The organism is Shewanella sp. 433, from assembly GCF_059338565.1.
Map to the genome: position 1 here is coordinate 115343 of NZ_CM181703.1, position 115343 is coordinate 230685.

Below are 115343 nucleotides of genomic sequence, written 5' to 3' on the forward strand. Positions count from 1 at the left end.
GGTGTGTACAAGGCCCGGGAACGTATTCACCGTGGCATTCTGATCCACGATTACTAGCGATTCCGACTTCATGGAGTCGAGTTGCAGACTCCAATCCGGACTACGACAAGCTTTGTGAGATTAGCTCCACCTCGCGGCTTTGCAACCCTCTGTACTTGCCATTGTAGCACGTGTGTAGCCCTACTCGTAAGGGCCATGATGACTTGACGTCGTCCCCACCTTCCTCCGGTTTATCACCGGCAGTCTCCCTAAAGTTCCCACCATTACGTGCTGGCAAATAAGGATAAGGGTTGCGCTCGTTGCGGGACTTAACCCAACATTTCACAACACGAGCTGACGACAGCCATGCAGCACCTGTCTCAGAGTTCCCGAAGGCACTAAGCTATCTCTAGCGAATTCTCTGGATGTCAAGAGTAGGTAAGGTTCTTCGCGTTGCATCGAATTAAACCACATGCTCCACCGCTTGTGCGGGCCCCCGTCAATTCATTTGAGTTTTAACCTTGCGGCCGTACTCCCCAGGCGGTCTACTTAATGCGTTAGCTTGGGAACCCAGTGTTCAAGACACCAAATTCCGAGTAGACATCGTTTACGGCGTGGACTACCAGGGTATCTAATCCTGTTTGCTCCCCACGCTTTCGTACCTGAGCGTCAGTCTTTGTCCAGGGGGCCGCCTTCGCCACCGGTATTCCTTCAGATCTCTACGCATTTCACCGCTACACCTGAAATTCTACCCCCCTCTACAAGACTCTAGTCTGCCAGTTCGAAATGCAATTCCCAGGTTGAGCCCGGGGCTTTCACATCTCGCTTAACAAACCGCCTGCGTACGCTTTACGCCCAGTAATTCCGATTAACGCTTGGACCCCTCGTATTACCGCGGCTGCTGGCACGAAGTTAGCCGGTCCTTCTTCTGCGAGTAACGTCACACCTAAACGCTATTAACGCTTAAGCTTTCCTCCTCGCTGAAAGTGCTTTACAACCCGAAGGCCTTCTTCACACACGCGGCATGGCTGCATCAGGCTTGCGCCCATTGTGCAATATTCCCCACTGCTGCCTCCCGTAGGAGTCTGGGCCGTGTCTCAGTCCCAGTGTGGCTGATCATCCTCTCAGAACAGCTAGGGATCGTCGCCTTGGTGAGCCATTACCTCACCAACTAGCTAATCCCACCTAGGTACATCCAATCGCAGAAGGCCCGAAGGTCCCCTCTTTTCCCCCGTAGGGCGTATGCGGTATTAGCAGTCGTTTCCAACTGTTATCCCCCTCGACTGGGCAGTTCCCTAGGCATTACTCACCCGTCCGCCGCTCGTCAGCAAAGAAAGCAAGCTTTCTTCCTGTTACCGCTCGACTTGCATGTGTTAGGCCTGCCGCCAGCGTTCAATCTGAGCCATGATCAAACTCTTCAATTAAAGTTTTGTTGAATCTTGCGATTCGGCTCAATGAATTCTGATTCCGTTTAAAAGACTCGGAAGAATCTTAAAAACGTTTGTACATATTGCTATGAACACTCATCGTTACATTGATTTAATTCTTTGATTGCCAACCCGAAGGTTAGGCAATTTCGATTAACTCAACACCTGTGAGTGTCCACACAGATTTCTTGTTTCATCTTGTTAAAGAGCGTTGCTAGCATGAGAGAATCAATCTTTCATTTAGCCGCCGTTGACGCTAGGTCGTTGGCTTAGGGATGCGTATTTTACACGTCCCGTTGTTGGCGTCAAGTGCTTATTTTAAGAAGCTTTCCAAGCGATGATTTCTTAAACAGAAGCCATCAGTCGAAGCCCTTAAAAGTGCTTATCACCTGAGTTAATCTCCGAAGAGTTCAACTCGCTAACACCGCTGCAAGTCCCGTACTACCTAGGTAGTTGGCCTGCTGTGCCGTGTCAGTGGATGCGCATTATAGGCAGTTCTCGGATGGGCGCAAGGGATTTTTTCACTAAAAAAGCAATTAGTTTTTATACCTCACTTAAGCACATAGACCACACTGGTTATGCACAGACTTACCCACAAAACAACAACCTAACGCATAAACCAATCAAACTTATCACTGCTTCACGAGGTAACAAAGTGCTAGTAGGATAGCCATAGCCTGACAACATCCTCCTACATCATTGCATATTGTATCTGGCAATAATTTAGCTTCATTAAAATACTTACGCTCATACTCTAACGATGATAGCCAATTACTAGATAGATAGTATCCTTTGGAGTTATAAAACATCTTAATATAATTAAAAACATTCATCTTCGCGGCTTCTCTTGTCGCATAGAGTTTCCGCTTGATCCGATCTTGTTTTAGCAATTGAAGGAAACTCTCCACCACCGCGTTATCATGGCAATTTGCCTCGACGGCTCATGCTTCCTTGCAAACCATGAGCACTCAAAAACGCGTTCCAAGCATGGCAGGTGTAATGACTTCCTTGATCTGAGTGCACTAACACTTTACCTTCAGATTTACATCGCCACACGCCATTAATAGCGCATCTAATGCAAGCTCTTTAGTTATTCGGCTGCCCATTGGCCAACCAATAATGCGGCGAGAAAACAAATCCATCACCGCTCCAAGATAGAGCCAAGCTTCATGTGTTTTGATATAGGTGATATCCGTTACCCAAGCTTTGTTGGGTAACGGATTAAATCGCAGCTCTAAACGATTTGGTATCACCACGTGTTTCTCACCACCACGAACTCTAGACTTACGATATCCAACTGTACTCGCAGTTATGCTCGCTGCATCACGTTGTCGCTTCACTTTAGCCTGACTTAGGTCAACGCAATACCCGCCAGAATAATGAAGCTCAAACAACTGACACCGTTGCCGTAGAGAGTGGTAGTGGTGACGCTCTTGAATAAAGGCGTACCTTACTCTGGGTGACTTGCAAAGTACGCCGCTGTAGATTCAACCTGTCAATGCAACACTCTTTTCAATTATCTGTAGTAGGGTTTTAAAGTTTAATATTTTTCTAGGACGGCTATTTAGTTGTTCTGCTACCTCATCGTATCGGTTCTGAGAATATTGAGCTAAATATGTCTTTTTAGCGAAGTATTATCGGATTAAAGTTCACTACCTTGCCATCAGCCATTTTCTCGAAAACAAATCCAGAGCAGGGATCGTAAGGTACCTCAGGGTAGCTAGGGGAAGTGTTAATAAGTAGGTCAGCCTCTACTTGAAGAACGGAATTGATAGTTTAAACGATAAGCCTAATCCTGTTCGGCCATCTAGATTAACGCCACAACAACTAGAAATGGTCGCTGGTCTTGTAAAGGGAATAAGTACTTCTACTTCCCCAGAACTTAATCTTGTCGAGCAAGTATGGCAATGGATGAGACAAAATGAGCTAGCCAACCGTTGTTTGATGAATAGGACGATATAGTGAATCAATGTACTAACGCATGGAATCGTTTTAGGAGCGAGAGAAGCCGCACAAAAGAATATGTGATAGAGATTGGATTAATCTGGTCAGTCCAAGCTTAGGTGAAATTTGTCCATAATACCAAACTGGAAAACTAACTGGTCATATTTGCCCAGTCCCTAGAACACATTTGTGTCACTCGTTCTGAACTATCGGTAAAGGTATTCCAGGCATCACAAACGCTATCGACAATGTCTTCATAATTTCTAAAAACTCTATTGGCGAGACAATGCTGGCGCATCCAGCTCCATACTTGTTCGATTGAATTTAGCTCTGGTGAATAAGGCGGTAATTTGATGATGCTGACATTTTTGAATTCATCTGCGATACCTTCGGTATGCCAACCGGCTCCATCCATTATCACGACAGCATGTCGATCTATATCAGTGACGTCCGAGATCTGTTTTAAGTGGAGGTGCATCGCTTCCTTGCTCGTCCATGGAACGACTATTGCCTGACCTATGCCCCTATTAGGACATACAGAACCAAATAGGTATGCATATTCGAATTGCTGCTGCCGTACAACCCGTGGTCTGGTACCCGTTCTGGCCCAAATCTTCGTTGTCGTATTTTGTTGGCCAAATCTTGCTTCATCTTGAAACCAAATATCAATGCGATCTAAAGAAAGGTGCCCGGGGATCTTAAGGATCGTTTTAATTTGGAATTTTTTTAAACTCCTCCTGGGCTTCAATTGATTGTTTTGGGTGCTTAGAGCGTGAGGTTATCCACGAAAACCCCATATGATTCAACAAATAATAGATTGAGTCAGGATGATAGCTTTTACCAAACTCAGATAAAATGTAGCTATGAATATGTGCCCCCGTCAATCTACCACCTTGATCGCTATTTGCTCTTTTTTCTATATAGTCAGCGAGTTGGGCTTGTTGTTTCTTGCTAAGAAATGGTGGCCTACCTGTACGTGGCTTCTCTTGCAACCCAGCTAAGCCTTCCTCTAAAAAGACATGTACCCACTTATTAACACTCGTTCTACTCACTTTCAAAAAACGTGCAATTTGTGTTCGGGACTTTCCATCTTGAAAATGAGCAAGTGCAAGTAGCCGCATCTTCATTTGAATAGATGTTTGCTTACGAGCTAGTGAATTAAAGTCGGTATTCTTAAAGTTATCCATAACAACAAATGAAGAGAATATGATAAATACAATTAGATCATATTTTTACTTAGATTGGTATAAGACCCGGGGCAGTCCAAGTATAACTAAAAGCTGTATAGGAAATCAGTGGCGATTCACATATCAGAAGCCGTGATGCAGAAACGAAAAAAGCCTCAGCATTTCTGCTGAGGCTTTCGTCTTAAGTTGGCGGAGCGGACGGGACTCGAACCCGCGACCCCCGGCGTGACAGGCCGGTATTCTAACCAACTGAACTACCGCTCCTTTAGACCGAAGTCTAAATTCTTTTATCGTCGCTAACGTGTCATGGCTAGGAGACGTGCTCTATTGAGCTTATTAGGCGCCTGGAAATGACCTACTCTCACATGGGGAGACCCCACACTACCATCGGCGCGATTGCGTTTCACTTCTGAGTTCGGGATGGGATCAGGTGGTACCACAATGCTATGGTTTCCAGACAAATTCGGAAATTTGAAAAGCTGCTCTCAATTCTGTATTTCAAGAAGCAAGAGATATTAAATTTGAGTACACTAAATCAAGTGTCGGTATTCTTTCGCTAAAGTTAACCATTAACTGGAAACCCTTTTGGGTTGTATGGTTAAGCCTCACGGGTCATTAGTACAAGTTAGCTCAACGCCTCACAACGCTTACACACCTTGCCTATCAACGTAGTAGTCTCCTACGGCCCTTTAGAGGACTTAAAGTCCTAGGGATGACTCATCTTAGGGCTCGCTTCCCGCTTAGATGCTTTCAGCGGTTATCGATTCCGAACGTAGCTACCGGGCAATGCCATTGGCATGACAACCCGAACACCAGCGGTTCGTCCACTCCGGTCCTCTCGTACTAGGAGCAGCTCCCTTCAATCATCCAACGCCCACGGCAGATAGGGACCGAACTGTCTCACGACGTTCTGAACCCAGCTCGCGTACCACTTTAAATGGCGAACAGCCATACCCTTGGGACCGACTTCAGCCCCAGGATGTGATGAGCCGACATCGAGGTGCCAAACACCGCCGTCGATATGAACTCTTGGGCGGTATCAGCCTGTTATCCCCGGAGTACCTTTTATCCGTTGAGCGATGGCCCTTCCATTCAGAACCACCGGATCACTATGACCTGCTTTCGCACCTGCTCGACGTGTATGTCTCGCAGTTAAGCTGGCTTATGCCATTGCACTAACCGTACGATGTCCGACCGTACTTAGCCAACCTTCGTGCTCCTCCGTTACTCTTTGGGAGGAGACCGCCCCAGTCAAACTACCCACCAGGCACTGTCCTCAACCCCGATTCAGGGGCCAGAGTTAGAACATCAACACTACAAGGGTGGTATTTCAAGGTTGACTCCACAAGAACTGGCGTTCCTGCTTCAAAGTCTCCCACCTATCCTACACATGTAGGGTCAATGTTCAGTGCCAAGCTATAGTAAAGGTTCACGGGGTCTTTCCGTCTAGCCGCGGGTATACGGCATCTTCACCGCAATTTCAACTTCACTGAGTCTCGGCTGGAGACAGCGTGGCCATCATTACGCCATTCGTGCAGGTCGGAACTTACCCGACAAGGAATTTCGCTACCTTAGGACCGTTATAGTTACGGCCGCCGTTTACCGGGGCTTCGATCATGAGCTTCTCCGAAGATAACCCAATCAATTAACCTTCCGGCACCGGGCAGGCGTCACACCGTATACTTCCTCTTGCGAGTTTGCACAGTGCTGTGTTTTTGATAAACAGTTGCAGCCACCTGGTATCTGCGACTCCCGTCAGCTTAGAGAGCAAGTCTCATCACCAACAGGAGCGTACCTTCTCCCGAAGTTACGGTACCATTTTGCCTAGTTCCTTCAGCCGAGTTCTCTCAAGCGCCTTGGTATTCTCTACCCAACCACCTGTGTCGGTTTGGGGTACGATTCCTGCTAACCTGAAGCTTAGAAGATTTTCCTGGAAGCATGGCATCAACTACTTCAGTTCCGTAGAACCTCGTCATCAACTCTCAGTGTATGTGCACCCGGATTTGCCTAAGTGCACCACCTACAGCCTTAAACGCGGACAACCAACGCCGCGCTAGCCTAGCCTTCTCCGTCTCTCCATCGCAGTTAGCAGAAGTACAGGAATATTAACCTGTTTCCCATCGACTACGCCTTTCGGCCTCGCCTTAGGGGTCGACTCACCCTGCCCTGATTAACATTGGACAGGAACCCTTGGTCTTTCGGCGAGGGGGTTTTTCACCCCCTTTATCGTTACTCATGTCAGCATTCGCACTTCTGATACCTCCAGCGTGGGTTACCCCTTCACCTTCAATGGCTTACAGAACGCTCCTCTACCGCACTAGCGCAAGCGCTAGTACCCATAGCTTCGGTGTATTGCTTAGCCCCGTTAAATCTTCCGCGCAGGCCGACTCGACTAGTGAGCTATTACGCTTTCTTTAAATGATGGCTGCTTCTAAGCCAACATCCTAGCTGTCTAAGCCTTCCCACATCGTTTCCCACTTAGCAATAACTTTGGGACCTTAGCTGATGGTCTGGGTTGTTTCCCTTTTCACGACGGACGTTAGCACCCGCCGTGTGTCTCCCGAGTAGTACTCATTGGTATTCGGAGTTTGCAAAGGGTTGGTAAGTCGGGATGACCCCCTAGCCTTAACAGTGCTCTACCCCCAATGGTATTCGCTCGAGGCGCTACCTAAATAGCTTTCGAGGAGAACCAGATATCTCCCGGTTTGATTGGCCTTTCACCCCCAGCCACAAGTCATCACCGCATTTTTCAACATACGTGTGTTCGGTCCTCCAGTTGATGTTACTCAACCTTCAACCTGCCCATGGCTAGATCACCGGGTTTCGGGTCTACACCTTGCAACTAAACGCGCAGTTAACACTCGGTTTCCCTACGGCTCCGCTATTCGCTTAACCTCGCTACAAAATGTAAGTCGCTGACCCATTATACAAAAGGTACGCAGTCACGGTCTCAAGAACCGCTCCCACTGCTTGTACGTATACGGTTTCAGGTTCTATTTCACTCCCCTCACAGGGGTTCTTTTCGCCTTTCCCTCACGGTACTGGTTCACTATCGGTCAGTCAGGAGTATTTAGCCTTGGAGGATGGTCCCCCCATGTTCAGACAAGATGTCACGTGTCCCGTCCTACTCGTTTTCACGTAAAGTTAGTTTTCATGTACGGGGCTATCACCCTGTGCCGCTGTGCTTTCCAACACATTCCACTAACACCCTCTACGCTTAAGGGCTAATCCCCGTTCGCTCGCCGCTACTAGGGGAATCTCGGTTGATTTCTTTTCCTCCGGGTACTTAGATGTTTCAGTTCCCCGGGTTCGCCTCACAACACTATGTATTCATGTTGTGATACATGCTTATGCATGTGGGTTTCCCCATTCGGACATCGTTAGCTCAAATGCTTGTTACTAGCTCGCCAACGCTTTTCGCAAGTTACTACGTCCTTCATCGCCTCTGACTGCCAAGGCATCCACCGTATACGCTTAGTCACTTAACCATACAACCCAAATGAGTTTCACAAGGAAACAAACTTTATCAAGCGGGTAAGCTTGATGTTGTATCGCAACTAATGGTGTTTACTTTCGCCAAAAGAATACTCATGAATCATCATTACAATGACTCGGCACTTGATTTAAGTGTTTGAGAACTCAATTTTAATTTTCGCGTCAATGCTACAAATAATCACGTACAAGTACGTCACTATCCCTTTCACATTAACACTATCAGCTTTCCAAATTTTTAAAGAACAAGCATCGCCGTTAAGACGTGCCACCTGCTCTAACAAGAACAAGTTATCTGTGTGAACACTCAGCAAATATTGAGTTAGTCGTATAGGTAAGGAGGTGATCCAGCCCCAGGTTCCCCTAGGGCTACCTTGTTACGACTTCACCCCAGTCATGAACCACACCGTGGTAAACGCCCTCCCCGAAAGGTTAAGCTATCTACTTCTGGTGCAGCCCACTCCCATGGTGTGACGGGCGGTGTGTACAAGGCCCGGGAACGTATTCACCGTGGCATTCTGATCCACGATTACTAGCGATTCCGACTTCATGGAGTCGAGTTGCAGACTCCAATCCGGACTACGACAAGCTTTGTGAGATTAGCTCCACCTCGCGGCTTTGCAACCCTCTGTACTTGCCATTGTAGCACGTGTGTAGCCCTACTCGTAAGGGCCATGATGACTTGACGTCGTCCCCACCTTCCTCCGGTTTATCACCGGCAGTCTCCCTAAAGTTCCCACCATTACGTGCTGGCAAATAAGGATAAGGGTTGCGCTCGTTGCGGGACTTAACCCAACATTTCACAACACGAGCTGACGACAGCCATGCAGCACCTGTCTCAGAGTTCCCGAAGGCACTAAGCTATCTCTAGCGAATTCTCTGGATGTCAAGAGTAGGTAAGGTTCTTCGCGTTGCATCGAATTAAACCACATGCTCCACCGCTTGTGCGGGCCCCCGTCAATTCATTTGAGTTTTAACCTTGCGGCCGTACTCCCCAGGCGGTCTACTTAATGCGTTAGCTTGGGAACCCAGTGTTCAAGACACCAAATTCCGAGTAGACATCGTTTACGGCGTGGACTACCAGGGTATCTAATCCTGTTTGCTCCCCACGCTTTCGTACCTGAGCGTCAGTCTTTGTCCAGGGGGCCGCCTTCGCCACCGGTATTCCTTCAGATCTCTACGCATTTCACCGCTACACCTGAAATTCTACCCCCCTCTACAAGACTCTAGTCTGCCAGTTCGAAATGCAATTCCCAGGTTGAGCCCGGGGCTTTCACATCTCGCTTAACAAACCGCCTGCGTACGCTTTACGCCCAGTAATTCCGATTAACGCTTGGACCCCTCGTATTACCGCGGCTGCTGGCACGAAGTTAGCCGGTCCTTCTTCTGCGAGTAACGTCACACCTAAACGCTATTAACGCTTAAGCTTTCCTCCTCGCTGAAAGTGCTTTACAACCCGAAGGCCTTCTTCACACACGCGGCATGGCTGCATCAGGCTTGCGCCCATTGTGCAATATTCCCCACTGCTGCCTCCCGTAGGAGTCTGGGCCGTGTCTCAGTCCCAGTGTGGCTGATCATCCTCTCAGAACAGCTAGGGATCGTCGCCTTGGTGAGCCATTACCTCACCAACTAGCTAATCCCACCTAGGTACATCCAATCGCAGAAGGCCCGAAGGTCCCCTCTTTTCCCCCGTAGGGCGTATGCGGTATTAGCAGTCGTTTCCAACTGTTATCCCCCTCGACTGGGCAGTTCCCTAGGCATTACTCACCCGTCCGCCGCTCGTCAGCAAAGAAAGCAAGCTTTCTTCCTGTTACCGCTCGACTTGCATGTGTTAGGCCTGCCGCCAGCGTTCAATCTGAGCCATGATCAAACTCTTCAATTAAAGTTTTGTTGAATCTTGCGATTCGGCTCAATGAATTCTGATTCCGTTTAAAAGACTCGGAAGAATCTTAAAAACGTTTGTACATATTGCTATGAACACTCATCGTTACATTGATTTAATTCTTTGATTGCCAACCCGAAGGTTAGGCAATTTCGATTAACTCAACACCTGTGAGTGTCCACACAGATTTCTTGTTTCATCTTGTTAAAGAGCGTTGCTAGCATGAGAGAATCAATCTTTCATTTAGCCGCCGTTGACGCTAGGTCGTTGGCTTAGGGATGCGTATTTTACACGTCCCGTTGTTGGCGTCAAGTGCTTATTTTAAGAAGCTTTCCAAGCGATGATTTCTTAAACAGAAGCCATCAGTCGAAGCCCTTAAAAGTGCTTATCACCTGAGTTAATCTCCGAAGAGTTCAACTCGCTAACACCGCTGCAAGTCCCGTACTACCTAGGTAGTTGGCCTGCTGTGCCGTGTCAGTGGATGCGCATTATAGGCAGTTCTCGGATGGGCGCAAGGGATTTTTATAATAAAAAAGATCGCTTGCCGATCTTTTCGACAAATGCGATCTTCCCTGTTTAGATTTGCATCAAATTAGCTGTTTTAAGACTATTTAATGCTCTCTTGTTCGATAAAGCCATTAATCAATTCAACCGCTTTAGCATCATCCCAGTCGACAAAGGTTCTGACAAACGCAATCAGCTCACCTTCACCATTGAGTATAAAGGTGGCGGGTATTGTATCTAAGGGGAACACTTCACTTAATGCCTGCTGAGGATCATAGTAGGTTTTGAATCCTTCCATATCCAGTGACTTTAAAAAAGGCTCAACCTTAGCCGTACCATCTATATCGATAGAGATCGGCAGTACCTTAAATTTACTTTGATCGAACTTAGCCTTAAAACGATCGAGTGCTGGTAGCTCACGTACACATGGCGGGCACCATGTTGCCCACATGTTTACCATGATCACTTGCCCACGATATTGGCTAAAATCGATAGCCTTACCATTTCGATCTGAAAAAGCGACCACATCGATAGGGTAGGACTTAGGCAACACGTTGATACGATCGACACTCGATTCGATTTGTCCTTGTGTTTGTTGCTGCATCCCTGGGTAAGCTTGTACATTTGCGGTAAACAATGATGCCATTGATAACAAGGCTACAAGCACAGCAGCAAAGGACTTAGTCATTTTGATGCTCGCTTAAGTAGTTTATCTAATTCCGCTTGCTCTTCGGCACTGATCTCTTGCTCTACAGCTCCTGAAATACGTTGTTTACGAACAAAGATAAAACCAATTAACAAACCAATCAGTAATAAGCCTATAGGGCCAAGCCATAAAACATAGGTCTTGGCCTCCATTTTGGGCTTATATAACACAAACTCACCGTAGCGACTGGTCATGAAGTTAATGATCTCTTCATCTGCCTTACCGGCATCGACCATTTGATACACTTCTAGGCGTAAGTCTTGTGCAACTGGCGAATTAGAGTCAATTAGGTTTTGGTTTTGACACTGTGGGCAGCGCAGTGAATGCGCCAACTCAAGTGCACGCTTTTGATTATCAACCGATTTAAACTCATAGGTGTCGACTGGTGTCGCCAGCGCAGAGCTTAATACACTTATTGATAGCAATAACGCAGTAATTAAAGCGATAAAGGTTTTCATTAAGAAGCCCCCTCTGCTCTAGCTTGAGCTTGTAGCTCTTGGATCATTGGATACAATGTTTCATTCCACACTCGCATGTCGATCGGGCCGGCATAGCGGTAGCGAATGATACCGTTGTGATCGACTAGATAACTTTCTGGCGCACCGTAGACCCCCAGATCTAAACCTAAACGACCATCATGGTCGAAAATGTTCTTGGTGTAGGGGTCTCCTTCACGGCTAAGTTCGCGGATCGCTAAAGGGCGTTCATCACGATAGTTAATACCATAGATAGGCAAGATGTTTTGTCTTGCTAACCGCATTAGATGCGGATGCTCATACTTACAAGATGGGCACCATGTTGCCCACACATTGAGTAATGACACCTGACCTTTTAAGCTCTCATTGGTAATTATTTCGTTCGCATTCTCTAGACGTTCTAGTTGGAAAGCCGGAATTGGCTTTCCTTCAAGAGCGGAATCGAGCTGCTGGGGATTAAGGAATAGCCCTTTGTAAAGAAATACCCCCATCACCAAAAATAATACCAACGGAATAAATAGTACTAACCTGTTTTTCATACTTGCCCCAATTCAAGTTATGCCGTTGCTAAATCTTCTTTAGCTTTTTCTTTGGTTGTTTCGCTTACTTTGACTTTACGATAACGCTTATCTGAAGCCGCAAAGACACCACCCACCATCATGAAAATACTACCAAACCATAACCAACGTACAAATGGCTTATAGTTCAGACGTACTGCAAATTCAGTACGGCTAATTGGATCTCCCATAGTGATATATAAATCACGGAACAGCCCCCAATCAATACCCGCCTCAGTCATATCCATAGTACGGACATTATATTGGCGACGATCAGGCTTAAGCAGGGTGATAAACTCGCCATCCTTACTCACCTCAACCTGGCCCTGCTGTGCGGTATAGTTAGGCCCCACGACATTTTTGGTTTCAATATAGTGGAAACTGTAACCAGCCAACTCTTGGGTGATGCCAGGTCCCATACGCACGCTCTTTTCAATAGAGTAGTTCGAGACCATAGTCGCGCCGATAACAGAAACGGCAATACCTAGGTGAGCAATCACCATACCTAGCTGGCTGCGTCCCATACGCGCAAGGCTAACGCCATCTTTACCATTAACAATGTCGTAGGCAGCTCGTAGTGTTGCCAGTACCACCCAAGTCGCAATACCTATACCTAGAGTGACCCAGATATTAAATTTACCATCGACTAAGAAAGGCGCCGCAATACCAACAATGGCCGCAACGATTGCCGGTACAACTAATTTACGTCTAAGCTCGCCGGCTTTAGCGCGTTTCCAACGAATACTGGGACCAATCCCCATAAACACAAACAGCACAAGTACTATGGGTACAAACACCGCGTTGAAATATGGTGGGCCTACAGAGATCTTACCCATGTTTAGTGCATCAATAAGCAGCGGGTATAAGGTACCAAGCAATACAGTACCACAAGCCACTGTTAGCAGAATATTACACACCAGTAGCATGGTTTCTTTTGACATTAACTCAAAACGTGCAGGGCTCTTCATATCGCTAGCACGGAAAGCGAATAGGGTTAACGAACCACCGATAGCTAAACCAAGTAGCAGCAGAATAAACATACCGCGACCAGGATCGGCTGCAAATGAGTGAACGGATGTCAATACACCTGAACGTACAATAAAGGTACCTAACAGGCTTAATGAAAATGCGAAGATTGAAAGCAATACAGTCCAGTTACGGAATGTGGCACGCTTCTCGGTCACAATAACCGAATGCAACAATGCAGTACCAATCAACCAAGGCATGAATGAGGCGTTCTCGACCGGGTCCCAGAACCACCAACCGCCCCAGCCAAGTTCATAATATGCCCACCATGAACCTAATGAGATGCCGCCGGTAAGAAAAATCCATGCGGCCAATGTCCAAGGACGACTCCAGCGTGCCCATGCCGAATCAAGGCGTCCACCCATTAATGCCGCAATCGCAAATGCAAAGCTTACAGAAAAACCGACATAACCGAGATACAGCATAGGTGGATGGAAGATTAATCCAACATCTTGCAACATAGGGTTAAGGTCGCGTCCTTCCATTGGGATAGGAAACAAACGCTCAAAAGGACTCGATGTCAATAACATGAACAAACTAAAGCCAATCACGATCATAGCTAAGATCGCTAACACTCTAGCAGTGAACACCTCTTCTAGCCCTTTACTGAAAAGCGCTACCGCGGCGGTCCATACGGATAAAGCAAATACCCAGAACAGCAACGAGCCTTCATGTCCGCCCCATACGGCGGCAATTTTGAAGAAAATCGGTAATTGAGAATTGGAGTGATGCGCTACATAAGCAACTGAGAAGTCATCGACGGCAAAACTATAGCCCAACACGATAACAGAGAGAAAAATAAAGAAGAACATGCCATAGCTTAATGGCCAAGCATATCGTACAAGGTATTGATCTTTACGGGCAACACCGATTAAAGGCACGCTGGCTAATAGAAAGGCAAAAGCCAAACCTATTATCAACGAAAAGTGTCCTAATTCAGGGATCATGGGGTTTCCTCAGTCCTATATAGTCATCAGTTAAGCCAGCGCTTTACTGATTCACGAGAGTTTGCGATTCACACTACTCAAGGTACAAATTTTGAGTCATTTTAGTATTTGCTATTGTATCTGTCTGCTTCTTTCGGCCAATAATGGGTGACCTGTCTCATTCTTACTCTATCAATAGTCACAGCTAACTATGTTAAAAACTGACAGATTTTAATCTCTGACCCTTGTTTGAAACTTAAGTTTCAAACAATTTTTTAAAATAGAATCGAACTGTGAACCAGTGCAAAAGTATCGCTTTTTAAAGTCATTTAATGGCTTATATTACTGTTCAATGAATAATCTTTCCGTATAATCTGACCCTTAATCCTGCGGTGTACCCGCTCTCCTGCAACTAATGTGAAAATGAAATAATGACCACTCTCTGGATTTTTATTGCGCTTTTTGTATTAGTCAGCCTCGCGCTGATTTGGTTTCCTCACTTCCGTCAGCGAAAAATGCTGCAGGCGGCAGAGACTGGCGTTCGTAACGAAACGAACCTCGATCTCTTTAATAATCGACTCGCTACTCTAGAAAAAGAACTCCAAGATGAGCTACTCGATCAAGATGAATTTAATGCCCTGAAGAAAGAACTTGAAATCAGCTTGCTGCAAGATATGAAGCAAGGTGAAGATGAATCTTTAGTCAATCAAGCCAAACCTAAAGGTCTATTATGGCCAGTCCTGATGTCGGTCGCAGTATTAGGCATCTCTGGTTATATGTATAGCAACTTAGGGGCATACGCTAATCTAGATCGCGCCGAACCTGCAAACCCTCATGCAGGAATGGATGCAAGCCAAATTATGGCTCAACGTATCAACATGATGGAAGCCCAATTAAAAGCAGAGCCAGACAATAGCCAGTTACTCTTTAGTTTAGGGCATACTTATATTAGTGCCAACCGTTATAATGATGCTGTTAAGGCATTTGATAAGGCAATGGAGCTTGTCGGTACCCACGCTGAATTGCTGGGGCCAAAAGCAACCGCCATGTACTATCAGGCTGATCAACGCATGACACCGGAAGTTCAAGTACTTATCGATCAAGCATTAACATTAGATCCTCAAGATCCTTCCACCCTATTACTCGTGGCAATGGATGCCTTCTTTAGTGCTAATTACAATAAGTCGATTGAAGCATGGCAAACCATTCTCGACAGTGATCGCAGTGATGTTGACCGCGGTGCCATTATTAACGCCATCGAAAGCGCCAAGATGAGAATGCAAGCTGAGACAGGCGAAATGCCAAACGATGCAACGCATCAGCAGGCAGGCATTGGCAAAACCATTAACGTCAATGTATCAATTTCTCCAGAGCTTCAAGCACAAGTCGGCAGTAGCGATATGTTGTTCATCTTCGCTCGTAATATTGAAGGCCCTAAAGTTCCGCTAGCGGCAACAAAAATATCAGCAAAGTCATTACCGATGACAATCACCTTAGATGACAGTACTGGTATGGGCGGAGACTTAAAGTTAAGTGACGTGAGCAATGTTGAAATCATTGCAGTACTGTCAAAACATGGTTCGGTTAAAGCGCAACCAGGTGATATACAAGGCCACTTACAAACCGTTGCCGTGGGATCGACAGCGACTCTGGTCCTGGATACTCAGGTGCAATAGCCCTGCAAAGATACTGACCACAGTTAACACATAGAAAGCCGACCCCATTAGGTCGGCTTTTTTGTGACTAAAACTCATCAAACTTAGACAGATGATTAATTTTTGGCACAAAAAAACCGGCTCTGCGCCGGTTTTTTCATTAACGAACAAATTACTTAGACATGAACTCAATAGCGTTCTTGTAATCTTCGTCAGTACAATCTGTACACATACCACCTGGTGGCATTGCGTTTAGACCGGTTTTCACGCTACCCACTAAGGCGTCAATACCTTTAGCTAAGCGAGGTTCCCATGCAGCTGCATCGTGAGCTTTTGGTGCTCCAGCTACACCCATGCTGTGGCATACTTGGCATGCCTTGTTATAAATAGCTTCACCTTCTTGTGCAAATACGTTTGCTGACAAGGTCAATGCAGCCACTGCTGACAATGCTAACAGTTTTTTCATGTTCAGTGTTCCTAATGCAAATATTAACAAAGCTCAATGCCACCCTGACAGTACGTTGGGTAGACTTAATTTTTAGCGCCTCTAGGATACATCAAACTTCAATAAATCTCATCTTTTTGTGACTAACGTCAGAAATTCAAGTGTCACCCCACCCTATTAAGCAAACATAACTGCTACATTAGAAAAAGTTGAAAAAGTTCAATGCTAGGTGTTAAAAGGTTTCACTTTTTGGAAGCATATCAAATTGCTGACACTAAAAAGTAACCATTACTAAACCCTATTAGGGGAGTATGTTAATATCGCTTTAGATGACATATGGCTTGAGATAGAGGGTTCAGTGGTAAAAGAAAAAATAGCAACAACACTGGTATCAGCCGATAACTTAACGTGCATTAGAGAAGAGCGGATCTTATTTGATGAACTAAGTTTTCACATCCAAGCTGGCGAAATAGTTCAGATTGAAGGGCCTAATGGTGCCGGCAAAACGAGCCTATTACGAATACTCGCTGGCTTGTCCCGCCCCTACGCCGGAGAAACCCGTTATAAAGGCGAAGACATTAACCGCTGTCGTGACGAATACAATGATGACCTATTATACCTTGGTCATTTAGCAGGCGTAAAAAGTGAATTAACCGCAGAAGAAAACCTTAACTTTAATTTAAGAATCAGTGGGTATGATGATTTCAGTACCAATGACATCTTAGCTCAAGTCAATTTGTCTGGGTTTGAAGAAGCACTGGCTGGACATCTTTCAGCTGGGCAACATAGAAGAACAGCATTAGCCAGACTGTGGCATACCAATTGTAAGGTATGGCTGCTTGATGAACCATTTACTGCCATTGATAAGAAAGGCGTTGAAGAGTTGGAACACCTATTTTTACGTCATGCCCAAAACGGGGGGTGCGTCATTATGACGACCCATCAAGATATGAGTATTATAGGTGATGATATTCTGCGAAAAATTCGCCTCGATTATCGCTTTGTATAAGGTCCAGTAAATGAACAAAGGCATTAGTTTTACTCAAGCATTTTATACCCTGCTTAAGCGTGATCTGCAGATAGCCATCAGACACAAGGGAGATATTTTTAATCCACTGTTATTTTTTATCCTAGTGGTAACGCTATTTCCTCTCGGCATAGGGCCTGAACCACAAGTATTGTCGCGTGTAGCACCTGGTATCATCTGGGTTGCAGCATTGCTCGCATCAATGCTGTCGTTGGAGCGCCTTTTTAAAGCTGACTTTGTCGACGGTAGTCTTGAGCAGATGTTATTAAGTCCACAGCCACTGTCACTAATGGTATTAGCCAAAGTATTAGCCCATTGGATATTAACCGGCGTCCCCTTAATTTTAGTTGCGCCATTACTAGCCGTGTTATTACATCTTGAAGAGAATAGCTATGGCGCCCTGATGGCAACCCTAGCTCTCGGCACCCCCGTACTGAGCTTACTGGGCGCTATCGGGGTAGCATTAACTGTAGGATTACGTAAAGGCGGTGTATTACTCAGCTTATTGATTCTACCGTTATACATTCCGGTATTGATTTTCGCGACCAGCGCTATCGATGCCGCAGGATTAAACCTACCCTATAGTGGCCATCTCGCGATTATCGGCGCGATGTTGGTCGGTTCGTTAATTTTAGCACCTTTTGCAATAGGCGCTTCACTAAGAGTGAGTACTAACTAATATGTGGAAATGGCTACATTCATACGCAGATCCTCAACGTGCATATAATCTCTCGGGTACACTGCTGCCTTGGTTTGCCACGTTGGCAATAGCCTTTATTGGTGTAGGTTCGATTTGGGGACTTCTTTTTGCACCAGTTGATTACCAGCAAGGTGACAGTTATCGCATTATCTTTATCCATGTACCTGCAGCATCGATGTCGATGTCTGCCTATATGGCCATGGCAACATCAGCCTTTATCGGTTTGGTATGGCAAATCAAATCAGCTGATTGGGCCGCCGCGGCCATTGCTCCTATTGGTGCCGTCGTTACCTTTATCGCATTGATCACGGGAGCAGCTTGGGGCAAGCCTATGTGGGGAACGTGGTGGGTATGGGATGCAAGATTGACATCAGAGCTAGTGCTTCTGTTCCTCTATTTAGGTGTGATCTCTTTATATGCCTCTTTCGAAGATAAAGTACTTGCAGCAAGGGCTGCGGGTATCTTAGCAATCGTTGGCGTGATTAATATCCCAATCATCAAGTACTCGGTTGAATGGTGGAACTCACTACATCAACCAGCAACAATTAAGATTACCGAGAAGTCTTCAATGGCGCCTGAGATGCTTTATCCATTACTGATAAATATCTTAGGATTTGGTTTAATGATTGGTGCAATCACTTTAGTTCGTTTTAGGGCTGAAATCTTAGCCAGAAATGGGATGCGTCCATGGGTACGGGAACTCGCTAAGGCTGAAGGAGTCAAATAATGCAATTCGATTCATTAACAGATTTTTTTAATATGGGTGGCTATGCTTTTTATGTGTGGCTATCTTATGGAATAACGGTCTTCTCGTTAGCAACCTTGATTTTTTTCAGTGTACGTCAAAAACGTAAGATCCTCATTGAAATATCAAAGAAGATGCAGCGTGAGGAACGCCTCAAAGCAAACCGGAGTACTCAATAGTGAACGCCAGACGTAAGAAGAGACTTGCACTTGCAACTGCTTTAATCGGTGGAGTTGCCGCCATAGCATCGCTGTTACTATATGCGTTGAATTCGAACCTAAACCTATTTTATACCCCTACTGAAATTGTACAGGGTAAAAAAGATACCGGAGTGAAACCAGAAGTAGGTCAACGTATTCGCGTTGGTGGCATGGTTACCGTCGGCTCGATGATACGTGATCCTGATAGCCTACACGTAGAATTTGCAGTACATGATTCGCTCGGTGGTGAGGTTATCGTAACCTACGACGATCTTCTACCCGATCTGTTTCGTGAAGGCCAAGGTATCGTTGCTCAAGGTGTATTAGTTGACAGCGGTAAACTCGAAGCAACCGAAGTGTTAGCTAAGCATGATGAGAACTACATGCCGCCCGAAGTCGCCGAAGCAATGGGGCAGACACACGAAAAACTTGAATATGGTAGCGAGCAAAAATCCAGTTACTAATTAATGATATTTAAAGGCCTCATTTGAGGCCTTTTTTATTGCCTATTTTTTAACATCAAAGCAGTAACTATAAAGGCTATTTCCATAAGGATATAATACATGCGTATGGTGTTGGCTCTACTACTCATAGTAAGCCGGCCACTCAACGCTGCTAACATCATGCTCATCCACCGTTATCATAGGAGTAACCTTTGGACAAGCAATTACAGCATGGGTATTAAGAGCGACTAAACAAAAATGACCATATAACTGACTTCTATCTAGATGCTAAACGTACTCCCCCCGCAACCTATTCAGCACAATCAGACAAAGCCTGGAAGCTCTATCTATCGACCAAGCCTGACTTGGTAGTGCTTGCCGACGATATTGCAATTTCATTGCTTAGCAAGCGACTGAGTGAAACCAGAACACCTTTGGTATTTCTTGGGTTAAATGCTAACCCAAGAGAATACCAACTCCACGGTTATAAAAACTTTACTGGAGTATTAGAGCATCCATTATTCAAGCGTTCCTTATTGTTTGTTGATTTGCTACTCCCCGATAAAAAAGAGAAAAAATTACTCATCTTATCGGATACCAGCCCAACCTCAATAGCAGCCTTGGATCCCATCAACCACAATAAACAAACGATTATGATTGGCAATATTCAGTTAGATTCAGCCTTCGTTACCAACGAGATTCATTGAAAACAGACTGTCAGTAACGCCAAGAATGATGGCTATGATGCACTGTTCATCGCCCTCTATCACACCTTGACCAATAATTTGGCCAAAATAGCAACGCAGACAAAATACTAGCTTGGACAGCTGCTCATTCGCCTATTCCACATTTTGGGTTTTGGGAATTTAGTGTCAATAAATATGCCAATATCGGTGGTTACATACTTAATGGAAATGAACATGAAAAACTTGCAAGGAGACTCATTACACAAATACTCTTAGGAACCAGCCCAAGTGATCTTCCTTATGTCAGCGATCGCCAAGGTCAATTTATATTTAGTCGTTCGGGAATGAAGAAATGGCATTTATCTTTGCCAGAAAACCTTAAAAAGGAAGCTCGCTGGGTTGATTAACCGGCTAATACGGATATAGCTTGAATTCATACCGATACTGCCACGCATGAATATCGACTTGAAGCTTGCACCACTTAACTCTTATTTATCTGGCATTAGTATTACTGCAACCAAGTCATCACAGTCCCCCCTCCCTAGCCTAATAGTTATTCAACACTATCTTCAGGTTGGTATTATCACGGGATTGAAATCATATAACTGTGAAGTCATTGACTAGTAAAAATAAAACCAATATTGATAAATAACAAGGCTAACCCGCCTAATGACTGGAAAACGAAAGCGGATATCTAGGATCGTATAAATTTTTGACATAAAAAAAGCCGGGCTAATGCCCGGCTTTTTAACAATTAATCCAAGTGTTACTCAGCAGCGTCTTCAACAGCTTCAGCAGCTTCTGGACGACCTACTAGTTCAATATACGCCATAGGCGCTTTATCACCAGTACGTAGACCGCACTTTAGGATACGGGTATATCCACCAGGACGTTCCTGGTAGCGTGGACCCAACTCATTGAATAACTTACCAACGACTTCAGCGTCGCGAGTACGAGCAAACGCCAAACGACGATTTGCAACGCTATCACTCTTAGCAAGTGTTATTAGAGGTTCAACTACGCGACGCAGTTCTTTCGCTTTAGCTACAGTAGTCTTAATCACTTCGTGACGGACTAATGAGCTTGCCATGTTGCGAAACATAGCTTGGCGATGACTGCTGTTACGGTTTAGTTGACGACCACTCTTACGATGGCGCATGACCTAATCCTTATTACCTAAATCTGTACAAACGTAGACTTATAGGTCGTCTGCTAAACTAGCTGGAGGCCAGTTTTCTAGACGCATACCTAATGATAGTCCGCGAGAAGCCAACACATCCTTAATTTCAGTAAGAGATTTCTTACCCAAGTTAGGAGTTTTAAGTAGCTCAACCTCAGTACGCTGTACCAGATCTCCGATGTAATGAATCGCTTCGGCTTTCAAACAGTTAGCCGAACGTACAGTTAGCTCTAGATCGTCGACAGGACGCAACAGAATTGGGTCGAACTCTGGTTTCTCTTCTTTCTGCTCTGGCTCAGTGACATCACGTAGTTCAACAAACGCATCTAGCTGTTCGGCTAAGATGGTCGCAGAACGACGAATTGCTTCCTCAGGATCGATAGTACCATTAGTGGTCATATCAATAACGAGTTTGTCTAAGTCAGTACGCTGTTCAACACGTGCTGCTTCAACATTGTAAGCAATACGCGCGACAGGTGAGAAAGATGAATCCACTAACAAGCGACCGATTGGGCGATCGTCGTCTTCGGTTTGTGCTCTAGCCGAAGCTGGAACATAACCGCGACCACGCTCAACACGGATACGCATGCTGATATCGTTGTTACCAGTCAAATGACAGATAACATGATCAGGATTCATAATAGTAACATCACCATCGTGCGTGATATCTGCTGCGGTAACAGGGCCTGCGCCTGACTTGCTTAAAGTAAGCATAGCCTCGTCTTTACCCTCGATAACCACTGCTAAACCTTTAAGGTTTAATAGGATCTCTAGGATATCCTCTTGTACGCCTTCCTTGCTGCTGTATTCGTGCAGTACACCATCAATCTCGACTTCGGTAACCGCGCAGCCGGGCATAGACGACAATAGGATACGACGCAACGCGTTACCTAAAGTATGACCAAAACCACGCTCAAGCGGTTCGAGTGTAACCTTGGCACGTGTTGGGTTAACCTGCTCGATATCAACGAGACGCGGTTTAAGAAATTCTGTAACAGAACCCTGCATTGTGTCCTCTCTTGTTTATTAGCTTTACTTAGAGTAAAGCTCGACGATCAGCTGTTCGTTAATTTCAGCAGATAAATCGCTACGCTCCGGTAGACGCTTAAAAGCACCTTCCATCTTAGTAGTATCTACTTCAACCCATGTTGGCTTTTCGCGCTGAGCAGCAACTTCTAAAGCAGCTTTAATACGAGCTTGCTTCTGAGACTTCTCACGAACGCTAATTACATCATTCGCAGACACTTTAAATGATGGAATGTTAACAACGCGGCCGTTGACCATAATTGACTTATGGCTAACTAGCTGACGTGATTCAGCACGTGTAGCACCGAAACCCATACGATAAACAACGTTATCTAAACGAGTTTCCAAAAGGGTCAGTAGGTTTTCACCTGTGTTGCCTTTTATACGTGCAGCATCTTTGTAGTAGTTACGGAATTGCTTTTCAAGCACACCATAAGTACGACGAACTTTTTGTTTTTCGCGTAACTGAACGCCATACTCAGACAAACGAGCCTTACGAGCGCCGTGTTGTCCAGGTGCAGCTTCAAGCTTACACTTCGAATCAATTGCTCTCACACCGCTTTTTAAGAAAAGGTCTGTACCTTCTCGGCGGCTGAGCTTGAGCTTTGGACCCAAGTATCTTGCCATGTTCTTTCTCCAACTATCCTATTAAAAACGTGCGATTAAACGCGACGCTTCTTAGGAGGACGACAACCATTATGAGGGATCGGCGTCACATCGGTAATGTTGGTTATTTTATAACCAACCGCGTTCAGCGCTCGAATAGCTGATTCACGACCTGGACCTGGACCCTTCACAAAAACTTCAAGGTTTTTAACACCGTAGTCCTGAGCAGCGACACCTGCACGCTCAGCAGCAACCTGTGCAGCAAACGGGGTAGATTTACGTGAACCACGGAAACCTGAACCACCAGATGTTGCCCAAGATAGTGCATTACCTTGACGATCTGTAATGGTAATAATTGTGTTGTTGAAAGATGCATGGATATGAGCCATGCCATCAGCAACCTGTTTACGTACGCGCTTGCGCGTTGAACGTGACGGAACTTTAGCCATATTGGTTTACCTTCCCGTTACTTTCTAATTGGCTTACGTGGACCCTTGCGCGTACGCGCATTGGTCTTAGTACGTTGCCCACGAAGGGGCAGGCTACGACGGTGGCGAAGACCACGATAACAACCAAGGTCCATTAGACGCTTGATGTTCATGGATACTTCACGACGTAAGTCACCTTCTACAATGTATTTAGCAACTTCTTCGCGTAGTGTGTCTATTTGAGCTTCGCTCAATTCCTTGATCTTAGCATCTTCAGCAATTGAAGTCGCCGCGCAGATTTGTTGTGCGCGAGTAAGTCCAATACCATAGATAGCAGTCAATGCAATGACTGTATGCTTTTGATCAGGAATGTTAATGCCAGCGATACGGGCCACTATGCACTCCTCATAAGTTAAAGGCCATCTGTGAAAAGCCCGGTAGGATACTCGACAGATGACGATTTTGCAAATAATATTTTGACCAGCTCAATATTTGAGCTGGTCAAAAGTTTTTAGCCTTGACGCTGTTTGTGTTTTGGTTCAACACAGATAACGCGTACAACGCCGCTACGCTTGACGATCTTGCAGTTACGGCAGATCTTCTTCACGGAAGCTCGAACTTTCATTTCATCACTCCGTAAAGCTACTTAGCGTCCAAAGCGATCTAAGTTCGCTTTGTTAACTAGGTTAGCTTTCTTCATCACAGACTCATACTGATGAGACATCATATGGGTCTGAACCTGAGCCATGAAGTCCATGATCACGACTACCATAATTAGTAGTGAGGTACCGCCAAAATAGAACTGTACCTTCCACGCAATTAACATGAACTCCGGAATTAAACAGATAAAGGTAATATATAATGCGCCAGCTAATGTTAGGCGAGTCATTACTTTATCTATATAACGCGAAGTCTGTTCTCCAGGACGGATCCCGGGAATAAACGCACCACTCTTCTTCAAGTTATCCGCAGTTTCTCGTGGGTTAAACACCAACGCAGTATAGAAGAAACAGAAGAAGATAATTGCTGTTGCGTATAATAATGAGTAAAGCGGCTGACCTGGTGATACAGCAAGTGAAAAATCACTTAACCAAGACAAACCTTCATTTTGTCCAAACCACTGAGCCAGTGTGCCTGGGAACAATATGATGCTTGACGCAAAAATTGGTGGAATCACACCCGCCATATTAACCTTAAGCGGTAAGTGAGTACTCTGCGCGGCAAACACCTTACGGCCCTGCTGACGCTTAGCATAGTTAACAACGATACGACGTTGTCCACGCTCAACAAACACAACAAAATAGGTTACAGCAAATACAATTACCGCAATCAACAATAATACTAGTACGTTCAAGTCGCCTTGACGCGCCTGCTCAGCCGTTTGGCCGATAGCAGATGGTAGACCAGCAACAATACCTGCGAAAATAAGAATCGAGATACCGTTACCTATGCCTCTTTCAGTAATTTGTTCACCTAGCCACATTAGGAACATTGTTCCTGTCACTAAGCTTACAACTGCAACAAAGTAGAAACCAAAGCCAAGATTTACAACTAAACCTGGGACTAAGTTTGGTAACCCTGTTGCGATACCGATTGCTTGGAATGTACCCAAGACCAAGGTGCCATATCGTGTATATTGACTGATCTTTTTACGCCCAGATTCGCCTTCCTTTTTGAGTTCGGCAAGTGCTGGATGTACAACAGTCAATAGTTGCATGATAATCGATGCCGAAATGTACGGCATGATACCTAATGCAAAGATAGAAGCACGTTCAAGGGCACCACCAGAGAACATGTTAAACATGCCTAGGATGGTCCCCTTCTGCTGATTAAACAGCTCTGCTAATACAGCTGCGTCAATACCAGGAATTGGTACGAACGAACCGGCTCTAAAGACGATAATCGCACCAATCACGAACAGGAGGCGAGTCTTCAATTCAGAAAATCCACCTTTCGCGCTTTTTAAATCAAGTCCTGGTTTTGCCATCGACGTATTATTCCTCGATCTTTCCGCCGGCAGCTTCAATAGCTGCACGAGCACCTTTAGTTACCTTAAGACCTTTAACGGTCACAGGGCGTTCAATGGTACCTGAAAGAACGACTTTAGCAAACTGTATGTTGCGAGTAACGAGATTCGCATCTTTCAGTGCATTCAAGTCGACAACATCACCGTTAACTTTAGCTAGTTCGCTGATACGAATTTCGGCAGAAACCAACGCTTTACGCGAGGTGAAACCAAACTTCGGCAAACGAATCTTAAGTGGCATTTGACCACCTTCGAAACCGACGCGAACGCCGCCGCCTGAACGAGACTTCTGACCTTTGTGACCGCGACCAGCAGTCTTACCTAAGCCAGAACCGATACCGCGACCTACACGCTTAGCTGCTGATTTAGCACCTGCAGCAGGTGATAGAGTATTTAGACGCATCTTATACTTCCTCCACCGAAACCATGTAGTAAACCTTGTTAATCATACCGCGAATTGAAGGAGTATCTTCAACTTCAACAGTGTGATTAATACGGCGTAGACCTAGACCAGTCAAAGTGGCACGATGCTTTGGCAAACGTCCAATTGAACTTTTAGTCTGAGTCACTTTTAAAGTTTTAGTAGCCATGGTGCTTAACCTCGAATTTCATCAACATTCAGGCCACGCTTGGCTGCGATTTGAGCTGGTGACTTCATGTGCACCAACGCATCTACAGTTGCGCGAACGATGTTGATCGGGTTAGTAGAACCGTATGCTTTTGACAGAACGTTATGAACGCCTGCTACTTCCAATACGGCGCGCATAGCACCACCGGCAATAATACCAGTACCTTCAGAAGCTGGTTGCATGTAAACACGCGAACCAGTGTGACGGCCCTTAACAGGGTGGTGCAAAGTACCATTTACAAGTTCAACAGAAACAATGTTACGGCGAGCCTTTTCCATTGCTTTCTGAATTGCTGCAGGTACTTCACGCGCTTTACCATAGCCATAGCCGACTTTACCGTTACCATCACCCACTACAGTTAGTGCAGTGAAGCTAAAGATACGTCCGCCTTTAACTACTTTAGAAACACGATTTACTGCAACCAATTTCTCTTGCAGATCATCTTTTTGTTGTTGAGCTTCAAATTTAGCCATTTTTAATCATTCCTTAGAACTGTAGGCCAGCTTCACGAGCTGCGTCTGCTAATGCAGCAACGCGTCCGTGATACTTAAAGCCGGAACGATCGAATGCAACTACAGTTACGCCTTTTTCGATAGCACGCTCTGCAACGGTTTTACCCACTACTTTTGCTGCATCAACGTTACCTGTGTATTTAAGCTGCTCTGATACCGCTTTCTCAGCAGTAGAAGCTGCCGCCACAACTTGCGCGTTGGCATCAATAACCTGTGCGTACGTGTGACGTGGTGTACGATGTACAACCAGACGGTTAACGCCCAGCTCTTGGATCTTCTTACGGGCGCGAGTAGCGCGGCGTAAGCGAGATGTTTTCTTATCCATATCGCGTTACCTACTTCTTCTTAGCCTCTTTACGGCGTACTTGTTCATCAGCATAACGAACACCTTTACCTTTATAAGGTTCTGGTGGACGGTAGCCACGAATCTCTGCAGCAACTTGGCCAATCAACTGCTTATCAGTACCTTTCAGTACGATTTCAGTTTGACTTGGGCACTCTGCAGTTACGCCGTCAGGAAGCTGGTGTACTAGAGGGTGAGAGAAACCTAGAGTCAAGTCGATACCGTTACCAGCAATTTTTGCACGGTAACCAACACCTACTAGAGTCAGTTTTCTTTCGAATCCTTCGTGAACACCAACAACCATGTTGTTGATTAGAGCTCGAGCAGTACCAGCTTGTGCAGCGGTTTTAGCGCCTTCAACTGGTGAACACTTAACTTCATTGTTTTCTACAACAACAGAAACATCAGCGTTAATTACTCGAGTCAAACTACCTTTAGAACCTTTTACGGTGATAGTTTGTTCGTTTAAAGTCACTTCTACGCCTGCAGGAATAGCGACTGGTGCTTTTGCGACACGAGACATTGCTAGCTCCTTATGCTACGTAGCAGATAACTTCCCCACCCATGCCATTTTGGCGGGCAGTACGATCAGTCATCAAACCTTTAGAAGTGGACACGATTGCGACACCCAGTCCGCCCATCACCTTTGGAAGTTCGTTTTTACCTTTGTAAATACGAAGACCAGGACGACTTACGCGCTGGATAGTCTCAACGACTGGTTGGCCTTGGAAATACTTTAAAGTGATTTCTAAAACCGGCTTAGCTTCGCCTGCTACGGCGTAGTCAGCAATATAACCTTCTTCTTTAAGCGTCTGTGCAATAGCAACTTTTAGCTTATTAGAAGGCATAGATACTGATACTTTGTTAGCAGCTTGGCCGTTACGAATGCGAGTTAACATATCCGCAATTGGATCTTGCATGCTCATATTAGCTTACTCCGTGACAAGTATTACCAGCTGGCCTTACGCAGGCCAGGAACTTCACCACGCATGGTAGCTTCACGCAATTTAATACGGCTTAAGCCGAACTTGCGTAGGAAACCATGTGGGCGACCAGTTTGACTACAACGATTGCGCTGACGCGCAGAACTTGAGTCACGTGGTAGGCCTTGCAGCTTAAGAACTGCATCCCAACGATCTTCATCAGAAGTAGTTGGACTGCTAATGATAGCCTTAAGAGCTAGACGCTGTTCAGCATACTTAGCCACGAGCTTGGCACGTTTTGCTTCACGTGCTTTCATTGAACTTTTTGCCATTTCGCTACCCTTATTTCTTGAATGGGAAGTTAAAGGCGTCTAGTAAAGCACGGCCTTCTTCGTCATTCTTCGCAGTAGTAGTGATAACAATATCCATACCACGGATTTTATCGATTTTATCGTACTCGATTTCCGGGAAGATAATTTGCTCACGTACACCCATTGCGTAGTTACCGCGTCCGTCGAACGACTTAGCGCTCAAACCACGGAAGTCACGGATACGCGGGATTGCGATATCAACTAAACGCTCAAGGAACTCCCACATGCGTTCGCCACGCAGAGTTACCTTACAGCCGATCGGGTAGCCATCACGGATTTTAAAACCAGCAACTGATTTACGAGCAACAGTTACTACTGGCTTTTGACCAGCAATAGCAGTCATGTCACGAAGCGCATGCTCCATAACTTTCTTATCTGCTACAGCTTCGCCAACACCCATATTAAGGGTGATTTTCTCAATCCGAGGGACTTGCATGACACTGGTATAACCGAACTTCTTTGCAAGTTCAGCGACAACAGTCTCTTTATATTTATCATGCAGTTTCGCCATCGTTTACTCCAATTACTTAACGAGTTCACTGTTCGACTTAAAGAAACGGACTTTTTGACCGTCTTCAAATCGGAAACCAACGCGATCAGCTTTGCCAGTGGCAGAGTTGAAAATCGCTACATTTGATGCTTGTATTGGTGCTTCTTTCTCAACAATACCACCAGTCACACCCATTTGTGGGTTAGGCTTCTGGTGCTTCTTGACAAGATTGATGCCTTCTACAATTAATTTACCAGTTGGCAAAACTCGAGAAACCTTACCGCGTTTACCCTTGTCTTTACCTGCTAGTACAATTACTTCGTCTTCACGACGGATTTTAGCTGCCATTTTGAAGCTCCTTACAGTACTTCTGGTGCCAGAGAAACAATTTTCATAAATTGTTCGGTACGCAATTCACGCGTCACTGGTCCAAAGATACGAGTACCAATCGGTGCTAGGTTTGCGTTAAGCAATACCGCTGCATTCCGATCGAAGCGAATGACAGAACCATCTGGACGACGAACGCCTTTCTTAGTACGGACTACCACCGCGTTATACACATCACCTTTCTTCGCTTTACCGCGAGGAATTGCTTCTTTTACAGAAACCTTGATGACGTCGCCGATACCGGCATAACGACGATGAGAGCCACCCAAGACCTTAATACACTGAACTCTACGAGCGCCGCTATTACAGGCGACTTCTAGAGTCGATTGCATTTGGATCATTTTAAGTGCTCCGCTATCGTTACTTCACAAATCCCACATTTGGGGCATATTTTAACCAATTTAGACGACATTATTGTCTAAAAAGGCGCGCAAGTATAACACCCAAAAATAGGAATAGATAGTACTAAAAATAAAAACGGCCCCAGTTGAAGGAGCCGTTTCACTAATACCTAAATAAATTAGGCTTTCGTTACTACTTCAACCAGAGTCCAAGACTTAGTCTTAGACAGCGGACGGCATTCGCGAATAGTCACGATATCGCCAGCATTACACTGATTTGTTTCGTCATGTGCATGAATCTTAGTAGTACGCTTGATAAACTTCCCATATAAAGGATGTTTAACCATACGCTCAATAGCGACAGTGATAGACTTGTCCATCTTGTTGCTAATTACTCGACCCTGCATAGTACGGATTTTATCAGTCATTATGCACCCGCCTTAGAAGTAATAATGGTCTTAACGCGCGCAATGTTACGACGCACGATTTTAAGCTGATGAGTTTGAGTCAACTGACCAGTGGCGTGTTGCATACGCAGATTAAACTGCTCACGCAGCAGACCAAGCAGTTCAGCGTTCAATTCTTCAACGCTCTTCTGTGTTAGTTCGCTCGCTTTCATTACATCACCGTCTTAGTTACGAAGGTAGTCTTAATCGGAAGCTTGGCCGCAGCTAAAGCAAACGCTTCACGCGCTAGAACTTCAGATACACCATTCATCTCGTAAAGAACCTTACCAGGTTGAATCTGGCAAACCCAGTATTCAACGTTACCCTTACCTTTACCCATACGCACTTCAAGAGGCTTAGAGGTAATTGGCTTGTCAGGGAAAACGCGAATCCAAATTTGACCTTGACGTTTAATGTGACGTGTCATCGCACGACGCGCAGATTCGATTTGACGAGCAGTAAGACGACCACGTCCAACAGCTTTCAGACCGAATTCACCGAAGCTAACTTCAGTGCCGTTCGCTAGACCGCGGTTACGGCCTTTGAACATTTTACGAAACTTCATTCGTTTTGGTTGCAGCATTGCCAGCTCTCCTATTTACCGCGAGGCTTACGCTTCGGCTGCTGTTTCGGCTCTTCATGCGCAGGAACAACGCCATCTAGGACTTCACCTTTGAAGACCCAAACTTTAACGCCGATCACACCGTATTGAGTGTGACTTTCTGCAGTAGAGTAGTCGATATCAGCACGCAGTGTATGTAGAGGCACACGACCTTCACGATACCACTCCGAACGCGCAATCTCAGCACCGCCTAGACGGCCGCTCACTTCAACTTTGATACCTTTGGCACCAAGACGCATTGCATTTTGTACTGCGCGCTTCATCGCACGACGGAACATAACACGACGCTCTAGCTGTGAAGCGATGCCTTCGGCAACAAGCTTCGCATCTAGCTCAGGCTTACGGATCTCAGCGATGTTGATTTGAGCTGGAATACCAGTCAACTTGGCAACTTCGTTGCGCAATTTTTCAACGTCTTCGCCTTTCTTACCAATCACAACACCTGGACGGGCAGTGTGAATAGTAACACGAACACTCTTAGCTGGACGCTCGATAACAATCTTAGAAACTGAGGCTTGCTTAAGTTTCTTTTCTAGAAACTTACGCACTTCCCAGTCGCTGCTCAAGTTATTGGCATAATCTGATTTATCAGCGTACCAAGTCGAGATCCAAGGCTTAGTGATACCCAGACGGATACCATTAGGATGTACTTTCTGTCCCATTGCTAACTCCTAGCGATCTGATACAACCACAGTGATGTGGCTGGTACGCTTGATTATACGATCAGCACGGCCTTTAGCACGTGGCATGATACGCTTCATTGTTGGACCTTCGTCTACAAAGACTTTTCCAACTTTCAGCTCGTCAATGTCAGCACCTTCATTGTGCTCAGCATTAGCGATAGCAGAATCAAGTACTTTTTTGACAAGTACAGCTGCTTTCTTAGGGCTGAAAGTTAAAATTTCGAGAGCCTTAGCAACAGGCAGTCCACGGATTTGATCTGCAACCAAACGACACTTTTGAGGCGACGTACGGGCAAAACGATGTTTAGCTAAAACTTCCATCTTGAGTCTCCCGTATTAACGCTTCTTCGCTTTCTTATCAGCAGCATGGCCGCGATAAGTGCGAGTTGGTGAAAATTCACCAAGCTTGTGGCCGATCATTTCGTCAGTTACGAACACAGGTACGTGCTGACGACCATTATGGACAGCGATGGTCAACCCAATCATGTTAGGGATGATCATAGAGCGGCGAGACCAAGTCTTAATAGGCTTTTTGTCACCCGCTTCCATCGCTTTCTCTACCTTCTTCAGCAAGTGTAGGTCAATGAATGGACCTTTCTTGAGAGAACGTGGCATGGCGAATCCTCTTACTTTTTGTTACGACGACGTACAATGTACTTGTCGGTGCGTTTATTACTACGGGTCTTATAACCCTTAGTTGGGACACCCCATGGAGAAACCGGATGACGGCCACCAGAAGTACGGCCTTCACCACCACCATGTGGATGGTCTACAGGGTTCATTGCAACACCACGCACTGTTGGGCGTACGCCTCTCCAGCGCTTAGCACCTGCTTTACCTAACTGGCGTAGCATGTGTTCGGCATTACCAACTTCACCTAATGTCGCGCGGCAATCTACAGGTACTTTACGCATTTCGCCAGAGCGAAGACGTAGAGTAGCGTAAGCGCCATCACGAGCAACAACTTGCACATAAGTACCGGCTGAACGAGCGATTTGAGCACCTTTACCAGGCTTCATTTCGACTGCGTGAACAACACTACCTACTGGGATGTTGCGTAATGGCAAAGCGTTACCCGCTTTGATTTCTGCATCGATACCTGACTGGATCTTATCTCCAGCTTGCATGCCTTTAGCAGCAAGGATATAACGACGCTCACCATCAGCATACAAAACAAGTGCGATGTTAGCTGTACGGTTTGGATCATATTCCAAACGTTCAACTTTTGCAGGGATACCGTCTTTGTTGCGCTTGAAGTCAACAATACGGTAATGCTGCTTATGTCCACCACCTACGTGACGAACAGTGATGCGACCAGTATTGTTACGGCCACCACTTTTAGACTTTTTCGCCAACAAGCCAGCAAAAGGTTTACCCTTGTGCAGATCGCTGTTTACCACTTTAACTACGTGGCGACGACCAGCAGAGGTTGGCTTACACTTAATAACTGCCATGATAATTCTCCTTTGCTTACTCAGCGCCGACGAAATCGATATCAGCACCAGCAGCTAAAGTCACATAGGCTTTTTTCCAATCGCTACGACGGCCAGTACGGGCACCGTGACGCTTAGTTTTACCTTTGTTAACCAAAGTGCGAACTGAATCTACTTCAACTTCGAACAACTTAGCTACTGCAGCTTTAACTTCAGCTTTAGTCGCATCGATAGCCACACGGAAAACAACCGTGTTGTTATTTTCAGCGCATACAGTACTCTTTTCAGAGATGTGTGGCGCTAGAATAACTTTTAGCAAACGTTCTTCGCTTATCATCCCAGCATCTCCTCGATTTGCTTAATAGCATCGGCAGTAACTAGTACTTTGTTGAACGCGATTAGGCTAACTGGGTCGATACCAGCAACGTCACGAACGTCAACTTTGTATAGGTTGCGTGCAGCTAAGAACAAGTTCTCGTCAATTTCTGGAGTAACAATTAAAACGTCTTCCAGGTTCATTTCTGCCAATTTAGCTTTCAGCTCTTTAGTTTTAGGAGCTTCAACACCAAATGACTCAACGACAACAAGGCGATCTTGACGTACTAATTCAGACAGAATGCTCTTAAGCGCTCCGCGGTACATCTTCTTGTTAACTTTTTGGCTGTGATCTTGTGCTTTAGCAGCGAATGTTACGCCACCGCCACGCCAGATTGGACCTTTAACGGTACCGGCACGTGCACGGCCTGTACCTTTTTGGCGCCATGGCTTTTTGCCAGAGCCAGTTACTTCTGCGCGAGTCTTTTGAGCACGAGTGCCCTGACGCGCGTTTGCAGCGTATGCTACAACTACCTGATGAACCAGTGCTTCATTAAAGTCACGGCCGAAGGTAGTTTCGGAAACTTCAAGAGCACTCTGTGCGTCTTTCAATACCAATTCCATTACTATCTCCTCAGACCTAAGCTTTAACGGCAGGCTTGATGATCAGGTCGCCATTAGTAGCGCCTGGAACTGCACCCTTAACCAATAGCAAGTTACGTTCAACATCTACACGTACAACGTCTAGATTTTGAGTAGTAACACGCTCGGCACCCATGTGGCCTGACATTTTCTTACCTTTGAAAACGCGACCAGGTGTTTGGTTTTGACCGATAGAACCGTTAGCTCTATGTGCCAATGAGTTACCATGTGTTGCATCTTGGGTACGGAAATTCCAACGCTTAATACCGCCTTGGAAACCTTTACCTTTTGATTGACCAGTAACATCAACTTTCGCTACGTCAGCGAAGATATCAACATTAAGCTCGGCACCAACTTCAATGCCTTCGCCTTCACCATCTGCCAAACGCACTTCCCACAAACCACGACCGGCTTCAACGCCTGCCTTAGCAAAGTGACCTGCTTCTGGTTTAGTGATGCGATTAGCTTTTTTGGTACCAGTAGTAACTTGAAGTGCACGGTAGCCGTCTGTTTCTAAAGTTTTCACTTGAGCAACGCGGTTAGCTGCAATTTCAATTACTGTTACAGGTATTGACGCACCATCTTCAGTGAAGATGCGAGTCATACCTACTTTACGACCGATAAGACCGATAGCCATCTCTCAAACCTCTTCTAAGGATCTCAATTAACCTAAGCTAATTTGAACGTCAACACCTGCCGCAAGATCTAGACGCATCAATGCATCTACAGTCTTCTCAGTCGGCTCTACGATGTCAACAAGACGCTTATGAGTACGAAGTTCGTACTGATCACGCGCATCTTTATTAACGTGTGGAGAGATCAAAACGGTATAACGCTCTTTGCGCGTTGGTAGTGGAATTGGACCACGTACCTGGGCGCCTGTGCGCTTAGCAGTTTCAACGATTTCCGCAGTAGACTGATCGATCAGACGATGATCAAATCCTTTTAAGCGGATACGGATTCTTTGGTTCTGCATTGACCAGAGCTCCTAAAATGGACACATAAAAAATCACCCTCTAGCTTCTTCCTTACTGGAAAAGCAGAGCGAGATGATTTAACCGTTCGACTCCAAATCGGAGTCGCTGTATTATTTTACGTCGGCTTCTAGAACCGACAATTTACCCGCCTAATGGTTAAGGCGAGAGGGGGTATTATACTGATCTGCACATAGAGATCAACCCCGTTGAATGAATTAACACCACATTGGCAGTAACTCTCAAACGTGGCCGTTATTATACCCATCCACATCCAGAAAGCTAGTCTTTGTATCTATACAAAATTACCAATAAAAAAGGCAGCCTAAGCTGCCTTTTTCAGTATTGTGTTAAGACACTTTGCGATTAAGCAATGATCTTAGCTACAACACCAGCACCAACTGTACGGCCACCTTCACGGATTGCGAAGCGTAAACCTTCGTCCATCGCGATTGGGCAGATTAGTGTTACTGTCATCTGTACGTTATCACCAGGCATTACCATCTCTACGCCTTCTGGCAACTCGATAGTACCGGTTACGTCTGTTGTACGGAAGTAGAACTGTGGACGGTAACCTTTGAAGAATGGAGTGTGACGTCCGCCTTCTTCTTTTGACAGAACATAGATTTCTGACTGGAATGTTGTGTGTGGAGTGATTGAACCAGGCTTAGCCAATACTTGACCACGCTCAACTTCGTCACGCTTAGTACCACGTAGTAGTACACCACAGTTCTCGCCTGCACGACCTTCGTCAAGCAGTTTACGGAACATTTCAACACCAGTACAAGTGGTCTTAGTAGTATCGCGAATACCAACGATTTCTACTTCTTCACCTACTTTGATGACACCGCGCTCTACACGACCAGTTACAACAGTACCACGGCCAGCGATTGAGAATACGTCTTCGATTGGAAGAATGAATGCACCGTCAATTGCACGCTCTGGCTCTGGAATATAAGTATCTAGTGCTTCTGCAAGCTCAATGATCTTAGCTTCCCACTCTGGCTCGCCTTCTAGGGCTTTAAGCGCAGAACCTTGGATAACTGGTAGGTCATCACCTGGGAAGTCATATTCAGATAGAAGTTCACGAACTTCCATTTCTACTAGCTCTAGAAGCTCTTCGTCATCAACCATGTCACACTTGTTCATGAATACGATGATGAAAGGTACGCCAACCTGACGTGAAAGCAGGATGTGCTCACGAGTCTGTGGCATTGGACCATCTGTAGAAGCTACTACTAGGATCGCGCCGTCCATTTGGGCAGCACCAGTGATCATGTTTTTAACATAATCCGCGTGACCTGGGCAGTCTACGTGTGCGTAGTGACGTGATGGAGTGTCATATTCGATGTGAGAAGTATTAATTGTAATACCGCGCTCACGCTCTTCTGGAGCGTTATCGATTTGTGCGAAGTTACGAGCTTCACCGCCGTATGTCTTAGTTAATACAGCAGAGATTGCTGCAGTAAGAGTAGTTTTACCATGGTCAACGTGACCGATGGTGCCAACGTTAACATGGGGTTTACTACGTTCAAATTTTTCTTTAGCCACGATATATTCCTTTCTTTTCAGAAAATGCCCAGCGTTGCTGAGCAATAGCATTCAATATGAGTTATAGACTAGTTTGCGGTTATCCGCGCGAGTCTACAACAGATTTTGCGACATTTTGCGGTGCATCAGAGTACTTCAAAAACTCCATAGAGTATGAAGCGCGCCCCTGGGTTGCACTACGCAAATCTGTTGCGTAACCAAACATTTCAGATAGAGGTACTACAGCATGAATAAGTTTAACGCCGCCAATGCCGTCGTCCATTCCTTCAATCATGCCACGTCGTCTATTCAAGTCACCTACTACATCGCCCATATAGTCTTCAGGAGTGGTTACTTCGACCTTCATACAAGGTTCGAGTAACACTGGGTCAGCTTCTAGAGCGCCCTTCTTGAAAGCCATTGAACCAGCGACTTTGAACGCCATCTCGTTTGAATCGACATCATGGTATGAGCCGTCAAACAAAGTGACTTTGACATCCAACACAGGGAAGCCAGCGACAACGCCGTTCTTCATCTGCTCTTGGATACCTTTATCTACTGCAGGGATGTATTCTTTTGGAATAACACCACCAACAATCTCGTTGACAAATTCATAGCCAAAACCTTCTTCTTGCGGTTCTAACTTTAACCAAACGTGACCAAATTGTCCTCGACCACCTGATTGGCGCACGAACTTGCCTTCAACTTCTACACTCGAGCGAATAGTTTCACGATACGCTACTTGTGGTTTACCCACATTGCATTGAACATTAAATTCGCGACGCATACGGTCAACAATAATGTCCAAGTGTAACTCACCCATACCGGAGATCAGTATTTGACCAGACTCTTCGTTAGTCTCAACGCGAAATGATGGGTCTTCTGCAGCAAGTTTTTGCAATGCAATAGCCATCTTTTCTTGGTCGGCTTGGGATCTTGGCTCCACAGCAATCGTGATTACGGGCTCAGGAAACTCCATACGTTCGAGTATAACTTTATGGTCAGCATCACAGAGCGTGTCACCAGTGGTGACATCTTTAAGACCTATAGCTGCGGCGATGTCACCAGCGCGCACTTCTTTGATCTCGTTACGATCGTTTGCATGCATCTGCACCATACGACCGATACGCTCACGTTTTTGCTTAACCGAGTTATACACACCAGAACCGGTTTCCAATACACCAGAATAAACACGTATAAAGGTTAAGGTTCCGACGAATGGGTCTGTTGCAATTTTAAATGCTAGCGCAGAGAAAGGCGCATTGTCGTCCGCAGGACGCTCAACCTCTTGCTCTTTGTCGTCAATTCCCTTAATAGGCGGAACTTCGACAGGCGACGGTAAATAATCCACAACAGCATCGAGTACCGCTTGCACACCTTTGTTCTTAAATGCAGAACCACAAGTAGCAAGTACGATCTCATTAGCGAGAGTTCGTTTACGTAATGCGGCTTTAATCTCTGCTTCTGATAACTCGCCACCTTCTAGGTACTTGTCCATCAGTTCGTCAGAGGCCTCAGCAGCACTCTCAACGAGATATTCACGCATTTCAGCCGCTTTATCAGCGAGCTCTGCAGGAATATCTTCATAAGTGAAGGTCATACCTTGATCAGCTTCATTCCAGTTAATGGCTTTCATCTTGATCAGGTCGACGACCCCTTTAAACTCTTCTTCTGCACCAATACTCATTTGGATTGGTACACAAGTCGCTCCCAGACGGGTACGTATCTGTTTAACTACACGTTCAAAATCCGCACCAGAGCGATCCATCTTATTGACGAATACAATTCTAGGAACGTGATACTTGTCCGCTTGGCGCCAAACAGTTTCTGACTGAGGTTCAACACCCGATGCGCCACAGAATACGACAACAGCGCCATCTAGAACACGCAGCGAGCGCTCAACTTCAATAGTGAAGTCAACGTGGCCAGGAGTGTCAATAATGTTGATACGGTGCTCAGCGAACTGTGCTTCCATACCGCGCCAGAACGTCGTAGTTGCAGCTGAGGTGATAGTGATACCACGCTCTTGCTCCTGTTCCATCCAGTCCATAGTGGCTGCGCCATCATGGACTTCACCGAGTTTATGAGACATACCAGTGAAGAACAGTACTCGTTCTGTAGTTGTGGTCTTTCCTGCGTCAACGTGAGCACAAATACCAATATTACGGTAGCGCTCAATAGGAGTTGTACGAGCCACGATTAAACCCTCTTTACCCAGGCAAATACCTGGGTCATGTAAAACGTGGTGCAGACAATAGCCTGCACCAAAAGATTACCAGCGGTAATGAGCAAACGCTTTGTTCGCTTCTGCCATACGATGCACGTCTTCGCGCTTCTTAACAGCAGTTCCTTTATTTTCAGAAGCATCTAGCATTTCACCAGCTAGACGTAGAGCCATAGATTTTTCACCACGCTTACGTGCAGCTTCAACCAACCAGCGCATCGCTAGTGCGTTACGACGCACTGGACGAACTTCACATGGTACCTGGTAAGTAGAACCACCAACGCGACGAGATTTAACCTCGACTGTTGGACGGACGTTATCCAGGGCTGCTTCAAGGATAGTTAGATGCTCTTCGCCTTTCTTTTCAGCAACAACATCTAATGCCTTGTAAATAATTTTTTCTGCAGTCGACTTTTTGCCGTCCTGCATAATGACGTTGATGAACTTAGCCAACAACTCACTATGAAATTTTGGATCTGGTAGGATTTTACGTTGTCCTACAACGCGACGTCTTGGCATAACAATTTCTCCGTATGCTTCAGGGACCCCAAAACTGGAATCTCAATATGTCTCTAGCTTGGCCTTACTTAACGGAAAACGTTAAGACTTAGGACGCTTAGCTCCGTACTTAGAACGTCCTTGACGACGCTCACTAACACCAGCACAGTCTAATGCGCCACGTACAGTGTGATAACGAACACCTGGTAAGTCTTTTACACGACCGCCACGGATCAGAATCACGCTGTGTTCCTGCAGGTTGTGGCCTTCACCGCCGATGTACGAAGTGACTTCGAACCCGTTAGTTAGACGCACACGAGCTACTTTACGTAGTGCAGAGTTAGGTTTTTTTGGTGTGGTTGTGTATACGCGAGTACAAACACCACGTTTTTGTGGACACGCATTCAACGCTGGCACAGCAGTCTTGATGACTTTTGGCGAGCGAGGCTTACGTACCAACTGGTTTACAGTTGCCATGTATAGCTCCGAATCAGTTGATAAACTCAACAGTAAGGTGTGAAAAATCTATATCCCACAGGTGTGGGACGCGAAATTTTAGAAAGGTAATCAGTTCCTGTCAAGAAATAGCCAACTTTTTACCCAATTTAAGTAAAAAAAAGGCACCCTAGGTGCCTTTTTTACAACCTGTTTACGTTTAAGCGCTAATTACTCAGCACTACCTGCTAGATTAAGCAGATCTGCCAAGTTTTGCTCAGCTTCGCTTGCACTAATAACGGGAGCTTCTTCAGCTTGACCTTTATTAGCACTCACTTGGTTGCGTTTCTGATGATACGCATAACCCGTACCGGCAGGAATCAAGCGACCAACAATCACGTTCTCTTTCAGGCCACGTAGCTTATCGCTCTTACCGCCAACGGCAGCTTCAGTCAATACGCGTGTCGTTTCCTGGAACGATGCAGCCGAGATAAACGACTCAGTCGCCAGAGAAGCCTTAGTGATACCTAGTAGTTCACGTTCGAACTTAGCTGGTGCCTTACCTTGCGCTTCAAGTTCGCGGTTAGCGATCTTAACGCGCGAGACTTCAACTTGCTCACCAGGTAGGAAATCACTATCACCCGCTTCGGTGATTTCGCACTTACGAAGCATCTGACGGATAATCACTTCAATGTGCTTATCGTTAATTTTTACGCCCTGTAGACGGTATACGTCTTGGACTTCATTAACGATATAGTTAGCCACTTTGTGAATACCACGCAGACGCAAGATATCGTGCGCCGCTTCTGGACCGTCAGCAATAACCTCACCACGTTCGACTTTTTCACCTTCGAACACGTTTAGGTTACGCCACTTAGGAATCATCTCTTCATATGGCTTACCACCATCTGCAGGAGTGATCACTAGACGACGCTTGCCTTTGGTCTCTTTACCAAACGAGATAGTACCTGAGTACTCAGCAAGAATTGCAGGCTCTTTTGGTTTACGCGCTTCAAACAAGTCGGCAACGCGTGGTAGACCACCGGTAATATCGCGCGTCTTAGACGATTCTTGTGGAATACGTGCCAACGCATCACCAACGTTAATTGGTGCATTATCGTCTTGGTTTACAATCGCCTTACCTGGTAAGAAGTATTGCGCTGGTACTTCAGTACCTGGGATCATCAAGTCGTTGCCATCGGCACCCACTAGACGGATCGCAGGGCGCATCTCTTTACCGGCTGCAGGACGTTGACCAACGTCTAACACAACAATCGAAGACAGACCCGTTAGCTCATCGGTTTGACGTGTCATAGTGACACCGTCAATCATATCAACGAACTTGATACTACCCGCCACTTCAGAGATGATTGGGTGAGTATGCGGATCCCAGTTAGCGATGATTTCACCAGGATTAACTGATGCATCTTCTAACTTTTCTAAGATGGTACCGTAAGGGACTTTGTAACGCTCTTTCTCACGACCTAGCTCATCAATGATAGCCAGTTCTGATGAACGCGATACGATAACCAGCTTGCCTACACTGTTCTTAACGTGCTTAGCGTTATGCAGTTTTAGCGAACCAGCATTCTTAACTTGGACGTTGTTTTCTGCAGACGCTCGAGATGCCGCACCACCAATGTGGAAGGTACGCATCGTCAGCTGTGTACCTGGCTCACCAATTGACTGAGCAGCAACAACACCGATAGCTTCACCTTGGTTAATGATATGGCCACGAGCCAAATCACGACCATAACAAGCAGCACAAACACCGAAGTCAGTATCACAGCTAATAACAGAACGAACGATCATCTCATCGATTGAATGCTCTTCTAACGTGTCACACCATGCTTCATCAAGCAGGGTGTTACGAGGTACAAGTACATTCTCTGTACCTGGGTAGTAAACATCTTCTGCTACTACGCGACCAAGCACACGTTCACGTAACGGCTCAACAACATCACCACCTTCAATCAGCGGCTTCATTGTTAGACCTTCGTGGGTACCACAATCGTCTTCGATAACAACTAAGTCTTGCGCAACGTCAACTAGACGGCGAGTCAGGTAACCCGAGTTCGCTGTCTTAAGTGCCGTATCCGCTAGACCCTTACGTGCACCGTGAGTAGAGATAAAGTACTGGAGTACGTTTAGACCTTCACGGAAGTTAGCCGTAATTGGGGTTTCGATGATTGAGCCATCTGGCTTAGCCATCAGACCACGCATACCCGCTAGCTGACGAATCTGTGCAGCACTACCACGAGCGCCTGAGTCGGCCATCATGTAGATGCTGTTGAACGATGCTTGAGTCTCTTCTTCACCATCACGGTTAATCACTGTCTCAGTAGACAGGTTATCCATCATCGCTTTAGAAACTTTTTCGTTCGCACTTGCCCAGATATCGATGACTTTGTTATAACGCTCACCTGCGGTAACCAGACCCGACTGGAACTGTTCTTGAATCTCAAGTACTTCAGCTTCAGCATCTGCTACAAGCGTGTACTTCTCATCAGGAATAACCATATCGTTAATACCAACAGAGGCACCCGATACTGTCGCAAAGTGGAAACCGGTATACATCAATTGGTCAGCAAAGATAACGGTATCTTTAAGACCTAGTTGACGGTAACAAGTGTTCAATAGCTTAGAGATCTGCTTCTTACCCATGTTTTGGTTAACCAAATCATACGATAAGCCTTTTGGCAGAATCTGAGACAACAGTGCACGACCCACAGTAGTATCTACGATACGACGTGCTTCTGTACGCTCACCATTGTCAGCAATCGTTGTCTCTGTGATACGTACTTTAACGCGCGCATGTAGCTCAGCCACACCTGTACGGTAAGCTTTTTCTACTTCATCAACAGATTCAAACGCCATGCCTTCACCTAAACCATTCACGCGCTCGCGACTGGTGTAGTAAAGACCCAATACAACGTCCTGTGACGGTGTGATCACTGGCTCACCGTTTGCAGGTGAAAGGATGTTGTTGGTCGACATCATTAGTGAACGTGCTTCTAGCTGCGCTTCGAGCGTTAGCGGCACGTGAACAGCCATTTGGTCACCATCGAAGTCGGCGTTGTATGCCGCACAAACGAGTGGGTGTAGCTGAATCGCTTTACCTTCAATAAGGACAGGCTCGAACGCCTGGATACCCAATCTGTGCAGTGTTGGTGCACGGTTAAGCATCACTGGATGTTCGCGGATCACGTCATCTAGCACGTCCCATACTTCAGGTACTTCACGTTCAACCATCTTCTTAGCAGCTTTGATGGTAGTAGCTAGGCCACGACCTTCTAACTTGCCATAGATGAATGGCTTAAATAGCTCAAGTGCCATCTTCTTAGGAAGACCACACTGGTGTAGACGTAAAGTAGGACCTACGGTAATTACCGAACGACCAGAATAGTCAACACGTTTACCTAGCAAGTTCTGACGGAAACGACCTTGCTTACCTTTGATCATATCGGCCAAAGATTTAAGCGGACGCTTGTTAGAACCAGTAATAGCACGACCACGACGACCATTATCTAGTAGCGCATCAACAGACTCTTGCAACATACGCTTTTCGTTGCGCACGATGATGTCTGGAGCAGCTAGGTCTAATAGACGCTTTAGACGGTTGTTACGGTTGATCACACGACGGTAAAGGTCGTTCAAATCAGACGTAGCAAAACGACCGCCATCTAGTGGAACTAGAGGACGCAAGTCAGGTGGCAGAACCGGTAGCACTTTGAGGATCATCCACTCAGGCTTGTTGCCTGAAGTGAAGAACGCTTCAATGAGCTTAAGACGCTTAGTGATCTTCTTACGACGAGTCTCAGAGTTGATTGATGGCAACTCTTCGCGCATCATCTCAATCTCTTTTTCAAGATCGATAGCACGTAGCAATTCAAGAACTGCTTCTGCACCCATCTTAGCTTCGAACTCATCACCGTACTCTTCGAGTGCGTCAAGGTAATTTTCTTCAGTCAGCATTTGGCCGCGTTCAAGGCTGGTCATGCCAGGCTCGATCACAACAAATGATTCGAAGTAAAGTACACGTTCGATATCACGCAGTGTCATATCTAGCATCAAACCGATACGGGACGGCAGTGATTTCAAGAACCAAATGTGTGCCACTGGGCTTGCTAGATCAATGTGACCCATACGCTCACGACGTACTTTAGTCTGGGTAACTTCTACGCCACACTTTTCACAGATCACACCACGGTGCTTAAGACGCTTATACTTACCGCATAAACATTCATAATCTTTTACTGGACCAAAAATACGCGCACAGAACAAACCTTCACGCTCAGGCTTGAAAGTACGGTAGTTGATGGTTTCTGGCTTCTTAACTTCACCAAATGACCAAGAGCGGATGAGATCTGGCGACGCTAGGCCAATCTTGATCCCTTCAAATTCTTCAGTCTTGCTTTGCTGTTTCAGAAACTTTAATAAGTCTTTCACGTTTCTCTCCTGAAGGAGTTAAACCGGGTGCTCCGCTTGCGCGGAGCACCGTTTATTGCCAAACTTCGGCGATGGCCAAGTCTTACTTTTGATCCAACTCGATATTAATACCGAGTGAACGGATCTCCTTCAGCAATACGTTGAAGGACTCAGGCATACCTGGTTGCATCTGGTGGTTACCGTCGACGATGTTCTTATACATCTGAGTACGACCGTTAACATCATCAGACTTAACAGTAAGCATCTCTTGTAGAGTGTAAGCGGCACCGTATGCTTCAAGTGCCCATACTTCCATCTCACCGAAACGCTGACCACCAAACTGAGCTTTACCGCCCAGTGGTTGCTGAGTAACAAGACTGTAAGAACCAGTTGAACGCGCGTGCATCTTATCGTCAACCAAGTGGTTAAGTTTAAGCATGTACATGTAACCTACGGTTACTGGACGTTCAAATTGGTTACCGGTACGACCATCAAACAAGGTGCGCTGTCCAGAAGTAGGAAGACCAGCTAATTCAAGCATCTCCTTAATTTCTTTCTCTTTTGCACCATCGAATGCTGGCGTCGCAGTCGGAACACCGCCTCTTAGGTTCTTAGCAAGACGAATAACTTCTTCATCAGTAAATGAATCGATATCAACGCGCTGTTGCACGTCTTCACCAAGTTCATAAACTTGCTTGATGTAGTTACGAAGCTCTGCAAGCTCGCGCTGCTCTTCTAGCATAGCAGTGATCTTGTCACCGATACCTTTCGCCGCTGCGCCTAAATGCACTTCAAGAACCTGACCGATGTTCATACGCGATGGTACACCTAGTGGGTTCAATACGATGTCCACTGGGTTACCATTTTCGTCGTACGGCATATCTTCTACAGGGTTAATCTTAGAGATAACACCCTTGTTACCGTGACGACCCGCCATTTTATCACCAGGCTGAATAGTACGTTTAACTGCTAGGTAAACCTTAACAATCTTAAGTACGCCAGGCGCTAGGTCATCACCTTGAGTGATCTTACGACGCTTAACTTCGAACTTCTTATCGAAGTCAGCTTTTAGCTCTTCCGCTTGCTCAGCTAACTGTTCTAGTTCAGTTTGCTTAGTTTCATCGTCGATAGTTTGCACTAACAACTGTGAACGAGGAATGGCATCAAGCTGGGCTTCAGTGTAGCCAGCACCTATTAATAGGTTGCGAGCACGGCCAATCACACCATCTTCAAGAATCTTAAATTCTTCAGTGAGGTCTTTCTTAGCCTGGGCGATATGCATCTCTTCGATTTCTACCGCACGCTTATCTTTCTCAACGCCGTCACGGGTAAATACCTGAACGTCGATGATGGTACCTTTAACTGAGTTAGGTACACGTAGTGAGCTATCTTTAACATCAGATGCTTTTTCACCGAAGATCGCACGCAATAGCTTCTCTTCTGGCGTTAGCTGAGTTTCACCTTTAGGTGTCACTTTGCCCACTAGGATGTCGCCACCCTTAACTTCAGCACCAATGTAAACGATACCTGATTCATCTAGCTTAGAAAGCGCAGACTCACCTACGTTTGGAATATCAGCAGTGATCTCTTCGCTACCCAACTTAGTATCACGAGCGATACATGAAAGCTCTTGAATGTGGATAGTGGTGAAACGATCCTCTTGCGCAACGCGCTCAGAGATTAAGATCGAATCCTCGAAGTTGTAACCATTCCAGGGCATGAACGCGATACGCATGTTCTGACCAAGTGCCAAATCACCTAAATCGGTAGATGGGCCATCGGCAAGTACGTCACCACGAACAACTGGGTCACCAACGCTGCAACATGGACGCTGATTAATACAGGTGTTCTGGTTAGAACGAGTGTATTTGGTCAAGTTGTAGATATCGATACCAGCTTCACCTGGAGTCAATTCTGCTTCGTTTACCTTAACTACGATACGGCTAGCGTCAACGTAATCAACATAACCACCACGCTTAGCTGCAACAACAACACCTGAGTCAACCGCTAGCGTACGTTCGATACCCGTACCAACCAGCGGCTTATCGGCGCGCAATGTTGGAACCGCTTGACGTTGCATGTTCGCACCCATCAATGCACGGTTAGCATCATCGTGTTCTAGGAACGGGATCAGTGACGCAGCAACTGAGATGATCTGTTGTGGCGATACGTCCATATATTGAACGTCGGCAGCGCGCATAAAGGTAGATTCACCCTTATGACGACAAGCAATTTGCTCTTCAACCATACGGCCATCGGCATCAAGCTCAATGTTAGCCTGTGCAATAACGTAACGGCCCTCTTCGATTGCTGACAAGTAATCAACTTGATCAGTGATCACACCATCAATTACCTTGCGGTAAGGTGTTTCAAGGAAACCATAAGAGTTAGTGCGAGCAAAGCTTGCTAACGAGTTGATTAGACCAATGTTTGGACCTTCAGGGGTCTCAATTGGACATAGACGTCCATAGTGAGTTGGGTGAACGTCTCGAACTTCGAAACCTGCACGCTCACGTGTCAAACCACCAGGACCAAGAGCCGAAATACGGCGCTTGTGAGTCACTTCTGATAGTGGGTTGTTTTGGTCCATGAACTGAGACAGCTGAGAAGAACCGAAGAACTCTTTCACTGCAGCAGAAATAGGCTTAGCGTTGATCAGATCTTGAGGCATTAGCTCATTCAGATCGCCAAGGCTTAAACGCTCACGTACGGCACGCTCTACACGAACGAGACCTACACGGAACTGGTTTTCAGCCATTTCGCCAACACTACGGATACGACGGTTGCCCAAGTGATCGATATCATCGACTTCATCATTACCGTTACGGATCTTGATGATGTTTTGCATTACTGCAACGATATCTTCTTTGGTCAGAATGCCAGTACCTTCGTCATCGTCGATACCGAGACGACGGTTGAACTTCATACGACCTACTTTAGATAGATCATAGCGCTCTTCGCTAAAGAACAAGTTCTGGAATAGGGCTTCTGCAGCATCTTTGGTTGGTGGCTCGCCAGGACGCATCATACGGTAGATCTCAACTAACGCTTCTAAGCGGTTAGTTGTAGAATCGATACGCAACGTGTCAGAGATATATGCACCGTGATCAAGCTCGTTGATGAACAGTGTATCGATCTCTTTGATACCAGCCATTGAAAGCTTAGCAAGATCTTCTAGGCTGATCTCTGCGTTTGCAGAAACCAACACTTCGCCCGTATCTGGGTCGATATAATCTTGTGCCGCAATCTTACCAGAGATGTACTCAACTGGAACTTCAAGCTCAGTGGTATTGGTCTTCTCAAGTTGACGAATATGACGTGCAGTAATGCGACGACCTTTCTCAACTAAGATAGTGCCTTCAGCGTCTTTAATGTCATAGCTGGCTGTTTCACCGCGTAAGCGATCAGCAACTAGCGTCATCACCAAGGTATCTTTCTTGATCTTGTATTGAACACGTTCAAAGAACAGATCTAAGATATCTTGGGTAGAATAATCTAATGCACGTAGGATGATAGACGCCGCAAGTTTACGACGACGGTCAATACGAACAAATAGCGCATCTTTTGGATCGAACTCAAAATCCAACCATGAACCACGGTAAGGAATAATACGTGCGTTATACAGCACCTTACCAGAAGAGTGGGTCTTACCACGGTCGTGATCGAAGAATACACCGGGACTACGGTGTAACTGAGATACGATAACACGCTCAGTACCATTGATAACAAAAGTACCGTTATCAGTCATCAGAGGGATATCCCCCATATAGACTTCTTGTTCTTTAATATCTTTTACTGTGCCAGGTGCCGCTTCACGGTCATACAGTACCATACGTAACTTAACACGTAGTGGTGCTGAGTATGTAACACCGCGAATTTGACACTCTTTCACATCAAAAACAGGCTCACCTAGTTTATAGCTGACATATTGCAGCTCAGAATTACCAGAAAAGCTCTTGATGGGAAAAACGCTACGGAAAGCGGCTTCTAAACCACGCTCGCCTGTAGGATCTTGATCGGTGAACTTCTTAAAGGAGTCCAACTGGATTGACAATAGGTAAGGGATATCCAAAACTTGTGGACGCTTACCAAAGTCTTTGCGAATACGCTTCTTTTCAGAATAGGAGTAAACCATGGGTTTCCTCTGATTGCGAGATGTGACCAAGACTGAATCAACGCTAAGGGGTTGAATCAGCACGTTTGCCCATCACCGTTGAAAGCAAGAACCTAACCAGTAATCTCTGCTAGGGACTGCAAAATCTGGCGACAAACGGTGAAAAAAAAATCGCCAACGCTTACAGCGCAAAAAAGGCCGACGGTTAAAAAACCGCCAGCCTCCGCCCGATGACTCGGGTGGGATGTAAGTTATATTATAACTTACTTGATCTCTACTGCAGCACCAGCTGCTTCAAGTTCAGTTTTAAGAGCTTCAGCTTCTTCTTTAGAGATAGCTTCTTTAACTGCTACTGGAGCAGATTCAGCCATACCTTTAGCTTCTTTCAGGCCTAGACCTGTAGCGCCACGAAGTGCTTTAATAACAGCAACTTTGTTGTCACCGTGAGAAGTAAGAATTACGTCGAATTCTGTTTTCTCTTCAGCAGCAGCAGCTTCGCCACCACCAGAAACAACAGCAGCAGCGGCAGAAACGCCGAACTTCTCTTCCATTGCTTCGATTAGTTCAACAACTTCCATTACAGACATTGCTGCAAGGGCTTCTAAGATTTGGTCTTTAGTGATAGACATAACAAAAAATTCCTAATTGTACTGAATTCAATTTAATTAAGCGGCTTGTAAAATTAAGCAGCTTCTTTCTGATCGCGTAGAGCGGCCAATGTACGAACGAACTTGCCTGCAGATGCTTCTTTTAGAGTCATCATGAACTGAGCTAGTGCTTCTTCGTATGTTGGTAGTTTTGCTAAACGATCAATGTTATCTGCAGGGATTAGTTCCCCTTCAAAGGCTGCTGCTTTGATCTCAAAGTTACCTTGTACTTTAGCGAAGTCTTTAAGAAGACGCGCTGCTGCACCTGGATGCTCATTAGAGAATGCGATCAAAGTAGGACCTGTAAACGTATCGCTAAGGCACTCAAAAGCAGTACCTTCAACAGCGCGTTTAACTAGAGTGTTACGTACAACTTTAACGTACACACCAGCTTCACGAGCGGCTTTACGAAGACCGGTCATATCACCTACAGTTACACCGCGTGAATCGGCAACAACTGCAGATAAAGCACCTTTGGCAGCTTCGTTGACTTCAGCAACAATCGCTTTTTTGTCTTCGAGTCTTAATGCCATTGGCTTTACTCCTGGATTCTATCTAGGGAATTCCCTAGCAATTACCAAACTAAGTCAATTAACTTAGTTACTTACGGCGCGAATATCCAGGCAGAATAAAATCTAACTGGGGTCCGACACCGTCTACGTAGGAAATTAAGTTAGCGCACTGCGTTAACACCTACGGTCTTGGACGAGGGTCTATTCTGTAATACTAAAAGTAGTACGAAAATAGACCTCAACCCACAAAGTGCGCGCATTATATGCTAACTTGCCCACTTTGTAAAATCATGCCAAGAAATTAAGCTGCTGGAGTCAGAGTGCTCTGATCAACTGCCACACCTGCACCCATAGTGGTAGAGATGCTTACTTTCTTAACGAAAACGCCTTTAGCAGCAGCTGGCTTAGCTTTGATAAGCGCGCCAAGTAGAGCTTCTAGGTTTTCTTTTAGTTGAACAGTATCGAAATCCACTTTACCGATAGTAGTGTGGATAATACCGTTCTTGTCATTGCGATAACGCACTTGACCTGCTTTAGCGTTCTTAACTGCTTCTGCAACGTTTGGAGTCACAGTACCAGTTTTAGGGTTAGGCATTAGACCACGTGGGCCTAAGATTTGACCTAACTGACCAACAACGCGCATTGCATCTGGAGATGCGATAACTACGTCGAAGTTCATTTCGCCAGCTTTAACTTGTGCAGCAAGGTCATCCATACCAACAAGTTCAGCACCGGCTTCTTTAGCAGCGTCAGCGTTAGCGCCTTGAGTGAACACAGCAACACGTACATCACGACCAGTACCGTGTGGAAGTACAGTTGCACCACGCACGTTTTGGTCAGATTTACGTGGGTCAACACCTAGGTTAACCGCTACGTCTACACTCTCAACGAACTTAGCAGTTGCTAGTTCTTTAAGAAGTGCAACAGCTTCGTTGATGTCGTAGCTCTTAGTTACTTCTACTTTTTCGCGGATCAAACGCGCGCGTTTAGTTAGCTTTGCCATGATATTAATCCTCTACTACCAAACCCATTGAACGCGCAGTACCTTCAATTGAGCGAATCATCGCTTCAATATCAGCACCAGTCATATCAGCGGCTTTAGTCTCAGCGATTTCCTGGACAGCGCTACGCTTGATAGTTCCCACTTTTTCAGTGTTAGGACGGCCTGAACCAGACTTAAGACCCGCTGCTTTAAGCAGTAGGAACGAAGCTGGAGGAGTCTTAGTTTCAAAAGTGAAAGAGCGATCAGTGTAAACAGTGATAACAACAGGAATTGGCATACCTTTCTCGAACTTCTCAGTACGAGCGTTGAATGCTTTACAGAATTCCATGATGTTAACACCTTTCTGACCCAATGCAGGGCCAACTGGTGGCGACGGGTTTGCAGCACCGGCTGCTACTTGTAGTTTGATGTAACCATCAACTTTCTTTGCCATGAGACATTTTCCTCAAGTATGGGTACAAACGCTAAAGGCGACATGCCTATTAGCTCCCCGAAAATAATGGCTGCGGATTATACAAAAATCCGCAGCCATTTCCAATACGTTTTGCGCTTTATTTAATCAGCTCTTTTCGATCTGGCTAAAATCAAGCTCTACTGGCGTTGAACGACCAAAGATCATTACCGATACTTTGACGCGGTTCTTCTCGTAATCGACTTCTTCTACCGTGCCGTTAAAGTCAGCGAATGGACCGTCGGTCACGCGCACGACTTCACCAGGTTCAAACATCACGCGATGCGTTGGCGACTCAGTAGTTTCTTGTAGACGCTGTAAAATCGCATCGGCTTCTTTATCTGAAATCGGCGCTGGACGATCTGACGTACCACCAATGAAGCCCATTACACGAGGGATGCTTTTCACCAAGTGCCAGCTTTCGTCATTCATTTCCATCTGGACTAATACATAGCCAGGAAAAAATTTACGCTCACTCTTACGACGCTGGCCTGCACGCATTTCAACCACTTCTTCAGTCGGTACTAAGACCTCACCGAAATAGTGCTCCATTTCATGCATTTTGATGTGTTCAAGCAATGATTTACATACGCGACCTTCATAACCCGAAAAGGCCTGAACCACATACCATCTTTTTTTAGCTTCAGTCATACGAAATGCCTATACGCCTGTAATAAAATTAACAATTCTCAGCAATACGGCATCCATACCCCAAAGGATAAGTGCCAGAATACCGGTTGCCGCTAAAACGATAAAAGTCGTATTTAGCGCTTCTTGACGCGTAGGCCAAACCACTTTACGAACTTCAATGTGCGACTCACGAGCAAAGGTCAACGCTTGCTTACCTTTCTCGGTTTGAAAAGCAATAAAGCCAGCTATTGCGAATGTCACTACGACACCGATAGCACGGACTAATACGCTTGCTTCGCTATACATTTGATTAGCAATAATGGCAGCGGCCAGCAGAATAACTACTACGCCCCATTTAACGATATCAAGAGAGTTACCCTGATTTTCAGTATTTGTTGTCATCGGTTACTTCCGTTACTCACTACGACCTGAGCTTAAGTTTGGTCAGTCGCAAAATTCTTTATCAAGTAAGATTTTGTTGACCATACCACTGTATGCCCGAGCTTACCCACTACTAGAGCAAAAAGTAAGCCCTGAGGGTCAAAAATCGGCCATAGATTGTATTCTTATTCACTACAATTGGCAAGGCGACTCAGGACTTGTTACCAACAAATATTAGTGACTAAAAATGAAAAAGGCAGCCTAAGCTGCCTTTTTCAGTATTGTGTTAAGACACTTTGCGATTAAGCAATGATCTTAGCTACAACACCAGCACCAACTGTGCGGCCACCTTCACGGATTGCGAAGCGTAAACCTTCGTCCATCGCGATTGGGCAGATTAGTGTTACTGTCATCTGTACGTTATCACCAGGCATTACCATCTCTACGCCTTCTGGCAACTCGATAGTACCGGTTACGTCTGTTGTACGGAAGTAGAACTGTGGACGGTAACCTTTGAAGAATGGAGTGTGACGTCCGCCTTCTTCTTTTGACAGAACATAGATTTCTGACTGGAATGTTGTGTGTGGAGTGATTGAACCAGGCTTAGCCAATACTTGACCACGCTCAACTTCGTCACGCTTAGTACCACGTAGTAGTACACCACAGTTCTCGCCTGCACGACCTTCGTCAAGCAGTTTACGGAACATTTCAACACCAGTACAAGTGGTCTTAGTAGTATCGCGAATACCAACGATTTCTACTTCTTCACCTACTTTGATGACACCGCGCTCTACACGACCAGTTACAACAGTACCACGGCCAGCGATTGAGAATACGTCTTCGATTGGAAGAATGAATGCACCGTCAATTGCACGCTCTGGCTCTGGAATATAAGTATCTAGTGCTTCTGCAAGCTCAATGATCTTAGCTTCCCACTCTGGCTCGCCTTCTAGGGCTTTAAGCGCAGAACCTTGGATAACTGGTAGGTCATCACCTGGGAAGTCATATTCAGATAGAAGTTCACGAACTTCCATTTCTACTAGCTCTAGAAGCTCTTCGTCATCAACCATGTCACACTTGTTCATGAATACGATGATGAAAGGTACGCCAACCTGACGTGAAAGCAGGATGTGCTCACGAGTCTGTGGCATTGGACCATCTGTAGAAGCTACTACTAGGATCGCGCCGTCCATTTGGGCAGCACCAGTGATCATGTTTTTAACATAATCCGCGTGACCTGGGCAGTCTACGTGTGCGTAGTGACGTGATGGAGTGTCATATTCGATGTGAGAAGTATTAATTGTAATACCGCGCTCACGCTCTTCTGGAGCGTTATCGATTTGTGCGAAGTTACGAGCTTCACCGCCGTATGTCTTAGTTAATACAGCAGAGATTGCTGCAGTAAGAGTGGTTTTACCATGGTCAACGTGACCGATGGTGCCCACGTTTACGTGAGGTTTGCTACGTTCAAATTTTTCTTTAGCCATGGTATTGCCCCAATTAGAGATACTTGGTGATGAAATCTACATACAACAAAAAATCCGATGCATTTATGACATCGAATCGATTCATTAAGATAATTAGGGGACTTTAGTAGGAGCTGAAGGCAGTTATCGAGAACTGACCCTTTATAGATGGGATTGCTCTTAGATATGGGCACAATCAGCGAAAATTGGAGCGGATGGCGGGAATCGAACCCGCGTTATCAGCTTGGAAGGCTGGAGTAATACCATTATACGACATCCGCGCAACCTAACTAAGGTTACCTAACTACCTAAAAAAATGGTGGAGGGAGAAGGATTCGAACCTTCGAAGGCTGAGCCGTCAGATTTACAGTCTGATCCCTTTGGCCACTCGGGAACCCCTCCAGAGAAATGGTGCCGGCACCAAGAGTCGAACTCGGGACCTACTGATTACAAGTCAGTTGCTCTACCAACTGAGCTATGCCGGCGTGTCATTTCGGTAGCGGATATTAGGGAATCATGAGCACAAGTGCAATAGCTAATTTCAAAAATATGTAAAAAAACCATTCGAACGGCGCTTTTTCAACCAAAAACACTACTCACTGTGCACGATTCAATCAGAATTGAGCAATTACTTATTTCCTACTATAGGAATAGCATTTTTGCAGTTGTTCACATAAACACGATGGTGTACTGTGCGTTGCCTAAGGGGAGATTTATCCATGTTAGCCACTAATCAAATTCACAATGCGCTTTATCTTGCTTTCGAGCGCCAACAATGGGCTGAACTACGAAAATCGGTACCACTTACCCTCAGTGAAACAGATCTCGAAGACTTACGCGGTATCAATGAATCTATCTCACTCGATGAAGTCACCGATATTTACTTACCCCTTAGTCGACTATTAAACCTTATCATCGGTGCCAAACAACAACGCGGCCTAGTATTAAGCCAATTTATAGGCCGAGAACCGCCAAAGCGCCCTTACATTATTAGTATCGCAGGCAGTGTTGCTGTGGGTAAAAGCACCACAGCGCGTATCATGCAAGCCTTATTAAGACAGTGGCCAGAACATCCAAAGGTTGATCTGGTCACCACTGATGGCTTTTTGTACCCACTGGCAGAATTGAAGCGTCGTGGTTTATTGCAGCGTAAGGGCTTTCCCGAAAGCTATGATATGAAGATGTTGGTCGAATTTATATCGAAGATAAAAGCCGGCGAAAGTACAGTCCATGCCCCCATCTATTCTCACATAACCTATGACAGAGTCGCTGATACTCAGCAGGTTATTGAACAACCCGATATTCTGATTATCGAAGGGTTAAATGTATTACAAACCAGCCAAGACAGTCATGTAGCAATCTCACAACCATTTGTATCTGACTTTGTAGATTTTTCTATCTATGTAGATGCAGACGAATCACTACTAAAGCATTGGTATATATCGCGTTTCTTAAAATTTAGACAAGGAGCATTTAGTGATGTGAACTCTTATTTTCATCACTATTCGGATCTCAACGACACTGAAGCGACTCGTATTGCGGCCAACATCTGGGACAGTATCAATGGCCCCAATCTTAATTTAAATATCTTACCGACCCGCGATCGAGCGCATCTGATTTTAAGTAAAGGCACCGACCATATGATGAATCAGGTGCTGTTACGTAAATAGGCAGTAAACTAGCGTGCGTTTATCATGTACGCTAGTTTAGCGCCTCATACTGGCCGCATCGATATTTCACCGCCGACATACGCCTTTATACCATCGCCGTTATCAAGTAAAATGGCTCCCTGCTCATCTATGCCACAACAAATACCTTCAACACTATTGTCGCCCATCAGCAATTTAACGACTTTACCGTCAAACAAATCGGCTTCTCGCCAACGTTGCTTGAACGCCTTCAGTCCTTGCGATTCAAACAAACTAAGATCGCTCACCAGTTGCTGCTGCAGCGCTATCATTAGCTCAGTCTTATCAGGTTGTTGACTTAACTCAGACAGATCACTCCAAGGCTGATCAATCTTATCCGCCTGCTCTGCCGACATCGAAAGGTTAATCCCTATTCCAATAACCAAATTGCATTCGTAGTCAGCCTGACCACTCATCTCAATAAGAATACCGGCTAATTTTTTATGATTAAGATAGATATCATTTGGCCACTTAACCCCTATTCCATCGACGCCTAACACACGCAATACTGTGGCTAATGAACACGCAACCACAAGGCTCAACCCCATAGCTTGCGACATACCTTGTGAGAACTGCCAAAAAAAGGAAGTATATAGGTGGCAACCATAGGGCGAAACCCAAGTGCGCCCTCTTCGGCCTCGCCCAGCCGATTGATGCTCGGCAACACAAATATCACCACTGCTGAGTTCATTGACATGATTTAATAAAAACGCATTAGTGCTATTGATATCATTAAAGTAAAAACAACGACCTTTAATTTGTGCCTTCAAACGTTGCTCATCGATAAGAGACAATGGAGTCGATAATTTATAGCCTTTACCTTTAACACTATAAATATTAACCCCAAACTCCTCTAGACTTGCCACATGCTTACTGATGGCAGCCCTTGAGATCCCAAGCTCATGAGCTAGCGCTTCTCCCGAAACAAACTCTCCACCTGCGAGTGATTTAATAATTGCGCGTTTACGCAGCCATTGTTCATGCATGATTTAATTCCCTTTCTCCTACTGCACCGATGATACGTGGCTCAACCTCTAAACAGACCGAATATATTTGGTTAACCCGCTGTATCACCTCACGCGCTAATGTACAGACATCAGCCCCTGTGGCTTTGCCGACATTTACGATAACCAAGGCTTGTTTTAAATGTATGGCCGCACCACCAATAGCATGGCCTTTTAATCCCGCATTTTCGATAAGCCAACCCGCTGCTAACTTTACGCTATCAACGTTCACCGGGTAGCCAACAATAGCTGGGTACTCTTGTTGTAGTTGAGTAAAGTGTTCACTAGAAACGATAGGGTTTTTAAAAAAGCTACCCACATTACCTAATACTGCGGGATCAGGCAATTTACTGCTACGCGTCTCGCAGATACAATCAAAAATCATTGTTGGTGTTAACCTATCTGATATTAATTGCTGCAATGGGCCATAACTTAAATTTGGGCGCCACTGTTTTTCTAACCGAAGGCCCACATTCAAAATCACTGCTTTATCTTTTAATGTCGATTTAAAAATCGAATCCCGATAACCAAATAAACATTGCTCCGAACTAAGCCTTACACGCTCTCCAGTGGTAAGATCTAGATATTCTACCCATTCACAAAACTGCGAAAAATCAGCGCCATATGCACCTATATTTTGGATAGGTGCAGCGCCTACAGAACCTGGGATTAACGCTAAATTCTCAAGACCTGGCATATTATGCGTTAAACAAAATTGTACTAACTCGTGCCAATTCTCACCTGCAGCCACCGATAAATAAAAACGGTCTTCATCTTCAACGACATTAATCCCCTTAGTTGCAATAAGCACCACGGTACCCATGAAACTATCCGTTAACACGATATTGCTACCGCCACCAATGGCCAATAACGGCCTGTTAGTATTTGCCGTCTCAAGACAGGTATCGATGAGTTGTTGCTCATCAGTCGCTTTTATTAAGCGTTCACAACTGACATCTATACCTAAGGTATTATGCGTGACTAATGAATGAGTAATAATGGAGTCCATAATTCTAAGTAGCATGAAAAAAAGCTATTGTAACCGTTAGTCTCACTTTTATCGATCAGATCTCAAGAGAGGTTATCCTTGCAATGATCCAATAAGACTGTCGGTTCTCAATTTAGCTAATATAGAGAGCTATCTAGATCTATTTTATGAAAACAATAACGAAAAAAGCCCGTTGCATTAGCAACGGGCTTTTTCGTATTAGGCGCCTGGAAATGACCTACTCTCACATGGGGAGACCCCACACTACCATCGGCGCGATTGCGTTTCACTTCTGAGTTCGGGATGGGATCAGGTGGTACCACAATGCTATGGTTTCCAGACAAATTTGGAAATTTAGAAAGCTGTTTTAAATTTGAGTACACTAAATCAAGTGTCGGTATTCTTTCGCTAAAGTTAACCATTAACTGGAAACCCTTTTGGGTTGTATGGTTAAGCCTCACGGGTCATTAGTACAAGTTAGCTCAACGCCTCACAACGCTTACACACCTTGCCTATCAACGTAGTAGTCTCCTACGGCCCTTTAGAGGACTTAAAGTCCTAGGGATGACTCATCTTAGGGCTCGCTTCCCGCTTAGATGCTTTCAGCGGTTATCGATTCCGAACGTAGCTACCGGGCAATGCCATTGGCATGACAACCCGAACACCAGCGGTTCGTCCACTCCGGTCCTCTCGTACTAGGAGCAGCTCCCTTCAATCATCCAACGCCCACGGCAGATAGGGACCGAACTGTCTCACGACGTTCTGAACCCAGCTCGCGTACCACTTTAAATGGCGAACAGCCATACCCTTGGGACCGACTTCAGCCCCAGGATGTGATGAGCCGACATCGAGGTGCCAAACACCGCCGTCGATATGAACTCTTGGGCGGTATCAGCCTGTTATCCCCGGAGTACCTTTTATCCGTTGAGCGATGGCCCTTCCATTCAGAACCACCGGATCACTATGACCTGCTTTCGCACCTGCTCGACGTGTATGTCTCGCAGTTAAGCTGGCTTATGCCATTGCACTAACCGTACGATGTCCGACCGTACTTAGCCAACCTTCGTGCTCCTCCGTTACTCTTTGGGAGGAGACCGCCCCAGTCAAACTACCCACCAGGCACTGTCCTCAACCCCGATTCAGGGGCCAGAGTTAGAACATCAACACTACAAGGGTGGTATTTCAAGGTTGACTCCACAAGAACTGGCGTTCCTGCTTCAAAGTCTCCCACCTATCCTACACATGTAGGGTCAATGTTCAGTGCCAAGCTATAGTAAAGGTTCACGGGGTCTTTCCGTCTAGCCGCGGGTATACGGCATCTTCACCGCAATTTCAACTTCACTGAGTCTCGGCTGGAGACAGCGTGGCCATCATTACGCCATTCGTGCAGGTCGGAACTTACCCGACAAGGAATTTCGCTACCTTAGGACCGTTATAGTTACGGCCGCCGTTTACCGGGGCTTCGATCATGAGCTTCTCCGAAGATAACCCAATCAATTAACCTTCCGGCACCGGGCAGGCGTCACACCGTATACTTCCTCTTGCGAGTTTGCACAGTGCTGTGTTTTTGATAAACAGTTGCAGCCACCTGGTATCTGCGACTCCCGTCAGCTTAGAGAGCAAGTCTCATCACCAACAGGAGCGTACCTTCTCCCGAAGTTACGGTACCATTTTGCCTAGTTCCTTCAGCCGAGTTCTCTCAAGCGCCTTGGTATTCTCTACCCAACCACCTGTGTCGGTTTGGGGTACGATTCCTGCTAACCTGAAGCTTAGAAGATTTTCCTGGAAGCATGGCATCAACTACTTCAGTTCCGTAGAACCTCGTCATCAACTCTCAGTGTATGTGCACCCGGATTTGCCTAAGTGCACCACCTACAGCCTTAAACGCGGACAACCAACGCCGCGCTAGCCTAGCCTTCTCCGTCTCTCCATCGCAGTTAGCAGAAGTACAGGAATATTAACCTGTTTCCCATCGACTACGCCTTTCGGCCTCGCCTTAGGGGTCGACTCACCCTGCCCTGATTAACATTGGACAGGAACCCTTGGTCTTTCGGCGAGGGGGTTTTTCACCCCCTTTATCGTTACTCATGTCAGCATTCGCACTTCTGATACCTCCAGCGTGGGTTACCCCTTCACCTTCAACGGCTTACAGAACGCTCCTCTACCGCACTAGCGCAAGCGCTAGTACCCATAGCTTCGGTGTATTGCTTAGCCCCGTTAAATCTTCCGCGCAGGCCGACTCGACTAGTGAGCTATTACGCTTTCTTTAAATGATGGCTGCTTCTAAGCCAACATCCTAGCTGTCTAAGCCTTCCCACATCGTTTCCCACTTAGCAATAACTTTGGGACCTTAGCTGATGGTCTGGGTTGTTTCCCTTTTCACGACGGACGTTAGCACCCGCCGTGTGTCTCCCGAGTAGTACTCATTGGTATTCGGAGTTTGCAAAGGGTTGGTAAGTCGGGATGACCCCCTAGCCTTAACAGTGCTCTACCCCCAATGGTATTCGCTCGAGGCGCTACCTAAATAGCTTTCGAGGAGAACCAGATATCTCCCGGTTTGATTGGCCTTTCACCCCCAGCCACAAGTCATCACCGCATTTTTCAACATACGTGTGTTCGGTCCTCCAGTTGATGTTACTCAACCTTCAACCTGCCCATGGCTAGATCACCGGGTTTCGGGTCTACACCTTGCAACTAAACGCGCAGTTAACACTCGGTTTCCCTACGGCTCCGCTATTCGCTTAACCTCGCTACAAAATGTAAGTCGCTGACCCATTATACAAAAGGTACGCAGTCACGGTCTCAAGAACCGCTCCCACTGCTTGTACGTATACGGTTTCAGGTTCTATTTCACTCCCCTCACAGGGGTTCTTTTCGCCTTTCCCTCACGGTACTGGTTCACTATCGGTCAGTCAGGAGTATTTAGCCTTGGAGGATGGTCCCCCCATGTTCAGACAAGATGTCACGTGTCCCGTCCTACTCGTTTTCACGTAAAGTTAGTTTTCATGTACGGGGCTATCACCCTGTGCCGCTGTGCTTTCCAACACATTCCACTAACACCCTCTACGCTTAAGGGCTAATCCCCGTTCGCTCGCCGCTACTAGGGGAATCTCGGTTGATTTCTTTTCCTCCGGGTACTTAGATGTTTCAGTTCCCCGGGTTCGCCTCACAACACTATGTATTCATGTTGTGATACATGCTTATGCATGTGGGTTTCCCCATTCGGACATCGTTAGCTCAAATGCTTGTTACTAGCTCGCCAACGCTTTTCGCAAGTTACTACGTCCTTCATCGCCTCTGACTGCCAAGGCATCCACCGTATACGCTTAGTCACTTAACCATACAACCCAAATGAGTTTCACAAGGAAACAAACTTTATCAAGCGGGTAAGCTTGATGTTGTATCGCAACTAATGGTGTTTACTTTCGCCAAAAGAATACTCATGAATCATCATTACAATGACTCGGCACTTGATTTAAGTGTTTGAGAACTCAATTTTAATTTTCGCGTCAATGCTACAAATAATCACGTACAAGTACGTCACTATCCCTTTCACATTAACACTATCAGCTTTCCAAATTTTTAAAGAGCGGGCTTAAAAAAGCCAAAGATAAATTTTGCATTTATCTTTGGCATCTCTATCCATGTGCAAGTAAATGGTGGAGCTATGCGGGATCGAACCGCAGACCTCCTGCGTGCAAGGCAGGCGCTCTCCCAGCTGAGCTATAGCCCCATTTACATGCAGTCAAACAAATATATCGAATGCCAAATAATTTTGGCGAAGCCAAATCGAGTTTAGTCAAGGCAACTTGTTGCGACGTTTAGTTCACTAAACGAGTAACAAGTTAACGTAGAATAAACGAAGATTTGGTGGGTCAGAGTGGACTTGAACCACCGACCTCACCCTTATCAGGGGTGCGCTCTAACCAGCTGAGCTACAGACCCATTCTTTTTGGTTATTTAATTCTAACTGAATCAAATCCCTCAAAAATTATCTTTCGATATTTTGCTCTTTCTTTCTATCAAGTAATCTGTGTGAACACTCAGCAAACATTAAGTTAGTCGTATAGGTAAGGAGGTGATCCAGCCCCAGGTTCCCCTAGGGCTACCTTGTTACGACTTCACCCCAGTCATGAACCACACCGTGGTAAACGCCCTCCCCGAAAGGTTAAGCTATCTACTTCTGGTGCAGCCCACTCCCATGGTGTGACGGGCGGTGTGTACAAGGCCCGGGAACGTATTCACCGTGGCATTCTGATCCACGATTACTAGCGATTCCGACTTCATGGAGTCGAGTTGCAGACTCCAATCCGGACTACGACAAGCTTTGTGAGATTAGCTCCACCTCGCGGCTTTGCAACCCTCTGTACTTGCCATTGTAGCACGTGTGTAGCCCTACTCGTAAGGGCCATGATGACTTGACGTCGTCCCCACCTTCCTCCGGTTTATCACCGGCAGTCTCCCTAAAGTTCCCACCATTACGTGCTGGCAAATAAGGATAAGGGTTGCGCTCGTTGCGGGACTTAACCCAACATTTCACAACACGAGCTGACGACAGCCATGCAGCACCTGTCTCAGAGTTCCCGAAGGCACTAAGCTATCTCTAGCGAATTCTCTGGATGTCAAGAGTAGGTAAGGTTCTTCGCGTTGCATCGAATTAAACCACATGCTCCACCGCTTGTGCGGGCCCCCGTCAATTCATTTGAGTTTTAACCTTGCGGCCGTACTCCCCAGGCGGTCTACTTAATGCGTTAGCTTGGGAGCCCAGTGCTCAAGGCACCAAACTCCGAGTAGACATCGTTTACGGCGTGGACTACCAGGGTATCTAATCCTGTTTGCTCCCCACGCTTTCGTACCTGAGCGTCAGTCTTTGTCCAGGGGGCCGCCTTCGCCACCGGTATTCCTTCAGATCTCTACGCATTTCACCGCTACACCTGAAATTCTACCCCCCTCTACAAGACTCTAGTCTGCCAGTTCGAAATGCAATTCCCAGGTTGAGCCCGGGGCTTTCACATCTCGCTTAACAAACCGCCTGCGTACGCTTTACGCCCAGTAATTCCGATTAACGCTTGGACCCCTCGTATTACCGCGGCTGCTGGCACGAAGTTAGCCGGTCCTTCTTCTGCGAGTAACGTCACACCTAAACGCTATTAACGCTTAAGCTTTCCTCCTCGCTGAAAGTGCTTTACAACCCGAAGGCCTTCTTCACACACGCGGCATGGCTGCATCAGGCTTGCGCCCATTGTGCAATATTCCCCACTGCTGCCTCCCGTAGGAGTCTGGGCCGTGTCTCAGTCCCAGTGTGGCTGATCATCCTCTCAGAACAGCTAGGGATCGTCGCCTTGGTGAGCCATTACCTCACCAACTAGCTAATCCCACCTAGGTACATCCAATCGCAGAAGGCCCGAAGGTCCCCTCTTTTCCCCCGTAGGGCGTATGCGGTATTAGCAGTCGTTTCCAACTGTTATCCCCCTCGACTGGGCAGTTCCCTAGGCATTACTCACCCGTCCGCCGCTCGTCAGCAAAGAAAGCAAGCTTTCTTCCTGTTACCGCTCGACTTGCATGTGTTAGGCCTGCCGCCAGCGTTCAATCTGAGCCATGATCAAACTCTTCAATTAAAGTTTTGTTGAATCTTGCGATTCGGCTCAATGAATTCTGATTCCGTTTAAAAGACTCGGAAGAATCTTAAAAACGTTTGTACATATTGCTATGAACACTCATCGTTACATTGATTTAATTCTTTGATTGCCAACCCGAAGGTTAGGCAATTTCGATTAACTCAACACCTGTGAGTGTCCACACAGATTACTTGATAAATTGTTAAAGAGCGTTAGCACATCTCGGTAGTTCCAAGTGGCTAGGGCTGCGTATTCTACGCAATCCGTGGTTCGCGTCAAGCAGTTTTTGAAAACTTTTTGATGCGGCACTTTTCAGTGCCTGACCACGCTGTAAGCTAGGTGCTTAACCAAGTTACTTAGTGCTTTACGACTTATCTCTGCGAGCTTCGCCGTGTCAGTGGTTGCGCATTATAGGGAGATATCTGGGGGGCGCAAGGGCTTTTTAAACGTTCGGCGATCGCTCGATGATCTTTTCGCCGTTATGGCGCTTTTTATATCACTTTGTGTGGTTTTACACCGATGGGGCTAACGACTCAGTTATATTAATCGTTAATTAAGTTCGTTTTTTCGTCAATATACTAGTGTAATTGCCAATAATTCATTACCATATACGAGCTGTTAACAGTTAATTATCAATTCTTCAGAGAACAAATATATGCAAAAGCCATTTCTTATTGTTTTGATCGTCGCCCTTGTTGGCGCATTGGCAATATCTCAGTTCGCGCCAGACTTCTATTCTGCAATCGCGTTTTTCACTGGTGCTATTATCGCAAGCGTTATTTTTACCCTTCAATCACCTAAGTCAGATACCGATACTGATGAACAGTATAAAGGCCCTACGATGACACTGTATGTTGGCAACTTGCCATATCGTGTCCATGAAGGCGAAGTAAAGGTGTTATTTGGTAAGTACGGCCCAGTAAACTCAGTACGTTTAGTTCGCGATCGTAAAACGGGACGCCGTAAAGGTTTCGGATTTATCGAGATGTCAGAAGCGGGTGCTAAGAAAGCCATGGTTAAGTTAAACGAGTTTGATTTTCAGGAGCGTACACTTAAAGTGCGTGAAGCAAAGTCACAAGATGCTGACAAGCCAGAATCTACTCAGGAAGCTAACTAGTTAGCGATCCTCTTTTACCTTTAGCAGTAAAAGCATACTTATATAGTATGAGCAAATAACATTAGTGGTCTTATGTCAGACTCTATGGCCTTAACTGACCAATAGATGAGAAGCCATATTCCACTAGTGTTGTTTTTAATCCTTTAGATATCTCTTGTGTCGTAAAGAAAGCATGGCTTGCTCCCCTACCTCCTTCTGCAATATCACTATTGAGCAAGGTTTTAACTCTGGCAGCTATCGCTTTTGCAGAGTCTAATAACCTGACCCCTTCACCAAGATAATCTTGTAACTCCACTTTTAAAATAGGAAAGTGCGTGCAGCCTAAGACTAATGTATCTATGCCTGATTGTTTTATGGGTAACAAGATTTGGGCAAGTAACTCATAATCAATGCGTTCTTGCGCCATTTTAGCTTCAGCCAACAGCACCAACTCTGATGACCCAAAACATGTCACTTCGCAATCAGCGGCAAACTTTTGGATTAGCGTATGTGTATAGCTGCGGTTAACGGTTCCTGGAGTGGCGAGTAATCCGATACGTTTATTCATACTCATGGCGGCCGCGGGTTTAATCGCAGGTACCACCCCAACTACCGGAATAACCAGTTGAGCACGCAGTGCTGGTAATACCAGGGTACTGGCAGTGTTACAAGCCACGACAACAATATCGGCGGCAACTTTATCTACCGTTTGAGTAATTAGCTGCACGGCGCCACTAATCAATACTTGTTCTTCAAGCTCACCATAAGGCAATCTGGCGTTATCAAATAAATAATAATAGTTTTCATTGGGCAGTGTTTGTTTAATTTCAGAGAGTATGGAAAGCCCACCCACACCTGAATCGAATACTAAAATATTTGCCGACAAACTCAATTCCCCGTGGGTAAACTCAAAATAAGATAAACATGATATTTTCCCATAGCGAGGGATAAATCAAAAGCCAGATATTGGACATCAAGGCAGGGTAGTATACTATTTGCGCCCCAATGATAGTAACGGTGTTTAAAAATGAATTTAGAAGCAATGGATCCTAACCAATACGATAAGCAACTCGATGCTAAACGTGAACAATTAGCGCAACTTTTTGCTGACTTTGACACCCCATCATTGCAAGTATTCGCGTCGACACCCGAACACTATCGTATGCGCGCCGAATTTCGCGTATGGCATGAGGGCGAAGATCTTTATTACTATATGTTCGACAAGGCGCTCAATCAAAAAGTGCGCTGTGAGCAGTTCTTACCTGCCAGTGCGCTAATCAATCAAATGATGCCAGCGTTAATGGCCGAGCTTCGTCCTAACACTGTATTACGCCATAAGCTATTTCAGGTCGACTTTTTGTCTACCCTAAGCGGTGAGATCTTAGTCTCATTGCTGTACCACAAACAGCTTGACCAACAATGGCAAGATGAAGCACAAGCCCTCAAGCAACGTCTGGGTACACAATTTAACGTCAATATAATTGGCCGTGCGCGCAAACAAAAGCTGACGCTAGATCGCGATTATGTGATTGAGTCATTGCCCGTTAATGGGCAGACTTTGATTTATAAACAGGTAGAAAATAGCTTTACTCAACCTAACGGACAAGTGTCTATCAAGATGCTAGAGTGGGCGATCGATAGCACCAAAGAGAGCAGTGGCGATCTGTTAGAGCTCTATTGTGGTAATGGCAACTTCTCTATTGCCTTGGCACAAAACTTCAACCGCGTGCTCGCCACTGAATTAGCTAAACCTTCGGTCGACTCTGCGCAATATAATATTGAAGCCAATAATATAGAGAATGTGCAGATCATTCGTATGTCGGCCGAAGACTTCACCGACGCCTTAGCCAAGAAACGCAGCTATAGACGTCTCGAAGGGATAGATTTAGACAGCTATAACTGCAACACCATATTTGTTGACCCGCCACGGGCCGGTCTTGATGACAATACTTTAGCCATGGTGCAAGGTTATCAGCGGATCATCTATATTTCATGTAACCCAAATACGCTAATAGATAACCTCAAAGTGTTGGATAAGACCCACAAAATCACCCGCTTTGCGCTATTTGATCAGTTCCCATATACCGATCACATGGAGTCTGGTGTGTTATTAGAAAAACGCTAAACACCAAATTGTTCAGCTCACACTAAAACCTTAAGATCTAAGTATTAAGATCCAAAAAGGGCCATTAGGCCCTTTTGCGTATCGAGTCTCGCTAAAACCTCATACTGGCTCAGCGGTTTTCCATTTTTTGTTGTAACGACTCAGCCCCTTTCGCCACCATACGCAACTGGATAACCAACCTGTCGGCTAATATCTTACGATCCACTCGTTTCATATCTAACGCTGCAGCTCCTGCGTTAAACACCAATGTGACCAATGCCTCAGCTTGGGCACGGGCTAATTCTGGTGAGCGCCTCGCCGTGGCTTCGGTGTAATGCGCTAACTCTGATATAAAGTGCTCAATCTCACGCGCGACCGCAGCACGAAACGGCGCCGATGTGCCCGAACGTTCATGTAACAGAATACGGAATACGTTAGGGTTAGATTCAAGCACCTCCATAAAGGTCTCGACCGAGATACGGATCACGCTACCACCCGCCTCGGCGCGTTGACGTCCCTTACGCATCATCTGGCGTAATGTTAAACCGCCCTCATCGACCATGGTCAAACCCAGTTCATTCATATCTTTAAAGTGACGATAAAATGAAGTTGGCGCGATATTGGCTTCACGAGCCACTTCTCGCAAGCTTAGGCTAGAAAAACTGCGCTCTGCGCTTAACTGATTAAATGCAGCATCAACTAACGCGCGACGCGTTTTTTCTTTCTGCTGTGCCCTGACGCCCATCATGATGAATCCACTAGATAAAGAGAATCTAGCAATAATACATTCTTTAACATAAAAACGCAGCCTATCTTGACCTAGCCTATTAAGCACGTTAAATTGGCTTACAGATGTACGCTCAATTTGGCTGTTGGATATTATAATGAAAAAACCTCCCCTCATATGGACTAATATACTGCTGTTTGCCATCACCTTTTTAGGTGCTGTCATACTCGTACCTTGGTACGGCATCACCTACGGTTATGGTATTGCCGAATGGGTGGCCTTTATCGGCTTGGCCTTTGCGAGCGGATTATCAATTACCGCTGGGTATCATAGACTTTGGTCTCATCGCACCTATAAATCACATTGGTCAATGCGTCTATTATTTGCATTAGGTGGCGCGCTGGCTTTACAAAATAGTGCCTTACACTGGTCATCAGATCATCGCATTCACCATAAGCATGTTGATGACAACGATAAAGACCCTTATTCGGCGAACATGGGTTTCTGGTATAGCCATATAGGGTGGATGTTGCGAGAATATCAAGCCCAGCGTTACCACGATTATAAAAACGTACGTGACCTGCAAAATGATAAAATTGTGATGTGGCAGCACAAACATTATCTATCACTCATGCTGATCATGAACATTGGCTTACCTGCGTTACTGGGTTGGCTCAATGGCGATATATGGGCCATGTTACTCATGGCAGGCCTACTTCGATTAGTCGTCGTTCATCACTGCACCTTCTTCATTAACTCGCTAGCACATATCTGGGGTAAACAGCCATACACAGATAAAAACACCGCACGAGATAATGGTATCTTAGCGGTCTTTACCTACGGTGAGGGATACCATAACTTCCACCATATTTTTGAAAACGACTATCGCAATGGCATCCATTGGTGGCAATACGACCCCACCAAGTGGCTTATCAATATGATGGCATGGACAGGATTGGCCACCCAGTTGCGCGTCACGCCACAGGAACGAATCGAGAGCGCTAAATTACAGATGCAGCTAAAACGCACTCGCAACAAAGTCGAACAGTTAGCCAATGGTGAAGAGATACTCGAGAAACTGCATGACGAATATGAGTTACTCAAAACCCACATTAGCGAATATTACCAAGCGCACAAAGAGTTATTAGACGCCAAGCGGCAAAAACTGACCCACAAACAGTTAATGCTCAGGGTCGAAGAACTCAAACAAGATCTACTCATGCGTAAGCGCAACTGGAAATTACTCACCGCCAATTATATCTAAGTTAGGGTTTTATCACACCGGGCCACTTATCAGTGACCCGGTTTTTCCTCCCCCCACATAAATTTAACCGCCCCTTTGACGTGCGTAACGCACATCTGCCTTACCACAGATTGAAGTGCTAAATAGATGGGTCTATCATGGGCGGCTAACCCGTTCATTTAGAGATAGTTCGAGCTCATGTCAGATACCAAGATCAAACTTACCGAATACAGTCATGGCGCAGGTTGTGGCTGCAAAATTTCTCCCAAAGTATTGGGAACGATTCTGGCATCACAACTACCTCACTTCGACGACCCGAATATTCTCGTTGGCAACAGTACCCGCGATGATGCTGCCGTCTATAAGCTTAATGATGACACGGGCATTATCAGCACCACTGACTTTTTTATGCCGATAGTGGATGATCCTTTTACCTTCGGCCGCATTGCCGCCACCAACGCGATTAGCGATATTTATGCCATGGGCGGGACACCAATGATGGCTATCGCCATATTGGGCTGGCCAGTGAATACGTTACCAGCAGAGATCGCTCAGCAAGTTGTCGATGGCGGTCGCCAAGCGTGCGCCGATGCTGGCATCATGCTGGCGGGTGGCCACAGTATCGATGCACCTGAACCCATTTTTGGGCTGGCCGTTACAGGGCAAATTCCGTTAACCGAGCTCAAACAAAACAATACCGCTAAAGTCGGCGATAAACTGTATCTCACTAAACCACTGGGGATCGGTATTTTGACCACGGCTCAGAAGCAAAAAAAGCTAGCCGATGAAGATAGTAATATCGCTCCAGAGGCCATGTGCCAGCTCAATAAAATCGGCCCAGCTATCGCAAAAATTGCCGGCGTCAGTGCCATGACAGATGTGACAGGTTTCGGCTTAGCGGGCCATCTCATTGAGATGTGCTTAGGTGCTGATGTAGCAGCTAAGATTGATATCGACGCCCTGCCCTTGTTACCCAAAGCGAAAGACTACCTGCAGATGGGCTGCATTCCCGGTGGTACCCATAGAAACTACGACAGCTATGGCGAACATTTACCCCTGGTCAATGAGGAACAAAAAGCACTATTGTGCGATCCACAAACAAGTGGCGGATTATTGATTGCCGTTTCAGCAAGCCATGAAGCGGCTTTAATTAGCCTGCTCGAGGCTAATGATATTGCCCCAATCAGTATTGGTCATTTGGTCACCAAACCCGCAACGAAGCAACTCGTGGAACTGCGCTAATGTCACCACTTATGGTTTCTAAAAACCAATACACCCAGCTGTTCATCAACGACCACCCCATAATGGATGTGCGCGCGCCCATCGAGTTCGATAAAGGGGCGTTTCCGGCCAGTACTAACTTACCCTTAATGCAAGATGATGAGCGCGAACAGGTGGGCACATGTTATAAGCAACGCGGCCAAGCCGCCGCGATTGCCTTAGGTCATACGCTCGTTCATGGTGATATCAAACAACAAAGGGTCGATGCATGGCGCGAGTATTTTGCTCGTCACCCTAATGCTTACCTATATTGTTTCCGCGGTGGACTGCGTTCACAACTGACACAGCAATGGCTTAAGGAGGCTGGGCTATCCGTCCCCTATATCGAAGGCGGATATAAGGCGATGCGTCAGTTTTTGATAGACACCATAGATCAAGCCCCTAGGGTAAAACCCATGTTGATCCTCAGCGGCATCACCGGCAGTGGTAAAACGGACTTTTTATTACAGCGCCCAGAAGGCGTGGATTTAGAAGGCCTTGCCCATCATCGCGGCTCAAGCTTTGGCCGCTACCACGAGCCGCAACCTTCGCAGATCAACTTCGAAAATAGCCTCGCTGTGGCACTGCTAAAACACCAAGCTAGCGCAGCCAAATCGTTACTGCTCGAAGATGAGAGCTACCTCATTGGTCGCTCGGCGCTACCACAAGCCTTTTATAAAGGCATGCAAGTGGCAAAAGTGGTGGTATTAGATGAGAGCCAAACAGCCAGATTAAACCGATTGCTCGACGAATATGTCCATAAGATGCATCAAGGTTATCTTGATCGCCTCGGCGAAGAGGCCGGCTTTATCGCTTTTGCCGATTATTTGTCGCAAAGCATCAGCGGCATAAAAAAACGCCTTGGCGGCAAACAACATGATGAACTGCAGGCGATGGTGAATCATGCCTTACATGCACAACAAAGCCAGGGCACGACAGCTGCTCATCTCGAGTGGATAAACGTGCTGCTGAGTAAATACTACGATCCTATGTACCAATATCAGATTGATAAAAAAGCCGATCGGATTATTTTTAAAGGTGATCATCAAGCTGTGCATCAGTGGCTCGATCAATACACACCCAATAACATCACTTAATGACATGATCGCCATTAAACGTGACTGAATCACTCACCTGAATTCGAGTAAAACGATGGAATAATCCGAGATAGCTTAGCTATTTAGGATTATTTCACCCCCAAAGCTAAGCTCCAAAATGTAGATAATGAGTTTTCGGTTTTAAGCCGGGGTCTTGATTTTATGATGCGGCAGTCATCAAGCGGGTGATTTGCTGTTGCAGTGACGCGGCGCTCACCTGAGATACCGCCATGGCATCACCGACAATCAGCGACACCTTTGGCCAAACCCGCCGCGGTTGAAGTGTGTTTGCTTGACTCTCACTCGGATCTGCTAATCCTCTCATTGCAAGCGGTATCACCTTTACGGGATGGTGCACTGCGAAACTTGCCATCAAGGCGTTAAATTGAGCCTGATAACTCGCCGTCATGGCATCACTCGCGGTTAAATTATCGCTTAACAGGCACAGTAACTCGCCATTGGCTAACGCCTGCTCAATCATGGTTAATGCTTCATTATTGCTTGCGCCGCTTATCTCACCCATAGCCACAGGGATCGCTCCAGTCGGCTTAACAGAGCTCGCTATGATAGAGGATGGCATAACAAAGCGCACCGGACGACTCGATACGCCCATCACGCACAAAGCATCGAACTGGTTGATATGAGGACATACCAGCAGCACTGCCCCCTGTTTGGGCAGTTTTTCACGCCCTTCAACACAGAAGCGGTAACGCACATGACGAAAGAGATAACTGATAAAGCGCCAGCGAAACTCTGGCGCTTGTCCATAAACATAGGCAGCGACCACCAGATTAAGAACCGCCAGTAAGGTAAATAACTCAGGGATACTCCACCCAAATCCCGCCAGCAGTAACATGGCCAATAACGCCGAGCACACCATAAATAGCGCATTAACAATATTATTAGCAGCAATCGCCTGTGCGCATTCCCCCGGCGCAGCACGCGACTGGATAAAAGCGTACAACGGGACGATAAACAAGCCCCCACTGACCCCCACCATCAACAAGTCAAACATCAGTCGATAATGCGCTGTTGTGGCGATAAAGTCTCCCACACTATAAACCCACGAGGGATCTAACGGCGCTGGTGGAATAGCCCAGACTAAATCGAGGCCAAACAGGGTCAACCCCGCCATGCCTAAAGCCACGACACCTAACTCAACATGACCATAGGATAAGCGTTCACACAAAAAGGAGCCCACCGTGATACCCACCGAAAATAGCGCTAATAATAGCGACACTACGCTAGCATCAGACGACAGATGTAACTTAGCAAAATAAGCAAATTGCGTTAGGTAAGTGGCACCGAGAAACCAAAACCAGCTAATGGCGATGATCGCCACCCAGATGCTTGACGTCTTTCTCACCTTGGTAATGGCGTGCCACGTGCCAGATAAAGGAGCAAAACGAATTGGGGTTGCGTCATGCTGTAAAGGCAAAGCCGGAATGGCACGACTGGCCAAATAACCACACAGGGAAAGTACAAAGACAATCAAGGCACTGGCGACAATCCCATGCGCACTCGTCATCAACAGCCCGGCGCTCAATGTGCCACTTAAAATAGCTAAAAATGTGCCCATTTCGACCCAAGCATTCCCCGTAACTAACTCTTCTTCGGCCAATACTTGCGGTAAGAGTGAATATTTTACCGGCCCGAAATAGGCCGACTGACAGCCGGTTAAAAATAACAGCAGTAACATCACCATGTAGCTTTGAGACAACATCGCCATCGCAGCGCACGACATGATAACCACTTCGAGTTGTTTGAGTCTGCGGATAAGCTTCGCCTTGTCCATATTGTCAGCGAGCATCCCGGCATGAGCGGAAAAAAGAAAGAAGGGTAAAATAAACAGGCCTGCGGCCAAATTAACAAATAAATTAATACTGATTGGCAACTCATTGATCTGGCTATAAGCCACCATCAAGAGTAAAACATTTTTATAAATATTATCGTTTAATGCGCCTAAACATTGGGTGACAAAATAGGGCAAAAATCGTTTTGTTAACAGCATATTTGCTCCAGCTTGCCGCGACCTTAGGTTAGCCTAACCATTTAGACGGCAGTAGAGGGTTATATAAGCCATTGCCAAGCTGTGGCCGTGCACAATAGACAAGGCTTAGCGCATCAGACACATCACCACCCGTGATGCATCTGGGCCAAAATAGTCAGCTTCTGTTTGCAACTCGACAAACCCCAATGCTAGGTATAAATGACGCGCTGGATTAGCTGGGTCCACAGTGAGCATTACCTGAGTGACCGACGGCGCCAAGTGATTAAGTGCATCGATTATAAAACGTTTGCCGATACCTCGGCCTTGGGCGTGTGTCTCCACGGCGACAGATAATATCCAACCTATATGCCGCAGCTCACTTGGCACCATTAGGAGATAGCCAAGAAGACGATTATTGTGATCTATTGCAACACGCAAACCACTTGGCCAACAATCGAAACTCTGACGAAAAAAGAAATCCGGATAACAATGTTCGCCAAACACACGCTGTTCAAGCCGATAAACGCCGGCCAGTTCGCCCTTTTGCGCCGCACGCAGGGTAATATCAACGGGCTTATTCACTGACTAACAACTCATCCCAAGGTAAATGGGTCGAACCGACCACGATAAAATTAGGGTTTTCGAGCGATTCACGTTCGTTATAACTGAGCGGCTGCAGTTCAAGATCCATGATCTGCCCGCCCGCCTCTTCGACAATAATTTGTGCCGCGCCGGTATCCCACTCGCCAGTAGGGCCAATGCGTACATAACAATCGGCGCGCCCTTCGGCGACCAAGCAACTTTTAAGCGCTGCCCCGCCGAGCACCACGAGCTCACAATGTTTAGGCTGGTTCAGTAGCTTTAATACCGACTGCGGATCTTGGCGACGACTGACCGCCAAGCGCAATGAGCGCGAATCATCGAGTGTCAATTGACGACTGGCAATACGCTGCTCGCCTTTACTTGAGCGCTTATAAGCCCCCAGTCCCGCGATGGCATAATAAATCACCTCGGTCATGGGCACATAAACAATCCCCATAATGGGGCGATTATGCTCAACTAACGCGATGATCACCGAAAAGTCGCCGCTGCCAGCAATAAACTCTCCGGTGCCATCTAACGGATCGACCAGCCAATACCTGGGCCAATCGACGCGATCGGATAACGGGATGTCGGCATCTTCTTCAGATAACACAGGAATATCAGGAGTCAGCTGAGTCAGCGCAGCGGTGATAATTTGGTGCGCAGCGAGATCGGCAGACGTCACAGGGGTATTATCCGCCTTAATTTCTTTATCAAAGCTACCTTCAAGGTAAATATCTTTGATGGCCATTCCCGCTTCAACGGCGATGGCGATCACCTGTTCCACACACTCTTCTGGCTTCATCACAACTCCAACAACCTAGACAGGTAATGCATATATCCGAATTGAAATAACTATTTTAGTTTTAAATGCTTCTGGGCTAAAAACAAGGCACTCACACTTCTAGACTCTGAGAAGTCTTCCAATGCCAATAGCCCTGACCACTGTGCAAGCGGCCAAGAAACAACCTCTATTGGCTCGGGCTCATCGCCTTCAAGGCGACTCTCATACAGATCTTCTGCAATATAGATCTGCATCTTGCTGACAAAATAGCTGGGCGCCAGACTTAACTCCATCAAATGGGTTAATTTTTTAGCCCCAAAGCCTATCTCCTCCTGCAGCTCCCGATTAGCGGCTTGCTCAGGCGTCTCTCCCGGATCAACCAGCCCTTTGGGAAAGCCCAGTTCATAGCTGTGGGTTCCTGCGGCGTACTCTCTGCCCAGCAGCAGTTGCTCACCCAACACAGGGACCACCATTACGGCACCACGATTATTACCTTTCATACGTTCATACTGGCGCTCGACCTGATTAGAAAATTTCAGGTGCACTTGTTCAATTTGAAATAACCGACTCTGGGCAACAACTTGTGTATGTAATATCTGTGGCTTTTGGTCCGACATGAATGTCCCTGATAAAATGACGTTTGCATCACAGTTCAATCTTACTATGATGGGCCTAATCCACAACTCTCACGATAGAATTTTTTTACTGACCTTATGTTTCCTTGGGATAAAATCGATACTGTACTGCTTGATATGGATGGCACACTGCTAGATTTACACTTTGATAGCCATTTTTGGCTCAAGCTAGTGCCGCAAACCTTAAGTCACAGCAGAAACATCTCTCTAAATGAAGCTAATGTCTTGGTAGAACAAGCCTACGACCAAGTGGTTGGCACCTTGGATTGGTATTGCCTCGACTACTGGCAGCAACAACTGCAACTGGATATTGTGCAGCTGCAACGCACATTGGCCGACAGGATACAGTTACGCCAAGACAGCATGCCATTTCTACGCGCATTGACTCAAAAGCATAAAACCAGAATATTAGTGACCAATGCCCATCCTCAAAGCCTAGCTCTCAAACTAGAACACACAGAGCTCGCGCAAGGGTTAGACCATATGATCTCCAGCCATGAAACAGGTTTTGCTAAAGAGCACCCTCAATTTTGGTCTAGCTTATTTAACCAATATCAATTGCAACCCAGTCGGTGTTTATTTATCGATGACAGCGAAGCTATCTTACATGCCGCCAAACAAGCTGGAGTTGGGTATTTGCTTGGCATAAGCAATCCTGATAGTAAAAAGCCCCATAAAATATTTACCGACTTTCCCGCAATCCATGATTACCACCACCAGTTAGATGATCTTATCGCCAGTAAGCCATAATAGCTCCTCGCTCAATGACATAAGATAAGGATAAATGCAGGTGCATGGTGCAACCAAACCCTATAGCCTGCTTATTTGTTTCACCGCCCGAACTTGGCACTGAAATCGTCTCAACAGATAAGAGAGCAATCGCGCCACTCAGCGACACTCAATGAATCCTTTCCGTAAAATTAAATTCATAACATTGATTTAAATTAAAAAAGTCAGATTGCAATAAAAATAAATCTGCGACCTTATTTTCAGTTTTAAGCAAATCCCACCACATTGCCGACAAAAATATGCTTAATCCTTGCGCTACTTTAAATACTGTATATACTAACAGTTACTGTATGGAAAGACAGGATCTGTAATGAGACCATTAACCCCTAGACAAGCTGAAATATTAGAATTAATTAAACGCAATATTGCCGATACAGGCATGCCGCCTACCCGAGCTGAAATTGCTCGTCGCCTAGGCTTTAAAAGCGCCAATGCGGCCGAAGAGCACTTAAAAGCCTTAGCCAAAAAAGGCTGCATCGAAATAATGCCTGGGACCTCGCGAGGTATTAAGCTAACTCAAGAAGATGATAGCGAAGATCTTGGTTTACCACTGATTGGACAAGTCGCTGCCGGTGAACCCATTTTGGCCCAAGAACATGTTGAGCAACACTACAAAGTTGACCCAGCGATGTTTCGCCCAAGCGCTGATTTTCTCTTAAGAGTCCGCGGCGATAGCATGAAAAATATTGGTATTCTCGAAGGCGATCTACTTGCGGTGCATAAGGTGGAGCAAGCCAGTAATGGGCAGGTTGTCGTAGCTCGCGTCGAAGATGATGTCACAGTAAAGCGCTTTGAAAAGAAAGGTAATACTGTATATCTTCACGCCGAAAATGAAGAATATTCACCGATAGTCGTCGACCTATCTACCCAAAGCCTTAGCATCGAAGGGCTGGCCGTAGGTGTTATCCGCAACGGAGATTGGCAATGAATAATCTAATGGGTAATGCCCCGCGACATCCCGGCCTTTGGGTCGATATGAATAAGCAACACAAACCAACTCAGCACAGTACCATTGCGACATTATCGAGTCGTACCCAAGGTAAGCATGAGTTGCAAGCGCTAACACCGCAATTAGCAAGATTAAGCCAACAAGGCCAGTGGGTCGTACTGATTAGCCCACCGAATATTGGCTATAAGCAGATGCTCGCCGATGCGGGGGTACGCATGGATAGAATCTTATTAGTGCACACCAAAGATGAAGTTGAAGCACTGTGGGCGATGGAAAAAGCGCTTACTAGTGGTACATCCAGTGCGGTGATCAGTTGGACCCAAGCACTCGATGCTCGCGATTGCCGCCGCTTACAATTGGTCGCCAAAAGTACCCAGGCTCTAGGTGTTGTGATTGAAGATGATAATAGTCACTTACCTGTAACAGCCCTGACAGAGCAAGATCTGGGCTATCAACAAGCATCATTATTTAGTTCACTGCACTAGCATTACAGTTCAAACTTTCCATACTTAAGCCCCGCGAGGGGCTTTTTTGTTGCTGTTTTAAAAAAATTAAAAAAAAGTGATCTTGATCAATATTTAAACAGCGATTAAGTTAGTAATAGATATCAACGATTATTTGTTATATCCGAACAATTTAGTGGTCTGTTTCATTGGCCAACGAGTGTAGATCTCTCACTGCGTCCAATAAAGCGGAAATTAGCCTGATATAGTCAGCCGTAAGTGCAAGCGTGGTAACCACCAGCAATAACAACAGCAATACCACCAGCGCACTGTGAAGTCATCGTTGCTTTTTTGGGAACTGAAAAGTTTGCATAGAGCCGAGACATACTGTGTAACTTTTCTTTGTAGTTGCCTTCGCAATTGACAGAGGAGAAGTCTAGTGAAGCATCTGTGGTATAGCTTGCTCGGGTTATTACTAGCCCCACCCATATTCGCAGCCGATATGCCCCTTAATATGACACTAGGGGTAACTGAGATCAGTGGCAAGGTTTTTAGCCTTCACATGACCATTCTTTATATCTGTTGCGCTATCGGCATCATAGTGTTTGGGGTGATGATCTATTCCATCATTAACCATCGTCGCTCCAAAGGTGCGGTGGCTGCCAATTTTCATGAAAGCACTAAAGTCGAAATCGCTTGGACTATCGTCCCTTTTGTCATCTTGATCCTGATGGCGATCCCTGCCACTAAAACTCTTATCGCCATGGAAGACCCTAGCGATGCGGATATCACCATCAAGGTTACAGGTTCTCAGTGGAAATGGCATTACAGTTATTTTGATCACGATATCGAATACTACAGTTTACTCGCTACCCCAAGAGCACAAATTGAAGGCAGTGAAACGAAGGGCGAAAACTATCTATTAGAAGTCGACAAACCTCTAGTGCTTCCCGTTAATAAAAAAGTGCGTTTCTTGATGACGTCAGATGATGTGATCCATTCTTGGTGGGTGCCAGCCTTTGCGGTAAAAAAAGATGCTAACCCCGGTTTCATCAATGAAGCTTGGACCCGCGTGGATAAACCCGGCACGTACCGCGGCCAATGTGCTGAACTATGCGGTAAGGACCATGGCTTTATGCCCATAGTGGTTGAAGTGTTGTCTGAGGCCGATTTTGCTCTCTGGATCGATGAGCAAAAAAACCAAGCCACAATCGCCGCCGCCGCAACCGAAGCCTCGTTATCGCAAACCTTATCTATGGATGAACTTATGACCCAAGGTGAGCAGATATACATGGCACGCTGCGCCGCCTGCCACCAGCCAAATGGCATGGGACTTCCAGGAGTGTTCCCCGGATTAAAAGCCAGCGCCATTGCCACCGGCCCAGTCACAGCACATATCGATATTGTGGTTAATGGTAAGGCGGGCACCGCAATGCAAGCCTTCGCTGGACAGCTAACACCACAGGAGATAGCGGCTGTGGTGACATATGAGCGTAACGCTTGGGGCAATGATGTCGGTGATATCATCCAAGCCGCTGACGTTAGTCAACATGGTCAATAGGGAGGCATGATGAATACAACAACGCGCGAAGCCAATATGGATGCCGCTCATATTGAAGAGTCTAACGAACACCACGAAGCTCACCCAACCGGCATAAAACGTTGGCTATTTACCACTAATCATAAAGATATCGGCACCTTATACCTATGGTTCAGCTTTATTATGTTTCTTACTGGCGGTGCCATGGCCATGGTGATCCGAGCCGAACTGTTTCAGCCTGGATTACAATTAGTCGAGCCCAACTTTTTTAATCAAATGACCACAGTGCACGGCTTGATCATGGTGTTTGGTGCCGTCATGCCCGCCTTTACAGGGCTTGCAAACTGGCTAATACCCATGATGATTGGCGCGCCCGATATGGCGCTACCACGGATGAATAACTGGAGCTTTTGGATTTTACCCTTCGCCTTTACCATATTATTAAGCTCACTCTTTATGGAAGGTGGAGGCCCCAACTTTGGTTGGACATTCTATGCTCCGCTATCCACCACTTATAGCCCTGATAGCACGGCACTGTTTGTATTTTCTATCCATATTATGGGGATCAGCTCAATCATGGGAGCCATCAACGTGGTGGTGACGATTGTGAATATGCGCGCCCCCGGCATGAGCTGGATGAAATTACCGCTATTTGTGTGGACCTGGTTAATCACCGCTTTCTTGTTGATCGCCGTCATGCCTGTGCTTGCAGGGGTGGTCACTATGGTGCTGACGGATAAATATTTTGGCACCAGCTTCTTTGATGCAGCAGGTGGCGGCGATCCTGTGATGTTCCAACATATTTTCTGGTTCTTCGGCCACCCTGAAGTCTACATTATGATCTTACCTTCATTTGGTATCATATCGGCTATTGTGCCCGCCTTTAGTCGCAAACGTCTCTTTGGTTACTCCTCTATGGTTTATGCCACTGCCAGTATTGCGATTTTGTCCTTCTTGGTTTGGGCACACCATATGTTTACCACCGGCATGCCAGTATTTGCTGAGCTGTTTTTTATGTATTGTACTATGCTCATCGCGGTGCCAACTGGGGTTAAGGTCTTTAATTGGGTCGCCACCATGTGGCGCGGATCACTCAGTTTTGAAACGCCTATGTTGTTTGCCATCGCCTTTATCATACTGTTCACCATAGGCGGATTTTCGGGGTTGATGCTGGCCATTACTCCGGTGGATTTCCAGTATCACGATACCTATTTCGTGGTGGCTCACTTCCATTATGTATTGGTCACAGGGGCTATCTTCTCCATTATGGCCGCCGCCTATTATTGGCTACCTAAATGGACTGGACATATGTATGACGAGAAGCTGGGTAAACTGCATTTTTGGTGTTCGGTTATCTCAGTTAACGTGTTGTTTTTCCCCATGCACTTTTTAGGACTCGCGGGAATGCCGCGTCGAATTCCTGATTATGCAATTCAATTTGCTGATGTTAACCAAATTGTCTCTATTGGCGGCTTCGCTTTCGGGCTATCGCAGTTTATCTTTCTCGCCTTAGTGATTAAGTGCATCAAGGGCGGTGAAAAAGCACCAGCTAAACCTTGGGATGGTGCAGAGGGATTAGAGTGGACTCTGCCAAGCCCGGCTCCTTATCACTCATTCTCGACTCCTCCCGAGGTGAAATAACATGTCCCAGCCCCTGGCAGCATCAAACCGCAAGCTGATCATCTGGCTAATCGCTGGCGCGATAGGCATGTTTGGCTTTGGGTTTGCCTTAGTGCCGTTATACGACGTGCTATGTGAGCAACTGGGCATTAACGGCAAGACACAATCGACAGCGTCGACCTACAAGCCGATGACCATAGATACGTCGCGAATGGTGACCGTCGAATTTATGGCTCATATACAACAGGATATGCCATGGGAATTTACGCCAGAGGTCAAACGTATGCAGGTTCACCCTGGCGAGCTTGTACGCACTAACTTTAACGCTAAGAGCCTAGCGCTCGCGACCACCGTAGGCCAAGCCATTCCCTCGGTATCTCCTGGGCAGGGGGCAGCCTACTTTAATAAAACCGAGTGTTTCTGCTTTAATCAGCAGCGGTTAGCGGCGCAAGGTAGTGCTGCATTACCGCTAATTTTCTATGTCGATCCCGATCTACCAGACACGATATCGACACTGACACTTTCCTATACTCTCTACAACATCACCGACAAGGGTTATGTCGGCGCTGTTGAGCAAGGAGCGGCAAAATGACCACTAAACACGAACACTATTATGTGCCAGCGCAAAGTGCCTGGCCCATAATAGGCGCCATCGGGCTATTTTTAATCGCCTTTGGGGCTGGCACTTATATACAGCAGCTCAATAGCGAGCAATCGAGCGGCGGTTATATTCTGACTGCCGGGATTGCAGTGATTGTGTATATGATTTTTGGCTGGTTCAGAACCGTGATTGGCGAATCGATGGCTGGACTCTATTCGAAACAGATGGACAGATCATTTCGCCAAGGGATGAGCTGGTTTATTTTTTCAGAGGTGATGTTTTTTGCCGCTTTTTTTGGCGCGCTACTCTATGCCCGTATGATAGCCGTGCCATGGCTAGGTGGGGCCTCCAATAACGCCATGACTCACGAAGTGTTATGGCCTACCTTTGAAGCGATGTGGCCCTTGGTCACCACGCCAGATGGCACTAAAACCGAAGCAATGGGGTGGACGGGGCTGCCACTGTACAACACCATCATATTACTCACATCATCGGTCACCTTACACTTTGCCCATGTCAATCTCGAAAAAGGTAAACGCACCGCCCTTACCCTGTGGCTGGGGCTGACCATCTTACTCGGATTGGCATTCTTACTGTTACAGGTTGAAGAATATGCTCATGCTTATCAGGAGATGGGGCTGACCCTCTCCTCTGGCGTTTATGGCAACACCTTTTTCTTGCTCACCGGTTTCCACGGCATGCACGTGAGCTTAGGAACCATCTTCTTATTGGTGTTGTTTTTTAGAGTGTTAAAAGGTCACTTCACCCCAGATAAGCACTTTGCTTTTCAGGCGGGCAGTTGGTATTGGCATTTTGTCGATGTGGTCTGGCTATGCTTATTTATTTTTGTGTATGTGCTGTAGCTAATAAGGCCTAGGGTTGGGAGCAATTAGCCCCAAGCCTAGTGCCAGTAACAGCAGTAGGATCACCAATAGCGAAAACAATACCCGGCGGCCTAAATATTGGCTCATGGGTACCTTACTATCCCCTTTCACTAAGATAAACAACGCACGCCCAAGATTAAAAATGATGAAAAAAAGCAGTAACACTAGCACGACTTTAAATAGCAATATTGCACTCATGCAGGCTCCTAAACGTGGGTTGTCATGGACAACCGCCTTGGTTGTTTGTGTTACTGTGCTGGTGTTTAGCATCTTGGTCAAGCTCGGGTTTTGGCAGCTCAGTCGTGCCGATGAAAAAGTCGCATGGCAGCAGCAATTAACCGCTCGCCAAGCCTCTGCGCCACTGTCATATGCCCAACTGCTGGCTATGGCACCAGATACGACCCTAACGGGTTACCGTTTAAAGGTCGACGTCAGCCCAACCGATACCCCCATTATTCTGCTCGACAACCAAGTCTATAACGGCAAAGTCGGTTATTTGGTGCTGCAAGTGATGCAGGTTGCCTCGTATCAAACGGCATTACTGGTTGAATTAGGCTTTGTTCCTGGTGGAGTCGATCGGCGCATCTTACCTCAAGTGCAGCCAATAACGAGCTCACTCTCCTTAAGTGGCAGGCTATATCAAAAATCTCTCAACCCACTGAGCGAGCAGCTATTTGCTGAGCCCGGTGATCCTATGCGTATTCAAAACCTCTATATTACGGCACTGCAACAGCAGTTACAGCATCACTTGGCCCCAGCGGTCTTGCAACCCACCTCTAGGCTACCGATAGAGTTAGCACACCCTTGGCAGCCCATCCCCTTGAGTGCTCACAAGCATCACGGCTATGCATTACAGTGGTTTGCAATGGCGGCCGCCTTCGCCTTACTCATGGGATACGTATGGAGAATGAATTTAAAAAACAGTAGTTTAGCGTCAAAATAAATAACGAAACAAGGCAATATTCAGCAGTTGCTTAACATCACAAGACCTTGTAGGTTAGAACATAAATACAGCGATTATCGATACCGCACCCTGTAATCACTTCCTAGCCGTCTCGGGAAGTTGGCCTTTTTCTGCGCTGAGTCCATGTCAGCCACAAAGTGATCAACAAGAGGAGCTAAGATGAACTCCCCCAAGCATAAAAGCACTAAACCATTATTGATACTGCTACTGGTATTTGTGCTACCTGTGGTGGCGGCTAAGTTGGTGCTCAGCATGAACCTGTATCACGGTGGAGCGACCAACAAGGGCGAACTGCTGATGCCTGATACCACATATAGCCAGCTCGACATGAGTAACCCTCATCCCAAATCATGGCAGATGATCTACTTGTTACCCGCACACTGTGATAGCCCTTGCCTCAACCGCCTGTATATTTTACACCAAAGTCATATTGCCCTAGGACGTGACCAATTAAGAGTCACCCCCATTATTTTGCTGCAAGAAAATAGCGATCGCCCCGCTCTTGAGGGGTTTGACTTTGCTACCGCCAAGGCCAGTCATGACGTTAGCGCACTACTGGCGCAGCAACAGCTGATCATTGTCGACCCCCTTGGGGCTATGGTGATGCGTTATCAGCAGGTGGACACTAAAGATCAGCAAGTATTACTGGGTAAGGCCATGGTGGCAGATTTACGCAAGATGCTTAAATTATCGAGGATAGGCTAATGCAGATGACGCCACTGCTAAAACTCACATTAGTATTTACCTTATGTGTCATCTTAATGGGCGCCTATACCCGCTTGTCTGATGCTGGGCTTGGTTGCCCAGACTGGCCCGGCTGCTACGGCATGCTAAAAGTGCCTACACAAAGCCATGAATTAAGCCAAGTGCAGCAAGCCTTCCCCGAGCATACAGTCGATACCCAAAAAGCCTGGCTAGAGATGATACACCGCTATATTGCCGGTACCCTTGGGCTACTGGTACTGTATATTTTATATATCAGTTTTAAAATTCAAGATGCCCCTAAAAAACTGCCTAGCGTTATCGCACTCCTACTCCTATTTCAGGCGGCACTGGGCATGTGGACGGTCACCATGCAGCTGATGCCTATAGTGGTGATGTCACACCTCATTGGCGGCTTTAGCTTACTGTCGCTGTTATGGCTCTTGTATTTACGCACCACACCGTTGCGCATTGTAGGGGGAGATCCTCAAGTGAGAAAACTCGCGCCCTTCGCACTACTCTGCCTTGTCGTGTTAGTGCTGCAAATTATGCTTGGCGGCTGGACCTCATCTAATTACGCCGCCCTCGCCTGTACTGCGTTACCCATCTGCGAGGGCGACTGGCTCAATAATCTGCAACCCCTGCAAGCGTTCAACTTGTTCTACCAAACAGAAGGCAGCTACGAATTTGGGGTGCTCGATTACGCATCACGCATGACCATACATGTCACGCACCGGATGGGCGCGATTATCACCGCCACACTGCTTCTCTGGCTCGCCTATCGGCTATTGATACAGGCAAGATCGGCCATGATTAAGCGCAGCGCTTGGGTGCTTACCACCTTACTAGTAATACAAGTGGGGCTGGGGATCGCCAATGTCGTGCTGCATCTGCCGCTTGGCATTGCCGTGGCTCATAACGCGGGGGCAGCTTTATTGCTGCTGACCATGATCTTTATTAATTACACCCTGTGGCGTAAAGCATAAGCGAGGCAGCGATGACAAAACCGATAACGCTCAGCAATCCAGCAGCCAGCCATATTCAATGGCGCGCCTATTTAGAGATGACCAAGCCTAAAGTGGTGGCGTTAATGTTACTTACGGTATTGGTGGGTATGTGCTTAGCCGTGCCAGGGGCTGTCCCTCTGCAACCTTTGGTTGCTGGCCTTGTGGGTATCGGCATGATGGCTGGGGCGGCTGCGGCCTATAATCATCTTATTGATCGCCGTATAGATGGTCTCATGGCGCGCACCTACAATCGCCCACTGCCTAAAGGCCGTATCTCCATCGTTAAAGCGATGATATTTGCTACCACTATGGCATTGCTGGGCTTTATCCTTTTGTATGCCTTAGTCAATCCACTCACCGCTTGGTTAACATTTGCCAGTCTCGTTGGCTATGCGGTGATCTACACCGCCTACCTAAAGCGCGCGACACCACAAAATATTGTCGTAGGCGGACTCGCAGGAGCCATGCCGCCACTATTAGGTTGGACCGCCATCACTGGCGAGTTTCATGCTAATGCCCTGTTATTGGTGATCATCATTTTTGCCTGGACCCCGCCCCACTTTTGGGCATTAGCGATTCACCGTAAAACCGAATATGCCAAGGTGGATGTGCCTATGCTGCCGGTGACTCACGGCGTTGAGTTTACTAAAACCTGCATCTTGCTCTATACCGTATTATTGGCCCTTGCCTGCCTTTATCCTGTGCTGGTTGGTATGTGCGGTCCGCTCTACTTAATCGGTTCGACACTGCTTAGCTGTGGCTTTATCTACAAGGCGTGGCAGCTCAAATATCGCGATAAGCCGGAATTAGCAATGCAAGTGTTTCGATTTTCCATTTACCATCTTATGGCCTTATTTTTAATTTTGTTAGTCGACCACTATTTATGGAGTTAACGCCTGTGAAAAAAATTGTGCTGCTGGGCATACTACTGGTGTGTGCAACATTAGGGGCGATAACCGCTTATACACTTAACCAAACAGCGACGCCGCCATTAAGCTTAACCACCAGCTATGTATATCCCACTAAACGGCCTTTATCACCGTTCAACTTAGTTGACCAACATGGGCAAGCATTTACCAACCAACAATTATTACATAAATGGAGTCTGGTGTTTGTCGGCTATACCTCATGCCCCGATGTCTGCCCTACTACGATGGCAAAGCTGGCCGCTGCAGTGCAGAGTTTACCGCCGGAGCTGGATTTACAAGTGATCTTTTTATCTGTAGATCCGAGCCGTGATACGCCAGATAAGTTATTAGATTATGTGAATTTTTTTAATTCTGACTTTATAGCGGTCACCGCGCCACACGCGCAGCTACTGCCGCTGACCCGCGAGCTTGGATTTGTGTACGCCATGGTTGGTGAGGGGGAGAATTATCTGGTAGATCATAGCGCCTCGATGACTCTCATCTCACCGCAAGGTGAACGCTACGCGACGGTTAAACCTAAGCTGACACAACTCAGCAGCCTGCCGCAGATCTCGACCCAAAACTTGGTCGCCGACCTGCAGCAACTCACCGCCAATGACGCGCTGTAAACAGCAAACGCCGTATCATTGGCTAAGCTAACACCCGCTACTCTTTGAGCCAAGTACCGTCGCTTTTAGGTCGCACCCAAGCTTGGGAAAACCAATAGTAACGCCCACTTTGCTTACTGGGTGCAGTGCAGTTGTAGCGTGACCGACCTGGCGGCAGGTCGAGTCCTGCGCGCACAACAAACTCATCTTCACTCACCCACAATGGCTTAGCGGCTCCCTGTCCTTGTATAAAGCACATCAACTGATGAGGGTAGATATCACTCATGTCTAGCTTAACCTTCATCTCTGGACGCCAATCACCTAGCGCTAGCTCGGTATTCGACGGAGACAATGCCAATATCGGCATGTTTAAACTGTGCAACTTCACTTTTAAGCTAGACAGATCCGCATAGGTGCCCGCCACCGGAAAGCGAGGTAACGCCGTTAAGCTGGAATAATGGCCTGCAGCCCCCGACTGTTGCCCAAACCCGACAAAGCCTAGCTTGCTCAGCAATGCTTCTATCGCCGCGTTATATTCGCCATAAGGGTAAGCCAACATCTTCCAACTCTGACCCGTTTTCGCCACTATTTGCGCTTCGGTTGCCAACAGATTAGTTTCAATACGCGTTAACCAATCGGATTCGGTTTCACCGTCGAGACGACGGATCAAATGCTCATGCCCCCAACTGTGGTTCGCCAACTCGACGCCATCAGCGACTAACCGCTTCAAGGTCGTCCAATTCATCACATCACGATATTGCTGCTCTATTGGCTCGACAGCGATAAAGATGGTGTAAGGAAAACCATATTCTTTTAAAATTGGATGGGCATTATCGGCAATGTTTTGATAGCCATCATCGAAAGTGATCGCCACCGTTTTATCGGCAAAGGCTTTATCGGCTTTGAGTCCATCGACCACCTCTGACAGAGGAATTACGGTAAAGCCATTATCACTCAGGTAGGCCATCTGTTGACGAAACTCTAATGGCGTCACACTGGTGACCCTAGGTGTATCTTCTGACACATGATGATACTGTAAAATCACCACCGCCTGAGCCGAAAAGCTCAAGCAGCATATCAGCGTAACGAAAACGCGTTTTAACATACTAAGTAACCTCTGAGAATCTATGTCCCTAGTTAATTTACTGTTAGATAAACAGAAAAACAGGCATTTGCTTGCACTTGCTTTGCCCATGATTCTGTCAAACATTACCGTGCCCTTATTAGGCTTAGTCGATACGGCCGTGGTGGGACATCTGAGTAACGCTTATTATTTAGGGGGTGTTGCTGTCGGCTCAACCCTTATTACTTTGCTCTTATGGGTACTGGGGTTTCTGCGCATGTCTACCACAGGTTTGGTGGCACAGGCCTTTGGGGCTGGCGACACGCAAGCGCAATATCGACTGTTGTTGCAATCGGCCAGTTTAGCCCTGTTACTGGGGGCTGCGGCTATCTTATTTCAGTCGCCTATTATGACCTTGGCACTATCACTATCTGATGCGAGCGCCGAGGTACGCTATTACAGCCAGGCTTACTTTCATATACGGATCTGGTCGACTCCCTTTGCGCTGATGAACTTAGCCATGCTGGGGTGGCTCCTCGGAAGGCAACAACCCAAAGCCGCCATGTGGCAACTGATCGCAGCCAATTGTACCAATATTTTATTGGATCTGTTATTTGTTATCGCATTCGATTGGGGCGTACAGGGTGCGGCATGGGCATCGGTATTTGCCGATATCACGGGCTTTGCGGTAGCGGCGACCATGGTGTCCCGAGTGATAGCCAGACAGGGTGGCTTTCACCTACTCACTTTATGTCGCCAATTATCACTTCGCAGCTACCACAAACTCTTGGGACTCAATCGCGATATCTTTATTCGTAGCCTCTGCTTACAACTCACTTTTGCCTTTATGACCTTCGAAGGCGCCAGCTTAGGCGACAATACCGTCGCGGCCAATGCGGTATTACTCAACCTATTATTGTTAATTTCCTATGCCTTAGATGGTATAGCCTACTACGCCGAGGCTGAAGTGGGGCGGGCCTTTGGCGAACACAATCCACAGCGAATGTCAGGGGCGGTGACATTAGCCACCCTATGGTCAGCCATCGCTGCCCTGATATTTGTATTATGCTTTGCCACATTAGGCGGACAATTCATTACCCTGCTCACCAGTATTGATGCGGTGCAGCAAGTGGCACAAGAGTACCTAATTTGGGTGATATTTATGCCGTTTTTGGCGTTTGGATCTTACCTGTTTGATGGTGTTTATATTGGCGCAGCCGAAGGTGCCACCATGCGTAATAGCATGATATTGTCGACCTTTGGCGTGTTTTTTCCCACATGGTGGCTACTGCAAGACAGTGGTAATCATGCCTTATGGGCCGCGATGAGTGTGTTTATGCTTGCCAGAAGTGTCACCCTTGCATGGCATTATCACTATCGTTTAAAAACCAGATTAATGCAGGCCTAGCGCCCCCATAGGATGGTGATGCACCATTGGCGACAAAATAAAACGGGATGACCTAAGTCATCCCGTAATAAACGTCATCCTGCAACAAGCAGAATTCATCCAATAAGATTACTGGTATGAATGGTCGCCATGCTCATGCTCTGTCACATCACGTACGCCAGTCAATTCGCCTGGGAACATATCAAGTAGTTGCTTCTCGATACCATCCTTCAGAGTCACATCAACCATAGAACAACCGTTACATCCACCACCAAATTGGAGTACAGCAACGCCTGCGGCATCGATTTCAACCAGCATGATGTTACCACCATGGCTAGCCAGCTGTGGATTGATTTCAGATTGAATCACGTACTCGATACGCTCTTTCAATGGCGCATCATTATCGACTTTACGCATCTTAGCATTAGGCGCTTTGAGCGTCAGTTGCGAACCGAGTTGATCGGTGACGAAATCAATTGAAGCATCTTCCAGAAAAGGAGCGCTCTTTTCATCAACCATGGCATGAAAACCATTAAACTCTAGCTCGATATCATCGGCTTCAACGGCATCGGGTGGGCAATAAGACACGCCGCACTCTGCCGATGGAGTACCAGGGCTGATAACAAATACGCGAATATGAGTTCCTTCAGGCTGATCAGCGAGTAGCTTTACAAAATGTGCCTGAGCTGCATCGGAAATGGTGATCATTAAGACATGCTCCGTCAGGTTAAACCCGAGTGTTTTAGTAAGAATTACCGCTATGATACTCCGACTCCTATCAGCTTTGTAGCCCCTATGGCGATTAGTCAGTAATTTTTTGTCTAAAAAGTGTCGTATAAAGTGACTACTGGCTATGGTAACGATTTCAGCGAGCTGTTAATTTAACCTTTATATACAATAATAAAGACTCTAATGATGCTGCGACTCTGCCTACTGCTGCTGTTTTTTACGCCACTGATTGCTCAAGCAGTATCGATTAATCAAAATGTGACTACCGCCACATCTGCTACAGCAACAACCTCGGCCATCGAATCACCGAGCCAGTTTTTAGGTTATCCACTAGGCAGCTGGCATCTACGGCACGACCAAATAAACTTCTACCTCAAGCAGTTAGCACGCCAAAGCCCTCGGGTTAGCCTCGAGTCGACTGGCAACAGCCATGAAGCCCGCTCACAACTCACGGCGGTGATCACCTCGGCAGCAAACCAAGCCAATCTTAAACAGATCATGGCTCAGCGCGCACAAGTTAAAAGCGGCCAGCCACAAACGGGGCCCTTGATCATCTGGTTGGCCTATAGCATTCATGGTGACGAAGCCAGTGGTGCGCATGCCGCATTAACTGTGAGCCATCAGCTCAGTAGTAGCCAAGAGCCTTGGGTTATCGACTTGCTCGATAACGCTGTGGTACTCATTACCCCAACCCAAAACCCTGATGGTTTAGACCGCTTTTCTACTTGGGCCAATAACTACACTGGCAAAGTAAAAAACAGTGATGGCAACCATAATGAACATCAACAAAATTGGCCCGCTGGGCGTTCAAATCATTATTTTGCCGACCTTAATCGTGACTGGCTGTTCTTGCGCCATCCGGAGACGCGCGCACGCATCGCCCTGTTTCATCGCTGGCAACCCCACTATGTTGGCGACTTTCATGAAATGGGCCACAACCAAAGTTACTTCTTTCAACCTGGAGTGCCTAAACGCACTCATCCGCTGACCCCAGAAGAAAATCAACAACTGACCCTTAAACTAGCCGCTTACCATGCCAAGGCGCTCGATACACGGCAGCAACCCTATTTTAGCCAACAAATGTTTGATGACTTTTACTATGGTAAAGGCTCAACCTACCCTGATATCAACGGCTCTGTCGGGATGCTGTTTGAGCAGGCCAGTGTACGTGGACAGCAACAGGAATCTGACAATGGCATGCTGGTTTTTGAACAGGCGATTGCAAACCAAGTGGCGACGTCGTTTTCCAGCCTTAAAGGCGCGTTAGCGCTTAAACAAGAGTTACAACAGTTTCAAACACGCTTTTATCAACGTAAGGATAAGCATCAGCCTTCGGGGCGCGAAAGCGGCTTATTGATCAGCACGAGTCACGATCCGGGCCGGCGCGATGACTTAGCCCAGGTGTTACAGCAGCATCAGATCCTATTTTTTTACCTGCGAGAAGGTCTGCGCCAAGGACGCCATGATTACGCGCCGCGCGATAGCCTATTTATCCCGATTAATCAGCCGCAAAAAAGTCTACTACTGGCACTATTTGATCAACGCACCGAATTCGACGATGCCACCTTTTATGATGTCTCCAGTTGGAACTTCACCTACGCCTATCATTTACAACTGGCCCGCGATGTCAGCCTAGATGTGGATACACTCAGCAGCCAGCGCCCGCTTGACGCGCCACTAAGCATTGCTGCTGACAGCGTAGCCGTGCTCATTGATTGGCGACAACATCATGCGGCGACCGTACTACAGCAGCTCCTTAGTCATGGGGTTAAAGTAAAATTTGCCGCCAAACCATTCAGTATCATGACCGCAACTGGTGAGAGCGATTTTACCGCCGGCACATTGCAAATCGCCCTAGGTCGTCAAACCATGGCGAGCGCACCATTAAAAGAACTGCTTATTTCGCTCGCCACTCACCATCGGCTCACCATGGCCACGGTTACCAGTAGCCGCGCGTTATCAGGTATCGATTTAGGCAGTCCTGATTTTCACCCTATTGCGCCAATCAAAGCTGTGGTGATCACAGGTTATGGTACCTCGGCGTCAGAAGTGGGTGAGCTAGGGTATTTTATGGATCAACATTTGGCGGCGCCGCTCACTCAAGTGGATGTGTCTCGCTTGCCGAGTCTGCCCCTTAACCGATACACCCATCTGTTTCTTGCCGATGGCAGCTATCAAAATGTCGATGAAAAGCTCGCCCGTAAACTGGGGCAGTTTGTTAATAATGGCGGGGTGATCGTGGCGCAAAAGGGGGCCTTAAGCTGGCTAAGCAAAGGCAACTTATTAAAGAGTGATGTGAGAAATCCACGCGCATTTGAACAGCTATTTGCCACTGATGGCATGCGCTTTGAAGAGCAAGCGACACTACAGGCACGCCAAGCGATTGGCGGAGCCATACTGGCACTGGCTCTTGATACCTCTCACCCGATTAATTTCGGCCTACAAGGCAGCACTCTGCCGATACTCAAGAATAAGCCACTGGGATTACTCGCCGGTTCAAGCGCCTTTACCACCGCCGCGAATTACGCTGATGAACCGCTACTGGATGGCTATCTGGCAAAGGAATATCAACGCAGCTTGAGCCAAACACCAGCCATTCGAGTTGAACGCCATGGTAAGGGAGCGATAGTGGCGCTAACCGATAACCTACTGTTTAGAAATAGCTGGCTCGACGCGCAAAAGGTCTACAGTAACAGCCTCTATTTCATTCCGGCGCTGCACTGAAGCCACCCACTTACTGCTTGCTTAACGACACACGGCACTTACTTAAGTAAGTGCCGTGTGTCGTTAGGTCGTTTAAGCAAAGCGAGCAACATGGCGCGCCATGCTAATGCTTACACCACTAAGTGCTTACATGATAAAGCTCAAGTAGCCTTTTAAAATAACCACATTGACGATATCGATAAAGAAAGCACCCACAATGGGCACCACCATAAAGGCTTGTGGCGAAGGCCCGGTTCTCGAGACTAATGCCCCCATATTCATCACTGCGGTTGGCGTCGCCCCCATACCAAAACCACAGTGGCCACCTGCCATCACTGCGGCATCATAATTACTGCCCATCAGTTTAAAGGTAACAAAGTAGGCAAATAGCGCCAACACTACCGTTTGAATGAGTAAAATAATCAATAGCGGCACCGCGAGGTCAAAAATTTCCCACAGCTTTAAGTTCATCAATGCCATAGACAAAAACAGCGATAAAGACACGGTACCAATTACATCCACGCTTTCGCTATTAATTTTATAGCCACGCGATAGCTCGGTGATATTGGTGATCATCACGCCAAAAAACAGCGCATAAACAAAGTCTGGCATCCGTAACCAGCTGAGTTCGAACATACTCACCAACGAGCTAAACCACTTAGCACCGCCCACACAGAGCAGCAAAATAAACAACACCTCAAGAATGCTCTTAGCGGTAACTCGGTCTTCTTCTAATTGATCATAAGTCACCAAATCTGGGTGATCTTTATGATGGTTGCCCCCCACGCCATAAGAGGAAACTAGGCCATGTTTATTGATGAGTCGCTGCGCAACGGGGCCACCAATAATACCGCCCATCACGAGCCCAAACGTGGCTGCAGCCATCGCAAACTCAAGGGTATTGATACCATAATTGTTAGAGAAGGTTTGCGCCCAAGCGGCGCCTGTACCATGGCCCCCCGACAGGGTAATTGACCCTGCAATTAAGCCCATTAGAGGTTCTAGCCCTAATGCGGAAGCCATGCCAACTCCCACCGCATTTTGAATCACAATATAAAGAGAGGCGATACCTAAAAAGAGAAAGACCTTAGTACCGCCTTTCATCAATAATTTGTAACTTGCCGCTAAACCCACTGTGGCAAAAAACATCATCATCAAGGTGTTTTGCATCGACAGCGTAAACTCTAACGAGATCTGATTAAAATGCAGTATGGCGATAATCGCAGCGATAATTAAACCGCCAACTATGGGCTCTGGGATATTATATTTTTTAAATACAGGCACATGACGATTGACCGAGTGACCGATAAACAGCACTAAAATGGCCACCAGAAACGACTCTAACTCTCCAACAGAATAAACAGTATTCATAACACTCCTATTTCGGCAAAACCGTCCGCAACGACCGATACTACAGCGTCTATCGCGGCCTCACCCTATGCGCCGGGCTCATAACAAAATGAGTCTGGCGGTTAAAACAATCCCATTTAGTGCGGTAACGATTGATTAAGCATAATCGTTTAAACGCCACGCGCTATCCAGAGACGCCAACAGAGTCATTCTGCAACGCATCCGAACAAGTTAACAATGGGTAATTATCTCAGTGACTGGAAAATGAAATTGGGTAAATTTATGCGCTTAGTGCTAAGACGCATTTTCGGATGAATGTTCAATCTCAACCGCTAAACGCTCACGTTCAGCCTTCGAAATATATTTAGGCTTACCTGTGTGATGAAGCTTAGCGTTCGCTTTCTTCGCCTTAGCTTTTAGGGTTTGATTGATTTTTTTCTTTCTATTCATGGCGGCGAGTATACCCCAAAAATGGCTATTTGTGAGCCTGCAGCGCCACGTCAGTACATTTTTAAAGCAAGCATCTACTAGCGTAGTTGTGTGATATATCTCAAACTATTAAGTAAACTCAAATATTAAATCATTTTAAATCATACAGTAAAGAAAAGGCATTACTAAAATTCGCCCACAAAAAAGCACAGCCTTAACTATGCTTTTGTTTTAATCATCTGCTTATCATTTAGTCACAACCCAGAGTGCATGCAGCAATCCGGGGACAAAAAACAGCAAACATAAAATGATATTGATCAGCAGATCTTTACCGACACCGCTTTTTAAAAATACCGCAACCGGGGGCAATAAGATGGCAATAATCACCAGTAATAATTTATTTGTATCCATTTTAGCCGCTTCCTTATGTCATCACTTTTGCTTTGGCCAAGCCAACAACTCAGGCTCAGCCCATGTGTGTAATTGACGCTCAATGGCCTCATGACCAAACCACTCACCCGATGTCGGCGTCACTAAGTAAGAGTACATTTGTCCTGACCACTCGAAATGTAATCCATAGGCGTGTAAATACCCCCTATCCGCGGGCGCACCACCATAAAGTTCGTCCCCTAAAATAGGCACACCGAGACTGGCTAACGCCACGCGTAATTGGTGGGTCTTACCACTTAAAGGCTTAAGCAAATAGAGCCGCAGCCCTTCGGCAACTGACTGCGAAAAAAACTGCGTCACCGCTGGATTTTCAATGCTACGTAGTAATTTATACATGCTACGGCGCGACTTTGCCATATCACCTATGATGCTGCCCTGCTTCTTCTTGGGTTTTCCCTTCGCCAGCGCGAGGTAATATTTCTGAACTTGGTGCGTGGTAAACATCGCCGTAAAACGGGCCGCGGCTTGGCTGCTTTTAGCAAACAACAATAGCCCAGAGGTCATGGTATCGAGCCGATGTACAGAGTAGAGCTTAATTGCTAAATCTTGCTCAATCTGCGCCATCACGCCCGCGCTACCATCTTGGCTGTGAAAATGCACCTTGGGTGACTTATCGATCACTAAAAAATCGGCTTCATCGGCGATGATCTGATACATGTGGACCTATGTAGGTTAGGAAAATTCAATGGTGACAATCAACCCAGGTTGATTGTCACTGAGAGTAATGCGCGCATTATGACGCTGTAAAATGGCTTTCACTAGCGATAATCCTAACCCGGTGCCTTTATGGTGACGGCTGGGATCGAGCCGTACTAAGCGATCAAACACCTTTTCGGTCGCCTCAGGCGGAATACCCGGGCCATTATCGATAATTTGTACTTGGTTTCCACGCTGCACTATCTGCACACTGGCGCCTTGGCCTGCATACTTAATCGCGTTATCGACCAGATTAAATAAAGCTTGGAACAACAAGTATTTATCGCCCATCACCGTATAATCGTCAGCGGTTTGCAGCGACAATGTTTGCTCGTTAAGCTCCGCCATTGCATCTGCCATCTCATACAAGTCGCCACACAGGGCTTGTAGGCTTAGGGGCTGCAGTTCGAGAATTTGTTGCCCCTCTTCGATACGGGTTAATGACAACATGGCATCGAAGGTGGCTAAACAATCGTCGAGTTCCTCGGTTAAGATTGCGCAGGCTTCACCGAGTTCATCTACCGACTTATTGGGCAGCTGTTCTATCCCCATGCGCAGATGTGACAGCGGAGTGCGCAAATCGTGAGCGATATTGTCGGTAGCCCCTCGCACCGCGTTAAGGTTGTTCTCTAGAGTATCTAATACGCCATTAAATTTTACCGCCAGCATGTCGAATTCATCTTGACGCCAACTCACGGGTAACCGTGTCGAGTATTCCCCTTTTTCGATACGGCGGCTTAAACGATTGTACTGCACTAAGCGGCGTAGGATCGCCTTAGAAAACAGGTAACCTAAGGCTAAAGTTAATACAATGGTCAACATCAGAGCGGTGATCGCCGCGTTCACAAATCGCTCGATTAAGGTCGCTAACTGGTCGGTTCGCGTGGCAATTAACACAGGGCCATAACGGGTGATAACTAAGCCACCCGTTAGAATATGCAGCTTGTCTGCCCCTCCCGCCAAAATAGGAAACTCTCGGGTTTCAGGCAAGATAGGCATGTCATCGGGCATGAGGCTCAAGGCCCCGACTAGATCGAGCGAGCTGCGCCACACCACTAGGGCAGTTTTGGGGTCGGCGGTACGAATTTGAGTCGCAAAACTGCGTCTATCGAGCGTCAGCGCCATCTGTTGATAGCGCTGTTTTTCTGCCGCTAAATGTTGATTGGTTTGCAGCTCTTGCTCGTTAATCAGCTGGCGATACATACCAAATAGCAAGGTGCCAATGATCAGGGTCACTAAGCCCGAAAAGATGATAGTGATCCGCCAGGCACTACTCTGGTAGGGCTTAATGCCCTTGACGTAGGCGATAACCAGCCCCTCGAACGGTTTCGATTAGTTCACCAAAGCCAAGCTCTTCAAACTTGCGACGCAGCTTAGCTATATGCACATCAATCACATTAGTGCGCGGATCAAAGTGATAGTCCCATACCGCTTCAAACAGCAAGGTACGACTGATCACCTGATTAGGATGTTCCATCAAGTACTTAAGCAATTGAAACTCTTTGGGTTGCAGCGGGATCTCATGGCCTGCCAAGGTCACTTTACGCGTTAGCAGCTCCATCACCAAATTGCCGACGGCTAATTCGGTGTGCGCAGGCGCCGAGTTGCCTCGTTGCATCAGTTTTTCTGCACGCACTAATAGCTCCGAAAAAGCAAACGGCTTGGTCATGTAATCGTCGCCACCAGCTCTAAGGCCCTTAACTCGCTCATCCACGTGGCTAAGGGCCGATAAGATCAGCACAGGGGTTTGATTACCCGTTGCTCGTAGCGCGGCTAATACCTTGAGTCCGTCAAGCTGGGGTAGCATGCGGTCTAAAATAATCAGATCGTATTGCATACTCGTCGCAAGCAGCAGACCTTGATGGCCATCGCTTGCGGTTTCAATATTGTGCCCTTGTTCGGTAAAGCCTTTCACCACATAATCGATGGTGGTAGCGTCATCTTCTACGAGCAATATTTTCATTAAGTTAATCCCACTTAAGTAGGGGCAAAGGCCGCTGATTTTCAATATCAAACGCCAAGCGACGTTTGCCATATTGATCAATTAATTTAAGCTCTAAGTAACTGATCCCTAAGTCATGATCGAGTTGTGCTTCGACAATATGTGCCGTGCTATCGCCCATGGCTGTTTTAAGCAACTGTGAAAACTCCAGATCCATATCCTGCATCAGGCGCACAGCTTTCAGTTCGTCACGATCGTCGGCCTCTAAGGTTGCCACTTTCTGCCTAATAAGCTTGCCATCTTTAGCCCAAAATTCAAATTCTGTCACGGTATCGGCTTGGGTGTTGATCATACTCACTTCATAGATCAGCTCACCATTAACCACATCGATATCAAATTCTGAGATAATCCCACGGTAGCTTTTCTCCGCTTGCGCAATGATCTGCTGCGGGGTCAGACTCTGGCTATCTGATAGTAACTCCAGAACTGTCGAGTTCGCGCTGGCAAACCCAGCAACACTGACACTAGATAACAGCACTAAGCTGATTAACCAACGAGCCATAACTCCTCCATAAAATGTTTAATATCGGTATCTTAACCCCAGCAACAAGCTGCGGGCTAGCGTTAATCTGCTAGGAGATCGATTTCATCAATTGCAATCTCAACCCCTTGCCATTCATCATCCACCTCACCTTTTAGGGTAACAGTGGTGTTGGTTAACACCTCAATATCACGCCATAAGGCATTGTCGATTTCGACTTCTACCTCACCACTCTGGTCTTTAAACAGGTATTTTCCTCCCCTAGGCTCTTTATCAGGTGTCCTGTGAGCGCAACGGGAGTATCAGGTCTAGCCTTAGCCGCTTCTGCTGCCGTCTGCACCGCAGATGGGCTGGCATAGCTATAGGCCACCACGCTAGGCAAGGTCAATACACAAGCTAATATTAATGAACCCGTTAATTTTCTAGTCATATTTGCTCCTATACCGCACTTATCTCAATAAGCGAATTGTAGAGCCCCTATGATGGAAAAGAGATGGAACAAAGATTAATGATTGATCATACAATCGACTAGGGCGAGTTAGCCTGCAGCACAGATTTCTAGGATATGGATAAGCTCTGATTTCAGTGCCACCTCAGTCTCAACCCCAGGGGCTAGGGCAAGCTTTTGCGCCAAATGTAACGGCACCTCTGCGTTAAGGCTATGCTTTACGCCCTTGATACTGGCAACAATGCGCATGGTTTCGCCCATCGCCAAGGTCGACTCCACAGTGATAATCAACTTATTAAAGCTGCGACACAGGCGTCCTTTGGTGATGGAGTTAAACCGAATACCTTGATTGGGGATCACCCAACGCACCGTGGAGCCAATATCTAGGCTGTCAAAATAACTGCTGGCGATGAGGTGATCACCAAACTTCAACCAAGTGATCTGCCGCGCTTCTTCTTGCGCCACCACCTCGGCATCAAACACATTGCGCAGTCCCATCTGCTTTGCCACCGCTTCATTACGTGGCCGGGTGAGTACGTCTCTGGGAGCGCCTTGTTGTAACAACACGCCTTGGCTGATTAAAATCATGCTATCGGCGAGCAACAGGGCTTCATTGAGATCATGAGTGACCATAATCACCGGAATCGCTAACTGCTCTTTAAGCCTCGCTAACTCAAGATACAGGCGCTCGCGGGTTTCGCGATCGACCGCAGAAAAAGGCTCATCAAGCAGCAATACCGAAGGCTGACGCGCTAAGGCGCGTGCTAAAGCGACCCGTTGACGCTGGCCACCCGACAAATTAGCGGGGAGTCGGTCAGGCAGGCCATGTAAATTGACTCGCTCTAACCAATCTTTGGCTCGAGTAACGCGCTCGTCCTTGGGGATATGATCGAGCGCCGCCACCACATTTTCGAGCGCCGTCATATTGGGAAACAAACCAAAGTGTTGCGGCACATAGCCTAAATGACGCTGCTGCGGAGTAAGGTAATCGCCCTGCTGGCTATTAAACCACTGACGCTCACCGTAGCGGATCTCACCCGCTTGAGGCTTGGCTAATCCGGCGATCATCCGCAGTAGCGTCGACTTACCGCCTCCCGATGGCCCCACTACCGCCAACACTTCTCCAGCACGGCAGGTAAACTCGGCATCGAGCACTATCTCTTGGGTTTGATTAACCCTGCAATACAGATCAGCGACGTCTTGAGACACTTAAGCCTCCTAAGCGGCGTGACAGACTGGTGGTCAGCGCTAGTGCCGTAACCGCAAACAGCAGTAATACCAACGACATCTGCCCTGCACTGGCAAAATCGAAGGCTTGTACGCTGTCATAAATCGAGATGGCGATGGTCTTAGTTTCACCGGCAATGTTGCCGCCCATCATCAATACCACCCCAAATTCACCCAATACATGCGAAAAACAGAGTACTAAGGCGGTCAGCACACCAGGCCATACGAGGGGCAGCTCAATTTTGGTTAACGCTTTAAACGGACTCATACCACAACACGCTGCAGCGTCACGCACCTCTTCGGGTACTGCCTCAAAGGCACGTTGAATGGGCTGAATAGCAAACGGAATATTGACTAACACCGAGGCGACCACCAACCCAGAAAAGTGGAATACTAACTGCTGGCCAAGCACATTTTGTAGCAACTGGCCTAACCAAGACTGACTGCCAAGTCCCACCAGCAAGTAATAGCCGATAACGGTAGGCGGTAACACCAAAGGCACCATGATCAAGGCTTCGACCCAAGATTTGCCGCGAAATTGATGATAGGCCAACAAGCGCCCTACCCAGATAGCGAAAGGGATCAGTATGAGCACGGTTACAGTGCTCAATTTGATCGATAAGCCTAACGCCTGCCAATCCATCTGTTACTCTCCCGGTGCTGTGAGTTCAGGCAAACTAAAACCAAAGTCGGTAAACACCGAGCGCGACCTTGCCTGCTGCAAGTAACCATAAAAGAGTTTGGCGGTATCGCCCGCTTTCTCGGTCAATACCATGCGTTGATTGAGCGGCGTATGCCATTCACTGGGCAACGCCACATAGTGGCCAACGGCTTGAAATTGGGGTGCCATCGCCAAAGATAACGCCACAATGCCGCCATCGGTGGAGCCACTCAAGGCAAATTGGGCGGCTTGGGAGACATTTTCGCCAAATATAAGGTGGGATTGTACTTGCTGCCACATACCAAGATGCTCAAAGTATTCGCGAGCTCGCTCACCATAGGGCGCATGATCGGGATTGGCGATGGCAAACCGTTGTAGCAGGCCTTGTTGCAGCATGCTTTTTAACCCCTCTAGCTGGGGATCTAACGCTAATGCAGAGGTTTTTGGAGCCGCTAAGGCTAGACGCCCAATGGCATACAACACGCCATCGCTAGTGGTGACACCAAGCTTATGCAACTGATAAATATATTTATCATCGGCTGATAAAAACAGTTCAAACGGCGCGCCATGGCGGATCTGCGCCACTAAATTACCCGAAGAGCCATAGGAGATACGCACTCGCTGTCCCGTATCTTGGGTAAAATTAGCGGCAATTTTATCGAGCGCAAACTTAATGTTGGCCGCCGCAGCGATGGCGGGGACGTCACTTGCCCAGCTTGGCGATGCGCCGACACACATAATGAATATCGCCACAGCGCGAATAAAGCTCTTCACACTACTCTCCCCAATGCTAGCAAAACGCCATCTTAGAATACGCCTAAATCGCGGCTATTTTTGTTGCCACATCTGCGCCGCTTGTTCATCGGCATCTTTGGCTTCGACCCAATTTTTACCCTGATCGCCCGCCTCTAGCTTCCAAAATGGCGCCTTAGTTTTAAGGAAATCAATTAAAAACTCACAGGCGGCGAACGCGGCCTTACGGTGCGCACTGGTGACGCCAATAAACACTATCTGCTCGCCAAGCGCCATGGTCCCCACGCGGTGAATGATGGTCACCTTGTTGAGCGGCCAGCGCTCACGCGCCTGTGCAGTGATTTGTTGCAGCACGGCCTCTGTCATACCGGGGTAATGCTCTAAGGTGAGATCGGTAACAGCACTGCCATCATTAAAATCACGCACTTTACCCACAAACGTCACCACAGCGCCGTCGCTATTATCATCGGCAATACGGGCATACTCTTGTGGCACGCTAAAATCGTCAGTCTGCACCAATACCCGATCGAACATCGCTGTCATATTAGCCTCCCGTCACTGGAGGAAAGAAGGCCACTTCATCGCCATCTTCCACTGGGGAATCCCAGCTGCTAATGGTTTGATTAACGGCTACCAGCAACTTATCTGAGGCCAGCACTTTAGCCCACTTGTCATCTTTGGCCGCCAGCTGCGCCCGCAATCCTTCAGCGGTACGCGTCACATCGGATGCCTCTACCTTTATCGAACCTTCACCCAATAGCTCACGAACTTGAGCAAAAAAAAGTACATTTATCATTTATCGACACCTTAAACGCTTGTAGCCGTTATACCTTGAAGTGACCCGATTTGCCGCCACGCTTCTCTAGGAGACGTGTCTGCGAAATCAGCATATCTTTTTGCACCGCTTTACACATATCGTAAATCGTCAACGCCGCCACGGAGGCCGCAGTAAGGGCTTCCATCTCAACCCCTGTCTTACCCGATAACTTACATAAGCTGGTAATACGCACTCGATTAAACTCGGGCTGCGCCTCAAGCTCAACCTCAACCTTAGTCAGCATCAATGGGTGGCACAGTGGAATTAAATCGGAGGTTTTCTTCGCCGCTTGAATACCGGCAATACGCGCCGTAGCAAATACGTCACCTTTATGGTGGCTGCCGCTCATGATCATCTCAAGGGTCGCAGGCGCCATTTCGATAAAGGCTTCGGCGCGAGCTTCGCGCTCGGTAACCGCTTTTTCGGTCACATCGACCATATGGGCATTACCGTCGGCATTAATATGGGTGAATTGGTTACTCATCTGTCGCTACCTTTTTGAGATGCATTACAAAGTTACAAGGCCTATGTGTGGCGTCAAGTTGTTGTTTAATAATCTGGTTCCAGCCAGTACGGCAGGCTCCAGTTGAGCCTGGCAAACAAAAAATCGCCGTCTTATTGGCAAAACCGCCTAATGCACGAGATTGCACCGTCGAGGTGCCAAGCTCGTTATAAGTGATGTGGCGAAATAACTCACCAAAGCCATCAATATCACGGTCAAACAGTGGGCGCACGGCTTCAGGAGTATTGTCACGTTCGGTAAAGCCTGTCCCACCTGTGGTGATGATAACTTGTATGTCACCGGCCGCGATCCATTGTGACAGCTGCGCGCGGATCTGGTATTTATCGTCTTTACACAACTGACGATCCAACAAGCGATGACCAGCATCGACAACCGCATCGGCTAAAAACTGGCCCGATGTATCGCGGCTCAGATCGCGAGTATCTGATAGGGTTAAGATCGCAATATTTAATGGTATAAATTTCGAAGTAGTACAATGACCCATAACGCCTCTTCACTCAATAATGGATTCGATAACCAGCCATAGCATCTGGCTGGCAGCCGAGTATACCTATGCACTAACGCCGTGGTATTGCGTTAGGTCATAGAAGCCGATTAACCGCCAATAGATGCTAAATGCTGGGTAACGCCAGTGATGCCGTCATGAAGAAAATGGGTTTGCTTTTTGGTCTGCAGTTGACCATGCAACCGCTCGATAAGCTCGCTGCGCTGCTCACGTTGCTGTAGCAAGTCTCGAAGATCGACGCCGTGTTCGGTAAAGAGACATAAGTGCAATTTACCTTTAGCCGATACCCGCAGACGATTACAGTTAGCACAGAAGTTTTTCTCATAAGGCATGATCAAACCAATACGGCCTTTAAAGTCGTTATGGCTGAAGTTTTGCGCTGGCCCATCATCAATTGCCGAACGGTCTAAATGCCAGCCGTCTTGTATTAGCTGAGCTTTAATGTCCGCACCAGCAAGGTGATGCGCCTGAAAATAGTCACGCCCTAAGCCAGTTTCCATCAATTCGATAAAACGCAGATCGATAGGCGTATTTTTAATCCAGTGCAAAAAGCGCGGTAAGTCTTTGTCGTTCAGGCCTTTCAGCAGCACAGCATTAATTTTCACCCGCTCGAAGCCGGCCGATAATGCCGCATCGACGCCACGCATCACCTCATCGAACTTGTTTTCGCCGGTGATCTGATAAAACATGCGCGGATCTAAGCTATCAACAGAGACATTGATGCGTCTTAAGCCCGCATCAAACCATTCCTTTGCGTGCTTTTCTAAGCGGTAACCGTTGGTGGTCGTGGCAATAGTGGAGATATTGTCGTTATCGGCCACAATACGAATAATGTCGCTAAAGTCTTTACGCAGGCTGGGCTCGCCACCCGTAATACGAATTTTTTGTGTACCCACTTCGCCAAAGGCGCCGACTAGATTTTCAATCTCATTAAGATCTAAAAACTTAGGCTTACCATCGGGACGGTAGCCATCGGGGAGGCAGTAAGTGCATTTGAAATTACAAACATCAGTGACTGACATCCGTAAATAGTGAAATCTTCGACCGAAATTGTCTTGTAGTTGAGACATGATCACCTTTCCAAGTAAGGGGAGGTGAGTCAATTTCTCTTCTCACCCCGGTGGCACTATTGCCACGGCTTACTGTCCATATCATAGACGTAGGACAGAAAGCTCGGAGAACCGTCGTTTGCTAATTATAGGCCGATTTGCTGCCTAGTTAACACCTTTCACGCCACATTTTTACTCCGCCCCCCTGTCACCGTTAACATTCTGTGACAGCGCTCACGCAGATAATTGCTATCAATTAGTCTATCTTGACTGCTTAAACTCTGTGCCATCTAGCAAATTTAAGGTAAGGTGTTGGCAAAGAATAAAACACCCGTTTCAATCGGGGGATAAGTAATAAAAGAGGTGAAGTGATGGAACGCGAATCGATGGAGTTTGACGTTGTTATCGTTGGGGCTGGGCCTGCAGGCCTAGCCACAGCGTGTCGACTAATGCAGATATCCCAAGACAGTGGCCAAGAGTTATCTGTCTGCGTGGTAGAAAAAGGCTCTGAAGTCGGTGCCCATATTTTATCTGGCGCCGTGTTTGAACCTAAGGTACTGGGTGAGCTCTTTAGTGATTGGAAAACTACAGGTGCGCCTCTTCATACTGCAGTCACTCACGATGAACTCTTTATGTTGGGATCTGAGTCCGCTTCGCGTGCCATGCCTAATGCCTTAATCCCCAAGACAATGCACAATGAGGGGAACTACATCATCAGCGTCGGCAACCTTGCCCGGTGGTTGGCTGAGCGCGCCGAAGCACTTGGCGTTGAGATTTTTCCCGGCTTCCCCGCCAGCGAACTGCTGTTTAATGACGACAACAGCGTCAAAGGCATCATCATTGGCGACATGGGCATTGGCGCTGATGGCCAACCTAAAGACAGCTATGAACCGGGTATGGAACTGCATGCCAAATACACCGTCTTTAGTGAAGGTTGCCGTGGCCATTTAGGTAAACAACTGATCGAAAAATACCACCTAGACAATGGCAAGACGCCACAGCACTATGGCCTAGGGTTTAAAGAGATCTGGAAAGTCCCTGCCGAGCAGCACCAGCAAGGTAAAGTGGTCCATACTGGCGGTTGGCCGCTCAATGATGGTGCATCGGGTGGCGGTTTCCTATACCACTTAGAAGATAATCAAGTGGCGGTGGGGTTAATTATCGACCTTAACTATCAAAATCCGCATCTCAGTCCTTTTGATGAGTTCCAGCGTTATAAGACCCATCCAGTGATCAGTCAATATTTGCAAAATGGTGAACGTATCAGCTATGGCGCACGCGCCATTACCAAGGGCGGACTAAATTCACTGCCCAAAATGAGCTTTCCTGGCGGACTGATCATCGGCTGTGATGCCGGCACCCTTAACTTTGCCAAGATCAAAGGCACCCACACTGCCATGAAGAGTGGCATGATTGCTGCTGAGACCATCTGTCATGCATTACATGCCGGGGTAGACGGTGGCAAAGATCTCGACTGTTACCAAGAAAAATTTGAACAAAGCTGGCTGCAAGAGGAGCTCTATACCTCACGTAACTTTGGCCCTGCAATGCACAAATTTGGCGCTTACCTTGGTGGCGCATTTAACTATATTGACCAAAACTGGTTTGGCGGCAAGTTCCCTATCACGCTGCGCGACGAGCATCCTGATCACGCTCAAATGGCCGAAGTGGGTGCCTACAATAAAATTGATTACCCTAAGCCTGACGGTAAGCTCAGCTTCGACAAGCTCTCTTCGGTGTACTTGTCAAACACCTATCATGAAGAAGATCAACGCTGTCACCTGCGTTTAACAGACGAGAGTATTCCACTGCAGGTTAACCTAGTAAAATTTGATGAACCCGCCCAGCGTTACTGCCCCGCCGGGGTATATGAAATCGTTGAAGAAGCGGGCGAAAAGAAATTTATGATCAATGCTCAAAACTGCATCCATTGTAAAACCTGCGACATTAAAGACCCCAGCCAAAACATCACCTGGGTAACGCCAGAAGGCGGCGGAGGCCCCAATTACCCTAATATGTAACCAACTTAGTTGTAAATAAAAACACGCTCACATGAGCGTGTTTTTGCTTGCGCTTGTGATAATAAGTAACCATAATCGCTCACCATACCTACAAGCGTTACCTAAAGCGCACATTTAACATCATCCTACCAATACACTATCGAATGTTTGAGCATGTTTGATCATTCTTGCTCGGCCTTAGATTGACTCATCAAATTAGCTACCGCTATTTAACAATTGTAGATGTGAGTGACCGCTATGACGCTTAATATGCTAACCATTAAACAAAAAATCTTACTCACCGTCGCCTTGGCCGTGTTGTTATCAACCGCCCTCGTCGGTGTGCTCAGTCAACGCAGTGCCAAAGATGTGGTCGAGCAACGCATGCTGACCTCTGAACTGCCCAACACCCTGTTTGCGATCCGCAATAAAATTGAAATGGATATCGCTATTCTGCTGGAGGCCGCCGAGCAACTCGCCAGTAGCAAAATGTTGAAACAGTGGCTGGTCGCCGGACGTCCTGCTGAAAGCGAAGCGATTGTCATCGAGCAGCTCAAGAGTATGCAGCAGCAGTACCACCTGGCTCAGACCTCTTATGCTGACCGCGAAACCGGCGCCTATTATACCCAAGACGGTTTTTTACGCGTCCTAAGCCCAGAGCAAGATGGCTGGTTCTTCGACTATAGAGACAGTCGTCAAGAGCGCATGCTCAACGTATTTACCGAGGCCAATGGCGAGGTCAAACTGTTTATCAACTACCAGCAACCCAATGACAGAGGTTTAGTGGGGCTGGGGAAATCCCTAGACGATATGGTGCGCCTACTCGGCTCATTCACCATAGAACAGAGCGGATTTGTCTACCTTGTTGACGCTAAAGGTCAGGTACAGCTGCACCAAGATACCAGCCAAATTGGCAAGGCCAATGTCGCCTCTCTCTATCCGCAAAGTGATACTCAATCTCTATTATCTAAAAGCGAATTTAAGCTGATCAGAACCGAAATAGACGGCGAGTCAGTATTAGTTGCCAGCAGTTATTTAACCTCGATGGATTGGTATGTAATCGCTCAAGTGCCCGAAAGTGAAGTGTTTGCCTTATTAGAAGAGTCCGCCTACCAAATTTTAATGTGGACCGTACTGATCGCCGCCGCCTTTATTGGTTTGGCCGTGATCGTCGCAAGCTCTGTCAGCCAACCTATCGCCAAAGTCGCTAACATGCTCCAAGATATTGGCCAAGGCGAAGGCGATTTACGCCAACGTCTGCCCGTTGATGGCAATGATGAACTGGCCCAACTGGCGCAAGGGTTTAATAGTTTTATCGAAAAAATTCAACGATCTATTATCGAAGTTACCGACACCAGTGTACAGTTAAGCCACGCGGCTAAAGAGGTGGCCGAACAAGCCCAGCAAACTTTAGATGACAGCCTGCTACAGAAAGATCAAACCATGATGGTGGTGACCGCGATTAATCAAATGGGCGCTACGGTTCACGAAATTGCTGGCAACGCAGCGCAAGCAGCCGACAGTGCAAAAGAGGCCGATCGAGAGTCTAAATCGGGCCAAGATGTTGCAGGTGATGCACGCGATACCATCAACGCCCTGTCGCAGGATGTTGAACAAGTGGGCAATGTTATTGAATCTCTCGCCAACCACACCACTTCTATCGGCAGTATTTTAGATGTGATCCGCGCCGTGTCTGACCAAACCAATTTACTGGCATTAAACGCTGCTATCGAAGCGGCGCGTGCCGGTGAAGCTGGCCGAGGCTTTGCCGTGGTCGCCGAAGAGGTACGTAATCTCGCCTCTCGCACCGCGGTATCAACCGATGAAGTACAAAAAATGATTGATAACTTGCAAGCCGAAGCAGCCCGAGCTGTCGCTGCGATGCAGCAAAGCAAAAGTCGCAGCGAACAAGGGGTGCAGGCCGTTGATAAGGCGCGCCATTCATTAGTCGAGATAAGCCAACAGATTGGTGCCATCAGCGACATGAATATCCAAGTGGCTGCTGCAACTGAAGAGCAATCGACCGTGGTGGAAGACATTAATCGCAATGTCACCGAGATCAGTGAGATCACCCAGCGCACGACGGAAACGTCCAATGCCGTCGCGCAAGCCAGCCAATCGCTTAATCAACTGGCCTTACGCTTAGACACTTTAGTCGCGGGCTTTAAAGTGTAAAACCCTGAGTAAAAAAATAACAAGCCCGCATTCGCGGGCTTTTTATTGCAACTTATATTTAGAGGTCTACAAGGGCTTAACCGCTAACAAGGCGCCTATGGCTTAAAAAAAGGGATCGCTAAGGGATAACGATAACAGATCCCCTCACTGGCCTTCATCGCCGCAATAATGGTGACCACAATATCGAAAATCGCCAGTACGCCAAACAAAATAAAACCAATGCCGATAAACATCAGAATAAAGCAGATCACCGCATAGATAATCATACTGATCTTAAAATTTAAACAGTTACGGCCACAGTGGTCGACAAACGCAATCTCGTCGCGCTTCATCAGCCATACAATCAAGGGGCCTAATATCGACCCCAGCGGGATGAGATAACCGGAGAAGCTGGCAAGATGTACTGCTACCGCCATATTTTTATCATCTCTGGACAATGCCTCGTATTCAGTCACGACTCTCTCCTTGGTAATACATCATTTATTATGGGTATTCATCTTATTTATATTCAGCACGTAAACCAGAATGTATCGCCTCTGGACCGAGCAGACGCATCTGCCAAGGCTCAATCTTTTGGCTGGCTAAACGGTGTTGCAAACTGACCACCCATGCCAGTGCTAAGCCGGTGCAATGGGCAAGACGTTCGTAAGCTGCGGCATCAAATTGATTCGCAAAATAGATCGCCATAGACTCGCGTACACTGATATCGCTGCAACGTTCAATCAAGCGGATCCCATCACTTAAATACAAAGTTCCTGGGGTTAAAATGCGATAAAACCAACCGCACAAACCGCTGGTTTGCATCGCTAAGGCAAATTCAGGATGACCAAATTGATGATTAAGTTTAAAACAAGGTGAACGTCCCTGCGTCACCTGCACTCGTATCTCACCAATAGCAAAAATATCACCAATATTGACCTGAGTTTCATCGAGACCGACCGTACTGATATTTTCGCCCATCGCCGGCGCATCTTTAAAACCAGTCATCATATCCCAGCGCCGGTATTGGCCATAATGTTCGCGCGAAAAATGATGTAGCACGCGATCTAAACCGCCATGATGCTTAGGGTCAGCCTGGCTATCACCCTCGACTCCCAAGGTGCCCACAACCAACTGCTGGCAAGGCTGCTTTGCATCGATCATGCTATTAACCGCTGCGACTAGGCACACCTGATCGCCAGCATATAAGCCAGATATTTTTTCAATCATCAGTTACCACCACAAGAAGTGAATCACCCAGCTCTGCAATCATAGTACGATTCATATATGGGTTTTATGTTATCAATATCCCCCTAAACTCAAGATAAGTTAACACAAAATGGCTTGATTGCTAGCAGCGACCACAGAGATTTTTTGCGTCACAAACTGATTAACATCGTAATAAGATCAAAATGTTACAACTTTTAAATCATGCTATTGCCACAAAAAAGTTCGTCAATAGGGATAAATAACAGGCAAAAAAAATGCCCCAGGATAAGGGCAAGAGAACAGAAACACGCTACTCAATAGAAGTCAGACTTTTGGTCAGCGCTACGCTGTGACCATGAAGCCACTATAAGCGGCAATGATGACACTAAGATGACAGTGTTAAATAAATATCGGCGGATTGATTCAAAGTCAAAAGGGACGGCCTACAAGCTAACACCGTGTGCCAACCTCAAAGCTTATCACCCATCGATGCCTCTAAGTAGTGCTGTAGCTGCGGCCCCGGAATAGAGCTGTGAGTCGACACCGCAAATGCCGCCCAGCGCGCGGCTTCCTCCATAGCCACCACAACAGGATCCCCCTGCACTAAGCCATGGATTAATCCAGCAGCATAAGCATCGCCCGCCCCTGTCGTATCCACCACCTCGGCAGGCTGCGCCGCCACGTGCTGCTCACCATCGGCTTGGTATACCATTGCCCCCGACTCACCATCGGTCACCACAAAGGCTTGTAAGCTGGCACCTGCTATGGTTAAACCGTATTGCCAAGGCGATAACTCACTTCGTCCTTGCATGTCGGCCTTAGAGGCAATTAACACATGACAAGGCCGAGGACGATTATCCTTAGCCAGTTGCGCTATCACCCAGCAATGATTTAATGCGGTCTTAGCCCAACTCACCGCACCTTCGGCCGACGAATTAATATAAAGCGCATCCCAGTTAGACCACTTAGGTGGAGCGGCTAACTCGAACAACGGCCGCTGCGGGCGAATAATGGTGCGCTCACCATCGGGTGTCATCACTAGGAGCATTTCAGGGGTATTACCGTCATGACGCTGCATCAAACGGCAGTCGATCCCTAAGGTACTTACCTGCGCTAATAGCCAATCGCCCACTTTATCGCGGCCCACTTGACTCACCAGCGCCACATTATGACCCGCCCAGACGAGGCCAATACCTGTGTTGGCTCCGCCACCGCCGAGGCGCTCACCACCATCTTGATAGTGGAATCGTCCCCCCATTTTAAGTGGCTTATTGAGCTTTAAGATACGGTCACAATTTAAGTTGGCAACCAGCAAGATATTAGCCATGGGGACTCCGGCATAATGGGCAATTGAGCTGATAATGTGGTTATTATTAGCCATAAAATGAGTGTCAGGTGACGCACTAAACTCAATCAATCAGCCATGCGCCGTGTGGCAACCTCTCTTTATACCAAGCCGGCTATAATAGCTCAACTTTTCATAGTCTGGCTTGGTAATAGATAGCGTGTGACGATGAAAAAGTGCTACAACTGCGGTTATATTTCGCTGGCAAGCTGCTGTAAAAAAGCCCGCATGAACTCACTACGTTTTAGCGCTTCAATACGACCCGCAGTGGTGCACATGGTGTCGCTTAAGTCCAGTAGCTTTTGATAGAAATGATCTAGGGTAAATTGCGTATCATCAGGGAGACGCTGCTGACAAAATGGATCGTCAAGGCTGTATAAGCTGCGTTGCAAACTGCTGCCAACCTGAATACATCGCGTAATACCTATCGCACCTAGTGCATCTAGCCTGTCGGCATCTTGTACGATTTGTGCCTCTCGGGTTTGTGGCGTCACTTTGGCACTAAAACTGTGGGCGACAATGGCATGGTGGATCGCACTAAAATGCCTTGAGGGATAGCTTATCTGGCCTAAAAACTCGATAGCTTGGTCGGCTGCCAAACGTGAGGATTGGGCGCGCAGAGGATCATCTTTCGCCAGCGATACGCAATCATGTAACCAAGCTGCCGGCACCACCACATCGGCGCAAGCGGCTTCTTCACGGCACAGTTGCTTAGCCGATTTAACTACCCGTAACACATGTTGCAAGTCGTGCGCCGCATCACTGGGGCGCTGTAATTGCATAAACTGTGAAAATTGCTGTTCAAACTCGCGCAACGCTGGCTCCTCAATACAAAAAAGGTTGAACCTAGTTCAACCTTTTTTAGTTATCATTTCAAGAGGGTTAACCCATTACATGTCGCAGGCCTTAAGCGGCTTACGCAGCTGAGCACGGACGTTATCCATGCCAGAATAGAACTCTTTCATCATTAACAAGCCCATCATCTTGCCATTATCGGTGACGATCAAGTTGTCAGGATCGGTCGGATCATCCTTAATGGCACCAATGGCCTTCATTGAGGTCATCTCTTTAAACAGCGCCCAATCCAAATTGACCCCAAATGTCTCGCGGAAATACTTACGCGATAACCGACCGGAGAACATGCCCAGCAAGAAGCGATACTGCATCACATCTTTTTTACTGTAGTTCTTCTGCTGCTCGACACCCATACGGCCTGCGGCGATATTTTCTTGATACTTACGCAAAGAGAAATTGTTCACATATAAGGTGTCATTGAGAAAGCTAAATGATCCTGAGCCAACTCCTAAATACTCATCATAATCGATGACATACTCATCAAACCCTTCATTATTGGCCTTACCAAATGCCCATGCCGATAGCTGATTGTATTGACCATTGAGACTATTGAGAATTTGACGATATTGACGAGCCATATCGCCATGCGGCGCCGCCAGCTTGCCCTTAACACTCTTACGCGTTTGATGGGTGATCATCAAAGGATACGTGGTAATTTGGCGTGGATCGAGACGCGCGGCCATATCTAAATCATGCTGGATCACTTCATCGGTTTGACCACGAAAACCAAAGATTAAATCGACGTTGATAATAGGGAAGAGTTCTTTGGCCGCCATGATCTTGTCAAAGGTTTCTTGGCCCGAACCGAACTTTTCTAAGCGATCTGTCATCGCCAAAATATCATCATTAAAGCTTTGCACCCCAATCGACATGCGGTCGACTAGGCCTTTTAACTGTTTAAAGCCGGGGCTGTCTAAATGCTGTGGATCAGACTCACACGACACCTCTTTAATGCTAGGAAATAGCGTCTTAGCATGTTCAATGGTGCGCGCGAGCTCATCTTCTAATACCGTGGTCGTGCCCCCCCCGATATACATAGATTCAAAGTCATAACCAAGCGACTTCACCATATCCATCTCTTTACGCAGCGAAATAAAATAGGCGCGCGCCTTATCCTCTTTAAATATAAATCGGTGGAAGGTGCAGAAAGAGCACAAGGTATGGCAAAAAGGAATGTGGGCATACAGCATGTATTTTTTGCCTTCGACGGGCGCAGGCATCATAGACGCTGATTGGGTATCGAGTCGCAAATTTTTATCAACATAATACTGCATCACTCGTTCCATTGAGCTGAGCATCCAGTTGGGCACAGTAATATTCGCTTGATACGGCTGAATCATATCACCAGACACCGCTTGAACAATTGAAGACATAAACATTCCTAACTGAAACAGACCTTGAATAGCAAAGCCGTTGAATAAATAATGACTTAAAAAAGATACCTAACCTTTTGTGGACCATAAAAGTATCAGCTTCGCTGTATATAAAACGTGAACTCGCCGCCAGTTACAACACCTAGCACGAGATAAACTGCATAATTGTTAAGCATGTCATACTTTAGCAACAAATGATTTATTAGGTGGCTGACCATCAGTAATCCAACACGCTCCACAATCCGTAACCGCTACTCACCCCGCACGTCTATAATGCCGCCTTAGCACTCTCACCTGGGCTTTGATTGAAATAACGCTTAAATTCACGGCTAAATTGCGCCGGACTTTCATACCCGACGGCCAGTGCGACCTCTTTCACCTTGAGTTGACGCAGTTGCAATAACTCACGGGCTTTGTTGAGGCGGATTTTTTTTAAATACTGGATAGGTGATGAAGCCGTAACCTCCTTAAAGCAGCGGTGAAACGCCGAAGGGCTCATATTCACTAAATTGGCTAATTGTTCCACCTCGACGCTATCACCGTAATGACGATGTAAAAAAGTGAGCGCCTTATCGATACGCGACAAACGAGTGTGGCTCAGCGCCAAGGCATACAGAGGCGCCGCATTGTCGAGCGCCAGTAGCCGATAAAGCAACTCTTGCACCATAGGTCGCCCTAATACTTGCGCCTCTAAGGGTGACTGCAACACCTGTAATAGTCGCTCGATACAACAGGCCATATCGTCGCTATTCGCGGCAACAAAGTAACCGGGTTGGCGCGTCTCATTGAGATCGCTAGGCACCTGATTATGCTCGTCCATCAAGCGAACTAACTGGGTCAATAAAGGCAAGTCGATATCGACAATTAACACCAATACCGGCTCAGCAACCGATGCAAAGGTTTCACACTCTAACGGCACTGGCACCGTCATCACCAAGGAGTTTTGTGGATCATAGTCGAAGACCTGATTGTCCAAATACACCCGCTTCTTACCTTGGCCTACAATTAAGATACCCTGGGAATAACACATGGGGCCACGCGAGCCATAAGCGGAGCTGCGAAATACCTTAACCCCCGCAATGGCGGTGTCGTTAAAACCCTCCTGCGGCGCTAACGCCAGCATCAAACTTGCAATATTTGTCATCATTAGTCTCTATCATCATTTTACAGCGACTTTATCACCAAGACAGGAAAAAGCATCAAATTGTGCCAATTAAGATCAATATCCACCAGATGTGATAGGAATAGGCACAAATTGACCAGCAATGGGTATTTATGTTTACGCCAATAAGCCTAACATTAACGCTATCATTTCAGCTCGACTACAAGGTACTTAACATGCTCAATTTTGATTATCGCAACCCAACCCACATTGTGTTTGGTAAAGATAGAATCGCCGAACTGGATAAATTGATCCCAGCCGATGCCCGTGTATTAGTCACTTACGGTGGTGGCAGCGTGAAACGTTTCGGCACCTTAGACAAGGTCATCGCCGCTCTAGGGTCGCGCACCGTGTTTGAATTTGGCGGTATTGAAGCCAATCCAAAATATGAAACCTTGGCTAAAGCCGCTGAGCTGGCGCGTAAAGAATCTATCGATTTTCTGCTCGCTGTCGGTGGCGGCTCGGTAATGGATGGCACTAAGTTTATCGCTCTCGCGACCAAGTTTGAAGGTGACAGCAGCAGCTTGCTATTCCACGGCTTTAGCCCTGTTCCTGTCGATGCTAAAGATGTATTGCCACTGGCAACCATCGCTACCTTGCCAGCAACAGGCTCAGAGATGAATGCTTTTGGCGTGATAAGCTATCAAGGTGGTAAGTTTCCGGTTAACCACCCGAGCATCTACCCAACTTTCTCTATGCTGGACCCAACACTGACCTTTAGCCTACCAAAAATTCAAGTGGCTAATGGTGTGGTTGATGCCTTTGTGCACGTAATTGAGCAATATGCAACCTACCCAGTAGATGCCCGCGTGCAAGATCGCATGGCCGAAGGCATTATGCGTACCCTAATTGAAATTGGCCCAATCACAGTTGCTGAGCCAGAAAACTATCAGGCACGCGCCAACCTGATGTGGAGCGCCACCTCAGCCCTTAATGGCATGATAGGGGTCGGTGTGCCGTTTGACTGGACCACACACATGATTGGCCATGAATTAACGGCGCTGTTTAATATCGATCATGCGCAAACACTGGCCGCGGTATTGCCATCAGTGTGGCGCGTGCGTAAAACCCAAAAGCACGCCAAGTTACTGCAATACGCAGAGCGCGTATGGGACATCACCGAAGGTGATGAAGATAGCCGTATCGAGCAGGCTATCGCTAAGACAGAAGCCTTCTTCCAACAGGTCGGCCTGAAAACGCGCTTACGCGATAATGATATTAGCCAAGATCAAATTGAGTTAGTCATTGATGCTCTCAAGGCACATGGTATGACGGCGCTATCAGAATCTGGCGATCTTGATTTAGATATCAGCCGTGAAATTTTACAGATGGCTTGGTAATCTTTCTGCCAACGCGTGAGATAATAAAAAACCGCCTTGAAAGGCGGTTTCTTTTACTTATCCATTAGCCTAAAGGACCTCGGCTAGCAGTTACAACTTAAAATTGGCCACGACACCACTTAACTGCTCTCTCGTCGCTGCCAGCGATGTGGCACTAGACAGAGTGGCACTGGCGCTCAAATTAAGCTCATCGACCATTTCACGAATGGTGGTTAAGTTACGGTTAATCTCTTCCGATACCGCACTTTGCTCCTCAGCGGCTGTGGCAATCTGATTGCTAAGGCCATTAATATCAAATACATGAGCCACCAGCCCATCAAGATTATCGGTTACTAGCCCTGTGTTATCGGCGGCATCTTGGCAGCTACGTTTAGTTTGATCCATCGCCGCCACCGCCTGCTCTGCCCCACTGCGCAAACGATCTAACATGGTATTGATCTCAGAGGTGCTGGCCTGAGTGCGCGCCGCGAGTGCCCGCACTTCATCAGCCACCACAGCAAAACCGCGCCCCTGCTCACCAGCGCGCGCCGCCTCGATGGCAGCATTCAATGCCAACAAGTTTGTCTGCTCGGCAATTTCTCCAATCACATTGAGCACAGTGGCGATTTGACGGGTATTTTCATGCATTTCGCCAATGGTCGTCGCGGCTTTATCTACCTCACCGACCAAGGCAATCACTCTACCTGTGGCCTCCTCGACAGCCTGTTTCGATTTATCGGCTTGGGCATTGGCTTGCTGAGTAAATTGCGCCGCCGAGGCGGCATCACCTGCCACATTTTGTGCGGTGGCGCTCATCTCTGTCATCGCCGTCACGACCTGATCGGTTTCAATCGTGTGAGTCTGCAGCGCTTGGCTATTGCTGGTCGATTGCTCATTGAGTTGCCCAATTTGCTGCGACATATGATCTGATGCTTGAGAGATATCGGCGAGCATTAGGCGCAGGTTATCAATCACACTGTCGAGATCCCCAGCCAGAGAGCACAGCTCATTATTACCATTGATATTGGTTTTATGGGTTAAGTCACCTTGGGCTAGTCGCTCAACCACAGATTTAATTTGATTGATAATGGCAACCAATTTATGACTCATCACCAAGGCCAAGATTAACGCTATGGCAATGGTCAATATAATGAGGCTAATAATGGTGATTTCTGCCTGCCTAATGTCATCAGCCGCCACCCCAGCCAAATCATGATTACGCGCGGTAATAGCCGATACCAAACTGCGAATAATATCACTGATCTCAGGACCTAATGCGCTGCGCTCACTGGTAAAAACCGGCTCAGAACCTGTGCGCTCCGCCAGCGCGAGCTCTTCATTATATAAGCGTACATACCGCTCGACCGCAGGCTGGAGCCTTTCAATCTTGCTGCTGGCTTGGTCTAAAAAGGTCACATCGTAATTCTTCAACTTAGCAATTAACTGGCGTGCGCTGTTTTGGCTGTTAACGACCTCGCTGGCATTATGCGTAGCAGTGGCGATACGTAATAGAAAAAAGGCTTCACGCACATCAGTAACGCCCTCTGCGAGTTGAGTATTATGCACTAAACGCTGATTAGCCTCTTCCAGTCCAACGAAAGTGCTATAAGAAAGAAAGCCGATAACAACAAGCAGAATACTTGTGAGTACAGTTGGTAACGCAGTCAGAATACTAGTTTTGGTGTGCTGGATCATAATAAACCTCTAACGTGATAGGTGAGCAGTGAAGGCGATAACCAATAAGAAAACCGTCGCTTAGTAGACTCTGTCTGTGAGCGACATTCTCTCATTACTGCCTCATTCACTACCCAAGAAGTAAGTATAGGAGCTGTTTTTACTGTCGATGACAGACTCTTAATCCATTAGATTTAGTTATTACACAGCATGACCATCCGTACTAGGCTTACACCATTAGATATCGACAACATGTCAGCAAACATAAGGGCTACAGACATCTGACCAGAAAGCCTCATCGTATAAACGCTTAAAAAATAAGATGTAAAGATTAAAAAAGACCTAATTTTATTTACCCAATCCGCCATAGGTTAACCGTTTGGGGTCGAGTAAGCGCCGCAGCTCTTCACGGCTTAAGTCGGTCTGCTCGGCAGCCACCTCGACG

112 protein-coding genes, 6 tRNA genes, 7 rRNA genes, 4 pseudogenes and 1 riboswitch (2 of these 130 running past the window's edge) are annotated in these 115343 nt (G+C 46.8%); of the genes and pseudogenes, 31 read left to right on the forward strand and 98 right to left on the reverse strand.

The window, feature by feature from the left end:
- The 3 genes and pseudogenes from AC5YB1_RS00510 to AC5YB1_RS00520 all read right to left on the reverse strand — a co-directional run.
- Positions 1-1403: ribosomal RNA gene (locus tag AC5YB1_RS00510) — 16S ribosomal RNA — on the reverse strand; it reaches 144 nt to the left of the window's first position.
- 725 nt (positions 1404-2128) lie between these two features.
- Positions 2129-2884: pseudogene (locus AC5YB1_RS00515) on the reverse strand (IS3 family transposase); the annotation flags it as partial.
- A gap of 9 nt (positions 2885-2893) precedes the next feature.
- Positions 2894-3040: pseudogene (locus tag AC5YB1_RS00520) on the reverse strand (IS30 family transposase); the annotation flags it as partial.
- A 238-nt stretch (positions 3041-3278) separates the two neighbouring features.
- On the opposite strand from AC5YB1_RS00520, the pseudogene AC5YB1_RS00525 reads away from it, so the two are divergent.
- Positions 3279-3486, forward strand: a pseudogene (locus AC5YB1_RS00525) (hypothetical protein); the annotation flags it as partial.
- A 15-nt stretch (positions 3487-3501) separates the two neighbouring features.
- Here AC5YB1_RS00525 and AC5YB1_RS00530 read toward each other — a convergent pair.
- From AC5YB1_RS00530 to AC5YB1_RS00570, 9 genes are all read right to left on the reverse strand, one after another.
- A protein-coding gene (locus AC5YB1_RS00530) for an IS630 family transposase (protein WP_494518896.1) occupies positions 3502-4537 on the reverse strand; the annotation gives its coding sequence in 2 pieces (ribosomal slippage) (positions 3502-4077 and positions 4079-4537; 1035 coding nt in all).
- A gap of 187 nt (positions 4538-4724) precedes the next feature.
- Positions 4725-4801 (reverse strand) — tRNA-Asp (locus AC5YB1_RS00535).
- 78 nt (positions 4802-4879) lie between these two features.
- Positions 4880-4995: ribosomal RNA gene (rrf, locus tag AC5YB1_RS00540) — 5S ribosomal RNA — on the reverse strand.
- Positions 4996-5131: 136 nt separating this feature from the next.
- A 23S ribosomal RNA gene (locus tag AC5YB1_RS00545) occupies positions 5132-8025 on the reverse strand.
- A 339-nt stretch (positions 8026-8364) separates the two neighbouring features.
- Positions 8365-9911: ribosomal RNA gene (locus tag AC5YB1_RS00550) — 16S ribosomal RNA — on the reverse strand.
- The 16S, 23S and 5S rRNA genes sit together here with 1 tRNA gene alongside, the layout of an rRNA operon.
- A gap of 607 nt (positions 9912-10518) precedes the next feature.
- Entirely contained in the window at positions 10519-11103 is a 585-nt protein-coding gene (locus AC5YB1_RS00555) for a TlpA disulfide reductase family protein (protein ID WP_494520342.1), read from the reverse strand.
- A complete protein-coding gene (nrfF, locus tag AC5YB1_RS00560; protein ID WP_494520343.1) occupies positions 11100-11579 on the reverse strand; it encodes a heme lyase NrfEFG subunit NrfF in 480 nt (159 codons plus the stop codon). The genes AC5YB1_RS00555 and nrfF overlap by 4 nt, the downstream gene beginning before the upstream one ends.
- Positions 11579-12136, reverse strand: a complete 558-nt coding sequence (locus AC5YB1_RS00565) for a DsbE family thiol:disulfide interchange protein (RefSeq protein ID WP_475515518.1) — start codon at positions 12134-12136, stop codon at positions 11579-11581. The genes nrfF and AC5YB1_RS00565 overlap by 1 nt, the downstream gene beginning before the upstream one ends.
- A 17-nt stretch (positions 12137-12153) precedes the next feature.
- Entirely contained in the window at positions 12154-14127 is a 1974-nt protein-coding gene (locus AC5YB1_RS00570) for a heme lyase CcmF/NrfE family subunit (RefSeq protein WP_475515517.1), read from the reverse strand.
- 410 nt (positions 14128-14537) lie between these two features.
- Here AC5YB1_RS00570 and ccmI point away from each other — a divergent pair, with 410 nt between their 5' ends.
- Positions 14538-15782 carry a c-type cytochrome biogenesis protein CcmI gene (gene ccmI / locus AC5YB1_RS00575; protein WP_475515516.1) on the forward strand — a complete coding sequence of 415 codons (1245 nt, stop codon included), beginning with the start codon at positions 14538-14540 and terminating at the stop codon, positions 15780-15782.
- A 151-nt stretch (positions 15783-15933) separates the two neighbouring features.
- Here ccmI and AC5YB1_RS00580 read toward each other — a convergent pair whose 3' ends face one another.
- Positions 15934-16227: a c-type cytochrome gene (locus tag AC5YB1_RS00580; protein ID WP_475515515.1), complete on the reverse strand. Its 294-nt coding sequence runs from the start codon at positions 16225-16227 to the stop codon at positions 15934-15936.
- A gap of 337 nt (positions 16228-16564) precedes the next feature.
- Here AC5YB1_RS00580 and ccmA point away from each other — a divergent pair, with 337 nt between their 5' ends.
- The 6 genes from ccmA to AC5YB1_RS00610 all read left to right on the forward strand — a co-directional run bounded on the left by ccmA (position 16565) and on the right by AC5YB1_RS00610 (position 20028).
- Entirely contained in the window at positions 16565-17215 is a 651-nt protein-coding gene (gene ccmA, locus AC5YB1_RS00585) for a cytochrome c biogenesis heme-transporting ATPase CcmA (RefSeq protein ID WP_494520344.1), read from the forward strand.
- 10 nt (positions 17216-17225) lie between these two features.
- Positions 17226-17912 carry a heme exporter protein CcmB gene (ccmB, locus tag AC5YB1_RS00590; protein ID WP_494520345.1) on the forward strand — a complete coding sequence of 229 codons (687 nt, stop codon included), beginning with the start codon at positions 17226-17228 and terminating at the stop codon, positions 17910-17912.
- 1 nt (position 17913) lies between these two features.
- Positions 17914-18660, forward strand: a complete 747-nt coding sequence (locus AC5YB1_RS00595; RefSeq protein ID WP_475515513.1) for a heme ABC transporter permease — start codon at positions 17914-17916, stop codon at positions 18658-18660.
- Positions 18660-18857, forward strand: a complete 198-nt coding sequence (gene ccmD, locus AC5YB1_RS00600) for a heme exporter protein CcmD (RefSeq protein WP_494520346.1) — start codon at positions 18660-18662, stop codon at positions 18855-18857. The genes AC5YB1_RS00595 and ccmD overlap by 1 nt, the downstream gene beginning before the upstream one ends.
- On the forward strand, positions 18857-19342 hold the full coding sequence (gene ccmE / locus AC5YB1_RS00605; protein WP_494520347.1) for a cytochrome c maturation protein CcmE: 486 nt from the start codon (positions 18857-18859) through the stop codon (positions 19340-19342). Before ccmD ends, ccmE begins: the two co-directional genes overlap by 1 nt.
- Positions 19343-19692: 350 nt before the next feature.
- A complete protein-coding gene (locus tag AC5YB1_RS00610) occupies positions 19693-20028 on the forward strand; it encodes a hypothetical protein (protein ID WP_494520348.1) in 336 nt (111 codons plus the stop codon).
- A 745-nt stretch (positions 20029-20773) separates the two neighbouring features.
- On the opposite strand, the gene rplQ is transcribed toward AC5YB1_RS00610, so the two are convergent.
- The 44 genes from rplQ to AC5YB1_RS00830 form a co-directional block, all read right to left on the reverse strand.
- Positions 20774-21166: a 50S ribosomal protein L17 gene (gene rplQ / locus AC5YB1_RS00615; protein WP_220062695.1), complete on the reverse strand. Its 393-nt coding sequence runs from the start codon at positions 21164-21166 to the stop codon at positions 20774-20776.
- Between the two features lie 39 nt (positions 21167-21205).
- Positions 21206-22195 (reverse strand): DNA-directed RNA polymerase subunit alpha, encoded by a 990-nt coding sequence (locus AC5YB1_RS00620; RefSeq protein WP_011863990.1) that lies wholly within the window; start codon positions 22193-22195, stop codon positions 21206-21208.
- 24 nt (positions 22196-22219) lie between these two features.
- Positions 22220-22840, reverse strand: a complete 621-nt coding sequence (rpsD, locus tag AC5YB1_RS00625) for a 30S ribosomal protein S4 (protein WP_110456970.1) — start codon at positions 22838-22840, stop codon at positions 22220-22222.
- A 35-nt stretch (positions 22841-22875) separates the two neighbouring features.
- The gene (gene rpsK / locus AC5YB1_RS00630; RefSeq protein WP_011863988.1) at positions 22876-23268 is read right to left on the reverse strand and encodes a 30S ribosomal protein S11; all 393 of its coding nucleotides are present in this window, start codon (positions 23266-23268) and stop codon (positions 22876-22878) included.
- Between the two features lie 17 nt (positions 23269-23285).
- On the reverse strand, positions 23286-23642 hold the full coding sequence (rpsM, locus tag AC5YB1_RS00635) for a 30S ribosomal protein S13 (RefSeq protein WP_494520349.1): 357 nt from the start codon (positions 23640-23642) through the stop codon (positions 23286-23288).
- A gap of 116 nt (positions 23643-23758) precedes the next feature.
- Positions 23759-23872, reverse strand: a complete 114-nt coding sequence (rpmJ, locus tag AC5YB1_RS00640) for a 50S ribosomal protein L36 (RefSeq protein ID WP_006083579.1) — start codon at positions 23870-23872, stop codon at positions 23759-23761.
- A 21-nt stretch (positions 23873-23893) separates the two neighbouring features.
- Positions 23894-25234: a preprotein translocase subunit SecY gene (secY, locus tag AC5YB1_RS00645; RefSeq protein ID WP_028764666.1), complete on the reverse strand. Its 1341-nt coding sequence runs from the start codon at positions 25232-25234 to the stop codon at positions 23894-23896.
- 7 nt (positions 25235-25241) lie between these two features.
- A complete protein-coding gene (rplO, locus tag AC5YB1_RS00650) occupies positions 25242-25676 on the reverse strand; it encodes a 50S ribosomal protein L15 (RefSeq protein WP_110456973.1) in 435 nt (144 codons plus the stop codon).
- Between the two features lies 1 nt (position 25677).
- Complete coding sequence (gene rpmD, locus AC5YB1_RS00655; protein ID WP_028764668.1) at positions 25678-25863, reverse strand: 50S ribosomal protein L30; 186 nt, start codon at positions 25861-25863, stop codon at positions 25678-25680.
- Between the two features lie 5 nt (positions 25864-25868).
- Positions 25869-26375, reverse strand: coding sequence for a 30S ribosomal protein S5 (gene rpsE, locus AC5YB1_RS00660; protein ID WP_028764669.1), 507 nt, complete (start codon positions 26373-26375; stop codon positions 25869-25871).
- A gap of 13 nt (positions 26376-26388) precedes the next feature.
- Positions 26389-26739, reverse strand: coding sequence for a 50S ribosomal protein L18 (gene rplR / locus AC5YB1_RS00665; RefSeq protein ID WP_028764670.1), 351 nt, complete (start codon positions 26737-26739; stop codon positions 26389-26391).
- Positions 26740-26749: 10 nt separating this feature from the next.
- Positions 26750-27280 (reverse strand): 50S ribosomal protein L6, encoded by a 531-nt coding sequence (gene rplF, locus AC5YB1_RS00670; protein ID WP_494520350.1) that lies wholly within the window; start codon positions 27278-27280, stop codon positions 26750-26752.
- Between the two features lie 10 nt (positions 27281-27290).
- The gene (rpsH, locus tag AC5YB1_RS00675) at positions 27291-27683 is read right to left on the reverse strand and encodes a 30S ribosomal protein S8 (RefSeq protein ID WP_110456976.1); all 393 of its coding nucleotides are present in this window, start codon (positions 27681-27683) and stop codon (positions 27291-27293) included.
- A 23-nt stretch (positions 27684-27706) separates the two neighbouring features.
- Positions 27707-28012 carry a 30S ribosomal protein S14 gene (rpsN, locus tag AC5YB1_RS00680; RefSeq protein WP_110456977.1) on the reverse strand — a complete coding sequence of 102 codons (306 nt, stop codon included), beginning with the start codon at positions 28010-28012 and terminating at the stop codon, positions 27707-27709.
- Between the two features lie 10 nt (positions 28013-28022).
- Positions 28023-28562, reverse strand: a complete 540-nt coding sequence (rplE, locus tag AC5YB1_RS00685) for a 50S ribosomal protein L5 (protein ID WP_110456978.1) — start codon at positions 28560-28562, stop codon at positions 28023-28025.
- Positions 28563-28574: 12 nt separating this feature from the next.
- Positions 28575-28889 (reverse strand): 50S ribosomal protein L24, encoded by a 315-nt coding sequence (rplX, locus tag AC5YB1_RS00690; protein ID WP_475515507.1) that lies wholly within the window; start codon positions 28887-28889, stop codon positions 28575-28577.
- Positions 28890-28900: 11 nt separating this feature from the next.
- Complete coding sequence (gene rplN / locus AC5YB1_RS00695; RefSeq protein ID WP_011863976.1) at positions 28901-29269, reverse strand: 50S ribosomal protein L14; 369 nt, start codon at positions 29267-29269, stop codon at positions 28901-28903.
- A 179-nt stretch (positions 29270-29448) separates the two neighbouring features.
- Complete coding sequence (rpsQ, locus tag AC5YB1_RS00700; RefSeq protein ID WP_110456980.1) at positions 29449-29697, reverse strand: 30S ribosomal protein S17; 249 nt, start codon at positions 29695-29697, stop codon at positions 29449-29451.
- Positions 29697-29888 carry a 50S ribosomal protein L29 gene (gene rpmC, locus AC5YB1_RS00705; protein ID WP_011863974.1) on the reverse strand — a complete coding sequence of 64 codons (192 nt, stop codon included), beginning with the start codon at positions 29886-29888 and terminating at the stop codon, positions 29697-29699. The genes rpsQ and rpmC overlap by 1 nt, the downstream gene beginning before the upstream one ends.
- Positions 29888-30298: a 50S ribosomal protein L16 gene (gene rplP, locus AC5YB1_RS00710; protein ID WP_494520351.1), complete on the reverse strand. Its 411-nt coding sequence runs from the start codon at positions 30296-30298 to the stop codon at positions 29888-29890. Before rplP ends, rpmC begins: the two co-directional genes overlap by 1 nt.
- Positions 30299-30309: 11 nt before the next feature.
- The gene (gene rpsC, locus AC5YB1_RS00715; protein WP_110456982.1) at positions 30310-30999 is read right to left on the reverse strand and encodes a 30S ribosomal protein S3; all 690 of its coding nucleotides are present in this window, start codon (positions 30997-30999) and stop codon (positions 30310-30312) included.
- A 9-nt stretch (positions 31000-31008) separates the two neighbouring features.
- Positions 31009-31341 (reverse strand): 50S ribosomal protein L22, encoded by a 333-nt coding sequence (gene rplV, locus AC5YB1_RS00720; protein WP_011863971.1) that lies wholly within the window; start codon positions 31339-31341, stop codon positions 31009-31011.
- Between the two features lie 15 nt (positions 31342-31356).
- Positions 31357-31635 carry a 30S ribosomal protein S19 gene (rpsS, locus tag AC5YB1_RS00725; protein WP_006083596.1) on the reverse strand — a complete coding sequence of 93 codons (279 nt, stop codon included), beginning with the start codon at positions 31633-31635 and terminating at the stop codon, positions 31357-31359.
- 11 nt (positions 31636-31646) lie between these two features.
- Positions 31647-32474, reverse strand: a complete 828-nt coding sequence (gene rplB, locus AC5YB1_RS00730; RefSeq protein WP_028764679.1) for a 50S ribosomal protein L2 — start codon at positions 32472-32474, stop codon at positions 31647-31649.
- A 16-nt stretch (positions 32475-32490) separates the two neighbouring features.
- Entirely contained in the window at positions 32491-32790 is a 300-nt protein-coding gene (gene rplW, locus AC5YB1_RS00735; protein WP_011863968.1) for a 50S ribosomal protein L23, read from the reverse strand.
- Entirely contained in the window at positions 32787-33392 is a 606-nt protein-coding gene (gene rplD, locus AC5YB1_RS00740) for a 50S ribosomal protein L4 (protein ID WP_110456983.1), read from the reverse strand. The genes rplW and rplD overlap by 4 nt, the downstream gene beginning before the upstream one ends.
- A 16-nt stretch (positions 33393-33408) precedes the next feature.
- A complete protein-coding gene (gene rplC, locus AC5YB1_RS00745) occupies positions 33409-34047 on the reverse strand; it encodes a 50S ribosomal protein L3 (protein WP_110456984.1) in 639 nt (212 codons plus the stop codon).
- A gap of 27 nt (positions 34048-34074) precedes the next feature.
- Positions 34075-34386, reverse strand: a complete 312-nt coding sequence (rpsJ, locus tag AC5YB1_RS00750; RefSeq protein ID WP_011070616.1) for a 30S ribosomal protein S10 — start codon at positions 34384-34386, stop codon at positions 34075-34077.
- Positions 34387-34750: 364 nt separating this feature from the next.
- Positions 34751-35935 (reverse strand): elongation factor Tu, encoded by a 1185-nt coding sequence (tuf, locus tag AC5YB1_RS00755; protein ID WP_494520352.1) that lies wholly within the window; start codon positions 35933-35935, stop codon positions 34751-34753.
- 79 nt (positions 35936-36014) lie between these two features.
- On the reverse strand, positions 36015-38111 hold the full coding sequence (gene fusA / locus AC5YB1_RS00760; RefSeq protein WP_494520353.1) for an elongation factor G: 2097 nt from the start codon (positions 38109-38111) through the stop codon (positions 36015-36017).
- Positions 38112-38186: 75 nt separating this feature from the next.
- Complete coding sequence (gene rpsG, locus AC5YB1_RS00765) at positions 38187-38657, reverse strand: 30S ribosomal protein S7 (RefSeq protein WP_110456990.1); 471 nt, start codon at positions 38655-38657, stop codon at positions 38187-38189.
- Positions 38658-38738: 81 nt separating this feature from the next.
- Positions 38739-39113, reverse strand: coding sequence for a 30S ribosomal protein S12 (rpsL, locus tag AC5YB1_RS00770; RefSeq protein ID WP_069670836.1), 375 nt, complete (start codon positions 39111-39113; stop codon positions 38739-38741).
- 189 nt (positions 39114-39302) lie between these two features.
- A complete protein-coding gene (rpoC, locus tag AC5YB1_RS00775) occupies positions 39303-43520 on the reverse strand; it encodes a DNA-directed RNA polymerase subunit beta' (RefSeq protein ID WP_494520354.1) in 4218 nt (1405 codons plus the stop codon).
- An 82-nt stretch (positions 43521-43602) separates the two neighbouring features.
- The gene (gene rpoB / locus AC5YB1_RS00780; RefSeq protein WP_494520355.1) at positions 43603-47634 is read right to left on the reverse strand and encodes a DNA-directed RNA polymerase subunit beta; all 4032 of its coding nucleotides are present in this window, start codon (positions 47632-47634) and stop codon (positions 43603-43605) included.
- Positions 47635-47876: 242 nt separating this feature from the next.
- Positions 47877-48242 (reverse strand): 50S ribosomal protein L7/L12, encoded by a 366-nt coding sequence (rplL, locus tag AC5YB1_RS00785; RefSeq protein ID WP_028767981.1) that lies wholly within the window; start codon positions 48240-48242, stop codon positions 47877-47879.
- A gap of 53 nt (positions 48243-48295) precedes the next feature.
- Positions 48296-48793, reverse strand: coding sequence for a 50S ribosomal protein L10 (gene rplJ, locus AC5YB1_RS00790; protein ID WP_110456993.1), 498 nt, complete (start codon positions 48791-48793; stop codon positions 48296-48298).
- A gap of 280 nt (positions 48794-49073) precedes the next feature.
- Positions 49074-49775 carry a 50S ribosomal protein L1 gene (rplA, locus tag AC5YB1_RS00795; RefSeq protein ID WP_494520356.1) on the reverse strand — a complete coding sequence of 234 codons (702 nt, stop codon included), beginning with the start codon at positions 49773-49775 and terminating at the stop codon, positions 49074-49076.
- Positions 49776-49779: 4 nt separating this feature from the next.
- The gene (rplK, locus tag AC5YB1_RS00800; protein ID WP_110456995.1) at positions 49780-50208 is read right to left on the reverse strand and encodes a 50S ribosomal protein L11; all 429 of its coding nucleotides are present in this window, start codon (positions 50206-50208) and stop codon (positions 49780-49782) included.
- Positions 50209-50334: 126 nt separating this feature from the next.
- Positions 50335-50877 (reverse strand): transcription termination/antitermination protein NusG, encoded by a 543-nt coding sequence (gene nusG / locus AC5YB1_RS00805; protein ID WP_110456996.1) that lies wholly within the window; start codon positions 50875-50877, stop codon positions 50335-50337.
- A gap of 9 nt (positions 50878-50886) precedes the next feature.
- A complete protein-coding gene (secE, locus tag AC5YB1_RS00810; protein WP_494520357.1) occupies positions 50887-51258 on the reverse strand; it encodes a preprotein translocase subunit SecE in 372 nt (123 codons plus the stop codon).
- A 281-nt stretch (positions 51259-51539) separates the two neighbouring features.
- Positions 51540-52724: an elongation factor Tu gene (gene tuf / locus AC5YB1_RS00815; protein WP_494520352.1), complete on the reverse strand. Its 1185-nt coding sequence runs from the start codon at positions 52722-52724 to the stop codon at positions 51540-51542.
- Positions 52725-52910: 186 nt separating this feature from the next.
- Positions 52911-52984, reverse strand: a tRNA-Gly gene (locus AC5YB1_RS00820).
- 36 nt (positions 52985-53020) lie between these two features.
- Positions 53021-53105, reverse strand: a tRNA-Tyr gene (locus AC5YB1_RS00825).
- A gap of 7 nt (positions 53106-53112) precedes the next feature.
- Positions 53113-53188 (reverse strand) — tRNA-Thr (locus tag AC5YB1_RS00830).
- Between the two features lie 234 nt (positions 53189-53422).
- On the opposite strand from AC5YB1_RS00830, the gene coaA reads away from it, so the two are divergent.
- Entirely contained in the window at positions 53423-54373 is a 951-nt protein-coding gene (coaA, locus tag AC5YB1_RS00835; RefSeq protein WP_494520358.1) for a type I pantothenate kinase, read from the forward strand.
- Between the two features lie 44 nt (positions 54374-54417).
- On the opposite strand, the gene birA is transcribed toward coaA, so the two are convergent.
- The 7 genes from birA to AC5YB1_RS00870 form a co-directional block, all read right to left on the reverse strand.
- Complete coding sequence (birA, locus tag AC5YB1_RS00840) at positions 54418-55377, reverse strand: bifunctional biotin--[acetyl-CoA-carboxylase] ligase/biotin operon repressor BirA (RefSeq protein ID WP_494520359.1); 960 nt, start codon at positions 55375-55377, stop codon at positions 54418-54420.
- Positions 55370-56419, reverse strand: coding sequence for a UDP-N-acetylmuramate dehydrogenase (murB, locus tag AC5YB1_RS00845; RefSeq protein WP_494520360.1), 1050 nt, complete (start codon positions 56417-56419; stop codon positions 55370-55372). The genes birA and murB overlap by 8 nt, the downstream gene beginning before the upstream one ends.
- A 189-nt stretch (positions 56420-56608) precedes the next feature.
- Positions 56609-56724: ribosomal RNA gene (gene rrf, locus AC5YB1_RS00850) — 5S ribosomal RNA — on the reverse strand.
- A 105-nt stretch (positions 56725-56829) separates the two neighbouring features.
- A 23S ribosomal RNA gene (locus tag AC5YB1_RS00855) occupies positions 56830-59723 on the reverse strand.
- A gap of 317 nt (positions 59724-60040) precedes the next feature.
- Positions 60041-60116: transfer RNA gene (locus AC5YB1_RS00860), tRNA-Ala, on the reverse strand.
- Between the two features lie 135 nt (positions 60117-60251).
- Positions 60252-60328, reverse strand: a tRNA-Ile gene (locus AC5YB1_RS00865).
- A 126-nt stretch (positions 60329-60454) separates the two neighbouring features.
- Positions 60455-62001 (reverse strand): 16S ribosomal RNA (locus tag AC5YB1_RS00870).
- A gap of 655 nt (positions 62002-62656) precedes the next feature.
- Here AC5YB1_RS00870 and AC5YB1_RS00875 point away from each other — a divergent pair.
- Positions 62657-63118 carry an RNA recognition motif domain-containing protein gene (locus AC5YB1_RS00875; RefSeq protein WP_110458690.1) on the forward strand — a complete coding sequence of 154 codons (462 nt, stop codon included), beginning with the start codon at positions 62657-62659 and terminating at the stop codon, positions 63116-63118.
- An 82-nt stretch (positions 63119-63200) separates the two neighbouring features.
- On the opposite strand, the gene murI is transcribed toward AC5YB1_RS00875, so the two are convergent.
- Complete coding sequence (gene murI, locus AC5YB1_RS00880; RefSeq protein WP_494520361.1) at positions 63201-63983, reverse strand: glutamate racemase; 783 nt, start codon at positions 63981-63983, stop codon at positions 63201-63203.
- 141 nt (positions 63984-64124) lie between these two features.
- Here murI and trmA point away from each other — a divergent pair, with 141 nt between their 5' ends.
- On the forward strand, positions 64125-65222 hold the full coding sequence (trmA, locus tag AC5YB1_RS00885; RefSeq protein WP_494520362.1) for a tRNA (uridine(54)-C5)-methyltransferase TrmA: 1098 nt from the start codon (positions 64125-64127) through the stop codon (positions 65220-65222).
- Between the two features lie 109 nt (positions 65223-65331).
- Here trmA and fabR read toward each other — a convergent pair whose 3' ends face one another.
- A complete protein-coding gene (gene fabR, locus AC5YB1_RS00890) occupies positions 65332-65946 on the reverse strand; it encodes an HTH-type transcriptional repressor FabR (RefSeq protein WP_475516895.1) in 615 nt (204 codons plus the stop codon).
- A 139-nt stretch (positions 65947-66085) separates the two neighbouring features.
- Between fabR and AC5YB1_RS00895 the strand changes: the two genes are divergently transcribed.
- The 3 genes from AC5YB1_RS00895 to mnmH all read left to right on the forward strand — a co-directional run bounded on the left by AC5YB1_RS00895 (position 66086) and on the right by mnmH (position 69528).
- Positions 66086-67192, forward strand: a complete 1107-nt coding sequence (locus AC5YB1_RS00895) for a fatty acid desaturase (RefSeq protein ID WP_494520363.1) — start codon at positions 66086-66088, stop codon at positions 67190-67192.
- 177 nt (positions 67193-67369) lie between these two features.
- Entirely contained in the window at positions 67370-68413 is a 1044-nt protein-coding gene (selD, locus tag AC5YB1_RS00900) for a selenide, water dikinase SelD (RefSeq protein ID WP_494520364.1), read from the forward strand.
- Positions 68413-69528, forward strand: coding sequence for a tRNA 2-selenouridine(34) synthase MnmH (gene mnmH / locus AC5YB1_RS00905; RefSeq protein WP_494520365.1), 1116 nt, complete (start codon positions 68413-68415; stop codon positions 69526-69528). Before selD ends, mnmH begins: the two co-directional genes overlap by 1 nt.
- 160 nt (positions 69529-69688) lie before the next feature.
- Here mnmH and AC5YB1_RS00910 read toward each other — a convergent pair whose 3' ends face one another.
- The 4 genes from AC5YB1_RS00910 to nudE all read right to left on the reverse strand — a co-directional run bounded on the left by AC5YB1_RS00910 (position 69689) and on the right by nudE (position 73501).
- Positions 69689-71539, reverse strand: a complete 1851-nt coding sequence (locus AC5YB1_RS00910) for an MFS transporter (protein WP_494520366.1) — start codon at positions 71537-71539, stop codon at positions 69689-69691.
- Between the two features lie 105 nt (positions 71540-71644).
- On the reverse strand, positions 71645-72100 hold the full coding sequence (locus AC5YB1_RS00915; protein ID WP_494520367.1) for a GNAT family N-acetyltransferase: 456 nt from the start codon (positions 72098-72100) through the stop codon (positions 71645-71647).
- Entirely contained in the window at positions 72093-72905 is an 813-nt protein-coding gene (gene cysQ / locus AC5YB1_RS00920; protein ID WP_475515487.1) for a 3'(2'),5'-bisphosphate nucleotidase CysQ, read from the reverse strand. Before cysQ ends, AC5YB1_RS00915 begins: the two co-directional genes overlap by 8 nt.
- Positions 72906-72955: 50 nt before the next feature.
- Complete coding sequence (gene nudE, locus AC5YB1_RS00925) at positions 72956-73501, reverse strand: ADP compounds hydrolase NudE (RefSeq protein ID WP_494520368.1); 546 nt, start codon at positions 73499-73501, stop codon at positions 72956-72958.
- Between the two features lie 96 nt (positions 73502-73597).
- Between nudE and yrfG the strand changes: the two genes are divergently transcribed.
- From yrfG to AC5YB1_RS00960, 7 genes and pseudogenes are all read left to right on the forward strand, one after another.
- Positions 73598-74269 carry a GMP/IMP nucleotidase gene (yrfG, locus tag AC5YB1_RS00930; protein WP_494520369.1) on the forward strand — a complete coding sequence of 224 codons (672 nt, stop codon included), beginning with the start codon at positions 73598-73600 and terminating at the stop codon, positions 74267-74269.
- A 349-nt stretch (positions 74270-74618) separates the two neighbouring features.
- A complete protein-coding gene (lexA, locus tag AC5YB1_RS00935) occupies positions 74619-75236 on the forward strand; it encodes a transcriptional repressor LexA (protein ID WP_475515484.1) in 618 nt (205 codons plus the stop codon).
- The gene (locus tag AC5YB1_RS00940) at positions 75233-75742 is read left to right on the forward strand and encodes a cell division inhibitor SulA (RefSeq protein ID WP_494520370.1); all 510 of its coding nucleotides are present in this window, start codon (positions 75233-75235) and stop codon (positions 75740-75742) included. Before lexA ends, AC5YB1_RS00940 begins: the two co-directional genes overlap by 4 nt.
- Before the next feature lie 397 nt (positions 75743-76139).
- Positions 76140-77252: pseudogene (gene coxB, locus AC5YB1_RS00945) on the forward strand (cytochrome c oxidase subunit II); the annotation flags it as partial.
- A gap of 18 nt (positions 77253-77270) precedes the next feature.
- Positions 77271-78881, forward strand: a complete 1611-nt coding sequence (gene ctaD, locus AC5YB1_RS00950) for a cytochrome c oxidase subunit I (RefSeq protein ID WP_119978694.1) — start codon at positions 77271-77273, stop codon at positions 78879-78881.
- A 1-nt stretch (position 78882) separates the two neighbouring features.
- The gene (locus tag AC5YB1_RS00955) at positions 78883-79452 is read left to right on the forward strand and encodes a cytochrome c oxidase assembly protein (protein WP_475515482.1); all 570 of its coding nucleotides are present in this window, start codon (positions 78883-78885) and stop codon (positions 79450-79452) included.
- Positions 79449-80324: a cytochrome c oxidase subunit 3 gene (locus AC5YB1_RS00960; protein ID WP_475515481.1), complete on the forward strand. Its 876-nt coding sequence runs from the start codon at positions 79449-79451 to the stop codon at positions 80322-80324. The genes AC5YB1_RS00955 and AC5YB1_RS00960 overlap by 4 nt, the downstream gene beginning before the upstream one ends.
- Here the strand turns inward: AC5YB1_RS00960 and AC5YB1_RS00965 are convergent, their stop codons facing one another.
- The gene (locus AC5YB1_RS00965; RefSeq protein ID WP_494520371.1) at positions 80325-80543 is read right to left on the reverse strand and encodes a DUF2909 family protein; all 219 of its coding nucleotides are present in this window, start codon (positions 80541-80543) and stop codon (positions 80325-80327) included.
- Between AC5YB1_RS00965 and AC5YB1_RS00970 the strand changes: the two genes are divergently transcribed.
- The 5 genes from AC5YB1_RS00970 (at position 80542) to AC5YB1_RS00990 (ending at position 84555) form a co-directional block, all read left to right on the forward strand.
- Positions 80542-81288, forward strand: coding sequence for an SURF1 family protein (locus tag AC5YB1_RS00970; protein WP_494520372.1), 747 nt, complete (start codon positions 80542-80544; stop codon positions 81286-81288). The genes AC5YB1_RS00965 and AC5YB1_RS00970 overlap by 2 nt on opposite strands.
- A 180-nt stretch (positions 81289-81468) precedes the next feature.
- Positions 81469-82014 (forward strand): redox-active disulfide-containing membrane protein, encoded by a 546-nt coding sequence (locus AC5YB1_RS00975; protein ID WP_494520373.1) that lies wholly within the window; start codon positions 81469-81471, stop codon positions 82012-82014.
- Entirely contained in the window at positions 82014-82997 is a 984-nt protein-coding gene (locus AC5YB1_RS00980) for a COX15/CtaA family protein (protein WP_494520374.1), read from the forward strand. Before AC5YB1_RS00975 ends, AC5YB1_RS00980 begins: the two co-directional genes overlap by 1 nt.
- An 11-nt stretch (positions 82998-83008) precedes the next feature.
- The gene (gene cyoE, locus AC5YB1_RS00985; protein ID WP_494520375.1) at positions 83009-83911 is read left to right on the forward strand and encodes a heme o synthase; all 903 of its coding nucleotides are present in this window, start codon (positions 83009-83011) and stop codon (positions 83909-83911) included.
- Complete coding sequence (locus AC5YB1_RS00990; protein ID WP_494520376.1) at positions 83902-84555, forward strand: SCO family protein; 654 nt, start codon at positions 83902-83904, stop codon at positions 84553-84555. The genes cyoE and AC5YB1_RS00990 overlap by 10 nt, the downstream gene beginning before the upstream one ends.
- Before the next feature lie 37 nt (positions 84556-84592).
- Here the strand turns inward: AC5YB1_RS00990 and AC5YB1_RS00995 are convergent, their stop codons facing one another.
- Positions 84593-85639, reverse strand: coding sequence for a polysaccharide deacetylase family protein (locus tag AC5YB1_RS00995; protein WP_494520377.1), 1047 nt, complete (start codon positions 85637-85639; stop codon positions 84593-84595).
- A 22-nt stretch (positions 85640-85661) separates the two neighbouring features.
- On the opposite strand from AC5YB1_RS00995, the gene AC5YB1_RS01000 reads away from it, so the two are divergent.
- Positions 85662-87005, forward strand: a complete 1344-nt coding sequence (locus AC5YB1_RS01000; protein ID WP_494520378.1) for an MATE family efflux transporter — start codon at positions 85662-85664, stop codon at positions 87003-87005.
- Between the two features lie 108 nt (positions 87006-87113).
- Here AC5YB1_RS01000 and nfuA read toward each other — a convergent pair whose 3' ends face one another.
- Positions 87114-87692, reverse strand: coding sequence for a Fe-S biogenesis protein NfuA (gene nfuA / locus AC5YB1_RS01005; protein ID WP_475515473.1), 579 nt, complete (start codon positions 87690-87692; stop codon positions 87114-87116).
- Positions 87693-87896: 204 nt separating this feature from the next.
- Here nfuA and AC5YB1_RS01010 point away from each other — a divergent pair, with 204 nt between their 5' ends.
- A complete protein-coding gene (locus AC5YB1_RS01010) occupies positions 87897-90437 on the forward strand; it encodes a M14 family zinc carboxypeptidase (RefSeq protein ID WP_494520379.1) in 2541 nt (846 codons plus the stop codon).
- Between the two features lie 126 nt (positions 90438-90563).
- On the opposite strand, the gene gltS is transcribed toward AC5YB1_RS01010, so the two are convergent.
- The 17 genes from gltS to moaA form a co-directional block, all read right to left on the reverse strand.
- Positions 90564-91787 (reverse strand): sodium/glutamate symporter, encoded by a 1224-nt coding sequence (gene gltS / locus AC5YB1_RS01015; RefSeq protein ID WP_494520380.1) that lies wholly within the window; start codon positions 91785-91787, stop codon positions 90564-90566.
- A gap of 273 nt (positions 91788-92060) precedes the next feature.
- Positions 92061-92216 carry a DUF2986 domain-containing protein gene (locus AC5YB1_RS01020; protein WP_110458832.1) on the reverse strand — a complete coding sequence of 52 codons (156 nt, stop codon included), beginning with the start codon at positions 92214-92216 and terminating at the stop codon, positions 92061-92063.
- A 225-nt stretch (positions 92217-92441) separates the two neighbouring features.
- On the reverse strand, positions 92442-92606 hold the full coding sequence (locus tag AC5YB1_RS01025) for a YqaE/Pmp3 family membrane protein (protein WP_494520381.1): 165 nt from the start codon (positions 92604-92606) through the stop codon (positions 92442-92444).
- Positions 92607-92627: 21 nt separating this feature from the next.
- Entirely contained in the window at positions 92628-93302 is a 675-nt protein-coding gene (locus tag AC5YB1_RS01030) for a TIGR01621 family pseudouridine synthase (protein WP_494520382.1), read from the reverse strand.
- A 15-nt stretch (positions 93303-93317) separates the two neighbouring features.
- Positions 93318-94577 (reverse strand): sensor histidine kinase, encoded by a 1260-nt coding sequence (locus tag AC5YB1_RS01035; RefSeq protein WP_494520383.1) that lies wholly within the window; start codon positions 94575-94577, stop codon positions 93318-93320.
- A 49-nt stretch (positions 94578-94626) separates the two neighbouring features.
- Positions 94627-95304 (reverse strand): response regulator transcription factor, encoded by a 678-nt coding sequence (locus AC5YB1_RS01040; protein WP_475515467.1) that lies wholly within the window; start codon positions 95302-95304, stop codon positions 94627-94629.
- 4 nt (positions 95305-95308) lie between these two features.
- Positions 95309-95845, reverse strand: a complete 537-nt coding sequence (locus AC5YB1_RS01045; protein ID WP_494520384.1) for a PepSY domain-containing protein — start codon at positions 95843-95845, stop codon at positions 95309-95311.
- Between the two features lie 62 nt (positions 95846-95907).
- Positions 95908-96072 (reverse strand): NirD/YgiW/YdeI family stress tolerance protein, encoded by a 165-nt coding sequence (locus tag AC5YB1_RS01050; protein ID WP_494521554.1) that lies wholly within the window; start codon positions 96070-96072, stop codon positions 95908-95910.
- Positions 96045-96254 (reverse strand): hypothetical protein, encoded by a 210-nt coding sequence (locus tag AC5YB1_RS01055; protein WP_494520385.1) that lies wholly within the window; start codon positions 96252-96254, stop codon positions 96045-96047. The genes AC5YB1_RS01050 and AC5YB1_RS01055 overlap by 28 nt, the downstream gene beginning before the upstream one ends.
- A 108-nt stretch (positions 96255-96362) precedes the next feature.
- Positions 96363-97481, reverse strand: coding sequence for an ABC transporter ATP-binding protein (locus AC5YB1_RS01060; protein WP_494520386.1), 1119 nt, complete (start codon positions 97479-97481; stop codon positions 96363-96365).
- Positions 97462-98142, reverse strand: a complete 681-nt coding sequence (gene modB / locus AC5YB1_RS01065; protein ID WP_475515463.1) for a molybdate ABC transporter permease subunit — start codon at positions 98140-98142, stop codon at positions 97462-97464. Before modB ends, AC5YB1_RS01060 begins: the two co-directional genes overlap by 20 nt.
- A gap of 3 nt (positions 98143-98145) precedes the next feature.
- The gene (modA, locus tag AC5YB1_RS01070) at positions 98146-98898 is read right to left on the reverse strand and encodes a molybdate ABC transporter substrate-binding protein (RefSeq protein ID WP_494521555.1); all 753 of its coding nucleotides are present in this window, start codon (positions 98896-98898) and stop codon (positions 98146-98148) included.
- A 90-nt stretch (positions 98899-98988) separates the two neighbouring features.
- Positions 98989-99456: a molybdopterin synthase catalytic subunit MoaE gene (moaE, locus tag AC5YB1_RS01075; protein WP_162599231.1), complete on the reverse strand. Its 468-nt coding sequence runs from the start codon at positions 99454-99456 to the stop codon at positions 98989-98991.
- A 1-nt stretch (position 99457) separates the two neighbouring features.
- A complete protein-coding gene (gene moaD, locus AC5YB1_RS01080; RefSeq protein WP_494520387.1) occupies positions 99458-99709 on the reverse strand; it encodes a molybdopterin synthase sulfur carrier subunit in 252 nt (83 codons plus the stop codon).
- A 28-nt stretch (positions 99710-99737) separates the two neighbouring features.
- Positions 99738-100214, reverse strand: a complete 477-nt coding sequence (gene moaC, locus AC5YB1_RS01085) for a cyclic pyranopterin monophosphate synthase MoaC (protein ID WP_110458727.1) — start codon at positions 100212-100214, stop codon at positions 99738-99740.
- Positions 100207-100737 carry a molybdenum cofactor biosynthesis protein B gene (gene moaB / locus AC5YB1_RS01090; RefSeq protein ID WP_494520388.1) on the reverse strand — a complete coding sequence of 177 codons (531 nt, stop codon included), beginning with the start codon at positions 100735-100737 and terminating at the stop codon, positions 100207-100209. Before moaB ends, moaC begins: the two co-directional genes overlap by 8 nt.
- A 110-nt stretch (positions 100738-100847) precedes the next feature.
- A complete protein-coding gene (gene moaA / locus AC5YB1_RS01095; RefSeq protein ID WP_494520389.1) occupies positions 100848-101828 on the reverse strand; it encodes a GTP 3',8-cyclase MoaA in 981 nt (326 codons plus the stop codon).
- A riboswitch (molybdenum cofactor riboswitch) is annotated at positions 101816-101949 on the reverse strand. It overlaps the preceding gene by 13 nt.
- A gap of 229 nt (positions 101950-102178) precedes the next feature.
- Between moaA and AC5YB1_RS01100 the strand changes: the two genes are divergently transcribed.
- Together AC5YB1_RS01100 and AC5YB1_RS01105 are read left to right on the forward strand one after the other, a co-directional pair.
- On the forward strand, positions 102179-103828 hold the full coding sequence (locus AC5YB1_RS01100; RefSeq protein WP_494520390.1) for an electron transfer flavoprotein-ubiquinone oxidoreductase: 1650 nt from the start codon (positions 102179-102181) through the stop codon (positions 103826-103828).
- Between the two features lie 237 nt (positions 103829-104065).
- The gene (locus AC5YB1_RS01105) at positions 104066-105982 is read left to right on the forward strand and encodes a methyl-accepting chemotaxis protein (RefSeq protein ID WP_475515458.1); all 1917 of its coding nucleotides are present in this window, start codon (positions 104066-104068) and stop codon (positions 105980-105982) included.
- A 95-nt stretch (positions 105983-106077) separates the two neighbouring features.
- Here the strand turns inward: AC5YB1_RS01105 and AC5YB1_RS01110 are convergent, their stop codons facing one another.
- The 6 genes from AC5YB1_RS01110 to AC5YB1_RS01135 form a co-directional block, all read right to left on the reverse strand.
- Positions 106078-106398 (reverse strand): DUF4870 domain-containing protein, encoded by a 321-nt coding sequence (locus AC5YB1_RS01110; protein WP_475516893.1) that lies wholly within the window; start codon positions 106396-106398, stop codon positions 106078-106080.
- Between the two features lie 82 nt (positions 106399-106480).
- A complete protein-coding gene (locus tag AC5YB1_RS01115; protein WP_494520391.1) occupies positions 106481-107191 on the reverse strand; it encodes an MOSC domain-containing protein in 711 nt (236 codons plus the stop codon).
- 448 nt (positions 107192-107639) lie between these two features.
- Positions 107640-108497, reverse strand: a complete 858-nt coding sequence (locus AC5YB1_RS01120) for a PfkB family carbohydrate kinase (RefSeq protein WP_475516892.1) — start codon at positions 108495-108497, stop codon at positions 107640-107642.
- A gap of 209 nt (positions 108498-108706) precedes the next feature.
- On the reverse strand, positions 108707-109297 hold the full coding sequence (locus AC5YB1_RS01125) for an HD domain-containing protein (RefSeq protein WP_475516891.1): 591 nt from the start codon (positions 109295-109297) through the stop codon (positions 108707-108709).
- 108 nt (positions 109298-109405) lie between these two features.
- Positions 109406-110743, reverse strand: coding sequence for a coproporphyrinogen III oxidase family protein (locus tag AC5YB1_RS01130; protein ID WP_494520392.1), 1338 nt, complete (start codon positions 110741-110743; stop codon positions 109406-109408).
- Between the two features lie 268 nt (positions 110744-111011).
- Positions 111012-111890: an AraC family transcriptional regulator gene (locus AC5YB1_RS01135; protein ID WP_475515455.1), complete on the reverse strand. Its 879-nt coding sequence runs from the start codon at positions 111888-111890 to the stop codon at positions 111012-111014.
- A 191-nt stretch (positions 111891-112081) separates the two neighbouring features.
- Between AC5YB1_RS01135 and AC5YB1_RS01140 the strand changes: the two genes are divergently transcribed.
- The gene (locus AC5YB1_RS01140) at positions 112082-113245 is read left to right on the forward strand and encodes an iron-containing alcohol dehydrogenase (RefSeq protein ID WP_494520393.1); all 1164 of its coding nucleotides are present in this window, start codon (positions 112082-112084) and stop codon (positions 113243-113245) included.
- Between the two features lie 90 nt (positions 113246-113335).
- Here the strand turns inward: AC5YB1_RS01140 and AC5YB1_RS01145 are convergent, their stop codons facing one another.
- Together AC5YB1_RS01145 and AC5YB1_RS01150 are read right to left on the reverse strand one after the other, a co-directional pair.
- Complete coding sequence (locus tag AC5YB1_RS01145) at positions 113336-114919, reverse strand: methyl-accepting chemotaxis protein (RefSeq protein WP_475515453.1); 1584 nt, start codon at positions 114917-114919, stop codon at positions 113336-113338.
- A gap of 327 nt (positions 114920-115246) precedes the next feature.
- A protein-coding gene (locus tag AC5YB1_RS01150) for a class II fumarate hydratase (protein WP_494520394.1) crosses the window boundary here: on the reverse strand, positions 115247-115343 show its 3' end. Its footprint extends 1286 nt past the window's final position; the window shows 97 of its 1383 coding nt (coding positions 1287-1383); its start codon lies off the right edge, out of view; it ends in the stop codon at positions 115247-115249.

Coding starts and splice junctions, on each gene's coding strand:
- yrfG (WP_494520369.1), top strand. CDS start 73,598: ATGTTTCCTTGGGATAAAATCGATACTGTACTGCTTGATATGGATGGC.
- rplD (WP_110456983.1), bottom strand. CDS start 33,392: ATGGAATTGGTATTGAAAGACGCACAGAGTGCTCTTGAAGTTTCCGAA.
- AC5YB1_RS00960 (WP_475515481.1), top strand. CDS start 79,449: ATGACCACTAAACACGAACACTATTATGTGCCAGCGCAAAGTGCCTGG.
- AC5YB1_RS01120 (WP_475516892.1), bottom strand. CDS start 108,497: ATGGCTAATATCTTGCTGGTTGCCAACTTAAATTGTGACCGTATCTTA.
- mnmH (WP_494520365.1), top strand. CDS start 68,413: ATGTCACCACTTATGGTTTCTAAAAACCAATACACCCAGCTGTTCATC.
- AC5YB1_RS00580 (WP_475515515.1), bottom strand. CDS start 16,227: ATGAAAAAACTGTTAGCATTGTCAGCAGTGGCTGCATTGACCTTGTCA.
- rplE (WP_110456978.1), bottom strand. CDS start 28,562: ATGGCGAAACTGCATGATAAATATAAAGAGACTGTTGTCGCTGAACTT.
- modA (WP_494521555.1), bottom strand. CDS start 98,898: ATGTGTGTCGGCGCATCGCCAAGCTGGGCAAGTGACGTCCCCGCCATC.
- AC5YB1_RS00875 (WP_110458690.1), top strand. CDS start 62,657: ATGCAAAAGCCATTTCTTATTGTTTTGATCGTCGCCCTTGTTGGCGCA.
- AC5YB1_RS00555 (WP_494520342.1), bottom strand. CDS start 11,103: ATGACTAAGTCCTTTGCTGCTGTGCTTGTAGCCTTGTTATCAATGGCA.
- AC5YB1_RS01140 (WP_494520393.1), top strand. CDS start 112,082: ATGCTCAATTTTGATTATCGCAACCCAACCCACATTGTGTTTGGTAAA.
- rplN (WP_011863976.1), bottom strand. CDS start 29,269: ATGATCCAAATGCAATCGACTCTAGAAGTCGCCTGTAATAGCGGCGCT.
- AC5YB1_RS01105 (WP_475515458.1), top strand. CDS start 104,066: ATGACGCTTAATATGCTAACCATTAAACAAAAAATCTTACTCACCGTC.
- ccmD (WP_494520346.1), top strand. CDS start 18,660: ATGCAATTCGATTCATTAACAGATTTTTTTAATATGGGTGGCTATGCT.
- rpsN (WP_110456977.1), bottom strand. CDS start 28,012: ATGGCAAAAAGTTCAATGAAAGCACGTGAAGCAAAACGTGCCAAGCTC.
- rpsQ (WP_110456980.1), bottom strand. CDS start 29,697: ATGACTGATAAAATCCGTACTATGCAGGGTCGAGTAATTAGCAACAAG.
- AC5YB1_RS01100 (WP_494520390.1), top strand. CDS start 102,179: ATGGAACGCGAATCGATGGAGTTTGACGTTGTTATCGTTGGGGCTGGG.
- AC5YB1_RS00970 (WP_494520372.1), top strand. CDS start 80,542: ATGCAGGCTCCTAAACGTGGGTTGTCATGGACAACCGCCTTGGTTGTT.
- rpmC (WP_011863974.1), bottom strand. CDS start 29,888: ATGAAAGCGAGCGAACTAACACAGAAGAGCGTTGAAGAATTGAACGCT.
- cyoE (WP_494520375.1), top strand. CDS start 83,009: ATGACAAAACCGATAACGCTCAGCAATCCAGCAGCCAGCCATATTCAA.
- AC5YB1_RS01110 (WP_475516893.1), bottom strand. CDS start 106,398: ATGGCGGTAGCAGTACATCTTGCCAGCTTCTCCGGTTATCTCATCCCG.
- murB (WP_494520360.1), bottom strand. CDS start 56,419: ATGCTACTTAGAATTATGGACTCCATTATTACTCATTCATTAGTCACG.
- modB (WP_475515463.1), bottom strand. CDS start 98,142: ATGGATTGGCAGGCGTTAGGCTTATCGATCAAATTGAGCACTGTAACC.
- rplQ (WP_220062695.1), bottom strand. CDS start 21,166: ATGCGCCATCGTAAGAGTGGTCGTCAACTAAACCGTAACAGCAGTCAT.
- AC5YB1_RS01045 (WP_494520384.1), bottom strand. CDS start 95,845: ATGGCTCGTTGGTTAATCAGCTTAGTGCTGTTATCTAGTGTCAGTGTT.
- AC5YB1_RS00995 (WP_494520377.1), bottom strand. CDS start 85,639: ATGTTAAAACGCGTTTTCGTTACGCTGATATGCTGCTTGAGCTTTTCG.
- rpsJ (WP_011070616.1), bottom strand. CDS start 34,386: ATGCAGAACCAAAGAATCCGTATCCGCTTAAAAGGATTTGATCATCGT.
- rplX (WP_475515507.1), bottom strand. CDS start 28,889: ATGGCAGCTAAAATCCGTCGTGAAGACGAAGTAATTGTACTAGCAGGT.
- gltS (WP_494520380.1), bottom strand. CDS start 91,787: ATGAATACTGTTTATTCTGTTGGAGAGTTAGAGTCGTTTCTGGTGGCC.
- selD (WP_494520364.1), top strand. CDS start 67,370: ATGTCAGATACCAAGATCAAACTTACCGAATACAGTCATGGCGCAGGT.
- secE (WP_494520357.1), bottom strand. CDS start 51,258: ATGACAACAAATACTGAAAATCAGGGTAACTCTCTTGATATCGTTAAA.
- lexA (WP_475515484.1), top strand. CDS start 74,619: ATGAGACCATTAACCCCTAGACAAGCTGAAATATTAGAATTAATTAAA.
- rpsG (WP_110456990.1), bottom strand. CDS start 38,657: ATGCCAAGACGTCGCGTTGTAGGACAACGTAAAATCCTACCAGATCCA.
- AC5YB1_RS00895 (WP_494520363.1), top strand. CDS start 66,086: ATGAAAAAACCTCCCCTCATATGGACTAATATACTGCTGTTTGCCATC.
- rplR (WP_028764670.1), bottom strand. CDS start 26,739: ATGGATAAGAAAACATCTCGCTTACGCCGCGCTACTCGCGCCCGTAAG.
- rplB (WP_028764679.1), bottom strand. CDS start 32,474: ATGGCAGTTATTAAGTGTAAGCCAACCTCTGCTGGTCGTCGCCACGTA.
- nfuA (WP_475515473.1), bottom strand. CDS start 87,692: ATGATCACCATTTCCGATGCAGCTCAGGCACATTTTGTAAAGCTACTC.
- moaE (WP_162599231.1), bottom strand. CDS start 99,456: ATGACAGCGATGTTCGATCGGGTATTGGTGCAGACTGACGATTTTAGC.
- rplK (WP_110456995.1), bottom strand. CDS start 50,208: ATGGCAAAGAAAGTTGATGGTTACATCAAACTACAAGTAGCAGCCGGT.
- rpmJ (WP_006083579.1), bottom strand. CDS start 23,872: ATGAAAGTTCGAGCTTCCGTGAAGAAGATCTGCCGTAACTGCAAGATC.
- ccmB (WP_494520345.1), top strand. CDS start 17,226: ATGAACAAAGGCATTAGTTTTACTCAAGCATTTTATACCCTGCTTAAG.
- AC5YB1_RS01135 (WP_475515455.1), bottom strand. CDS start 111,890: ATGATGACAAATATTGCAAGTTTGATGCTGGCGTTAGCGCCGCAGGAG.
- moaB (WP_494520388.1), bottom strand. CDS start 100,737: ATGGGTCATTGTACTACTTCGAAATTTATACCATTAAATATTGCGATC.
- rplO (WP_110456973.1), bottom strand. CDS start 25,676: ATGCGTCTAAATACTCTATCACCTGCTGCAGGTGCTAAATCAGCAGCT.
- AC5YB1_RS00595 (WP_475515513.1), top strand. CDS start 17,914: ATGTGGAAATGGCTACATTCATACGCAGATCCTCAACGTGCATATAAT.
- rpoB (WP_494520355.1), bottom strand. CDS start 47,634: ATGGTTTACTCCTATTCTGAAAAGAAGCGTATTCGCAAAGACTTTGGT.
- AC5YB1_RS01125 (WP_475516891.1), bottom strand. CDS start 109,297: ATGCAATTACAGCGCCCCAGTGATGCGGCGCACGACTTGCAACATGTG.
- AC5YB1_RS01145 (WP_475515453.1), bottom strand. CDS start 114,919: ATGATCCAGCACACCAAAACTAGTATTCTGACTGCGTTACCAACTGTA.
- rplV (WP_011863971.1), bottom strand. CDS start 31,341: ATGGAAGTTTTAGCTAAACATCGTTTTGCCCGTACGTCGCCTCAAAAG.
- fabR (WP_475516895.1), bottom strand. CDS start 65,946: ATGGGCGTCAGGGCACAGCAGAAAGAAAAAACGCGTCGCGCGTTAGTT.
- AC5YB1_RS00975 (WP_494520373.1), top strand. CDS start 81,469: ATGAACTCCCCCAAGCATAAAAGCACTAAACCATTATTGATACTGCTA.
- nusG (WP_110456996.1), bottom strand. CDS start 50,877: ATGACTGAAGCTAAAAAAAGATGGTATGTGGTTCAGGCCTTTTCGGGT.
- rpsS (WP_006083596.1), bottom strand. CDS start 31,635: ATGCCACGTTCTCTCAAGAAAGGTCCATTCATTGACCTACACTTGCTG.
- moaC (WP_110458727.1), bottom strand. CDS start 100,214: ATGAGTAACCAATTCACCCATATTAATGCCGACGGTAATGCCCATATG.
- AC5YB1_RS00570 (WP_475515517.1), bottom strand. CDS start 14,127: ATGATCCCTGAATTAGGACACTTTTCGTTGATAATAGGTTTGGCTTTT.
- rplJ (WP_110456993.1), bottom strand. CDS start 48,793: ATGGCATTAAGACTCGAAGACAAAAAAGCGATTGTTGCTGAAGTCAAC.
- ctaD (WP_119978694.1), top strand. CDS start 77,271: ATGAATACAACAACGCGCGAAGCCAATATGGATGCCGCTCATATTGAA.
- rpsL (WP_069670836.1), bottom strand. CDS start 39,113: ATGGCAACTGTAAACCAGTTGGTACGTAAGCCTCGCTCGCCAAAAGTC.
- rplP (WP_494520351.1), bottom strand. CDS start 30,298: ATGCTGCAACCAAAACGAATGAAGTTTCGTAAAATGTTCAAAGGCCGT.
- moaD (WP_494520387.1), bottom strand. CDS start 99,709: ATGATAAATGTACTTTTTTTTGCTCAAGTTCGTGAGCTATTGGGTGAA.
- AC5YB1_RS01030 (WP_494520382.1), bottom strand. CDS start 93,302: ATGTATCAGATCATCGCCGATGAAGCCGATTTTTTAGTGATCGATAAG.
- AC5YB1_RS00965 (WP_494520371.1), bottom strand. CDS start 80,543: ATGAGTGCAATATTGCTATTTAAAGTCGTGCTAGTGTTACTGCTTTTT.
- AC5YB1_RS00910 (WP_494520366.1), bottom strand. CDS start 71,539: ATGCTGTTAACAAAACGATTTTTGCCCTATTTTGTCACCCAATGTTTA.
- rplW (WP_011863968.1), bottom strand. CDS start 32,790: ATGATAAGCGAAGAACGTTTGCTAAAAGTTATTCTAGCGCCACACATC.
- rplA (WP_494520356.1), bottom strand. CDS start 49,775: ATGGCAAAGCTAACTAAACGCGCGCGTTTGATCCGCGAAAAAGTAGAA.
- nrfF (WP_494520343.1), bottom strand. CDS start 11,579: ATGAAAACCTTTATCGCTTTAATTACTGCGTTATTGCTATCAATAAGT.
- rplL (WP_028767981.1), bottom strand. CDS start 48,242: ATGTCTATCACTAAAGACCAAATCTTAGAAGCCCTTGCAGCAATGTCT.
- tuf (WP_494520352.1), bottom strand. CDS start 52,724: ATGGCTAAAGAAAAATTTGAACGTAGCAAACCTCACGTAAACGTGGGC.
- AC5YB1_RS00620 (WP_011863990.1), bottom strand. CDS start 22,195: ATGCAGGGTTCTGTTACAGAATTTCTTAAACCGCGTCTCGTTGATATC.
- rplC (WP_110456984.1), bottom strand. CDS start 34,047: ATGGCTATCGGTCTTATCGGTCGTAAAGTAGGTATGACTCGCATCTTC.
- rpsH (WP_110456976.1), bottom strand. CDS start 27,683: ATGAGCATGCAAGATCCAATTGCGGATATGTTAACTCGCATTCGTAAC.
- AC5YB1_RS00565 (WP_475515518.1), bottom strand. CDS start 12,136: ATGAAAAACAGGTTAGTACTATTTATTCCGTTGGTATTATTTTTGGTG.
- AC5YB1_RS01130 (WP_494520392.1), bottom strand. CDS start 110,743: ATGTCTTCAATTGTTCAAGCGGTGTCTGGTGATATGATTCAGCCGTAT.
- rplF (WP_494520350.1), bottom strand. CDS start 27,280: ATGTCTCGTGTCGCAAAAGCACCAGTCGCTATTCCTGCAGGCGTAGAA.
- AC5YB1_RS01040 (WP_475515467.1), bottom strand. CDS start 95,304: ATGAAAATATTGCTCGTAGAAGATGACGCTACCACCATCGATTATGTG.
- nudE (WP_494520368.1), bottom strand. CDS start 73,501: ATGTCGGACCAAAAGCCACAGATATTACATACACAAGTTGTTGCCCAG.
- AC5YB1_RS00940 (WP_494520370.1), top strand. CDS start 75,233: ATGAATAATCTAATGGGTAATGCCCCGCGACATCCCGGCCTTTGGGTC.
- birA (WP_494520359.1), bottom strand. CDS start 55,377: ATGCATGAACAATGGCTGCGTAAACGCGCAATTATTAAATCACTCGCA.
- cysQ (WP_475515487.1), bottom strand. CDS start 72,905: ATGAAGCCAGAAGAGTGTGTGGAACAGGTGATCGCCATCGCCGTTGAA.
- trmA (WP_494520362.1), top strand. CDS start 64,125: ATGAATTTAGAAGCAATGGATCCTAACCAATACGATAAGCAACTCGAT.
- ccmI (WP_475515516.1), top strand. CDS start 14,538: ATGACCACTCTCTGGATTTTTATTGCGCTTTTTGTATTAGTCAGCCTC.
- secY (WP_028764666.1), bottom strand. CDS start 25,234: ATGGCAAAACCAGGACTTGATTTAAAAAGCGCGAAAGGTGGATTTTCT.
- coaA (WP_494520358.1), top strand. CDS start 53,423: ATGTTAGCCACTAATCAAATTCACAATGCGCTTTATCTTGCTTTCGAG.
- AC5YB1_RS00990 (WP_494520376.1), top strand. CDS start 83,902: ATGGAGTTAACGCCTGTGAAAAAAATTGTGCTGCTGGGCATACTACTG.
- AC5YB1_RS01000 (WP_494520378.1), top strand. CDS start 85,662: ATGTCCCTAGTTAATTTACTGTTAGATAAACAGAAAAACAGGCATTTG.
- rpsK (WP_011863988.1), bottom strand. CDS start 23,268: ATGGCTAAAGTTCCGTCACGTTCAACGCGCAAGCGCGTACGTAAACAG.
- AC5YB1_RS01055 (WP_494520385.1), bottom strand. CDS start 96,254: ATGACTAGAAAATTAACGGGTTCATTAATATTAGCTTGTGTATTGACC.
- AC5YB1_RS01010 (WP_494520379.1), top strand. CDS start 87,897: ATGATGCTGCGACTCTGCCTACTGCTGCTGTTTTTTACGCCACTGATT.
- AC5YB1_RS01025 (WP_494520381.1), bottom strand. CDS start 92,606: ATGGATACAAATAAATTATTACTGGTGATTATTGCCATCTTATTGCCC.
- moaA (WP_494520389.1), bottom strand. CDS start 101,828: ATGTCTCAACTACAAGACAATTTCGGTCGAAGATTTCACTATTTACGG.
- AC5YB1_RS00980 (WP_494520374.1), top strand. CDS start 82,014: ATGCAGATGACGCCACTGCTAAAACTCACATTAGTATTTACCTTATGT.
- rpsD (WP_110456970.1), bottom strand. CDS start 22,840: ATGGCAAGATACTTGGGTCCAAAGCTCAAGCTCAGCCGCCGAGAAGGT.
- rpmD (WP_028764668.1), bottom strand. CDS start 25,863: ATGGCTACTAAAACTTTAAAAGTGACTCAGACTAAAAGTTCAATTGGA.
- AC5YB1_RS00955 (WP_475515482.1), top strand. CDS start 78,883: ATGTCCCAGCCCCTGGCAGCATCAAACCGCAAGCTGATCATCTGGCTA.
- rpsE (WP_028764669.1), bottom strand. CDS start 26,375: ATGGCTAAATTTGAAGCTCAACAACAAAAAGATGATCTGCAAGAGAAA.
- AC5YB1_RS01115 (WP_494520391.1), bottom strand. CDS start 107,191: ATGATTGAAAAAATATCTGGCTTATATGCTGGCGATCAGGTGTGCCTA.
- AC5YB1_RS01020 (WP_110458832.1), bottom strand. CDS start 92,216: ATGAATAGAAAGAAAAAAATCAATCAAACCCTAAAAGCTAAGGCGAAG.
- rpsC (WP_110456982.1), bottom strand. CDS start 30,999: ATGGGACAGAAAGTACATCCTAATGGTATCCGTCTGGGTATCACTAAG.